105 protein-coding genes (2 of these 105 running past the window's edge) are annotated in these 113,036 nt (G+C 68.1%); 59 read left to right on the top strand and 46 right to left on the bottom strand.

All coding sequences use genetic code 11. The annotated features are described in order from the left end of the window. Both KEG57_RS14715 and KEG57_RS14710 read left to right on the top strand, forming a co-directional pair. On the top strand, positions 1 to 1,235 hold the 3' portion of the coding sequence (locus KEG57_RS14715) for an IgGFc-binding protein (protein ID WP_272458558.1). Its footprint begins 622 nt before the window's first position; 1,235 of the gene's 1,857 nt are visible here — the last part of the coding sequence; the start codon falls outside the window, past its left edge; the stop codon is at positions 1,233 to 1,235. Positions 1,236 to 1,357: 122 nt separating this feature from the next. Further along, entirely contained in the window at positions 1,358 to 1,984 is a 627-nt protein-coding gene (locus tag KEG57_RS14710) for a hypothetical protein (RefSeq protein WP_272420422.1), read from the top strand. 4 nt (positions 1,985 to 1,988) lie between these two features. Here KEG57_RS14710 and KEG57_RS14705 read toward each other — a convergent pair whose 3' ends face one another. After that, on the bottom strand, positions 1,989 to 3,038 hold the full coding sequence (locus KEG57_RS14705; protein WP_272458557.1) for an AraC family transcriptional regulator: 1,050 nt from the start codon (positions 3,036 to 3,038) through the stop codon (positions 1,989 to 1,991). A 90-nt stretch (positions 3,039 to 3,128) separates the two neighbouring features. On the opposite strand from KEG57_RS14705, the gene KEG57_RS14700 reads away from it, so the two are divergent. The 3 genes from KEG57_RS14700 (at position 3,129) to KEG57_RS14690 (ending at position 5,580) form a co-directional block, all read left to right on the top strand. Next, complete coding sequence (locus tag KEG57_RS14700) at positions 3,129 to 4,133, top strand: Rieske 2Fe-2S domain-containing protein (RefSeq protein WP_272458556.1); 1,005 nt, start codon at positions 3,129 to 3,131, stop codon at positions 4,131 to 4,133. Positions 4,134 to 4,209: 76 nt separating this feature from the next. Further along, on the top strand, positions 4,210 to 4,674 hold the full coding sequence (locus KEG57_RS14695) for an SRPBCC family protein (RefSeq protein ID WP_272458555.1): 465 nt from the start codon (positions 4,210 to 4,212) through the stop codon (positions 4,672 to 4,674). A 30-nt stretch (positions 4,675 to 4,704) separates the two neighbouring features. After that, positions 4,705 to 5,580, top strand: coding sequence for a hypothetical protein (locus tag KEG57_RS14690; protein ID WP_272458554.1), 876 nt, complete (start codon positions 4,705 to 4,707; stop codon positions 5,578 to 5,580). A 19-nt stretch (positions 5,581 to 5,599) separates the two neighbouring features. Here KEG57_RS14690 and KEG57_RS14685 read toward each other — a convergent pair whose 3' ends face one another. Both KEG57_RS14685 and KEG57_RS14680 read right to left on the bottom strand, forming a co-directional pair. After that, positions 5,600 to 6,058 (bottom strand): DUF421 domain-containing protein, encoded by a 459-nt coding sequence (locus KEG57_RS14685; protein WP_272420413.1) that lies wholly within the window; start codon positions 6,056 to 6,058, stop codon positions 5,600 to 5,602. 4 nt (positions 6,059 to 6,062) lie between these two features. Next, complete coding sequence (locus KEG57_RS14680; RefSeq protein ID WP_272458553.1) at positions 6,063 to 6,563, bottom strand: hypothetical protein; 501 nt, start codon at positions 6,561 to 6,563, stop codon at positions 6,063 to 6,065. 37 nt (positions 6,564 to 6,600) lie between these two features. On the opposite strand from KEG57_RS14680, the gene bla reads away from it, so the two are divergent. The 22 genes from bla (at position 6,601) to KEG57_RS14570 (ending at position 33,297) form a co-directional block, all read left to right on the top strand. Then, the gene (bla, locus tag KEG57_RS14675) at positions 6,601 to 7,698 is read left to right on the top strand and encodes a class A beta-lactamase (protein ID WP_272458552.1); all 1,098 of its coding nucleotides are present in this window, start codon (positions 6,601 to 6,603) and stop codon (positions 7,696 to 7,698) included. A gap of 155 nt (positions 7,699 to 7,853) precedes the next feature. Continuing rightward, positions 7,854 to 8,696 (top strand): SPM autocatalytic domain-containing protein, encoded by an 843-nt coding sequence (locus tag KEG57_RS14670; RefSeq protein ID WP_272458551.1) that lies wholly within the window; start codon positions 7,854 to 7,856, stop codon positions 8,694 to 8,696. A gap of 152 nt (positions 8,697 to 8,848) precedes the next feature. Further along, positions 8,849 to 10,762 (top strand): chloride channel protein, encoded by a 1,914-nt coding sequence (locus tag KEG57_RS14665; RefSeq protein WP_272420407.1) that lies wholly within the window; start codon positions 8,849 to 8,851, stop codon positions 10,760 to 10,762. Positions 10,763 to 10,952: 190 nt separating this feature from the next. After that, positions 10,953 to 11,285 carry a hypothetical protein gene (locus tag KEG57_RS14660; protein ID WP_272420406.1) on the top strand — a complete coding sequence of 111 codons (333 nt, stop codon included), beginning with the start codon at positions 10,953 to 10,955 and terminating at the stop codon, positions 11,283 to 11,285. A 102-nt stretch (positions 11,286 to 11,387) separates the two neighbouring features. Continuing rightward, positions 11,388 to 12,059, top strand: coding sequence for a TetR/AcrR family transcriptional regulator (locus KEG57_RS14655; protein WP_272420405.1), 672 nt, complete (start codon positions 11,388 to 11,390; stop codon positions 12,057 to 12,059). After that, positions 12,056 to 12,799 carry an ABC transporter ATP-binding protein gene (locus KEG57_RS14650; protein WP_272420404.1) on the top strand — a complete coding sequence of 248 codons (744 nt, stop codon included), beginning with the start codon at positions 12,056 to 12,058 and terminating at the stop codon, positions 12,797 to 12,799. Before KEG57_RS14655 ends, KEG57_RS14650 begins: the two co-directional genes overlap by 4 nt. Further along, positions 12,796 to 13,563, top strand: coding sequence for a hypothetical protein (locus tag KEG57_RS14645; protein ID WP_272420403.1), 768 nt, complete (start codon positions 12,796 to 12,798; stop codon positions 13,561 to 13,563). The genes KEG57_RS14650 and KEG57_RS14645 overlap by 4 nt, the downstream gene beginning before the upstream one ends. A gap of 2 nt (positions 13,564 to 13,565) precedes the next feature. Further along, the gene (locus KEG57_RS14640) at positions 13,566 to 14,357 is read left to right on the top strand and encodes a hypothetical protein (RefSeq protein WP_272420402.1); all 792 of its coding nucleotides are present in this window, start codon (positions 13,566 to 13,568) and stop codon (positions 14,355 to 14,357) included. 141 nt (positions 14,358 to 14,498) lie between these two features. Beyond that, positions 14,499 to 19,664 carry an EB domain-containing protein gene (locus KEG57_RS14635; protein WP_272458550.1) on the top strand — a complete coding sequence of 1,722 codons (5,166 nt, stop codon included), beginning with the start codon at positions 14,499 to 14,501 and terminating at the stop codon, positions 19,662 to 19,664. A 179-nt stretch (positions 19,665 to 19,843) separates the two neighbouring features. After that, on the top strand, positions 19,844 to 20,695 hold the full coding sequence (locus KEG57_RS14630; protein WP_272458549.1) for a helix-turn-helix transcriptional regulator: 852 nt from the start codon (positions 19,844 to 19,846) through the stop codon (positions 20,693 to 20,695). Then, positions 20,692 to 21,891, top strand: a complete 1,200-nt coding sequence (locus KEG57_RS14625) for a hypothetical protein (RefSeq protein ID WP_272420399.1) — start codon at positions 20,692 to 20,694, stop codon at positions 21,889 to 21,891. The genes KEG57_RS14630 and KEG57_RS14625 overlap by 4 nt, the downstream gene beginning before the upstream one ends. A gap of 14 nt (positions 21,892 to 21,905) precedes the next feature. Beyond that, positions 21,906 to 22,157 carry a hypothetical protein gene (locus KEG57_RS14620; RefSeq protein WP_272420398.1) on the top strand — a complete coding sequence of 84 codons (252 nt, stop codon included), beginning with the start codon at positions 21,906 to 21,908 and terminating at the stop codon, positions 22,155 to 22,157. Further along, positions 22,132 to 23,460 (top strand): putative porin, encoded by a 1,329-nt coding sequence (locus KEG57_RS14615; protein ID WP_272420397.1) that lies wholly within the window; start codon positions 22,132 to 22,134, stop codon positions 23,458 to 23,460. Before KEG57_RS14620 ends, KEG57_RS14615 begins: the two co-directional genes overlap by 26 nt. Further along, the gene (locus tag KEG57_RS14610) at positions 23,457 to 24,347 is read left to right on the top strand and encodes a hypothetical protein (RefSeq protein WP_272420396.1); all 891 of its coding nucleotides are present in this window, start codon (positions 23,457 to 23,459) and stop codon (positions 24,345 to 24,347) included. The genes KEG57_RS14615 and KEG57_RS14610 overlap by 4 nt, the downstream gene beginning before the upstream one ends. 152 nt (positions 24,348 to 24,499) lie before the next feature. Continuing rightward, entirely contained in the window at positions 24,500 to 26,395 is a 1,896-nt protein-coding gene (locus KEG57_RS14605; protein WP_372518173.1) for a TonB-dependent receptor, read from the top strand. Further along, complete coding sequence (locus KEG57_RS14600) at positions 26,392 to 27,294, top strand: hypothetical protein (RefSeq protein WP_272420395.1); 903 nt, start codon at positions 26,392 to 26,394, stop codon at positions 27,292 to 27,294. Before KEG57_RS14605 ends, KEG57_RS14600 begins: the two co-directional genes overlap by 4 nt. A gap of 73 nt (positions 27,295 to 27,367) precedes the next feature. Then, a complete protein-coding gene (locus KEG57_RS14595) occupies positions 27,368 to 28,387 on the top strand; it encodes a diacylglycerol/lipid kinase family protein (RefSeq protein WP_272420394.1) in 1,020 nt (339 codons plus the stop codon). A 61-nt stretch (positions 28,388 to 28,448) separates the two neighbouring features. Then, positions 28,449 to 29,798: an ABC transporter substrate-binding protein gene (locus KEG57_RS14590; protein WP_272420516.1), complete on the top strand. Its 1,350-nt coding sequence runs from the start codon at positions 28,449 to 28,451 to the stop codon at positions 29,796 to 29,798. Positions 29,799 to 29,808: 10 nt separating this feature from the next. Then, positions 29,809 to 30,732, top strand: a complete 924-nt coding sequence (locus KEG57_RS14585; protein WP_272420393.1) for a carbohydrate ABC transporter permease — start codon at positions 29,809 to 29,811, stop codon at positions 30,730 to 30,732. A gap of 11 nt (positions 30,733 to 30,743) precedes the next feature. Then, a complete protein-coding gene (locus tag KEG57_RS14580) occupies positions 30,744 to 31,574 on the top strand; it encodes a carbohydrate ABC transporter permease (protein ID WP_272420392.1) in 831 nt (276 codons plus the stop codon). 140 nt (positions 31,575 to 31,714) lie between these two features. Further along, positions 31,715 to 32,725 (top strand): methyltransferase, encoded by a 1,011-nt coding sequence (locus tag KEG57_RS14575; protein ID WP_272420391.1) that lies wholly within the window; start codon positions 31,715 to 31,717, stop codon positions 32,723 to 32,725. A 59-nt stretch (positions 32,726 to 32,784) separates the two neighbouring features. After that, positions 32,785 to 33,297 carry a response regulator gene (locus KEG57_RS14570; protein ID WP_272420390.1) on the top strand — a complete coding sequence of 171 codons (513 nt, stop codon included), beginning with the start codon at positions 32,785 to 32,787 and terminating at the stop codon, positions 33,295 to 33,297. Here KEG57_RS14570 and KEG57_RS14565 read toward each other — a convergent pair whose 3' ends face one another. Beyond that, positions 33,298 to 34,878: a DUF2330 domain-containing protein gene (locus KEG57_RS14565; protein WP_272420389.1), complete on the bottom strand. Its 1,581-nt coding sequence runs from the start codon at positions 34,876 to 34,878 to the stop codon at positions 33,298 to 33,300. A gap of 113 nt (positions 34,879 to 34,991) precedes the next feature. Here KEG57_RS14565 and KEG57_RS14560 point away from each other — a divergent pair, with 113 nt between their 5' ends. Further along, the gene (locus KEG57_RS14560) at positions 34,992 to 36,722 is read left to right on the top strand and encodes a DUF2330 domain-containing protein (protein WP_272420388.1); all 1,731 of its coding nucleotides are present in this window, start codon (positions 34,992 to 34,994) and stop codon (positions 36,720 to 36,722) included. Between the two features lie 4 nt (positions 36,723 to 36,726). Here KEG57_RS14560 and KEG57_RS14555 read toward each other — a convergent pair whose 3' ends face one another. Both KEG57_RS14555 and KEG57_RS14550 read right to left on the bottom strand, forming a co-directional pair. Then, on the bottom strand, positions 36,727 to 37,515 hold the full coding sequence (locus tag KEG57_RS14555; protein ID WP_272420387.1) for a dienelactone hydrolase family protein: 789 nt from the start codon (positions 37,513 to 37,515) through the stop codon (positions 36,727 to 36,729). Between the two features lie 29 nt (positions 37,516 to 37,544). Then, the gene (locus KEG57_RS14550) at positions 37,545 to 38,984 is read right to left on the bottom strand and encodes a vWA domain-containing protein (RefSeq protein WP_272420386.1); all 1,440 of its coding nucleotides are present in this window, start codon (positions 38,982 to 38,984) and stop codon (positions 37,545 to 37,547) included. A gap of 51 nt (positions 38,985 to 39,035) precedes the next feature. Between KEG57_RS14550 and KEG57_RS14545 the strand changes: the two genes are divergently transcribed. The 3 genes from KEG57_RS14545 to KEG57_RS14535 all read left to right on the top strand — a co-directional run bounded on the left by KEG57_RS14545 (position 39,036) and on the right by KEG57_RS14535 (position 39,725). Further along, positions 39,036 to 39,182: a hypothetical protein gene (locus KEG57_RS14545; protein ID WP_272420385.1), complete on the top strand. Its 147-nt coding sequence runs from the start codon at positions 39,036 to 39,038 to the stop codon at positions 39,180 to 39,182. A gap of 24 nt (positions 39,183 to 39,206) precedes the next feature. Then, positions 39,207 to 39,482 carry a zinc ribbon domain-containing protein gene (locus KEG57_RS14540; protein ID WP_272420384.1) on the top strand — a complete coding sequence of 92 codons (276 nt, stop codon included), beginning with the start codon at positions 39,207 to 39,209 and terminating at the stop codon, positions 39,480 to 39,482. 96 nt (positions 39,483 to 39,578) lie between these two features. After that, entirely contained in the window at positions 39,579 to 39,725 is a 147-nt protein-coding gene (locus KEG57_RS14535) for a hypothetical protein (protein WP_272420383.1), read from the top strand. A gap of 25 nt (positions 39,726 to 39,750) precedes the next feature. Here KEG57_RS14535 and KEG57_RS14530 read toward each other — a convergent pair whose 3' ends face one another. Next, positions 39,751 to 40,131 (bottom strand): hypothetical protein, encoded by a 381-nt coding sequence (locus KEG57_RS14530; RefSeq protein WP_272420382.1) that lies wholly within the window; start codon positions 40,129 to 40,131, stop codon positions 39,751 to 39,753. A gap of 246 nt (positions 40,132 to 40,377) precedes the next feature. Between KEG57_RS14530 and KEG57_RS14525 the strand changes: the two genes are divergently transcribed. Beyond that, entirely contained in the window at positions 40,378 to 42,537 is a 2,160-nt protein-coding gene (locus tag KEG57_RS14525; protein ID WP_272420381.1) for a right-handed parallel beta-helix repeat-containing protein, read from the top strand. Positions 42,538 to 42,546: 9 nt separating this feature from the next. On the opposite strand, the gene KEG57_RS14520 is transcribed toward KEG57_RS14525, so the two are convergent. From KEG57_RS14520 to KEG57_RS14505, 4 genes are all read right to left on the bottom strand, one after another. After that, positions 42,547 to 43,389, bottom strand: coding sequence for a PP2C family protein-serine/threonine phosphatase (locus KEG57_RS14520; RefSeq protein WP_272420380.1), 843 nt, complete (start codon positions 43,387 to 43,389; stop codon positions 42,547 to 42,549). Positions 43,390 to 43,392: 3 nt separating this feature from the next. After that, on the bottom strand, positions 43,393 to 44,148 hold the full coding sequence (locus KEG57_RS14515) for a hypothetical protein (RefSeq protein ID WP_272420379.1): 756 nt from the start codon (positions 44,146 to 44,148) through the stop codon (positions 43,393 to 43,395). Between the two features lie 100 nt (positions 44,149 to 44,248). Continuing rightward, positions 44,249 to 46,003 carry a cation:proton antiporter gene (locus KEG57_RS14510; RefSeq protein ID WP_272420378.1) on the bottom strand — a complete coding sequence of 585 codons (1,755 nt, stop codon included), beginning with the start codon at positions 46,001 to 46,003 and terminating at the stop codon, positions 44,249 to 44,251. Positions 46,004 to 46,100: 97 nt separating this feature from the next. Beyond that, positions 46,101 to 46,895: an SDR family NAD(P)-dependent oxidoreductase gene (locus KEG57_RS14505; RefSeq protein ID WP_272420377.1), complete on the bottom strand. Its 795-nt coding sequence runs from the start codon at positions 46,893 to 46,895 to the stop codon at positions 46,101 to 46,103. Positions 46,896 to 47,070: 175 nt separating this feature from the next. On the opposite strand from KEG57_RS14505, the gene KEG57_RS14500 reads away from it, so the two are divergent. Further along, a complete protein-coding gene (locus tag KEG57_RS14500) occupies positions 47,071 to 47,343 on the top strand; it encodes a hypothetical protein (protein ID WP_272420376.1) in 273 nt (90 codons plus the stop codon). Between the two features lie 98 nt (positions 47,344 to 47,441). Here KEG57_RS14500 and KEG57_RS14495 read toward each other — a convergent pair whose 3' ends face one another. Continuing rightward, on the bottom strand, positions 47,442 to 49,502 hold the full coding sequence (locus tag KEG57_RS14495; RefSeq protein WP_272420375.1) for a M56 family metallopeptidase: 2,061 nt from the start codon (positions 49,500 to 49,502) through the stop codon (positions 47,442 to 47,444). Then, positions 49,499 to 49,936: a BlaI/MecI/CopY family transcriptional regulator gene (locus KEG57_RS14490; protein ID WP_272420374.1), complete on the bottom strand. Its 438-nt coding sequence runs from the start codon at positions 49,934 to 49,936 to the stop codon at positions 49,499 to 49,501. Before KEG57_RS14490 ends, KEG57_RS14495 begins: the two co-directional genes overlap by 4 nt. A gap of 180 nt (positions 49,937 to 50,116) precedes the next feature. Between KEG57_RS14490 and KEG57_RS14485 the strand changes: the two genes are divergently transcribed. Together KEG57_RS14485 and KEG57_RS14480 are read left to right on the top strand one after the other, a co-directional pair. Continuing rightward, positions 50,117 to 50,665: a YaeQ family protein gene (locus tag KEG57_RS14485; RefSeq protein ID WP_272420373.1), complete on the top strand. Its 549-nt coding sequence runs from the start codon at positions 50,117 to 50,119 to the stop codon at positions 50,663 to 50,665. Positions 50,666 to 50,834: 169 nt separating this feature from the next. Further along, a complete protein-coding gene (locus tag KEG57_RS14480) occupies positions 50,835 to 53,696 on the top strand; it encodes a YncE family protein (protein ID WP_272420372.1) in 2,862 nt (953 codons plus the stop codon). Positions 53,697 to 53,768: 72 nt separating this feature from the next. Here KEG57_RS14480 and KEG57_RS14475 read toward each other — a convergent pair whose 3' ends face one another. The 3 genes from KEG57_RS14475 to KEG57_RS14465 all read right to left on the bottom strand — a co-directional run bounded on the left by KEG57_RS14475 (position 53,769) and on the right by KEG57_RS14465 (position 64,060). Then, positions 53,769 to 58,943 carry an AAA family ATPase gene (locus KEG57_RS14475; protein WP_272420371.1) on the bottom strand — a complete coding sequence of 1,725 codons (5,175 nt, stop codon included), beginning with the start codon at positions 58,941 to 58,943 and terminating at the stop codon, positions 53,769 to 53,771. A gap of 194 nt (positions 58,944 to 59,137) precedes the next feature. After that, positions 59,138 to 61,942, bottom strand: a complete 2,805-nt coding sequence (locus KEG57_RS14470) for a YncE family protein (RefSeq protein WP_272420370.1) — start codon at positions 61,940 to 61,942, stop codon at positions 59,138 to 59,140. 345 nt (positions 61,943 to 62,287) lie between these two features. Then, on the bottom strand, positions 62,288 to 64,060 hold the full coding sequence (locus KEG57_RS14465) for a vWA domain-containing protein (protein WP_272420369.1): 1,773 nt from the start codon (positions 64,058 to 64,060) through the stop codon (positions 62,288 to 62,290). A gap of 97 nt (positions 64,061 to 64,157) precedes the next feature. Between KEG57_RS14465 and KEG57_RS14460 the strand changes: the two genes are divergently transcribed. After that, positions 64,158 to 64,931, top strand: a complete 774-nt coding sequence (locus tag KEG57_RS14460; protein WP_272420368.1) for a MerR family transcriptional regulator — start codon at positions 64,158 to 64,160, stop codon at positions 64,929 to 64,931. 70 nt (positions 64,932 to 65,001) lie between these two features. Further along, positions 65,002 to 65,994 carry a tetratricopeptide repeat protein gene (locus tag KEG57_RS14455; RefSeq protein ID WP_272420367.1) on the top strand — a complete coding sequence of 331 codons (993 nt, stop codon included), beginning with the start codon at positions 65,002 to 65,004 and terminating at the stop codon, positions 65,992 to 65,994. A 4-nt stretch (positions 65,995 to 65,998) separates the two neighbouring features. Here KEG57_RS14455 and KEG57_RS14450 read toward each other — a convergent pair whose 3' ends face one another. Further along, positions 65,999 to 66,559, bottom strand: coding sequence for a pyridoxamine 5'-phosphate oxidase family protein (locus KEG57_RS14450; protein ID WP_272420366.1), 561 nt, complete (start codon positions 66,557 to 66,559; stop codon positions 65,999 to 66,001). A 48-nt stretch (positions 66,560 to 66,607) separates the two neighbouring features. On the opposite strand from KEG57_RS14450, the gene KEG57_RS14445 reads away from it, so the two are divergent. Together KEG57_RS14445 and KEG57_RS14440 are read left to right on the top strand one after the other, a co-directional pair. After that, a complete protein-coding gene (locus KEG57_RS14445; RefSeq protein ID WP_272420365.1) occupies positions 66,608 to 67,396 on the top strand; it encodes a class I SAM-dependent methyltransferase in 789 nt (262 codons plus the stop codon). Positions 67,397 to 67,456: 60 nt separating this feature from the next. Beyond that, positions 67,457 to 68,515, top strand: coding sequence for a hypothetical protein (locus KEG57_RS14440; RefSeq protein WP_272420364.1), 1,059 nt, complete (start codon positions 67,457 to 67,459; stop codon positions 68,513 to 68,515). 9 nt (positions 68,516 to 68,524) lie between these two features. On the opposite strand, the gene KEG57_RS14435 is transcribed toward KEG57_RS14440, so the two are convergent. Then, on the bottom strand, positions 68,525 to 69,112 hold the full coding sequence (locus KEG57_RS14435) for a nuclear transport factor 2 family protein (RefSeq protein WP_272420363.1): 588 nt from the start codon (positions 69,110 to 69,112) through the stop codon (positions 68,525 to 68,527). Positions 69,113 to 69,324: 212 nt separating this feature from the next. Between KEG57_RS14435 and KEG57_RS14430 the strand changes: the two genes are divergently transcribed. Beyond that, positions 69,325 to 70,479: a PAS domain S-box protein gene (locus KEG57_RS14430; RefSeq protein WP_272420362.1), complete on the top strand. Its 1,155-nt coding sequence runs from the start codon at positions 69,325 to 69,327 to the stop codon at positions 70,477 to 70,479. Between the two features lies 1 nt (position 70,480). On the opposite strand, the gene KEG57_RS14425 is transcribed toward KEG57_RS14430, so the two are convergent. Together KEG57_RS14425 and KEG57_RS14420 are read right to left on the bottom strand one after the other, a co-directional pair. After that, entirely contained in the window at positions 70,481 to 71,299 is an 819-nt protein-coding gene (locus KEG57_RS14425; RefSeq protein ID WP_272420361.1) for a hypothetical protein, read from the bottom strand. A gap of 24 nt (positions 71,300 to 71,323) precedes the next feature. Beyond that, on the bottom strand, positions 71,324 to 71,653 hold the full coding sequence (locus tag KEG57_RS14420) for a hypothetical protein (RefSeq protein ID WP_272420360.1): 330 nt from the start codon (positions 71,651 to 71,653) through the stop codon (positions 71,324 to 71,326). 171 nt (positions 71,654 to 71,824) lie between these two features. On the opposite strand from KEG57_RS14420, the gene KEG57_RS14415 reads away from it, so the two are divergent. Next, positions 71,825 to 72,247, top strand: coding sequence for a hypothetical protein (locus KEG57_RS14415; protein ID WP_272420359.1), 423 nt, complete (start codon positions 71,825 to 71,827; stop codon positions 72,245 to 72,247). Positions 72,248 to 72,250: 3 nt separating this feature from the next. Here the strand turns inward: KEG57_RS14415 and KEG57_RS14410 are convergent, their stop codons facing one another. From KEG57_RS14410 to KEG57_RS14400, 3 genes are read right to left on the bottom strand one after another with little or no spacing between them, the layout of a single operon-like run. Then, positions 72,251 to 72,544 carry a DUF6496 domain-containing protein gene (locus KEG57_RS14410; protein ID WP_272420358.1) on the bottom strand — a complete coding sequence of 98 codons (294 nt, stop codon included), beginning with the start codon at positions 72,542 to 72,544 and terminating at the stop codon, positions 72,251 to 72,253. Between the two features lie 48 nt (positions 72,545 to 72,592). Continuing rightward, positions 72,593 to 73,225 (bottom strand): glutathione S-transferase family protein, encoded by a 633-nt coding sequence (locus KEG57_RS14405; protein WP_272420357.1) that lies wholly within the window; start codon positions 73,223 to 73,225, stop codon positions 72,593 to 72,595. A 13-nt stretch (positions 73,226 to 73,238) separates the two neighbouring features. Further along, positions 73,239 to 73,802, bottom strand: a complete 564-nt coding sequence (locus KEG57_RS14400) for a zinc-ribbon domain-containing protein (RefSeq protein WP_272420356.1) — start codon at positions 73,800 to 73,802, stop codon at positions 73,239 to 73,241. A gap of 181 nt (positions 73,803 to 73,983) precedes the next feature. On the opposite strand from KEG57_RS14400, the gene KEG57_RS14395 reads away from it, so the two are divergent. From KEG57_RS14395 to KEG57_RS14385, 3 genes are read left to right on the top strand one after another with little or no spacing between them, the layout of a single operon-like run. Further along, entirely contained in the window at positions 73,984 to 74,445 is a 462-nt protein-coding gene (locus KEG57_RS14395) for an NHL repeat-containing protein (protein WP_272420355.1), read from the top strand. Continuing rightward, a complete protein-coding gene (locus KEG57_RS14390) occupies positions 74,442 to 75,044 on the top strand; it encodes an NHL repeat-containing protein (protein ID WP_272420354.1) in 603 nt (200 codons plus the stop codon). The genes KEG57_RS14395 and KEG57_RS14390 overlap by 4 nt, the downstream gene beginning before the upstream one ends. Before the next feature lie 51 nt (positions 75,045 to 75,095). Then, entirely contained in the window at positions 75,096 to 75,773 is a 678-nt protein-coding gene (locus KEG57_RS14385; RefSeq protein ID WP_272420353.1) for a tetratricopeptide repeat protein, read from the top strand. Here KEG57_RS14385 and KEG57_RS14380 read toward each other — a convergent pair. After that, positions 75,766 to 76,878, bottom strand: a complete 1,113-nt coding sequence (locus KEG57_RS14380; protein ID WP_272420352.1) for a hypothetical protein — start codon at positions 76,876 to 76,878, stop codon at positions 75,766 to 75,768. The genes KEG57_RS14385 and KEG57_RS14380 overlap by 8 nt on opposite strands. Positions 76,879 to 76,998: 120 nt before the next feature. On the opposite strand from KEG57_RS14380, the gene KEG57_RS14375 reads away from it, so the two are divergent. Then, the gene (locus tag KEG57_RS14375) at positions 76,999 to 77,643 is read left to right on the top strand and encodes a YdeI/OmpD-associated family protein (RefSeq protein WP_272420351.1); all 645 of its coding nucleotides are present in this window, start codon (positions 76,999 to 77,001) and stop codon (positions 77,641 to 77,643) included. A gap of 7 nt (positions 77,644 to 77,650) precedes the next feature. Here KEG57_RS14375 and KEG57_RS14370 read toward each other — a convergent pair whose 3' ends face one another. Genes KEG57_RS14370 through KEG57_RS14360 form a run of 3 tightly spaced genes read right to left on the bottom strand, consistent with a single transcriptional unit; the run spans position 77,651 to position 80,057 of the window. After that, positions 77,651 to 78,496 carry a hypothetical protein gene (locus tag KEG57_RS14370; protein ID WP_272458548.1) on the bottom strand — a complete coding sequence of 282 codons (846 nt, stop codon included), beginning with the start codon at positions 78,494 to 78,496 and terminating at the stop codon, positions 77,651 to 77,653. Between the two features lie 6 nt (positions 78,497 to 78,502). Continuing rightward, the gene (locus KEG57_RS14365) at positions 78,503 to 79,558 is read right to left on the bottom strand and encodes an NAD(P)H-dependent flavin oxidoreductase (RefSeq protein WP_272420349.1); all 1,056 of its coding nucleotides are present in this window, start codon (positions 79,556 to 79,558) and stop codon (positions 78,503 to 78,505) included. Positions 79,559 to 79,577: 19 nt separating this feature from the next. Beyond that, the gene (locus KEG57_RS14360) at positions 79,578 to 80,057 is read right to left on the bottom strand and encodes a hypothetical protein (RefSeq protein ID WP_272420348.1); all 480 of its coding nucleotides are present in this window, start codon (positions 80,055 to 80,057) and stop codon (positions 79,578 to 79,580) included. A 185-nt stretch (positions 80,058 to 80,242) separates the two neighbouring features. Here KEG57_RS14360 and KEG57_RS14355 point away from each other — a divergent pair, with 185 nt between their 5' ends. After that, the gene (locus tag KEG57_RS14355; RefSeq protein ID WP_272420347.1) at positions 80,243 to 82,339 is read left to right on the top strand and encodes a serine/threonine-protein kinase; all 2,097 of its coding nucleotides are present in this window, start codon (positions 80,243 to 80,245) and stop codon (positions 82,337 to 82,339) included. A gap of 3 nt (positions 82,340 to 82,342) precedes the next feature. Here KEG57_RS14355 and KEG57_RS14350 read toward each other — a convergent pair whose 3' ends face one another. The 5 genes from KEG57_RS14350 to KEG57_RS14330 all read right to left on the bottom strand — a co-directional run bounded on the left by KEG57_RS14350 (position 82,343) and on the right by KEG57_RS14330 (position 86,063). Then, a complete protein-coding gene (locus KEG57_RS14350) occupies positions 82,343 to 83,353 on the bottom strand; it encodes a M23 family metallopeptidase (protein ID WP_272420346.1) in 1,011 nt (336 codons plus the stop codon). Between the two features lie 97 nt (positions 83,354 to 83,450). Beyond that, positions 83,451 to 83,768, bottom strand: a complete 318-nt coding sequence (locus KEG57_RS14345) for a DUF2277 family protein (protein ID WP_308215624.1) — start codon at positions 83,766 to 83,768, stop codon at positions 83,451 to 83,453. Then, complete coding sequence (locus KEG57_RS14340; RefSeq protein WP_272420345.1) at positions 83,738 to 85,018, bottom strand: RNA polymerase sigma factor; 1,281 nt, start codon at positions 85,016 to 85,018, stop codon at positions 83,738 to 83,740. Before KEG57_RS14340 ends, KEG57_RS14345 begins: the two co-directional genes overlap by 31 nt. A 107-nt stretch (positions 85,019 to 85,125) precedes the next feature. Further along, positions 85,126 to 85,566 (bottom strand): YciI family protein, encoded by a 441-nt coding sequence (locus tag KEG57_RS14335; RefSeq protein ID WP_272420344.1) that lies wholly within the window; start codon positions 85,564 to 85,566, stop codon positions 85,126 to 85,128. Positions 85,567 to 85,631: 65 nt separating this feature from the next. Then, positions 85,632 to 86,063: a YciI family protein gene (locus KEG57_RS14330; RefSeq protein WP_272420343.1), complete on the bottom strand. Its 432-nt coding sequence runs from the start codon at positions 86,061 to 86,063 to the stop codon at positions 85,632 to 85,634. 180 nt (positions 86,064 to 86,243) lie between these two features. Here KEG57_RS14330 and KEG57_RS14325 point away from each other — a divergent pair, with 180 nt between their 5' ends. Both KEG57_RS14325 and KEG57_RS14320 read left to right on the top strand, forming a co-directional pair. After that, positions 86,244 to 86,591 carry an ArsR/SmtB family transcription factor gene (locus KEG57_RS14325; RefSeq protein WP_272420342.1) on the top strand — a complete coding sequence of 116 codons (348 nt, stop codon included), beginning with the start codon at positions 86,244 to 86,246 and terminating at the stop codon, positions 86,589 to 86,591. Positions 86,592 to 86,594: 3 nt separating this feature from the next. Then, positions 86,595 to 87,059, top strand: coding sequence for an SRPBCC family protein (locus tag KEG57_RS14320; RefSeq protein ID WP_272420341.1), 465 nt, complete (start codon positions 86,595 to 86,597; stop codon positions 87,057 to 87,059). On the opposite strand, the gene KEG57_RS14315 is transcribed toward KEG57_RS14320, so the two are convergent. Both KEG57_RS14315 and KEG57_RS14310 read right to left on the bottom strand, forming a co-directional pair. Continuing rightward, entirely contained in the window at positions 87,060 to 87,923 is an 864-nt protein-coding gene (locus KEG57_RS14315; protein ID WP_272458547.1) for a crotonase/enoyl-CoA hydratase family protein, read from the bottom strand. Positions 87,924 to 87,926: 3 nt separating this feature from the next. Then, entirely contained in the window at positions 87,927 to 88,466 is a 540-nt protein-coding gene (locus KEG57_RS14310; protein ID WP_272458546.1) for a hypothetical protein, read from the bottom strand. Between the two features lie 117 nt (positions 88,467 to 88,583). Between KEG57_RS14310 and KEG57_RS14305 the strand changes: the two genes are divergently transcribed. The 3 genes from KEG57_RS14305 to KEG57_RS14295 all read left to right on the top strand — a co-directional run bounded on the left by KEG57_RS14305 (position 88,584) and on the right by KEG57_RS14295 (position 90,154). Beyond that, positions 88,584 to 89,537 (top strand): penicillin-insensitive murein endopeptidase, encoded by a 954-nt coding sequence (locus KEG57_RS14305; protein ID WP_272458545.1) that lies wholly within the window; start codon positions 88,584 to 88,586, stop codon positions 89,535 to 89,537. Between the two features lie 73 nt (positions 89,538 to 89,610). After that, positions 89,611 to 89,799 (top strand): hypothetical protein, encoded by a 189-nt coding sequence (locus KEG57_RS14300; protein ID WP_272420337.1) that lies wholly within the window; start codon positions 89,611 to 89,613, stop codon positions 89,797 to 89,799. Between the two features lie 85 nt (positions 89,800 to 89,884). Continuing rightward, positions 89,885 to 90,154, top strand: coding sequence for a hypothetical protein (locus KEG57_RS14295; protein ID WP_272458544.1), 270 nt, complete (start codon positions 89,885 to 89,887; stop codon positions 90,152 to 90,154). Positions 90,155 to 90,187: 33 nt separating this feature from the next. Here the strand turns inward: KEG57_RS14295 and KEG57_RS14290 are convergent, their stop codons facing one another. The 4 genes from KEG57_RS14290 to KEG57_RS14275 all read right to left on the bottom strand — a co-directional run bounded on the left by KEG57_RS14290 (position 90,188) and on the right by KEG57_RS14275 (position 94,154). Then, positions 90,188 to 91,090, bottom strand: coding sequence for a hypothetical protein (locus KEG57_RS14290; RefSeq protein ID WP_272458543.1), 903 nt, complete (start codon positions 91,088 to 91,090; stop codon positions 90,188 to 90,190). A 66-nt stretch (positions 91,091 to 91,156) separates the two neighbouring features. After that, positions 91,157 to 92,167, bottom strand: coding sequence for a hypothetical protein (locus KEG57_RS14285; protein WP_272420334.1), 1,011 nt, complete (start codon positions 92,165 to 92,167; stop codon positions 91,157 to 91,159). Between the two features lie 29 nt (positions 92,168 to 92,196). Continuing rightward, positions 92,197 to 93,498, bottom strand: a complete 1,302-nt coding sequence (locus KEG57_RS14280; protein WP_272420333.1) for a FecR domain-containing protein — start codon at positions 93,496 to 93,498, stop codon at positions 92,197 to 92,199. Beyond that, complete coding sequence (locus KEG57_RS14275) at positions 93,474 to 94,154, bottom strand: RNA polymerase sigma factor (RefSeq protein WP_272420332.1); 681 nt, start codon at positions 94,152 to 94,154, stop codon at positions 93,474 to 93,476. The genes KEG57_RS14280 and KEG57_RS14275 overlap by 25 nt, the downstream gene beginning before the upstream one ends. Before the next feature lie 153 nt (positions 94,155 to 94,307). Between KEG57_RS14275 and KEG57_RS14270 the strand changes: the two genes are divergently transcribed. Next, positions 94,308 to 95,237 carry a PAS domain-containing protein gene (locus KEG57_RS14270; RefSeq protein WP_272420331.1) on the top strand — a complete coding sequence of 310 codons (930 nt, stop codon included), beginning with the start codon at positions 94,308 to 94,310 and terminating at the stop codon, positions 95,235 to 95,237. A 166-nt stretch (positions 95,238 to 95,403) separates the two neighbouring features. Here KEG57_RS14270 and KEG57_RS14265 read toward each other — a convergent pair whose 3' ends face one another. After that, positions 95,404 to 95,982 carry a hypothetical protein gene (locus KEG57_RS14265; RefSeq protein ID WP_272420330.1) on the bottom strand — a complete coding sequence of 193 codons (579 nt, stop codon included), beginning with the start codon at positions 95,980 to 95,982 and terminating at the stop codon, positions 95,404 to 95,406. 81 nt (positions 95,983 to 96,063) lie between these two features. Then, the gene (locus KEG57_RS14260) at positions 96,064 to 97,047 is read right to left on the bottom strand and encodes an aldo/keto reductase (protein WP_272420329.1); all 984 of its coding nucleotides are present in this window, start codon (positions 97,045 to 97,047) and stop codon (positions 96,064 to 96,066) included. A 44-nt stretch (positions 97,048 to 97,091) separates the two neighbouring features. On the opposite strand from KEG57_RS14260, the gene KEG57_RS14255 reads away from it, so the two are divergent. After that, positions 97,092 to 98,528, top strand: a complete 1,437-nt coding sequence (locus tag KEG57_RS14255) for a serine hydrolase domain-containing protein (RefSeq protein ID WP_308215623.1) — start codon at positions 97,092 to 97,094, stop codon at positions 98,526 to 98,528. Here KEG57_RS14255 and KEG57_RS14250 read toward each other — a convergent pair whose 3' ends face one another. From KEG57_RS14250 to KEG57_RS14240, 3 genes are read right to left on the bottom strand one after another with little or no spacing between them, the layout of a single operon-like run. Then, on the bottom strand, positions 98,529 to 100,112 hold the full coding sequence (locus KEG57_RS14250) for a response regulator (RefSeq protein WP_272420327.1): 1,584 nt from the start codon (positions 100,110 to 100,112) through the stop codon (positions 98,529 to 98,531). It abuts the gene before it with no gap. Between the two features lie 8 nt (positions 100,113 to 100,120). After that, the gene (locus KEG57_RS14245; RefSeq protein ID WP_272458542.1) at positions 100,121 to 102,118 is read right to left on the bottom strand and encodes an ATP-binding response regulator; all 1,998 of its coding nucleotides are present in this window, start codon (positions 102,116 to 102,118) and stop codon (positions 100,121 to 100,123) included. Further along, on the bottom strand, positions 102,115 to 102,807 hold the full coding sequence (locus tag KEG57_RS14240) for a cobalamin B12-binding domain-containing protein (protein ID WP_272458541.1): 693 nt from the start codon (positions 102,805 to 102,807) through the stop codon (positions 102,115 to 102,117). The genes KEG57_RS14245 and KEG57_RS14240 overlap by 4 nt, the downstream gene beginning before the upstream one ends. Before the next feature lie 276 nt (positions 102,808 to 103,083). Here KEG57_RS14240 and KEG57_RS14235 point away from each other — a divergent pair, with 276 nt between their 5' ends. From KEG57_RS14235 to KEG57_RS14225, 3 genes are read left to right on the top strand one after another with little or no spacing between them, the layout of a single operon-like run. Further along, positions 103,084 to 104,730, top strand: coding sequence for a ribonuclease J (locus KEG57_RS14235; protein WP_272458540.1), 1,647 nt, complete (start codon positions 103,084 to 103,086; stop codon positions 104,728 to 104,730). A gap of 43 nt (positions 104,731 to 104,773) precedes the next feature. Beyond that, positions 104,774 to 105,448 (top strand): HAD family hydrolase, encoded by a 675-nt coding sequence (locus tag KEG57_RS14230; RefSeq protein ID WP_272420323.1) that lies wholly within the window; start codon positions 104,774 to 104,776, stop codon positions 105,446 to 105,448. Positions 105,449 to 105,460: 12 nt separating this feature from the next. Continuing rightward, entirely contained in the window at positions 105,461 to 106,531 is a 1,071-nt protein-coding gene (locus KEG57_RS14225; RefSeq protein ID WP_272458539.1) for a hypothetical protein, read from the top strand. Here KEG57_RS14225 and KEG57_RS14220 read toward each other — a convergent pair. Then, a complete protein-coding gene (locus tag KEG57_RS14220) occupies positions 106,522 to 107,106 on the bottom strand; it encodes an alpha-ketoglutarate-dependent dioxygenase AlkB (protein ID WP_272420321.1) in 585 nt (194 codons plus the stop codon). The two genes, KEG57_RS14225 and KEG57_RS14220, sit on opposite strands and share 10 nt — an antisense overlap. Before the next feature lie 122 nt (positions 107,107 to 107,228). Between KEG57_RS14220 and KEG57_RS14215 the strand changes: the two genes are divergently transcribed. The 3 genes from KEG57_RS14215 (at position 107,229) to KEG57_RS14205 (ending at position 110,943) form a co-directional block, all read left to right on the top strand. Beyond that, positions 107,229 to 107,870: a glutathione S-transferase family protein gene (locus tag KEG57_RS14215; protein ID WP_272420320.1), complete on the top strand. Its 642-nt coding sequence runs from the start codon at positions 107,229 to 107,231 to the stop codon at positions 107,868 to 107,870. A gap of 295 nt (positions 107,871 to 108,165) precedes the next feature. Then, positions 108,166 to 109,326 (top strand): sensor histidine kinase, encoded by a 1,161-nt coding sequence (locus KEG57_RS14210; RefSeq protein WP_272420319.1) that lies wholly within the window; start codon positions 108,166 to 108,168, stop codon positions 109,324 to 109,326. 117 nt (positions 109,327 to 109,443) lie between these two features. After that, entirely contained in the window at positions 109,444 to 110,943 is a 1,500-nt protein-coding gene (locus KEG57_RS14205; RefSeq protein ID WP_272420318.1) for a flavin-containing monooxygenase, read from the top strand. Here KEG57_RS14205 and KEG57_RS14200 read toward each other — a convergent pair. Both KEG57_RS14200 and KEG57_RS14195 read right to left on the bottom strand, forming a co-directional pair. Next, a complete protein-coding gene (locus tag KEG57_RS14200) occupies positions 110,940 to 112,667 on the bottom strand; it encodes a S53 family peptidase (RefSeq protein WP_272420317.1) in 1,728 nt (575 codons plus the stop codon). The genes KEG57_RS14205 and KEG57_RS14200 overlap by 4 nt on opposite strands. Beyond that, positions 112,664 to 113,036, bottom strand: the 3' portion of a protein-coding gene (locus KEG57_RS14195) for a SagB family peptide dehydrogenase (protein ID WP_272458538.1). The gene runs 1,076 nt beyond the window's last position; only the last 373 of its 1,449 coding nucleotides appear in the window; the start codon falls outside the window, past its right edge; the stop codon is at positions 112,664 to 112,666. The genes KEG57_RS14200 and KEG57_RS14195 overlap by 4 nt, the downstream gene beginning before the upstream one ends.

Below are 113,036 nucleotides of genomic sequence, written 5' to 3'. Positions count from 1 at the left end.
GCAAACCCCTGACGTGCCCGGTCCCGCCCGCGATCGCCGAGCCGACGCTCGTCCCGGGCACGGGCCGTGGCGAGGCGTTCCATATCGTCTCCGACACGCCCGTGAGCGCGTACGACATTCTTCCGTACGGAGGCGCCGAGTCGTTTTTCCCGAGCGCAGAGCTGCTCTTTCCGACCTCGGCGTGGGGCACGAACTACATCGTGATGGCGACGCCCCAGGGCACGGCCATGCCGCCGGGGCCGCTCTTCGCGCACGTCCTCGCGACCGAGGACGATACGAAGGTCGACCTGCTCCCGACCGTCGATTTGCCGGCCGGTTCCGATTTCTCCGCGGCGCCGAAGGGGATGCCGGCGAGCTTCACGCTCTCGGCCGGGGAGTACCTGCAATGGGAGCTGCCGGCGAGCTCGCAGGATCCCTCCGGGAGCGTGGTGCTGAGCGACAAACCCGTCGCCGTCATCACCGGAAACCGCTTCTTCCGGCTGCAGCCCATGCCGGGGCCCGGCGGCGAGGCCACGCACCAGCAGATCTTGCCCGTCTCCGCGCTCGCGAACGAATACGTGGCCGCACCTTACGAGACCCGCAGGAAGGACCTCCAGCCCGAGAACATTCATTACCGCATGGTCGGCGTGGCCGACGGGACGACGCTCACGTTCGACCCGCCCGTGTCCGGCGCACCCCAGACGCTCACGCAGGGTCAGATCGCCGATTTCCAGGCGACGGGACCGTTCCGCGTGTCGAGCCAGGACACCGCGCATCCTTTCTCGATCGCGCAGATCATGGATACCTCCAACATCCCGGGCGGCACCCGCGAGGGCGCGACGGCGCCGAATTTCGAGAAAAACCTCGGCGACGAGGAGTTCGTGATCATGCTGCCGCCCGAGCAGTTCCTCTCGAACTACGTCTTCTTCACGGATCCCGCCTATCCGACGACGAACCTCTCGCTCACGCGCGTGAAGACGAGCAAGGGGTTTTCCGACGTCACCGTCGATTGCCTCGGCGTCATCGCCGGGTGGAAACCGGTCGGATCGGACGGTCGATTCGAGGTGACGACGGTCGATCTGATGCGCGCCGAGGTGGGCGTGAACGGCTGCCAGAATGGAAGGCACACGGCGAAGAGCGACGGGCCGTTCGGGCTCGTGGTTTGGGGCCTCGACAGTTACTCGTCGTATGCGTATCCGGCCGGCGGATACGCCGTCACCATCACGGACGTGGTGATCCCGCCCGTGCCCAAGTAAAGAGCGCAAAGCGTTCACCCGACCCCGACAACCGCCAAGGGCGGGCCCGCCCGCGCCCCTCGCGTGCGCATGCCGCGCATGGGCTGTGGCGCGCCGCATGCGTCCGTGGGTATGCTCGTCGTATGAGCAAGGACGATCGTCGTCGAGGCGAGGGAGGCGAGCTCGCGGCCGCAGCGCTGTCCCTCGAGCAAGAGCTGCGGCGCTTCGAGGAGCTCGCCGCAGGGGTCGGGCGGGCGCCGCTGAACTCGCAGAAGGGGCTCGAGCAGGCGGCGCGGGCCACGAGCGACGCCGCCGCCTCGCAAGCGCGTTTCGCCGAGCACCTGAAGTCGCTCGTCGAGGCCGTGAACGCCGCGCGCGACCGGCAGGCCGCCGCGGCGGCGACGATCAACGCCCGCGTGGTGGAGATCGACGCGCGCGCCGCGCGGTTCCTGGACCTGCGCGAGCGGTTCGCGCAGCTCGGCGCGCGGGCAGCCGAGGTGAACGTGATCATGCAGCGCGCCGCGGCAGTCAAGCGCGAGCCCGGGGACGGCTCCGATCGCACGGAGCTCCGGGCCTCGATCGCGCAGGCGCTCGAAGGTCTCGGCGCCGTGGTCGAGGGCGCGCAGCAGCTCATGCAGGACGCGCGCGAGGCCGAAGCGCAGGACCTCTCGCGCGAGGCGGAGTCGCTCCGGCAGCAGGTTCTCTCCGCGCGGAACAAGCTCGGGCTCTTGCAGAAGCACCTCGAGGACGAAGGCCCGCCGCCGAGCTGAGTCCTCAGCGCGACGTCCGACGCGTGTTCGCCGCCCGCCACGCTTCGGGGGACATGCCGATCCACCGCTTGAATGCGCGGTGAAACACGCTCGGCTCCGCATATCCGAGGAGATAGGCGACCTCTGCAATGGAGACGCGCGCGTCGAGGTAGGCCATGGCGCGGGCGCGCCGCACGCCGTCGACGAGATCTTCGAACGACGTGCCCTCGGCGCGCAGACGCCGCTGGAGCGTGCGTGCGCTCATACCGAGCGCGGCTGCGGCCGAGGTGAGTGCGGCAGAGCCTTCGGGGAGGCGATCGGCGACGAACGTGCGCAATCGGGCGAGAAGCGAGGCTTCCGGGCCGAGCCGCGCGAGCGCCGCGTCGGCGTGGCGCTGGAAATACGCGTGCATGGCCTCGTTGGCGAGCGGCATAACCCGCTCGAAAATGTCCGCGGGGAGGACAACCTCGTCGATCGGGGAGGCGAAGGTCACGGGCGCGTCGAATACGGCCTCGTAGGCGGCGCGGTCCGGCGGTGGTTCGCCTCGAAATCGTATGGCCGTGGCGGAGACGGGCTCGGCGACGAGCCTCGGCGCATTGACGCCCACATCGAAGGCGAACATCTCGGCCATGAGGCGGTGCGCTGGTCGTGGTGCGCCGAAGGGCTCGTAACGCAGGTGCGCGTGCCCCGCCTCGATGACGAGCGAATACCGTTCGCCGTCGTTCCAGAGGCGCTGATAACGCAGGATGCGCTCCATGGCCACGCCGAACGTGGGGCTCGTGAGGACGAGGAAGCCGAGCACGTCGAAGATCTCGGCCTCGACGCCGGACGCGACCTTCACGCCGAAGAGCGGCTCGGAAGCCGCGGCCGCGGCTTGCTCCACGAGCGTGTAAATCGACGTGAGGGGCACGCGAACGTCCGGCGACCCGAGGTCCACCCCCGACAAACCCGCCGCGCGGCAGAGGGCGGCCGTGTCGACCCCGCTCGCCGCCGCGACGTCGACGATGCGGCCGGCGAGGCGCGCGTTATGCGTCGGTTGTCGCGTGAAGTCAGCGTTTCTGGCGTCCGATGTCACTGACGAAGGTCCTCGCGGTGCGCATCCTCGATCATCGAGGGTTGGATGAGCATGCCACAACGAACGCGCAACGAAAGACACTCGCTCCCGATGCTCGAAGACGCGGAGCCTCCGCTCCCGCGGAACGTTTGGTATCCCATCGCGTCCGCGCGTCACGTCCGCAAGCGCCCGCGGACCGTGCAGCGGCTCGGCCGCTCCGTCGTGCTTTGGCGCAACGGAGCTGGCGAGCTCGTCGCCCACGACGCGCTTTGCCCGCATCGCGGGGCGGACCTTGGCCTCGGCATCGTGATCGCGGGCGAGCTTTCGTGCCCCTATCACGGTTTTCGTTTCGGGACCGACGGTGAATGCACGGCGATGCCCTGCGAGCCCGAAGGCAAGCCGAGCCGGCGAGATCTCTCGATTCGTCGATACGAGGTGCGCGAGCACCGCGGCCTCGTGTGGCTGTGGCACGGGGACGTCGCCGCAGATTTGCCTCCGCTGCCGTGGTTCGAGGAGCTGCCCGAAACGGATCGACATGCGTGGGATCACGAGACCGTGTGGCCGCTGCCGCAGCTCCGCGTGATGGAGGGGATGCTCGACATGCATCACGTGCCATTCGCGCACGGCCGATATCTGCGGGGCATTGGGACGTGGCTCGATCCGTACGAGGTGAAGGTCGAGGGGGACACGGTGCGCACGTTCGGCACGCTGCGGAGACATGGGGATGGCCCCAAGCGTGGCTTCCGCGCCCGGATCGACGCGCGGCTCCCTGGACTCTTGCTCCTCCGCTTCGGAGCGCGTTTGTGGGCCTTCGTCGCGTGCACGCCTGTGAGCCGCGAGGCGACGTGGATCTTCGCGCGGTATTTCGTGGAGGTGCCCGTGGTGGGCAAGCTCCTCGCGGCGCTCTCCTTGGGGACCGAGTTCGCCCTGGTACAGCCGGACGATCGGCGCATGTTGTTATCAACGTCGCCGCGCACGCCGGACGTGCGTGATCATAAACTCGTCCGCGCGGACCTCGGCATCGCGCAATGGCACAAGCTGTTCTCCCGCGCGGTGGGCGACAAACGACGCGACAAACCAGCGACATCGCCAGCGTCGTCAGGGACGGAACCGTGAAGGTTCCCACAGGTGGGTGAAATCCATTCGTATTCAACCTCGTGCATTCCCGTACGAGATGGGGCAGTCTGTCCCCATGCACCGACTCACCTTCACCTCCGAGCACCGGATCGAGGCTCCACCCGAGCGTGTTTTCGCGGCGATGACGAGCCCCGACGGCTTTGGCAACTGGATGCAGGGGTTCGTGCGGGCCGAGCGCCTCACCCCCGGCGACTTCGACGTGGGCACGCAGTTTCGCGAGACCCGCCGCATGTTCGGGAAGGAAGCGACCGAGCATTTCGAGGTTACCTCGTTCGTCCCGGCGAAACGCCTCGGCCTCAAGGTCGACGGGACCAAGGGGACCACGGGCAAGGGCGAATACCGCTTCGACTACGAATTCGAGCCCGCCGGCGCGGGGACGCTGCTGCGGACCCACGCCGCCATCGACATGCCTGGCGGCCTGTTCACGAAGCTCATCGGCAAGCTCATGGGGGGCTTCTTCAAAAAGGCGTGTGACAAGGATCTGCTCGCGCTGAAGGCGTTCGTGGAGCGCGGGAGCTGATCGGCGGCTCGCGATGCGCCTCTTCCCATCGTGTCCGCTTTCTGCGATAAGTTCCGCTCGACGAACGAGGAGCGGCGCATGGCGGAGTCGAAGACATCATCGGACGTGGGCATTGTCGGGCTTTTGGGGATCCTCATCGGCGGAGCCTGCGTGCTCGTCGCCCTCGTCGGCGTGCTCAACACCGCGTTCGACCTCAATCTCGCGCTCTCGGTGTCCGGCACGAGCACGCCGCTGCCGAAGCACTGGGACGAGGTCTTTGGCGTCGCGGCCGCCGGCGTGCTCATCATGGCGCTCACGGTCTTCGGCGGGTTCGTGCGCCGCAAGTTCACCGAGGCCAAAGGCAAGCCGCTCCTGCGGGTCGGTATCCTCCTCGGCGCGTTCGCCTTGCTCGTCATGGCCGGCCGCGGGCTCCAGATCGTCGCGCTCACCATGACCTACGGGAGCATGCTCGCCTATTATTCGACCGACGGCGATCTCGACGACGTCAAGGCGGAGCTCGCCGGGAAGCCTGACCGCGCCGCGCTCGACCAGGCCGTCGACCGCGCCGCGCAATACAACAATGCGCCCGCCCTGGCCTTGCTGCTCGAAGCCGGCGCCGACATGCGCGGATCGACCCTGCCCGAGGCCCAGCGCCGGTGCGCGCTCGTCGGCAAGAGCTACGAATTCATCAAGACGGCGATCGATCACGGGATCAAGCCCGACGCGTGCCCCCGAGGCGAGATTGCGGTCTGGGAAGCCGTGAAATTCGCCAAGAGCGACGACGAGGCGGCCAAGAACGTCACGCTCCTCCTCGGCGGCGGCTGGTCCGCGTCCGCGACGCCGGATTACGACAAGCGGTCGCCGAAGAAGATCGCGGCCGAGAAGAAGTGGAGCAAGACGCTCCAGGCGCTCGGCGACGCTGGATGAACGTGTAGAGCGGCAGCATTCAGCCACCTTCCCGCCAGGGGATGATGGCGATCGCCCCGTTTCGTTCGACGATCGCGTAACGGATCTGATCGAGGCGGAGGAGACCGTGCTGCACGTGTGCCGCCTCCAGGATGTCCTCCTCGTCGACGCTCAGCCAGGCGAGCCGCTCGCGCAGGATACGTCCCTCCTCGATGATGACGAGCGGCGTGCCGTCGAGCCACCGCTCGAATCTCGTGCTCCGGCACTTGAGCCACGACAAACCTAGCTCCAGGCTCACGAGCGTCCCCACGAGGATGATGGCGCCCGTGACGGAGTAGTCCTGCCCGAGCAGCGCTTGTTGCGTGCATTCGCTGATGATGAGCAGGAGCAGGAAATCGAACGTCGTCACCGTCACGAGCGCGCGTTTGCCCGCGATGCGAAAGACGATCAAGAGGGCCATGTAAACGCAGACGGCGCGCAAGACGAGGTTCATGGCCATGGCCTCACGGGTACACGAGGAGCGAGAGGTCGAGCGCGGGGCCGCCCTCTTCGCCGAGGGAAAAACGCAGGAGCCCGGGGCGCGAGGGGCGCAGGAGGAGCACGACGAGGCCCCCCGCTTCGACGCGCGGGAAGGTGATGACGGCTCGATCCGCGGCGATCTCGACCGAAGAGGGTTCAGGCACGTAATGCTCCACGTGACCACGCTCGAAGAGCGACGTCGAGGTGAAGAATCGGCGCGGGGCGGCGGCGTTTTGGGGGTGGGGATGGATCTCGAATCGGGTCGTGCCGTCCACGCGGGCGAAACGCTCGTACCGGACGAAAAAACCGGATTCGTCGCCGGCGCGGGCGTGGCTCAACGGGCCATCCCCGAAAAGACCCGCCGCGGCGAGCAGCACGAACAGGATGAGGAAGGCCCTGCCCACGCAACGGACGCGCAGGCTCGTGCGCTCGAATGCGAGGTCTTCACTCGTTTCGAGATCGCCCGTCCGCTTGATTTCGACCACGGCTCCCCCTGCGGACGTACCTTGGACCCAACCGCGCGTGCGTCAATCGCGTGGTTTGTCCGGGGGGCGTCCTCGACGTACGCCGACGCGGGAATACGGCTCGGGCCTCGTGCGTTCGTCGCGGATCATGCAAGGTTTGTCACTCCTCTCCGTCTCCGCCGCCGTCCTGCTCTGCGCTTGCGCCGCCCCGCCCCGTGCGTTCGACGTCACGCGCCTCGAACGGGACGTCGCCGCGGCCGAAGCGAGGTCGGGAGGTCGGCTCGGCGTCGCCGTGGTCGAGCCGACTTCTGGGCAGCGCTGGGTGCATCATGCGGGCGAGCGTTTTCCCCTGCAAAGCGTGTTCAAGGCGCCGCTCGCCGCGGCGGTGCTCGCGCGCGTGGACGCGGGCGCGCTCGCGCTCGACACGAAGATCGAGGTGCGTCGCGACGAACTGAGCGTCTGCTGGAGCCCGCTCGCGGAGGCTCTTCAAGGCGAGGCACAATCGTTCTCGCTGCTCGACCTCCTCACGCAATCGGTCGCCGTGAGCGACAATACGGCCGCCGACGTCCTCATGCACGAGATTGGCGGCCCCGACAGCATCAATGCCCTGCTTTCCCGATCGAGCGTGACGGGCATGCACGTCGATCGATACGAGCGGGATTTGCAGCTCCAGTTCCACGGGCTCGCCGCGTACGAGCCCGCGATGTCCACCTGCAAAGGGATGGACGCCGCGGTCGATCGATTGCCCAAGGACGAACAGGTGCGCGCCTTCGAGGCCTACCTGCGAGATCCCCGCGACACGACCACGCCCGAGGCGGCGGCGGATTTCCTCCTGAAGCTCGATCGCGGGGAGATGCTCACGCCCGCGTCGACGCGGGTCCTCCTCGACATCATGCACGCCACGAAGACCGGGCCTCGCCGGCTCCGTGCCGGTCTCCCGCTAGACGCGCGTTTGGCGCATAAAACCGGGACGTCGGCGGACACCGAGGGGCGCAATGGCGCCACGAACGACATCGGAATCGCGACCCTGCCGGATGGGCGAAAGCTCGTGATCGTGGCCCTCTTGACGGATTCGAGCGCGCCGGAGGAGACGCGCGAGGGGGCCCTCGCCGATGTCGCGCGAGCCGCCGTGGGGGCTCTGACGCGTCTACAATGAGATAGATCCTGCTGGCGCAGGTTGTCACATCGTCTCTGGCGCAATGTGGCCCATTGGCGTCGAGTTTGGCTAGCCTTGCTGCGGTGGGAGCGACATTCGGCGGCCTCGCGTATCGTGGCACAGGGATTGCTGAGGTGGACTACGGAGGTTCGCTTATGGCTCAACTTCTTCGCGTCGCCCGTCTCATGCAGATCCTCGTTCCCGCCCTCGCGCTCGGCGCGACCGGATGCACGGCCGAGGTCACCTCTGGCGACGGCGAAAAGAACAGCGGTGAAGGCGGTGGCGGCGGCGAAGGTGGCGACGGCGAGGGCGGCCAGGGTGGCGAATGCACGACCTATGGAGGCGACGGCTGCAAGCCCGGAGAGGTCGCGTCCTGCAATCACCCGCCCGACTTCGTCGAGATCTGGGGCGAGATGTACATGGACTGCAAGGAAATCGCGGACTGCACGACGGCGTGGGAGTACATGGCTTGCGCTACGCCGCTCGTGCTTTCGTTCGATCAGGCGAGCGTCGAATACACGATCGATGCGACGCACACCTTCGACCTCCAGAATCGCGCGAGCCACGTGACGGATTGGCCCACCGCGCGCACGCCGTGGCTCGCCCTGGACCGCGATGGCAGCGGCGCGATTGAAGACGGCTCCGAGCTCTTCGGCTCGATGTCCCCGCTCGCGAGCGGCCGCACCGCGCCGAACGGCTTCGTCGCCCTGCGTGAGTTCGACGAGAACCACGACGGGCGCATCGACGCGCTCGATCCGCACTTCTCGCGCCTGCTCGTCTGGGCCGACCGCGACGCCGATCGGCGCGCCACGCCGGTCGAGCTCGAGAGCGTCGCCGCGGTCGAGATCGAATCGATCTCCCTCGATTACGTGTCCGTGCCCCACTGCGACGCGCGCGGCAATTGCGAGGTCGAGCGCGCGCCCTTCGTGTACCGCGACGCCGCCGGCGTGCGGCGCACCGGCACCGTGATCGACGTGCGCCTCCCCCCGCAGCGTTGACGCCGCACCCCCGCCGAGGGCGTCGTCCTCGGCCGCTCCATCCCGTACGATCTCGTACGATGTTCGTTTGAGTGCAAAGATGTCTGGCACGAAGACCGGCACGCCCCGCGGCCCTCGTGCTAGACTCGGACGCACGCCAGACGAGCCGCGAAATGAATCCATCTCCGGAAAAACCGGGCGTTTCCGTCACTCGGACGCCTCTCCCCTCGCCGCGCGCACAGGGGCTCCTCTCCGCGCTCTTCGTCGACGCCTCGCCCATCGATCTTCGCCTCGTGGGCCGCACCTTGCTCCACGCGGCGCTCGTCGGGGCCGGGGCGGGCGTCGTCGCGGTCGTGTTTTTCGCCGCGATCGAGCTCCTGGATCGCTTTTTCCTCTCGGGCCTCGCCGGCTACCGCGCGCTCCGCGCCGCAGGGGAATCCTTCTTCGGCGAGCACGCCATGGGGTCGTTCCGGCCGTGGCTCCTCGTGCTCTTGCCCGCGCTCGGCGGCCTCGCGAGTGGCCTGATCACGCGCCTCGCCCCCGAATGCCGCGGCGGCGGCGGCGACGCGATGATCGAGGCCTTCCACCGCCACGACGGCGTCATCCGGCGGCGCGTCGTGTGGGTGAAGGCGCTCGCCTCCGCGCTCACGCTCGGAACGGGCGGCGCGGGCGGGCGCGAAGGGCCCACGATGCAGATCGGCGCGGCGTTCGGCTCGTTCGTCGCCGGGACCTTGAAGGTCTCGGCGCGCGAGCGGCGCATCCTCATGATCGCCGGCGTCGCGGCCGGCATGAGCGCGATCTTCCGCACCCCGCTCGGTGCCGCCCTGCTCGCCACCGAGGTCCTTTATCGCGACGACGTCGAGAGCGACGCGCTCATCCCCGCGCTGCTCGCGAGCGTCATTTCGTATTCGGTCTTCATCTCCGTCTTCGGCGAGGCCACGCTCTTCGCGCACGCGCCGCGGTATCCGTTCGTCCCGGCGCACCTCCCGCTGTATGCGCTGCTCGCGATCTTCGTCGCGCTTTGCGCCATCGTCTTTCTCAAGGTGATGGCATTCGTGAAGCGCGCCTCCGCGCGCCTGCCGGTCGCCGATTGGGCGCGCCCCGGCGTCGGCGGCCTCGCGCTCGGGCTCGTGGCGGTGCCTCTGCTCTTGCTCCTCGGCGCGCGGCACGTCCTGCCGGAGGGGCAGGGGATCGGCGTGCTTGGCGGCGGTTATGGCGCCGCGCAGGTGGCCATCACGGGCGCGTCGTGGCTCCCCGAGGGCTTTCAGGGCATCGAGCTGCTCGTCGCGCTCGCGGCCATCAAGATCGTCGCGGCCTCGCTCACCATTGGCACGGGCGGCAGCGCGGGTGATTTCGCGCCCTCGCTGGCGATCGGCGGGCTCGTCGGGGGCGCGTTCGGCCGCATCGCGGCGCTCTCGATTGGCGACCCGCGGATCGATCCCGGCGCGTTCGCGCTCGTCGGCATGGGCACGTTTTACGGGGGCGTCGCGCACGTGCCGCTCGGCTCGCTCGTCATGGTCTGCGAGCTCGCGGGCAGCTACGACCTCCTCGTCCCGCTCATGCTCGCCGAAGGCATTGCATTCGTTGCGCTGCGCGACCGTTCGCTTTATTCGGCGCAGGTCCCCACGCAGCGTGATTCTCCCGCGCATCCGCCGGGCGTGCTCGACGTGCTCCGCTCCCTCAAGGTCGCCGACGTGATGATTGCCGGCCGGCCTTATGTTCGTTTCGGCCTCGCGACGCCCGTGCCCGAGGTCCTCCGCCTCGCGGCGGACACGGGTTGGCAGGACGTCTTTCCTGTGCTGGACGAGCAGGGCAAAATGGCCGGGGTCATCACGAGCGACGTCGTGCGTCTGCTCGCCACGGAGCGTGATCTCGAGGTATTGACCCTCGCGATCGACGCCATGCAGCCGCCGGTCGCCGTGCGGCCGGACGACGATTTGAGGACGGCGACCGAGGTGCTCCTCGCGCAAGGCGTGCGGGAAGTGCCCGTCGTCGACGATTCCGGCAGGATCGTGGGTTTCCTCGACGAATCCGAGGTCGGGCGCGCCTATCTGGATGCGACGCCGCGTGAAGAGCGGGCGGCTTGAAGCTCGTTTGACCCGGGATGCGGAGAGGTCCGAGCGCGCCCTCGCTCCGCTCCCCTTTCGCTCTTCGAGCCTTGCGGGGTCACGATTGCTGCGCGTCACGTTCACGCGGAGAGCGGAATGGGACTCGCATGTGCGGGGCGGGAGCCTTCCGCGAAGACCGCGGCAGGCATTCAACCGGAAGGAGATGATCATGACACGGATACTCCGGCCCCTCTTCGCCTCGCTCGCGCTCGGGCTGCTCGCGTCGCCCGCCATTGCGACGGCCGACGAACACGCCCAGTCGCTCCACGAGCAGTACAAGGACGCCAAGAAGGACGAGATCGCGTTCGCGAATCTGCCCACCGCGGCACAGAACGCCATCCGGACCTGGGCCGAGGGCGGCGAGATCAAGAAGATCGAGCAGGTCACGCTGAAGAACGGCCAGGTCCAATACAAAGCCGAGATCAAAAAAGGGGACCAGAAGCTCGAGGTCGCCGTGACCCCGGACGGCAAGACCGTCGCCCGCGGCGAAGACATCGATTAGCCGAGCCTCCGAGCCCCGTTGAAGCGAGCTCGCGGGACCCGCGGGCTCGCTCTCGCATGTCGGAAGTTGACTCGAACGACCAGATGAGTCATCTTGGTTGTGATGGTCGCACGACGTAGCCAGAAGCCTCGTGATCCTGCGCGGCGCCAGCGCATCCTCGAAGCGGCGCGGCGGCACTTCACCCAGCACGGCTTCAAGGGGACGAACCTCGACGCGGTCGCGGCCGAGGCGGGCTGCGCGAAGGGCGCGCTTTACCTCGAGTTTGCCGACAAGGAGTCGCTCCTGCGCGAGGTCGTCGAGCAGGCGTTCGCGGCGATCGGCGCTCGGTATGCCGAGGAGGTCATCTCGATCGCGTCGCCGCTCGAGCGGCTCGTGGCCACGCTGCGTTTCGCGTATAGACAGCTCCTCGCCGACCCGATGTTCGGCAAGCTGCTCCGCGAGGACCCGGATTTACGCGCGCTCGGGCTCACCTCCGATTCGCAGAAGGTCGAGCAAGGCAAGGCGCAGCTCGCCATGATCCGCGGCTGGGTCGACGAGGGAATCGCGCGTGGTGAGATTCGCGCCGACATCGATCGCGACGCGGTCCCGATCGTGATCGGGGTCCTGCGTTTCGCGCCGCAGCACCTCGGGATGATCGCCGAGCTCGGCCTCTTTTCGACCGAGCGCGCGCTCGACGCGATCGTCGACGTTTTCCGCGCGGGCCTTTCCGCGCCGAAGAGCCCACCGCCCGCGAAACGCGCGGCGGCCACGCCCACGAGGAGATCCAAGCGATGAGCACCACGCATGCAATCGAGGTCGAGGGCCTGACGAAGCGGTTCGACAAGGTCACGGCCGTCGACGGTGTCACGTTCGCGGTCGAGCCCGGCGAGGTCTTCGGGTTCATGGGCCACAACGGCGCGGGGAAAACCACGACGCTCCGCATGCTCCTCGGCCTCACGCCAATCACGTCCGGCACGGCGCGCGTACTCGGCCGGGACGTCGGCCGCGAGACGCTCGAAATTCGCCGCTTCGCCGGGTATTTGCCGGCAAACTACACGCTCCCGCCGGACATGACGGCCCGACAGTTCTTGCATTACGTGGGCGCCATGTTCGCGCTCCCGCGCGACGTCGTCACGCAGCGGGCCGAGGCGCTCCTCCGGCGCTTCGAGCTCGTGCGCGACGCGGATCGAGCGCTCCGCGGCTTCTCCACCGGCATGACCCAAAAAGTGGGGCTCGCCCAGGCGCTCATCAACGAGCCGCGCGTGCTCCTACTCGACGAGCCGACCTCGGGCCTCGATCCGCTCGGCCGCCACGAGCTTTTGGAGCTCCTCCGCGAGCTCGCGCGCGACAAGGGCGTCACCGTCGTCTTTTCGTCGCACATCCTCTCCGACGTCGAGGCGCTTTGCCGGCGCGTCGCGGTCCTGCATCGCGCGCGGCTCGTCGCATTCGGCGAGGTCTTTGACCTCAAAGAGCAGCACGGGGCGCGCTCGATGGATGACCTCTACCTCGCGCTCGTGCGCAAGGAGGCCGCATGATCCGGCTTCTGTGGCTCGACTATCTGGCGACGCTGCGCGAGCGCAAGACGTGGCTCTCTGGGGCCATGCTGCTCTACGCGGTGCTCTCCATTCCGTTCATCCTCGCGCGCCCGCCTGCGCACGTGGAGGAAGCGATCGCCACGTGGTTTGGTCACGGCGGACCGTTCGTGATCTTCATGTACGTGTGGATCGACCTCGCGATGAACAAGATGATCGCGTTTCTCCCGGTCGTCCTGGCGAGCGGCATCGTTCTGCGCGAGCGTGACGTCGGCGTGCTCCCGATCCTCGCGGCGAAACCCCTCTCGATGCCGCGGTATTTCGCGCTCCGCGCCGTCAGCGTGTGCGCCGTCATGGCCACGCTCCATGTGGGCGCGCAGCTCGTCGGCCTCGTTTATTTCACCGCGCGTGTGCCGGGCTTTCGGCCCTCGACCTTCCTCGCCGCGATGACCCCGCACCTCTTCGCGGCGATCTTCGCGACCGGGTTTTCGGCCGCGATCGCTGGATGGGTGAAGCATCGCGGCGCCTCCGCGTTGATCGGGCTCGCCGTGCTCGGATTGCTCCTCGGTTTGTCGCTCGTTGGGTTTTACCAGCCCGCGTGGCGGACCTTGACGCTCGTGAACCCGATGTCGCTCGGCGCGCTCGCGCTCGGAAACCTCGATCACCTCGGCCTGGCCGACCTCGCGCCGCCGATGCTCGCGCTCTCGCTTCTCTCGATCGCCGCGATCGCGATCGGCGCCGCCGGCGTGCGTCGCATGGAGGCTTGACCATGTCCGAGACCGCCTCGCTCCGCGATTATTTTCTCCTCGAAGCACGGCACACGCCGCGCCGCGCGCCGCTCGCGGCCGCGATCCTCGGCGCCCTCGGCGTGCTTGGCACGCACGCGCTCCTCGTTCGTTTTCCCCCGCGCGCGATCCACTTCCTCGAACAGGCCTTCGACCTCCAGGGGATCGCGGCGGTCCTGCTCATCAACGACCTGATGGCGGCCTATTTCGCGCCCTTTTTCGTGGGGCTCGCGGGCCTGCTCGGCGCCATCGTCACCGCGCGGGAGGAGGATCAGCTCGAAGTTCTGCTCGCGAAGCCCATCCGCGCCCGCGTCCTCGTCGCCGCGCGCGTCTGGCCCATTCTCGGCGCCGCGGCTGCGACCGGCGCGGCCGTCTCGATCGCCACGGGGCTCTCGATCGTCCCCTATCTCGCGCCGGGCGACATGGTCAGCGCGGCCGGCGCGCTCGGCGGCGGGCTCTTTCTGACCGCGTTCGCTTTGCTCCTGCTTGCGCTGCTCCTGCCGCTCCTCGTGCGCATGCGCGACGCTTTCCACGCGCTGCTCATCGGATCCCTCGTCTGGCTCGCGCCCCTCATGCCGTCGGCCGTCATGATTTATCGGCCCGATGTCTACGAGGGCCGCGCGATCCTTCGATCCGCGATCACCCTCCCGAGCCTCGTCTGGCACGACGCCGCGGCGGCCTGGATCGGACCTTTGGCGTTCATATTGGTAACCCCGCTCTGCGCGCTCTTCGTGCGGATCGCAGGGCGCGTTCTCGAACGGACCGACACCCGGTGACCTGACCCAGCGGAGTGCCTTGCCCGGCCTTGACGTGCGCCGGCCGGTGCTGTCCGATGGCGGGTCGAACGCCCCGGACGGTCCCGGCTTCGTCGAGCCGCGGCAACGTATTGCGGGGCGAGCATTCACCTGGTGGGAACCATGCAATCTCGATCCGTTCCATGCACGCGCGCCGTGCGCAAAAGGCTCCGCGGCGCGACGATCGGCTGGGTTTGTCACAGCCTGATCCTCGCCGCGCTCGCAGGGTGTAGCAGCGAAGCGCGCAACGCCGGCACGCAGGAAAACGCGGGCGCGATGGCGCCGGCACAGGCCACGACAAACCCGACCGAGGCGATCGATCTCGACACCGTCATGCGGCGGACGCATTTCGGTTATCGCGCCGAGGGCGGCGTGTTCTCGGCGGGGCACGCGACGTATGCCGTCAAGGCGAGCCCCGAGGCGCTCACGGTGTGGCCGAGTGAGAGTGACCTCGCCGCGCCCGAGGAGGGCACGACGGCGCCGTTCGTCGCGTCGCTCGAGAGCATCACCCGCGGCGGACGATCGATCGCGGAGGTTCGCTCCGGAAAGGCCGCGGTCCGGCCCGACGCGAGCCTCGGCATCCAGCGTGGCGCCGTGGTCGAGCACCTCGAGAACGACGAAGAGGGCGTCGAGCAGAGCTTCGAATTCGCCGAGCGCCCGGCGGGCGAAGGTGATCTCGAGGTCAAGATCACCGTGACGGGCGAGGCATTCCTCGGCGAAACCGAGGGAGGCTTGCACTTCGCGGATCCCGTGACCGGGCTCGGCGTGCGTTACGGCGTGGCCACGTGGATCGACGCGAAGGGCGTGCGCACGCACGTCGACGCGGACTTCGTGGACGGGCGCATCGTGCTGCGCGTGCCCGCGTCGGTGCTCGACGGGAGCGCGTATCCGGCGGTGCTCGATCCCGTGATCGGGCCCGAGATCGCAATCGACACGCCCGTGTATGCCGCGGCGAACCGAGGCCAGTACGAGACGGTCGTTTCGTACGCGGGCGGGACCTTCCTCGTCGTCTGGATGGACGAGCGTTATCAGAGCACGGCGGACGTGTACGGCGTGCGCGTGTCGCAGGCCGGCACCGTGCTCGATACGTCGGGCATCCCGATCGCGGTCGCGAAGGGCAACCAATCGCAGCCGGTCGTGGCGACCAACGGCACGGACTGGATGGTCGCCTGGGTCGACAGCCGCAACAGCGCCGACGACATCTACGCCGCCCGCGTCACCTCGGCCGGTGTCGTGCAGGATCCGAACGGGATCGCGGTCACGAGCGGCGGCGGCAAGAGCCAACCGTCGATCGCGTTCGACGGCACGAACTACTTCGTCGTGCACGCGCTCTCGAGCCAGATTCGCGGCAACTTCGTCGGGACGAACGGCACGGTGAACCCGTCGAACGTGGCCATCGCGTCGCTGACGTACGTCGCGAACGACACGGCGGTCTCCTGGAACGGCACGAACTACCTCGTCGCGTACAACAGCTACACGGGGTCGACTTATTACCGCGTCGCCGCGCGACGTGTATCTCCAGCCGGCACCGTGCTCGACGCGAGTGACATCGTCGCCTGCAGCGGCTCGTCGATTTGCCCGTACTCGCAGTTCGGGATCGCGTCGGATGGGGTGAACTGGCTGCTCGCGTGGGACAACTACAGCAACTCGAACAGCATCTACGGCCAGCGCATCTCGTCGGCCGGCGCGATCATGGACGCGGGGAACGGCTTCACCATCGGCAACGGCGTCTTCAACACCGATCCCGCGCAGGTCACCGTCACCTTCGCGGGCAACGGCTACGGCGTGTTCTGGGACGATTCGAACCAGGCCTTCGGCGCTCGCATGAGCTCGGGCGGCGCGGTGCTCATCGGGGCCACGCCGCTGACGAGCGAGATGGGCAGCCGCAGCTACGTCGGCGCGGCGCACGACGGGACGAACTTCTACGCGGCCTTCTACGACACGCGCGGGTCCACAGCGACCAACCCAGGCGACATCTATGGGCTGCGCTTGTCGAACGCGCTCGTCAAGATCGACGCCACGAGCACGCTGCTCTCCCGCGCGGCGAACGACGAGCGTTCTCCGCGCGCGGCCTTCAACGGGACGAACTGGCTCGTCGTCTGGGAGGACGCGCGCCCGGGACTCACGAACGACATCTGGGGCGCGCGCCTCTCCAGCACGGGCGCCGTGCTCGATGCCGCGGGCTTCGCGATCTCGGAAGGGACGAACTCGCAGTACGTGCCCGTGGTCGCGGCGAACGGCGTCGACTGGCTCGTCGCCTGGCAGGACCGGCGCAATGGCAGCGGCAACGACGACATCTTCGCCACGCGTGTCTCCAGCACCGGCGCCGTGCTCGACGTCGGCGGCATCCCGGTGAACACGGCGGCCGGCAACCAGACGAACCCCGCCGTCGCCGCGGACGGGACGAACTGGCTCGTCACGTGGCGCGACGCCACGAGCTCGGAGATCTTTGCCGCGCGCGTCGCGCCGTCGTCGACCGTGCTGGATCCCGCGGGCGTCAAGGTCTCGACCGGCGGCGGGTCGCTGCCCGCGGTCGCATACAACGGCACGAACTACCTCGTCGCCTGGACCAAGCCGACGAACGCGAACGACATCTTCGGCTCGCGCGTGACGCCCGCCGGCGCGGTCCTCGACGCGGGCGCGCTCGCGATCCCCGTGTCGGCCGTCGTGGGCTCGGCGGAGACGAACGCCGCGGTCGCGTCGAACGGGGTGGACTGGTTCGTCGCCTGGAACGACGACTCCAACGTGCGCGGCGCCCGCGTGAACGCCGCGGGCACGGTGCTCGACGTCGTCGGCATCAACGTGAGCAGCGCGGCGAACACCCAGAACTTCCCCGCCACGGCCTGGGACGGCACGCAGTACTGGGTCGTCTGGCAGGACGATCGTACGACCCAGAACTATCAAGACGTCTACGGCGCGCGCATCTCGAGCACCGGCACGAACAAGGATGCGAGCGGGTTCGTCGTGGCGAACGACGTGCTGCAGCTCGAACTCCGGCCGCAGCTCGCGGCGGGCAAGCCGCAGGAGGTCCTCGCCGCGTACTACCGGTTCGACCCGCAGCAGCCGTACGGCTCGGATCGGGCCCGCGCGCGTGTCCTCTCGGACGTCTCGCCGGGCGCGAACGGCGCGGCGTGTTCGATCGGCGCGCAATGCGTGAGCGGCTTCTGCGCGGACGGCGTCTGCTGCGACGCGGCCTGCACGAGCACCTGCCAGGCGTGCACCGCGGCGAAGAAGGGCGCGGGCGTCGACGGCGTCTGCGGACCGATCAAGGTCGACACCGATCCCGACAACGAGTGCACCGACCAGGGCGCGAGCTCGTGCGGCACGACCGGGAGCTGCAACGGCGCGGCCGCGTGCAAGCTCTACGCTTCGGGCACGAGCTGCGGCTCGACCTGCAATGCCGGCTCGCTCCAGCCGCAGACCTGCGACGGCGCCGGGACGTGCGCGGCGAGCGGCATGCCGACGAGCTGCGCGCCCTACGCGTGCGGGGCGAACATGTGCAAGACCTCATGCACGACGGGCGCGGATTGCGCGTCCGGCTTCTCGTGCGTGGGCGGCGCGTGCGTGGGCCTGCTCGGCAACGGCGCGCAGTGCACGGCGAACTCCGATTGCCAGTCGGCGAACTGCGTCGACGGCGTCTGCTGCAACACGAGCTGCACGGGCACGTGCCAGGCGTGCTCGGCGGGCAAGAAGGGCGCGGGCGCCGACGGCACGTGCGGGCCGATCGTGGCCGGCGCCGATCCGGATAGCGACTGCTCGGCCGAGGCGGCCGCGACCTGCGGCCGGACGGGGCAATGCAACGGCGCCGGCGCTTGCCAGCTCCACGCGGCGGGCACGTCCTGCGGCAGCCCGCTCTGCCAGGGCACGGTGCTCAAGGGCCAGGTCTGCGACGGCGTGGGCACGTGCATCCCTTCCGCGATGGGGCAGGACTGCGCGCCGTACGCGTGCTCGGGCGGCGCTTGCCAGGGCGCGTGCACGACGAACGCCGATTGCGCGGGCGGCAACGCCTGCGTCATGGGCGCGTGCGTCCCGCCGCTCGCGAATGGCGGCGCTTGCATGACGAACGCCCAGTGCGCGTCGGGCTCCTGCGTCGACGGCGTCTGTTGCAACACGGCGTGCGGCGGCCTCTGCCAGGCGTGCACCGTGGCGAAGAAGGGCAGCGGCACGGACGGCGTGTGCGGCCCGATCGCGCTCGGCGTCGATCCCGACAGCGAGTGCGTCACGCAAGCGGCGTCGAGCTGCGGACAAACCGGCGTTTGTAATGGCTCGGGCGCTTGCCAGCTCCATCCGCAGGGCACCTCCTGCGGCGTCAGCACCTGCCAGGGCAGCGTGGTCGCGGGCCAGATCTGCAATGGGTCGGGCCAGTGCGTGAACGACGCGATGGGGCAGGACTGCGCGCCGTACGTCTGCTCGGGCGGGACATGCAAGAACCCCTGCACGAACAGCAACGAGTGCTTGCCGGGCAACGTCTGCACGGCCGGCGCTTGCAAGCCCGCGGGCTCGCCGGGCGCGCCTTGCTCGAACGCGTCGGAGTGCGGCTCGGGCTTCTGTGTCGACGGCGTCTGCTGCGACGCGGCGTGCAATGGCGGGTGCGAGGCTTGCTCCACGGCGAAGAAGGGCCAGGGCGCGGACGGCGCGTGCGGCCCGATCAAGAACGGCACCGATCCGGATAGCGAGTGCGCGGCCCAGGTGCCCACGACCTGCGGCCAGAACGGCCAGTGCAACGGCAATGGCGCGTGCGCGCTCCACGCGTCCGGCACGCAATGCGCGTCGGGCACGTGCACGGGGACCACGCAGACGAACCCGTCCCAGTGCGACGGCAGCGGCACGTGCGTCGCGGGCACGGAAACCTCGTGCGTGCCCGGGTATGCGTGCGAAGGGACGAAGTGCGCGACGAGCTGCACGACGAACAGCCAGTGCGCCCCGGAGTACGAGTGTGATCCGGTCATGGAGTGGTGCGTGCCCTCGATGAGCGGCGTCGGCGGTGCTGGCGGCGCGGGTGGCGCCGGCGGCGCGGGCGGCAATGGCGGCGCGGGCGGCAATGGTGGCGCCGGCGGCGCGGGTGGCAATGGTGGCGCCGGCGGCGCGGGTGGCAATGGTGGTGCCGGCGGCGCCGGTGGAGAAGGCGGCATGGGCGGCCGCCCGCCGGGCGCCGGCGGCGGCGGACAGACGACCGATGGCGGCGGCTGCGGCTGCCGTACGGCGTCGGAATCCTCCACGGCCGGCGGCATGGGCGCTCTGCTCATCGTTGCGGCCTTCGGCCTGCGCCGTCGTCGTCGCTCGGCCTGATTCTCCCCTCTCGTTCTCCCTCCTCGCCGCGCCCTGACCGGGGCGCGGCCTCCCTCCCCCGAAAGTCGAGATCGAGGTCCCGCCGACGCGGTCGTCGCGATCTTTTGTCCTTCACGGGTAACATTAGGTAACATCCGGCTACCTTGGGTAACGACGCACTTCCCCGACGGTCCGCGGCCTTGCTCACGACGAACGAGGTCGCGGCGCTGCTTCGTGTTCATCCGAAGCACGTCTACCGGCTCCTCAAGCGCGGGCTCCCCGCGCGCCGCGTCGGCGACGAGTGGCGTTACGACGAGGCCGACGTGCTCGCGTGGAGCCGGGGCGCGCCGGAAGCAGAGCCTGCGGAGGCGCCCGAGGCTTCCCCTCCGCCCTTGCTCGCGGCGAACGGGGACCTTGCGATCGAGGCCTTGTTCGACGAAAGCCGCGAGCGCTCCGCTCCGCTCGTGGGCTTCGTCCTCGCGGATCATGCGACGGGCCTCGTCCGGCTGGGGAGCGGCGCCGTGCTCGGCGCGGGCTGCCACGGCGATCATGCTCCGGCGTCGCTCGGTGGCGAAAAGCTCGCGTGGCTCCACCTCGCCGTGCGTGAGCTCGGCATCGCGCATCGAAAGGGCCTGCGGCTGCGCAGGATCTCCGGCATCGTGGGGCGCAGGCTCGCGTCGCGGCCGAGGACCGCGGGCATTCGCCACCACGTCGACGAGGCCTTGTCTCGCGAGGGTGTCGAGCCCGAGCGTGCCTACGCGCATGCCGAGGAATATCGATCCCACAGGGACGCGGTCATGGCCGTCGCGCGTGGGGACGCCGATGTCGCGCTCGCGTCGCGCGCATGGGCCGCGCACGCGGGGCTCGGATTCACGCCCGTCGTGGCGGAGGCATATGGCCTCGTGTTTCGTGCCGGGCACCTCGGCGACGGCCGTGTCCTCGCACTCTGCGAGCTCGCCCAGAGCGGGAAATACCGGGCCAGGCTCGCGCGGCACGCGGGGTACGACACGACGGGCGCCGGGGCTTTGCAGTTCGGAAGGAGTAAGTCTTGAAATTGATCCGACAAACCATGCTGGCAGGGGCGCTCGCGGCGCTTCTTTCGCCGCGCTCGGCGCTCGCCCTGGATTGCAGTGCCCTGCCAAACCCCGTCTACATCCAGAGCGGGGACACGCAGGAGCCGCTCCTCAAGGCGCTCGGCCAGAAGCTACGCGCCTCGCAGGCGAGCCCGATGACGCTCATCTACAAGACGAGCGGCTCGTGCACGAACATCGACGCGATGTACAAGGGTACGAAGCTCACGACGAACCCGCTCTACATCCCTTCGGTCGCCGAGGATCCGACCTGGGATCCGAGCAAACCCGCGCCCCAGTGCACGATCGACCCGAATGGCGTCCCGCTCGACCTCGCCATCTCGGCGCTCTTCGTGAGCGCCTGTGATCCCTCGCCGCCGCCCTCCGGGATCGGCCTCTTCCAGGGGCCCGTGCAGCCGTATGTCTTCATCGTCCCGGAGGCGAGCTCGCAGCGCGCGATCACGGCGGAGGAGGCGTATTTCGTCTTTGGCTTCGGCTCTGCGGGGAAGGTCGAGCCCTGGACCGACGAGTCGCTTTATTTCATCCGCACGACGACGAAGAGCACGCTGCTCACGATGGCCGCGGCCATCGGCGTGCCGGGTGCGAAATGGAAAGGGGTGATGCTCGACAAGTCCTCCGAGGTCCTGAGCGGCGTCGCCACCTCGCCGAATCCCGAGAAGACGATCGGGATCCTCGGCGCCGAGATCTACGACGGCAACCGGGACAAGGTCGACGCGCTCGCGTTCCAGGCCTTCAAGCAAAAGCACGCCTACTACCCCGACTCCACGGCGACGTCCTTCGACAAACGCAACGTGCGGGACGGCCATTATACGATCTGGTCCCCGACGGTGTATCTCGCGCCGGTCGACGCGCAGGGGACCGTGACGAACCCCCGCGTGCGGTACCTCGTCGACATGATCCTCTCGAAGACCGTCTCTCCCGCGCCGGAGTTCGATCCGCTCGACGTCGTCATCTCGAAGGGTCTCGTCCCCGACTGCGCGATGAAGGTCACGCGTTCCTTCGAGGGCGGCGACCTCTCGCTCTACACCCCTGCCGAGCCGTGCGGGTGTTTTTACGAGAGCCGCGTGGGAATGCCGAGCGCCGCGTGCAAGACGTGCGGCGGAGACGGCGAATGTGGCGGCGGCAAGTGCCGGCATGGCTTCTGCGAGGCGAAATGAGCACGAGACATTTCATGTTGGGTCTTTTCGTCCTCGCTTTGCTTGCAGGCGCGTGTGGCGAGGAGAATCCGCCGGCAAACCCCGCGGGGAGCTCGTCGAGCAGCGGCGCGGGCGGGAGCGGCGGGGCCGGGGGCGAGCCCGAATGTTTCCCCGAGCCCACGAGCCACGTGGAGATCATCAACGCCTGCACCGACGCGGAGAAGGTGGACAAGGCCGTGAACCTGCCGCTCCTGAATGCCGATGGCTCGCTTCCGCCGCTTCCCTGAACAGGCATTTCGGCGGCTCGTCGCGCTCGCGAGCCTGCTCGTCGCGAGCGCGTCCGGAGCTGCGTGGGCCGAGACCAAGCCGAAGCCGCCGGAGCCGCCCGTGCGCCTTCGCCTCTCGGGCTACGTGCAGGCCGACGCCGTGGCGTACCGGCAATCGTCCCAGGACGAGATCAACCCTGCGACTGGCGCGCCGCTCAACGAGGATCGATTCACGATCACGCGGGCGCGCCTGCGCGCCGAGGCGAGCGCGCACATCGTGAGCGGCGCACTCGAGCTCGACGCGAACACCGTCGAGGGACCCGCCGCGCGTGTCATCGAGGCCGAGGTCTCGGCGCGCTGGCAAGGCGCGAACGCCGAGGCGCCGCCTTACGTCATGGCGACGCTCGGCCTCTTCAAGATTCCTTTTGGCGTCGAAGGACCCGAGCGCGAGCGAAACCGCCTCTTTCTCGAACGAAGCACGACGAGCCGCGCGCTGTTTCCGGGCAACTACGACCTGGGCTTCCGCCTTTCGGGCGGATATCGTGTCTTTCGGTATGCCGTGGCCGTCATGAACGGCGAGCCGGTCGGGCAGGTGTTTTTCCCGGCGCGTGATCCGAACGGCGGCAAGGACGTCCTCGGCCGCATCGGCGTCGATACGAGGCCGCTCACGAGGCTTCGCGTGCAGGGCGGGTTTTCGGCCCTCTCCGGCACGGGCCTGCACCGGGGAACGCCGAGCACGAAGGATGTCCTCGTCTGGCGCGACGAGAATGAAAATGGCCTCGTGGAGGGGACCGAGATCCGCGTGATCCCCGGGACCGCGGCCACGCCCTCCGAGAACTTCGACCGCTTCGCGCTCGGCGCCGATCTGCGGCTCACGGCGAAATTCCCGGTCGTCGGCGAATCGTGCCTCTTCGGGGAAATCGTGCGCGCGCAAAACCTCGACCGCGGCGTCGAGCCCGCCGATCCGATCGGCACGGGCCGTGATCTGCGTGAGCTCGGCTTTCACGTCGGCATCACCCAGGAGCTCGGTCGGTATGCGATGATCGGTGTGCGTTACGATCGGTACAACCCCGACCAAGACGCGAGCGAGCAACGCGGCAAGGACCTCGTGCCCCGCGATAGCACGTATTCCACGTACTCGATTGCCGCCGCGCTCCGGTACACGCCCTCCACGTGGACGTTTGCGCGGGACAACCCGTTTCCCGCGCTGCGTGTCGTGCTCGAATACGATCATCGGAACAACGCGCTCGGCCGGACGGCGGGCGGGCTGCCGACCACGCTCGGGGACGACTCGTTCGCGATCCGCGGGGAGGTGTCGTTTTGAATCGGTGGCACGCGCTCGTTCTGGTTTTGCCAGGGCTCTCCGGCTGCGGCGGCGTGCCCTCCGATCCTGGACTCTTTGCGGACATGCGTGTCGCGCCCGGCTCGTACGTGGAGGGGTCGATGCCAGAGGAGAATGGCGGACCCGGCGTGGTCGCCGTGGACCTCGGTACGAATCGCGTGCGGGCCGGGCAAATCGACAAACCCTTGCGGGGATCCCTCGCGCCGGAGGCCACGTCGGTCGCGCTCGGCCTCGCCGGGGACACGGGGTACTGGATCGTCCCCGCAGGCTTACCCGACGTGCAATCGCCGGCGTTCCCCACGTTCGACATCTCCCTCTCGTTTTCGCCCGATATGCGGGCAGGATCGTACGAGCTCCTCGCGCGCGCCGTCGACGCGGACGACCACTTCGGCCCCGCGAGCCGTCACCCGCTCAAAGCTACGGCGATCGCCGCGCCCAACGGAAAACTCGTCGTCTCGCTTCGCTGGGATCGCGAGGCCGACCTCGATCTGCACGTCGTCGATCCGCACGGCGTCGAGATCTACAAGCGCAACATCAACTCGTACGAGCTGCCGCCGCCCGGGCAGCCTGTCGATCCCACGGCGTGGCAGTCCGGCGCGATCCTCGATTTCGACTCCAATGCGGGGTGCGTCATCGACGGCAGGCGCATCGAGAACGTCGTCTGGAAGGACGAGCCGCCGCCCGGCCATTACATCGTTCGTGTCGACACGTTTTCCCTCTGTGGCGAAGGCTTCGCGAACTGGTCGATCGATGTCCTCCGGAGCGGCGTCTCGCTCGCGCGGTCCGCAGGACAGAGCGGGCCCACGGACGAGGCTATGCCGCATGACAGGGGTGCCGGTGTCCTCGCGGTGGAGTTTGATCTCCCGTGAGGGGACGCGCCGCATTCGTGATGGCGGCGCTGGCCGTGTGCTCTTTTTCGACGGCGGCCCATTCCGACGAACCACGAGAGGTCACCGTTCGCGCGGCGCCACGCAAGCGGGAGCCGGGACGCGCGACGGTTCGGGCCGACGAAGCCCGGCGCGTGGCGGGGACCCGGGACGATGCGCTTCGAATCGTCGAGAGCCTGCCGGGCGTCGCGCGCGGCGGCTATTTCGGGGGAGGGCTCGTCCTCTGGGGCGCCGCGCCGGGGGATAGCCGCGTCACCGTGGACGGCGTGGAGATTCCGATCCTCTATCATGGCAATAGCCTTCGGGGCGTGCTTCCTTCGGGCCTCGTGCAGGCCATCGACCTTGCGCCCGGCGCGTATGGCGCCGAATACGGCCGCGCGCTCGGCGGCCTCGTCCGCGTGACCACGCGGGAGCTTCCGGCGGAGGGCATTCACGGATCGATTGGCGCGGACTTCCTCGATGCCGCGGGCATGGTGAGCGCCGCGGTGGGCGCTCGCGTGCGCGTCGCGGCCGCGGTGCGCGCGAGCCATTTCGATCGGCTCGTCGCCGCCGTGGCCCCGCCGAGCGTCCTCGATGTCGTGCCCATCCCTCGGTATCACGATTACCAGTTCAAAGCCTCCCTCGCGCTCCGGGAGGACGAGGAACTCTCGGCGGTGCTCCTCGGCGCGGGGGACGAGCTCACGCGCATGCAGCCATCGTCCGACCCCGCGAAGGCACGTACCGAATCGACCGAGAGCTCCTTTCAACGATTCTATCTGCGGTACACGCGCGCTCTGTCCGACGGCGCGAACGTCGTCATCGTCCCGTTTTTCGGCAGGGATCGCGAGCGTCGGGACGCCTCGTTCGGCGGCGTGCCGCAGGCGCGGGACACGCTCACGTGGCGGTATGGCCTGCGCGCCTCGTATCGCGTCCCGATCACACAGGCCATCGTCGTGACGGCCGGCGTAGACGCCCTCGCGTCCCGCGCGAGCCTGTTCCGACAGGGCTCGCTCACGTTGCCTCCGAGGGAAGGGGATCTTTACGTCTTTGGCCAGCCGCCCGGGAGTGACGTCAATGCCGATGATTGGAGCACCAACATCATCGACGTCGGCCCTTTCTTCGTCGCGGAGCTACGCCTCGGGCCCTTTCTCGTCACGCCGGGGCTGCGTGCCGACCTTTTCCTGGTGGAGGGTTCCCGCAGTACCCCGCGCGTGGGACAAACCCCTGGCATCGGCTCGTCCCGCCTCTTACCGGCGCTGGCTCCGCGGCTCTCGGTGAGTGTCTCCCCCGTGCAGCACGTGACGCTCTCCGCGAGTGGAGGCCTCTACCACCAGCCACCCGCGGCCGAGGATCTCGGCCCGGTGTTCGGCACGCCAAACCTCGTGCTCTCGCGGGCGGCGCACGCGAGCGCCGGAGCGTCCGTGCGCCTGCCCGCGAGCCTCGACGTCGAGGTGACCGGCTTTTTCGTGTCGCTTGACGACCTCATCGTCCGCAGCCGGCTCCCCACCCCGAAGCTCGCCGCCGCCCTCACGCAGGAAGGCGAGGGCGAGAGCTTCGGTGTGCAGGTCCTCACGCGAAGGCAATTCCGGAATGGGCTTTACGGATGGATCGCCTATACCGCGAGCCGCAGCGAGCGGCGCTACGTGGGGGATGCGTCCTCGCGGCTCTTCGATCACGATCAGACGCACGTGCTCACGGCGACGGCAGGCTACGAATGGCGCGGATGGACCTTCGGCATCCGGTTTCGCCACGCCATGGGCGCGCCACGCACGCCCGTCGTGGGCTCGTTCGACGACGTGACGACCGGCCGCTTCCAGCCGATCTTCGGCGCGCAGAACGGAACCCGCCTCCCGAGCTTCCAGGCCCTGGATCTCCGCGTGCAGAAGGCGATTGTATTGCGCCGCGCCTCGGTCGTCCTTTCCCTCGACGTCACGAACGCGACGAACCAGGAGAACCCCGAGGAGATCGTTTACAATTACGATTTCAGCCGCAAGAGCTTCATCTCGGGTTTGCCCGCGCTGGCCATTCTCGGTGCGAGGGTCGAGCTGTGAAGAGCCCTTTTTCGCGGGTGACGATCTTTCTCGTCCTCGCGGGGTGCTTTCCCGTCGAAACCGAGCGCGAGTCGCTCGTGACAGGCCCGCGGATCCTCGCGGTGCGCAGCGAGCCGCCCGAATCGAAGCCCGGCGAATCCGTCACGTACGAGGCGCTCGTGGTGACGCCGGATGGCGAGCCCGAGGACGCCGCAATGCGCTGGGCTTTTTGCGCGGCGCCAAAGCCACTCACCGAAAACGGCTCGGTCAGCACCGCGTGCCTTGGAGACACCGTCCGGCCGATCGTGGGTATATCCGGGAGCGTGACGGCGGCGACGCCTCCCGACGCGTGCTCGCTCTTCGGCCCCGAGACGCCGCCCGGCGATTTCCGCCCGCGGGACTCGGACGCAACGGGCGGGTTTTACCAGCCAGTCCGCGTGGAAGCCATGCAGCGGACCGCGTTCGTGCTGGAGCGGATCACGTGCAACTTACCAAATGCGCCGCTCGACGTCGCGGTGGAGCTCGCCGAGCGCCACGTCCCCAATCGAAATCCGAAGCTTCTTCCGGTGCGCGCGTTCGTGAATGGCGCGCCCGCGTCGCTTGGTGCCTTGCCCGCGAGCGCAGACGTGCGATTCGAGGTCGGCTGGAGCGCCGAGGACGCCGAGGTGTATCCCGCTTTCGACCCGAGAAAGCAGGCGCTCGTGGATCAACGCGAAGCCTTGCGTGTCTCCTGGTATGCAACCGCGGGGCCCTTCGAGAGCGACGTGACAGGGCGGGCGACGGACGACACGGAGACGACGGTGTCGAACGGATGGCGTGCGCCCGACGAGCCTACGCGGGTGTTTTTATGGCTCGTGTTGCGGGACGGGCGCGGCGGGACCGATTTCGCAGGGTATGTCCTCGACGTGGCCCCACCGTGAACGGCATCTACTCTTCCAGCGGGAGATACGTGCCCGTGAAACGACGGCCCGTTTCGGGTAAACTTCGCCGCGCATGACCGCGCCCACGCACCTCCTCGTCGCGAACCCCCTGGCCCAGAGCGGGCGCAATGCGGCGCGCATCGAGATCGCATTGCGCCTGCTTCGCGCGGCAGGCCTCCACGCCCGCCTCTTGCCAACGGAGCCCAGCGGACGGACTGTGCAGGCGGTGCGGGACGCGCTCGCAGAAGAGCCCTATCGATGCGTCATTGCCATGGGCGGAGATGGGACGTTCCGCGAGGTCGCCGAAGGGCTGCTCGAGAGCCCGCGAAGGGACGCGGTCGCGCTTGGAATGCTGCCCGCGGGGACCGCGAACAACCATGGCCGGAGCTTCGGATTGCGCGCGGGGGAGGGGGCTCTCGCGCGGAACGTCCGTGTCCTCGCGGCCGCCCGGGAGACGCGGCTCGACGCGGGGAAGCTCCATGCGATGGACGGCGCCGGCAGGACGATCGCACGCGCGACGTTCTTCGATTCGGTAGGTTTTGGCATCGGAGCCGCGGTGATTGCGGCGCGCAACGTGGATCGGGATCGTGTCCGGCGTTTCGGCCGAGCCTTCGCACTTTATCGCGACGAGCTCGTGTACGCGGGTGCCCTGGTCCGCACGCTCGTTTCCGCGCCGAGCCCCGACGTCGATTTCGTCGCCGACATCGTCTCCGATGGATTTCACGACGAGGCACGGCTCACGGAGCTCTTGATTCGAGGGACGCGCGTCTACGCAGGCGGATGGGTGGTCGATCCGACGTCACGCCACGACGACGGCCTCTTCGAGGTGTTCCCATTTCCCACCCGGCGCGATTGGCTCCGGCGCGCCACGTTCGGCCTCTCCGTCGGTCCCCTCGCTCGCGCCGGGCTCGTCGCCCCGGCCGCGCCTCCGGGGACGCGGAGGGCTTCGCGGATCGACGTCCACTTCCGCGTCGCCGAAGGCGGCGCGCCCCCGCCTTGCCAGCTCGACGGCGAAGAATTCCCTCGCGCCGAGCGCGCTTCGATCGAGGTCCTCGCCCGCGCCTTGCGGCTGATCGTTCCGGACGAATTCTGATCCGTTTGAGGACAAAACGTTTGACGACGCTGCCCGATCAGGGAACGATGTCGTCGTGTTCATGGGAGGAGGCGAGCAGACCCGACGTTCCTTCCTCGCGGCCGCGGCGGGCCTCTCGCTTTCCGCGCTGATCTCCGGCTGTCGCCGCGCCCCGTCGGCGGAGACGGACGAGGGCGAAGAGCTGCCCGAAGTCCGCATGCCGCCGCCGCCCGTGCGGGGCGCCGGGCGGCATGCGGGCGCGCGGCTCGTGTTTTACGCCGAGTCCGTCGGCATCGGCGCCGCGATCGATCGCGCGCTCGCGCAGCGGTTCGCCCGGGACACGGGCGCTGCCGTGGATGTGGTCCTGCGCCCGCGCGACGCGACCGAGACATATGCGAGTTATCAACGCCTCTTCCAGGCGCGCTCCGCCGACGTGGACGTCCTCTCGCTCGACATCGTCTGGCCCGGCATCTTCGCCCCGCATTTGCTCGACCTCGGCCAGGCGCTCGGGGGCCTCGCGGCCACACACCTCGAAGCCGCCATCCAGAACGACACCGTGCAAGGGCGGCTCGTGGCCATGCCCTATTTCACGGATTTCGGCATGCTGTACTACCGGACCGATCTGCTGCAGAAATACGGATATGGCGCGCCCCCGACGACGTGGGACGAGCTCGAAGCGATCGCGAAGACGATTCAGAGCGGGGAGCGAGCCCGGAGCCGCGCGTTTGCCGGTTTCGTCTGGCAGGGCAAGGCGTACGAAGGGCTCACCTGCAATGCGCTCGAGTGGATTCATTCACACGGTGGCGGCGCGATCCTGGAGGGCCGCGAGCCCACAGTCCAAAACCCCCGGGCCGCGCAGGCCCTCGCTCGCTTCCGGCGGTTCGTCGGGACGATTTCGCCGATCGGCGTGACGGGATACGAGGAGGAAGACGCGCGCAACGTGTTTCAAGGAGGAAACGCGGCCTTCATGCGCAACTGGCCGTACGCGTACGCGGCTGGAAATACGAAGGGCTCGCGTATCGAGGGGCTCTTCGACGTCGCGCCGCTCCCGCACGAGCCGGGGTACGAAAGCAGCGCGACCCTGGGCGGGTGGACGCTCGGCATCTCGAAGTATACGCGGTTTCCTGACGCGGCCATCGCGTTCGTGGGGTATCTCTGCTCGCCCGAGGTGCAGCGCTTCCGGGCGCTCGTCGGCGGATACATCCCCACCATTCCCGCCGTGCAAAACGATCCGGACGTCGTCCGGGTATTGCCTTTCCTCGAACGGGTGAGGGGTGCGACGCTCGTCGCGAGGCCGTCGAACCAGGCCGGGGCGAGGTACAACGAGGTCTCCATCGCTTTTTATCAAGGCGTGAGCAAGGCGCTTTACGGGACGGAGCCTGAGAAGGCGCTGGAGCAGATCGATCGGCGTATCCGGCGCTCGCTGCGGTGAGGGGAACGGAATGAGCACGACGGCGGGCGAGGCGGAAAAGCAGGGGGACATCGCTGGGATCCGCGCGAGGCGGCGCGCCCGGATTGCGTGGGCGTTTCTGTCCCCGGCGCTGATCGTGACGGCCTTCGTGGCGCTCTACCCGCTTTGCGACACTTTGTATCTGAGTCTCACGAACACCCGCCTCGGCAGCGAGGAGCCCCCGCGGTTCGTGGGGCTCTCGAATTATGCCGAGCTCGTCCACGACGGGTTTTTCCTCGACGCATTGCTCCTCACCGTGCTCTTCGCCGTGATGACCGTGCTGCTGGAGCTCGCCCTCGGCCTCTGCATCGCGCTGCTCCTCGACGCACGTTTCAAAGGTCGCTCCGCCGTGCGCGCGGCCATGCTCGTCCCCTGGGCCATCCCCACGGCCGTGTCCACGCAGATGTGGAAATGGATGTACAACGACGTGTACGGCGTCTTCAATGACGTCCTCGTGAATCGCCTGGGGCTCGTTTCCGAGCCGATCGCATTCACCGCGGACCCGAGGACCTCGCTCGCCGCGGCCGTGCTCGTCGACGTCTGGAAGACGACGCCCTTCGTCGCGCTGCTCCTGCTCGCCGGCCTGCAGCTCATTCCGCGCGAGCTTTACGAGGCCGCACGCGTGGACGGCGCGACGCGCCTGCAAGCCTTCACGCAGATCACCTTGCCGCTTCTCCGGCCGGCCCTCCTCGTCGCGCTCGTGTTCCGGACGCTCGACGCATTACGCGTCTTCGACGTCTTCTACGTGATGTTCGGGAGCCGGCCCGACATGCAGACCCTGGCCACGTATGCCCACGAGATCCTCGTCAGCATCTCCGACGTGGGATACGGCTCGGCCGTCTCCACCGCGATTTTCCTGGTCATCGCCGTTTTCATCGTGATCTACGTGGCGCTTTTCCGGCGGAGGGAGGCATGAGGGGCCGGGCCATGGCGCGGCGAGCGATCTTCGGGATGGCCGTCCTTCTCCTCGTCGTGTATCTCGTTTTTCCCTTCGGCTGGGCGCTCGTGTCCTCGTTCAAGACGAACGCCGAGCTGTTCTCGACGCCCGCGCGTTTCTGGCCCGAGCACCCCACGCTCGAACATTATCGTCATGTCCTCGCGAACGACGATTTTCTCTACGCGGCGCTGAACAGCGTCCTCGTGGCGAGTTCCGTGACGCTCGTCTCCCTCGCCATCGGCGCGCTCGCGGCCTTCGCGCTCGGCCGGTACCGATTCCGCGGCCGGAGCCTCGTGCTCTACGTGGTCCTCTCGATGACCCTGTTTCCTCAGATCGCCGTCCTTGGCGCGCTCTTCCAGCTCGTCAATGCGCTCGGCCTCTACAACCGGCTGCCGGCCCTCACCCTGACGTATCTCGTCTTCACGTTGCCGTTCACCATCTGGGTGCTCACCGGATTCATCGAAGCCGTGCCCGTCGAAATCGAAGAGGCGGCGTACATGGACGGCGCATCTCCGCTCCAGCTTTTCATGAAAATCATGCTCCCGCTCGCGGCCCCTGGGATGGTCACGACGGGATTGCTCTCCTTCATCGCCGCATGGAACGAGCTCTTGTTCGCGCTCTCGTTCACGCAAACCCCGGACAAACGGACCGTGACGTACGCGATCCTCTCGTTTTCCGCGACGACGAGCTCGGCGTTCGAGGTGCCCTGGGGGCAGATGATGGCCGCTTCCGTGCTCGTGACGACGCCGCTCGTCCTGCTCGCGCTCGTCTTCCAGAGGCGTATCATCGCGGGGCTCACCGCGGGCGCCGTGAAGGGTTGAGCGAGCCTCGCCGGAGCCAAAACAGGCATTCCGGCGGTCCGTCGTCCGCGGAATGAATACAAGATGGAAATGAGGGCTCCTCGAAGCGGGCTTTCGTGCGCCAGCTTGCTCGCATGCCGCTCGCTTGATACGCTTGATGTATGGAACCCACGCACTCGCACGTCGGGGTCATCATGGACCTCGCCTGGGGTTGCTTTTATGCCGGCGCTCTCAATGCCGTCATGCAGCTCGGAATCGCCGACCGGCTCGCGACCGGGCCAAAGACCGCGGAGGAGCTTGCGAGCGAGGCGAGTGCCCATCCCTTGTCGCTTTACCGCGTCCTCCGCGTGCTCGCGTCGAAGGGCATTTTCGCCGAGGATGCCGAGCGGCGATTCCACCTCACGCCGGCCGCCCAGCATCTTCGCACCGGCGGCCCGTTTTCCATGCAAGGCATGGTGCAGCTCGGCACGCTCCCGCCCACAATGGAGGCCGCGCTGCATCTCCCTCATACCGTGAAGACGGGTCAGTGCGCGTTCGAGTATCGCCACGGCGTCGCGTTTTTTGAATATCTGAGCCAGCATCCGCCGCTCGGCGAGGTCTTCGACAAGGCGATGGCGAGCGTCTCGGATGCGGACAACCGGGCGGTCGCCGAGGCCTATGATTTCGGCGCCGCGTCGAGGGTGGTGGACGTGGGCGGGGGCCTCGGCGGGCTGCTCGTCGAGGTGCTGCGGATATACCCCTCGGTTCGCGGCGTGCTTTACGATCGTCCCGAGGTCGTTGGGCAGCCGGGGCGTCTCGCGGCGGCGGGGCTCGACGAGCGTGTCGACCGCATCGCCGGCGACCTCTTCACGTCCGTGCCGGAGGGTGCGGATATTTACGTGCTCAAGCGGATCCTGCACGACTGGGCGGACGATACGTGCGTGGCTATCCTGAAGCATTGCAGGCGCGCGATGGCCGCGGGAGCGCGCGTGCTCGTCGTCGACGCGCTCATGCCCCCGGGAAATACGGATCACCCGACCAAAGCGCTCGATCTCTGCATGCTGACGGTCGTGCCCGGCCGCGAGCGCACCGAGGCCGAATTCGAAGCGCTCTTTCGTGCCGCCGGTTTGAAGCTCGCCCGCGTGATTCCGACCGCGGATTCCGTCGTCATCCTGGAGGGCATCGCGGCCTGACGTCATCGGGCTCGCCGTGCGTGTGTGTGTTGACGCACGGACCTTGGGACCTTGGTCTCATGGTGGGCCCGCCTCTGCCGGACTACAACCCGGTCCGGAGCATGAGCGCCCCGGATCCCATGAATGACACCAAACGACAATCACGCAGCCTCACGCCGAACGGTTTTCCGGGCGTTCGCGCGAGACGTACGCGGATCCTCGTCATCGATGACGACCCGCGGTTCGGGGAGAGCGCCGTGCAGAGGCTCGCGGATATGGGCTTCGAGGCCCGATTTCACCACGGGCCTTTGGGCGTCCTTCAGGCCATACGCGACATGCGTTGCGACCTCGTGCTGCTCGACGTGAACATGCCGAAGCTCGATGGCTCGATCGTGATTCGCATGATCCGCGACTCGAACGGCCTCGGCGAGGTGCGCGTCCTGCTTTGCAGCAACATGGAAGCGAACGTGCTTGTCCGGATGGCGCAATTCCTCGGTGCCTATGGGGCGGTGCCGAAGGACGTCGGCGACGCGGCGTTCGTCGCCGAGCTGCGCGCGGCGCTCCAGAAGCGCCCCGCCATCCAGGTAGGGTGATCAGACCGCGCCGCGCTTCGCGCGCGTGGAGCCGCGCCGCAGCACGATCGCCACCGCAGCCGCGACGGCTCCGAGCACCGCTTCGAGCCCATCCCGCGAGCTCGCCGTCGTGCAGCTCGCGCAGCCGCCCTTCGAGGGCAACGTCGGCAAAGGCGTTTCCGTGACGGGACCACTCGGGAGCTTGGCTTCCTGGGATTCGAGCACGCCGGCCGAAGAATCGAGGAACGACGCGAGCTCGACGTCGCGCGGGGCGAACGCAGTATTCGTGGCGACCTGGGTCGTGCCCGCGCCGGCAATCTGTTTGACCGGCCCGCCCCAGATTCCGCGCCGGGGCTCCTTGCATTCGATGGGCCCTTCCCACGGGTGGAGAATGACGTAACGGCCCTGGAAGCTATTGTTGCCACTCGACATCGCGCCCGGCTCCATCCTGCCCTCGGGATCGGGGACCCCGTTGCCGCCGCGGATCGGCGGTGCGGCGCGAAAAACCAGATCTTCGCCGAGCGCATTCTTGTCGTACCGGACGTGAAGGCGCGTCAACGTGAAGGCGTTCGCCAGCTCGGGCGGGGCTTCGCTCTTCCCCTCGTAGGCGGGCAGGACATCGGCGCCGAGGCTCGCGAGGTCGGTGACCCCGAGCGGCGGTTCGGGGCAGGGATCGCAGGAGCCCGCGTCCCAGGCATACTCCGTCATCACGGCCCGCGGGTGTTTTTCGAGCACCTTGTCGAAGAGCGTCGCGTAAAACGAGCCGAAGCTCTGCTTCACGGGCTCCTTGACGCGGATGTTCGTGGGAATGGCGTAGTTTTCGTAATTCGCGACCTCGTAACGCGAGCGGGCGAGGACATGGACGATGAGGTCCTGCGTGCCGGCCGAGTTGATGAGGCCGAGGCGCACGGGCAGGTTGAAGCTCTCGCCGTCGTAATGGAATCGGAGCGGCGAGAGCATGGCCTGCCCGTTCTCGAAGCGGATTTTCTTCGCGTCGACCTTGGCCACGAAAAACTTGCTCCCGGCGGTCACGTACGGGCGGAGGTAGGGCTCGGCGCCCGCGGGAATCTTGTATCGCTGGCCGCGCAGGAACGTGTCGAGCCCGAGCGAGTCCCGGGCGCTCAGGATGAGGACGTTGTATTCGCCGACGTTGAAACGCGCCTCGATCTTGACACCGTGCCGCTCCGCCTCTTCCTCGGCGGAGCCCTCGTCCTCCGTGGGCTTCGACGCGTACTGAATCACGGATTCCACCGCGCGGACCGGCTCCTTGAAGCAAGGATCCTGCTCCCAGTATTCGACGAGCCGCGGCGCGGCGAGGCGATCGACCCGGCCGAAGACCTCGGCGGGCAGGGTTTTCACGTTCTCCTTGGCGAGGACGACCGGCACCGGGACGACCATCGCGAAATCGTCGGGCGGGCCCTGGTAATTGTTCTGCATCGAGAGCACGGTCCGCGTGCCGTCGCGCATGAGGACGACCAAGGTCGCGTTATTGTACAATTTCGAATCCGCCCCGCTCACGTAGAACCCACAGAACGCATCGGCGGGCGCTGGCAGAGCGAAGGCGGCGAGTGCGAGGAAAGCGCTGGGCAGGACGGCGCGCATGGTTTTCCCTCCCGGAGGTCGTGACGTCCAGAGCTACCGGAATCGCGTCGTGATGTCCACCTTGCCGCGATCTTCCTTGCGCCGCGGAAAACGTCCGTGGGAACATCCTTTTCATGCTGTCCCGCCTGCGCGCCCTCGGCCTCGCTGCTCCCCTTGCTCTCGCCGCGATCACGACCGCGTCCTCCGCTGACGCTTTTTGCGGCTTCTATGTTGCAGGCGCGGATTCCACGAAGCTCTTCAACAACGCCACGATGGTCGTGCTGATGCGCGAGGGCACGCGGACCGTGCTCTCGATGCAGAACAACTACCAAGGGCCGCCGGAGAACTTCGCGATGGTCGTCCCGGTGCCCGTGGTCCTGCAAAAAGAGAACGTCAAGACCTTGCCCATGGCGGTGTTCGACAAGGTCGACAAACTCGCGGCGCCGCGGCTCGTCGAGTACTGGGAGCAGGACCCTTGCGCGCCGCTGCCGCCGCCAATGCCGATGGCCGCGCCGGGCGGCGCGAGGGTCATGCGGTCGGGGCCCGCGCGGGAGAGCGCGGCCGATCTCGGCGTGACGATCGAGGCCCAGTTCACCGTGGGCGAATATGAGGTCGTCATCCTGAGCGCGCGCGACTCACTCGGGCTCGATACGTGGCTCCGCCAGGAGAAATACAAGATTCCCGCGGGCGCCGAGCCCCTGCTTCGCCCGTACGTGCAGGGCGGAAGCAAATTCTTCGTGGCCAAGGTCGACACGAAGAAGGTGCGCTTCGAAAACGGACAGGCCATGCTTTCGCCGCTCCGGTTCCATTATGACAGCGAGACGTTCGCGCTGCCGGTGCGGCTCGGGCTCGTGAACTCCGCGGGCACGCAAGACCTCATCGTGCACATTCTCGCGCGCGGGCAGCGGTACGAGACGGCGAACTATCCGAACGTCGCCATTCCGACGAACCTCGACGTGAAGGACAAGGTTCGGAACGATTTCGGCGCGTTTTACGCGGCGCTCTTCGATCGCACGCTCGCGAGGCAGCCGAATGCCGCGATCACCGAATACGCGTGGGACGCGGGGTCATGTGACCCTTGCCCCGGGCCCACGCTCGACGGCTCGGACCTCGCGACGCTCGGCGCGGACGTGATCGGCGACGCACAGCAGGTCGCGGGGCCGGCCCCCGCGCCGCCAGGGATCGGGCCCGCGCCCGCGCCGCCCATGCCGAGGCCGATGCCGCGCTGGCGTGGAGGGAGCGGGTTTGTCCTGACGCGCCTTCACCTGCGGTATGGCAAGGAGGGGCTCGGGGAGGATCTCGTGTTCCGGGCCGCGCCGCCGATCGTCGGCGGACGCGAGTTTTTGACCGACGGGAAAAAGCTCGAGACGGGCGCGGTGCAGAGCGGCATCAACAACTTCCAGGGGCGGTATGCGATCCGGCACGCGTGGACCGGAGCCGTCACGTGCCCGAATCCGCGGCGCGGAATCTGGGGTGGGCCGCCCAGCGGCGTGGCGAGCAAGGGCACGGAGGCCGCGCAAAAGCTCGCGTTCGCGAAACGCGGCGGGATCGAGCTCGCCGCGCTGGTTCAGCGCGACGAGAGTGAGACGCGGATCGACAGTGGCCCGCTCGTCCCCGCGCCGGCGATGTATGCAGCGGCGCCCGCCACGGATACGACGAATACGACCCCGCCGCCTGCGGATTCGACGACGCCCGGGGCGACGGGCGCGGGTACGTCCGGGCCGCCGGCCGAGCCGCCGAAGGGGGGTTGTGCGGGGTGCCGCGTGGGCGAAACCAGCGGCGAGCCAGGGCCCATGGGCGCTGGGTTCGTCGCGGCGATCGGCGCCGTCGCGCTGCGGCTCTTGCGGCGTCGAACGGCGCGTTGAGGTTTTACCCGCGCAGGCGCTCGCTAAAGAATGCGAGCACGCGGTCGAGCGCCTGTCGCGTGGGGTGACCCGCCTCGTCGACGAGGTCGTTCGTCACGACCGAATGCGCGCGCCGCGGGATGCCCCAGCGGTTGCCCGGGCCCGAGTCGATTTCGATGGTCTCGACCGCGGGGCCGAGCTCTTTGCGCAGAGACACGAAGCGCTCGCCCGGGCAAAGAGCGTCGTGCGTGAATCGCATCGCGAGCACCTGCGCGCCGGACGCGCATCGCTCCTTCACCGCGGCGAGATCACGCTCCGAGATGTGCATGCCCGCGCGGCGCGCCGTGCCGAGGCCGAACGGGAGCGACGGCTGGCTCAGCACCGGCGCCGCAACCGTGCGGTCGACCATGAGCGAGAGCGCGAAATTGCCCGTGATGCACATTCCGATCGCGCCAACGCCCTTGCCCCCGAGCTCCGCGTGCACGTGGCGGCAGAGCGCGCGCAGCCAATCGACGAGGGGGCTTGATTCGTTCGCCGCGAGCACGGCGAACTCGCGCGAGATGCAGGCGCGCGCGAGCTCGGAGAGGGCGTAGGGCATCGAGAGCGGTTTTCCCGGCGTTCCGAAGAGCTGCGGCAGGAAGACCGTGTACCCCTCGGTCGCGACGCGCTCGGCGAAACGAATGACCGAAGGCGTGATGCCGGGCATCTCGGTCATGATGACGACGCCGGGCCCGCTGCCGCGACGGTAGACGTCCTTCTCGGCGCCGTCGTGGGTGAAGGATTGTCGCTGGAAACCGTCGAGCTCGATGGCCATGGCCGCGCATGCTAGCGCGGATCTTTCCCTCAATAAAGGGCGTCGACGGCCTTCTGGTGGACCTCTTTGCGTTTGCGAACGACGGACGGAGCTTCCGAGGGCATGGGCATGGGCGCGGACATGGCGTCGTCCGAGAATTCGAAGCTGTACTCCCCGGAAGAGGCCTTCGGGACCGGGCGATCGGCTTCCGGCATGTCCTTGGCCACCGAGGTCATGTTCGCCGCGAGCTTTTCGAGCTCGGCGCTCGGCGTGCGCTTCGATTGCGCGAGGGCCGTCGCAGCGCCTTGTTCGAGCATCCCGCGGGCGCGCACGTAAGCGCCCTGCTTGCCGAGCTCGAGTGCCTGGAGCGTCGTCGCGGATGCCTCGGCGAGCGCGGCCGAGAGCTCGACCGCGGGGTTTTTCGCCTTCGCGACCTCGCCCTCGTCGAGCGTGGTCCGCGCGCCGAGGTAGAGGCGCCTTTCGAGGCGGCCGGCCTGTTCGAGCGCGTCGTCGAACGTGAGCACCGCGTCGAGCAGCTCGATCGGCACGCCCGCTTTGCGCGGTGTCACCGTCATTCGAACCACGACGTCGCGGCTGTCCCCGCGCACGATGTCGCCGAGCGGCAAGTAGGCGGCGGCGCTGCCCGGCGAGACCATTTCACCTCCAACGATCGCGTCGATCCGCACGCCGGGGCCGGGCGTCAACGTGACCGAGGCCTTCCGGCCGTACACCGTGTCGAGGCGATCGAGCTCCTCCCGGAAGAACCCGGCGAGTTTGTCCGCGCTCTCGATGTAGCGGTACCGTCCGCCGGAGAGGCTCGCGAGCTTGCCCATGAGCGTCTCGTCGTAATCGAGCCCGAGTCCGAGCGTCGTGACCGCGACGCCGCGTTCGGCGGCCCTCTTCGCGTTGTATTCGAGGCTCGCCGCCTGGTTCGGGATGCCGTCGCCGAGGAGCACGACGCGGTTCACGCCATTCGGATTGTAATTCGCGAGCACCTCGTCGAGCGCCGTCTGGAGCCCGCCCGCCATTTCAGTCGTGCCGCGCGCCTCCATGGCCGTGATACGTTGACGCGCTTCTTGTCGGACCTCGTCGTCGAGTTCGGTCGACGGGATGAGGACCTCGGCCTTCGAATGAAACACGACGACCGCGAGCCGGTCGCCGTCCTTGAGCGAGTCGATCACCTGCAGGCTCGCGCGCCGCGCGGCCACGATTCCCTCGCCCTCCATCGAGCCCGAGGTATCGATCGCGAGCGCGACGTTCACGGGTCCACGCTCGCGCGCGGGGCGCGGCGCGGTCGAGAGCCGGAGGACGGCGTAGACCGTGCTGTCCCCGTTCGCGAGGAGCATGGGCGAGCCGAGCAGCGCCTCCACGCGGACCGCGTTCGGATCCCGCGCGCCCGAGGGCGACGCGGCCGGCCCGCAGCCGAGGACGAAGAGGACGGCGGCGACGAGGAGGAGGGGTATTGACGTACGAAACGCGAGATCTCTCATGGCGACTCCAGAACCCGCCTGAGACGCGCGAGGGCGCCCGAAGATTTGGCGGTGTGCGATCGAAAGGTCGCGCTCGCGCCTTTTTCGCTCGAGGTGCTGAATGCGGGTGGACAAACCGTGCTCGAAAGCGTGAAGGGAGACGGCTCCGGCGGCCCCGCGCGGCGTGTGCGGTGGGACGTGCTTGGCCTCGTGCCCTGAGCGCGAATCGGGTAGGCTTTCGCCATGGTCTCCACCGTTCATTGCCCGAACTGCGGGGCGCCTGCGCAAGCAGGCAGCGCCACCTGTTTTTATTGCCGCGCCGTCCTCGCTTGGCCCGGCGCGCCCGGCGGCGGGGCGCAGGCGAGCGGACCCGGCGGCATGCCGGCCGGGGTCGTCGAGGCGCTGCGCGCCGGCAACAAGATCGAGGCGATCCGGCTCTACCGGGAAGCGCGAAAATCCTCGCTCCTCGACGCGAAGAACGCCGTGGAGGCCCTGGAGAAGCAGCTCGGTCTCGGGTGAGCTCGGCTTCCGTGCGAGAGATGTTCGGGGAGGCTTGATCGAACGGACGGCATCCGTTATGTTAGACGACACCACGCTTTGTTGGAGGGTCGTCCGATGAACCAGCGCAACGCTCGTGTGATCGATCTCGACGAGATGCGAAGGAAGCGCGCAGACGAGCAGCGCCGGAAGGCGGAGGCGTCGCCGGTCGTGCTCGTCTGGGTGCCCGTCTGGTTCTGGGTGCCCGTCTGGCCTGCGATGTGAATGGGGAAGTGGCCCGCCGCGCGGGCTACTTCGCCGTGCTGGGCATACACATCATCATCGGCATCCCGCCGCACATCATCATCAACGGAATGCCGGCGGACATCATGCGGGCCATGGCCTCGCCGCGCTCCTTCATCATGTCCATGGAGATGCCCTCGCCGGGCGTCAATTTGCAGGTCATTCCGTCCTTCGTCATTTCATAGGTCATACGACACATCATCGGCATCATGCCCATGCCCATCATGCCGGGCATCATGCCCATCATGGGCATCATGTTCATCATGCCGGGCATCATGCCCATGCCCATCATGCCGGGCATCATGCCCATGCCGGGCATCATGCCCATCATGCCGGGCATCATGCCGGGCATGGGCATTCCGGACATACCGGGCATCATGTTCATCATGGGCATACCCTGCATGGGCGAGCCCATCATGGGCATCGACGAGGACATCATGGGCATCGGCATGTTCATCGCGGGCATTGCATTCGTCATGACGCGGTCTCCTTTTCCGTCGGTCTAACGCTCATACACGGCCGCGGTATAAGTCGCAATGCGGGAAATCCCGCATTTTTGCGATGCGCCCGGAACGGAGTGAAAATTCGCTTTTCGCTTCTCGCTCCGTCCCGGTTGCGCGTAGGATCTCGGCCCATGCTTCGACACGCTCCACGCCCGCTTTTCGTCTCTTCCCTCTTCTTGCTCGTCGTCGCCGGTGCCGGCTCCGCCCGCGCCGCGGACACGTCGACCCTCGGCACCCTCTCGCTCCGGCCCACGATTCACGCCGTAGGCGTCACGGCCGCGGTCTCGGGGGACGACGACGGGGACGCCACCGTGAAGCTCGCGTTCCGCAAAGCCGGCGACGCGAGCTTCACCCCCGGCCATTCGCTCCTCCGCACGTCCGGCGGGCGCCGCGGCAGCGCCCTCTTCCTGGAGCCCGCGACGGAATACGAGGTGCGCGTCACGCTCGACGATCCCGACAACGGCGCGCCGCAGGAGGTCGCAGGCACGATTCGCACGCGTGACGATGCGCCCCCGCCGCAAGGCAGCAAGCACCTTTACGTGGACGCGAAGAATGGCTCGGATGGAAACGACGGATCCCAAGGCGCGCCGTTCAAGAGCATCGGCGCCGCGGCGGCCGCGGCGGGCCCGGGGACGGTCGTGCACGTCGCGGCCGGGGTTTATCGAGAGACCGTGACGGTCGAGGGGAATCACGGCGGCGCTGCGGGAAACCCCGTGTGGTTCGTCGCGGAGCCGGGCGCGATCATCGACGGCTCCGATCCGGCGCTCGAGGACGGTTCGGTTTTCCAATCGGAAGGCAATGGGATCTACGCGGCGCCTTTCTCCGGGACCTCGCAGTACGTCGCCGTGGATGACGTGCGCCTCTACGATTACAGCTCCCTCGCGGATCTGGAGTCCGCCGCCGCGGGCCTCGCCGGCGGGTTTTACGTCGACGCCGCCGCGGGCAAGATTTACTTGAAACTCCCGGACGGCGGATCGCCTGCCGGGCATGCGATTCACGTGGCCATCCGCAACGTCGGCATTCTCCTCGACACCGTCACCGACGTCGTCGTCGAGGGCTTTGAGATCCGGCATCTCGGCGCCGACGCCGAGGGGGCGGGCATCGACGTGCGCGACACGGCGCGCGCGTGGGTCCGGAAAAACCATATTCACCACATGAATGCCGGCGTTCGCGTGCGCAGGCCGCTCGCGGCGGAGAACGTCATCGAGGACAACGTCGTCCGCGACACGAGCATCTGGTCGTGGCCCTGGAGCTCCGTCAAGGCGCATACCCCCGAGGCGAGCGCCATCAGCATCACCGGCGGCGCAGGCAACGTCGTCCGGCGAAACCAGCTCACCGGCACGTTCAATGGGGTATACATCGGCAGTTTCGACGATTCCTCGGAGACGGTCGCCCCGGATACGGACGTATACGAGAACCTGCTCGTCGAGCACGGCGACGACGGACTCGAGCCCGAAGGGGCCTGCGTGAACGTGCGGCTCTGGAACAACCACATGCGCGGGGTGCTGAACGGCGTGTCGCTCGCGCCGATCGAGGTCGGCCCGCTGTTCGTGGTGCGCAACGTGATCGACGGCTTCAAGGAGCACGCGCTCAAGGTGAACAATGGCTCGCAGGGCTTCATGCTCGTTTATCACACGACGAGCCGCCCGGCCGCGGAGCTCACGGAAGCGCAGGCGATCGCCCCGACGATTCCGTTCGCGAATCTGATCACGCGGAACAACATCTGGGCGTCGCATCGTTACGTCATCGAGAGCAGCATCACGCCGAGCGGGCCCGTGGATCTCGACTGGGACAATCTGTTCACGGACATCCTCGACGGGACGCCGCGATTCGTGAAATGGCTCGACGTGAAGTATACGAGCATCGCGGAGCTCGCGGCCTCGGGCACGATCGAGAGCCACGGGTTTGAGGTCGAGCCCAAGTACGAGGACGCGGAGGGCGGCGATTTCACGCCGGTGGCGGGGAGCGGGCTCGTCGACGTCGGCGTGGTGATCGAGGGCATCAACGATCGATTCGTGGTCGGCGCGGCGCCCGATCTCGGCGCGTTCGAGCGCGGAGGTGTGGGACCGCTGCCGGACGGCGGATTGCCCGACGGCGGCTCCGGGGCCTCGTCGAGCGGCACGGGCGGAGGCGGCGGGGATGGTAATGGCGCCGGCGGCAATGGCAGCGGCGCGGCCGGGGACGAGGGCGGTTGTGGGTGCCGTCTCGGGGATGGGGCCGCGCCGGGGCTCGGGCTCTATGCATTCGGCGCGCTCGCCTGGGGGCTTTCGCGACGGAGGCGCAGAGGCTAAAGCGAAGGGCTAACGAGCGACGATCACGACGACGGTGGTGTCGTCGGCGTCCGGTCCCTGAACAGCTCGGAGCAGGGCCTCGGCCACATCGGCGGGGGAAGGGGTTGTCTCGACGACGATGTCCCGGATTCGCTCCTCGGCGAGGGAGGACCAGAGGCCATCGGTGCACAGCACGAAGCAATCCCCGGGCTCGACCTCGACGGTCCGGGGGTCGATCTGCTCGGGCCCCTGGAGGTGTCCGAGCATTCGCGTGGATATCTGTTTGGTTTCGGGGAGCAGGTCCGTCGGGTATCCTTGCTCCTCCAGGGCGGTCCGCAAGTTGTGGTCGCGGAGCAGCTGCTCGATCGTTCGGCCTCGGATCCGGTACACCCGACAAACTCCTACCTGCGCGACGCTCATGCGGTTTTCTCCCCACGCATGCAGTGCGGTGCACGAGGTGGCGTGGTGCGAAAAGACGCGATGGGGCCAACGCTGGCGATCCCGCACTGCATCCGCGGCTTCGAGGGAGGCATGCAGCCGGTCCTCGCCGTTCCTTTGGAGAACGGCCTTTCGTACCTCTTCCTGTCGGTCCTCCATGGCCCGCATCGTGGAATTCGCCGCCCACAGCGCTGCGCGGAGCCGGTCCTCGCCGCCATCGCCATCGAGCGCCTCGGCGAGGGCCGCCAGGCCGGGATCCACGCCGAAGGGCGCGTAATAACCGCCGTACGTCGGGCCCGAGGCGTCCGCGACGAGGAAAAGGCCGCGGCGCTCGTCGATCCGCCATCGGTCGTCGTTTTCGCCGTACGCGCTCGCGAACGAGCGCGTGCTCATCCGCGTGCGCGCAGCGGCGTGGAGCGCGAGGGAGCGCGGCATTCCTCAGAAGCTCATTTTCATTCCCACGGACCTCGGCCCCACGAAAAACTCCGGGCCCGCGGCGAGGTCTTCGCGCACGAGGACCTTTTGCTTGGCGACGATCCCGGCGATGAGCATGGCCGCTCCGCCGGCCTGGACGAGGCCGTCGAAGACGAAGAGGGGCCTCACGATGTCCTCGGAGCTCCTGAAATTACCCGCCCCGGCGACGATAAACGGGCCGATCACGGGCACGAACAGCGCGGGCCAGGGAGCGGTGTTCGACTCGGCCACCGCTCCCCCGACCGCCGTGAAGAAATAAAACGTCCCGAAGACGATGCTGCCCGCAATGACGAGCCCCTTTCGCATGCGCTCCTCGAGCACGTATCCGGGGGGAACGACGCCTCCCTTGTACGGCATGACGGGCTTCCGCTCCTCGGCCTCGGCGCCGGCGGCGGGGGGATAACCATACCCGGGAGGAGGCGGCGGATACCCCGGTTGTCCGTATGGATAGGGATAGGGGTATGGATACGGGTACGGGTACGGACCCGGCTGCACACCGGGCGGTGGAGTCCCGGGCGGGAGCGGCGCCGCCGCCCCGGGAGGCGGGGGGGCCGGCGCCGGCGCTGCCGCGGCCGGGGGAGGTGGCGCAGCGGGCGCCTTCTGCGACTGCGCCGCCGACGTGGCCGGCGCGCCGAGCAAGCCGACGCCGAATGCCACGGCGCCGAGGCGCGTCGCGTATTTTCGTTTTTGCTTTGTGGATGTCGTGAAATGCAAGCTCAAGGTCGTTCCCTCCCGCCTGGACGCGTGCTCCGCGAACCGAGGAGGCATCGTATCCCGAGCGCGCCACGGGCTGCAAGTCGGATACGGCGGACGCGCCGCGTCACGGCGTGGCGCCGGGCCTGAGCTCCGTGCGAATGCGGAGTGATTCCGCCTCGATCTGTTCCGGCTCGACGCCAATCTCCGTGAGGAGCATCTCCGCCAGCCGAACGGCGACCTCGGCCTCCTCGTAACAGACGGCCGTGGCGCGGTGCGTCTCGAGCGCCTCGCGCTCGCTGATGTAATGGGCGCGCACGAAGATCGGCAGGTCGGGCTGCAGGGCCCGCGCGACGTTGACCACCGCGGCCCGCGTCTCCGGGTTCGGCGTGGTCACGACGAGGTAATCGGCGGTTTCGATACCCGCCGCGTGGAGGACCTCGGCCCTGCGTGCGTCGCCGTACACGGCATTTCGGCCCGTATGCGTCAACTCGGTGACGGTGTCGATGCTCAATTCCACGATCACAGAGCAGACGTTGAATCGATCGAGGATGTCCACGGCCGTACGGCCGACAGGGCCATACCCCACGACGATCGCACGGACGTCACAAGCGCGGATCGGCTCTTTCGGGGCCTGCTCCCGGAGCGCCTCCCCGCGCGCCTCGGCGCGGCGGTTGAGCCCTCGCCAGAGGGTCGGGCGGCCGCGCAGCCATTCTTCGAGGGGATCCATGAGCCGGAAGAGCAAGGGGTTCAGGGCGATGGATGCAATCGCGCTCGCCACGAGCACGCTGCGCCCCTCCGCGGGGAAGAGGTCGACCTTGTTCGCCGCGTCGGCGAGGATGAACGAGAATTCGCCGATCTGCGCGAGGCCAATCGCGACCGTGAGCGCCGTCCGCACCGAATACCCGAGGACCACGACCACGACGAGCGCGGCAAGGGGTTTGGCGAGGAGGATGATCGCGAGCACCAAAAGGACGAGCCCGGGCTGCGCGAGGAGCGAGCGCGGATCGAACTGCATGCCGACGGTGACGAAGAAGAGCACCGCGAAGGCGTCCCGCATCGGGAGCGCATCCGCGGCGGCCTGGTGGCTGACCTTCGATTGCCCGACGACCATGCCCGCGAGGAACGCGCCGAGCGCCATCGACGCGCCGAAAATGACCGCCGAGCCCGTGGCCACGGCGAGCGCGACCGCGAGGACGGCGAGCGTGAAGAGCTCCCGGCTGCGTGAGCGCGCGACGCGCGTGAGGAACCAGGGGACGGCGCGCGGGCCAATGACGAGCACGATCGCGATGAGCGCGGTGAGCTTCACCAATCCGATGCCGATGACCCCGGCCGCCTCGAGTGGCGAGGCGTGCGCGCCCCGCAAAGACGCGAGCACCGGGACCATGAGGAGAATGACGACCGTGAAGATGTCCTCGACGATGAGCCAGCCGACGGCGACGTGCCCGTGCGGCGTTTCGAGCGCATCGTGATCGGTGAGCATGCGGATCAGCACGACCGTGCTCGCCACGGCCACGGACATCCCGAGCACGAGCCCGGCCGAGGTGGACCAGCCGAACGCGAGCGCGACCGCGGTCCCGAGCGCGGTCGCGATGAGGCTCTGCACGATCGCGCCCGGCACGGCGATGCGCCGGACCTTGAGGAGATCGGCGAGGTGGAAATGCATGCCCACGCCGAACATGAGCAGGACGATGCCCACCTCGGCGAGCTGTGAGGCGAGCTCGAGGTTCGCCACGAATCCGGGGGTTCGCGGGCCGACGACGATGCCGGCGAGGAGGTACCCCAGGATGGGCGAGGCGCCGAGCCGTTGCGTGAGCATGCCGAGCAGGAGCGCCGCGAGGAGCCCGCCCGTCAGCGTGAGGATGAGGTCGTAGGCATGCATTCGTCCGGAGGACGAAGAGCAGGAGGCGGACCCGGTGAGGGCAACCCGACGAGCGAGCATCTTGGGGGCGATTTCGCCCGCTCGCTCGACACGGAATTCACGCGATGGCGCGCACCACGCCGCCATCCACGAGGAGCGCCGCGCCCGTGGTGGCCGACGCGCGAGCGCTGCACACGTAGGCGATCATGGAGGCGACCTCGTCCGGCGTCGCGAATCGCTGGATGATCGAGGTCGGCCGCGCCGTGGCGAAGAACTCGCGCTCGACGGTGGCGACGTCCACGCCGCGCGCCGCCGCGAGCTGGGCGACGAACGCGCCCACGCCTTCGGACGACGTCGGGCCGGGCAGGACGCTGTTCACGGTCACGCCAGTCCCGCGCAGCGTCTCGGCCAGGCCCTTCGCGACCGCGAGCTGCGCCGTCTTCGTCATGCCGTAATGGATCATCTCGGTCGGGATCTGGAGCGCCGACTCGCTCGACACGAAGACGACGCGGCCCCAGTTGCGGGCCCGCATGCCGGCCACGTAATGGCGCGAGAGACGCACGCCGCTGAGCACGTTCGTCTCGAAGAACCGGAGCCAGTCCTCGTCCGGGATCTCTTCGAATGGTTTGGGCTCAAAGATTCCCATGTTGTTGACGAGCACGTCGACGTCGGGGAGCTTCGAGGTGAGCGCCTGGCATCCGGCCGCGGTCGAGAGGTCGGCCGCGATGCCTTCGATCGTCGCGCCGGGTAGCGCGCGCCGGAGCGCGTCCACGGCGCCTTGCACGCGGGCTTCGGTCCGTCCGTTCACCGTCACGAGCGCGCCCTCGCTCGCCAGCGCGTGCGCGGCGGCGAGGCCGATTCCCGCGGTCGAGCCCGTCACGAGCGCCCGCTTCCCCGTCAATCCGAGATCCATGTCTTCCTCCTTGCTCGGGCGGATGCTAGCGCGCGCGGCGGCCACGCGCAGCGAGCACGACGGTTTTGCCGGTCCGCCGCTCGGCGCGAGCGAAGGCCCCTGCCTCGGGCGCCCGGAGCGCAGGCGCGAAAATGGAGCCCGGGGCGGCGCGCACGCCGTTTGCCGGAGTGCCCGTATGGCCACACATCCGAAACACGGGACACCCGACGATCCGCTCGCCCGACAGCCGTCCGGCGGGACGCAGGGCGATGTGCGCCGCGGCGAGCACACCCCCACGGGTCAGAGCCATTACCACGAGCTCGGCTTGAAGGAGCAAAGGTCGCCGCTCGCGCCGCGAGGCGGGTCGACCGCGGACGACGCGCCGATGGTCGACAAGAGCGACGCGAGCGCGCATCAAGCCGAGGGACCCGGAGGAAAAGGGACAGGCGGCGGCGGAGGCGGCGCGTAACGGTTTGTCCAAGCGCATCAAAAAAAGAGCCCCGGAGAGCAGGGAGGGAGACTGCTCTCCGGGGCCACGTTGCTGTTCGTCGATTCGCCTGCGGTGGTTCAGGGCGCCGGCGGAGGCGGCGGCGCAGGCGGCGGGGGCGGCATCGGCGCGCCGTGCGGCATGGGATGAGGCATCGCCTTTCCATGCGGCATGGGATGAGGCATCGCCTGTCCATGCGGTGCCGGCGGCGCCGGAGGGGCGGGCGGCGCCAACGGCGCCGCATGCGGTCCCGGAGGCGCGGGCGGAGCGGGCGGCATCGGCGGCTCGGCGTGCTTGGCCTTCTTGCGCGCCTTGCGGGCCTTCTTGCGCGCCTTCATGGCCTCTTCCTCGGCCTCTTCCTCGGCCTCGCGCGCCTCTTCGAGCGCGTCCTCGCGCGCTTGCTGCAAGACCTCGAGGGCGGTCTCCATGGCCCGGCGGCGGATCTCGGGCATCTGCTCGCGCAGCTCGCGCAGCTGCTCCTGCATCTCCTCGCGCGCCTCTTCGAGCTCCTTGCGCGCGTCCTTGCGGGCCCGCTTGATCTCACGCTCGGCGCGCTTGCGCGCGTCCTTGTCGTGCACGTTGCTCCGCACGTCGGCGAGGGCGCGCTCGACCTCGGCTTCGATTTGCTCGGCCGAGGGCAGTGAGCGCTCGATCTGCTCGAAGTCGATATCGATCTCCGGCGCCGGCACGTGGATGCGGATCCGGCCCGGACCACGCGCGACCTCGTTGTCGTTGTCGTCGTCGTTGTCGTCGTCGTTGTCGTTGTCGTTGTCGTTGTCGTCGTTGTCTTCGTCCTCGTCGTCCTCGTCGTCCTGCGCGACGGGGCCGTGACGACCGTGATGCCTGCGGGCGTGTTCCTCGCCGTGGCGTTTCGCCGTCTTGGCGTGGTCCTTGTCCTTCTGCTTCGGCCCCTCGCAGACGTCGTCCTCGTCCTCGTCCTCGTCCGCGTCCTCGTCGTCCTCGTCCACGAGGGCGGCGGGCATGGGCCTCGGCGCGGGCGCGGCGCCTTTCTGGGCGGCTGGCGTCGCGGGGGGCAAACCCTTCGCTTCGGCCACGCCGCAGGCGCAAGGCGCGAGCAGCGTGAGCGCGGTCAGGACGAACGCGACGATCGGCGCGGCCCAGAGCGGCTTGCGCGGCTCCGTGGTCAAACCTTCGCCCCGCACGAGGCGCTCGACGCGCTGGCGCAGCTCGCTCGTGCCCGCCGCCATCGTCGGCACGGGCAGGCCCGTCATCGGTCGATGGACCCAGCGCGCCACCTTCGTGAGGCATTCCGCGAGGTCGAGCGGACGCGCCGTGCGCCGCGCGGCCCAATCATCGGCGAGGAGCTCCGCGCACGCCGCGAGGCGGTGCGAAGCGAGCCAGTTCAAAGGCTGGAAGAAGAACACCCGGCAAAATACGCTCGTGGCCAATCGATAGAGCGGATCGCGCCGCGCGACGTGCCCGAGCTCGTGCGCGAGCACGCTCTCCTGGGCGTCCGGACCGAGCTCTTTCGTCACGCGCTCGGGCAGACAAATTTCAGGACGACGAATGCCAAGGGCCATGGGAACGTTCACTTTCTCGGACGCGCTGAGCAAGGGCGCCCGCATGCAAATGGGCTCGCGTGCCGCGAGCGTGGCGAGGACATCACCGAGCGGCCCACCTTCGAGCCTGCGCCGGCCTTCGAGGCGCTTGCGCAGGGCCATCCAGGTGCGCCCGAGCGAACCGAGCAAGAGGAGCGCGCCAAACGCCCACCCGGCCACGAAAACGTTGGACCACGAAAGAAACGACGCGCGCGAGGCCTTCGCCGCCGGCGTCGCTTTCGTCCTGGGCACGAAGGCCGCGGGGTTCCTGGAGGTGACGATGACATGCGTCGCGGGGCCCATGTCCGTCGTCACGACGATCTCCGTCGACTGGGGCATTTCGCGTTCGATCACGCGCGCGGTGGGCGCGGGCTCCGCGAGCGAAAACGTCCCGCCCACGGGGCGGACCGACGCCGCCGTTTGCACGGTGGCCGTGACGAGCCCGCCCACGAGGGCGACGCGCCACGCGAGCTCCTGCCAATCGGGGCGATTCCGCGACAAACGGTCGAAAAGCCACGCGCCCCCGAGGAGGGCCGTGCTGTGTATCAGGTACGTGACCAACCATCCCACGAAGGTGTTCATCGCTTCCCTTCCTTCTTGGCCGCGGCGATCATTCGTTCGAGCTCGGACAGCTCGTCGGCGCGTATCTCGTGGCGCGAGATCAGGTGCGACACGAGCGCCACCGGATCTCCCCGGAAGAGGCGCTCGGTCAGGTCGGAGACCATGCCTCGCGTGACCTGATCCTCGCTCACCGTGGGCCGATAAATGAATTTCCGACCCTCGGCGCGGTGCGCCACGACGCCCTTCTCCTCCATCTTCTTCAGCATGGTGGCGATGGTCGTGGGCGCGAGGCCACGCTCCGAAAGCAAGGCCTGGTGCACGTCCGTGACCGTGGCCTCGCCGAGCTCCCAGAGCACTCGCATGATCGCGAGCTGCAAAGCACCGAGGTGCGTGGGCTTCTGCCCCCCCTCGGCTTCGTCCTCGAATGCGTCCTTGCCCTTGTCCTTGTTCGACACGTGCTCCTCGTAATTACTACTCAGGTAATACTACCTTGGTAGTAGATGGAGGGCAAGGAAGATCTTCCAAACCTGGAACGTCGGGATCCTGCTCGGGCGTCAGCCGATCCGCCGCACGACCGCGCGTGTGCCCGTCGCGATCCGGCACATCGCCCGGCTTCCGCTATCCTGCGGCCGCCCATGGCCCTGACCGCGACCATCTACCACCTGCAGGTGAACCTCTCCGACGTCGATCGCGGGGTGTACGAGGAGCTCGATCTCCGCATCGCGCGCCACCCCTCGGAGAGCATGCGTTATTTGCTGACGCGTACGATTGCGTACTGCCTGAGCTACGAGGAAGGCATTACGTTCAGCAAAGAGGGGCTCTGTTCGACGGAAGAGCCGCCGGTGGTCATTCGTGATCCCACGGGGCTGCTCCTCGCCTGGATCGATATCGGATCCCCCTCGGCCGAGCGCTTGCACAAGGCCGCCAAGGCCGCGCGACGCGTCGCGCTCTTCACGCACGCGCCGCTCGCGCTTCTTCAGCGCGAAGCGTCGTCGCGCGTCATTCACAAGGTCGACGCGATCGAGGTGTGGCGACTCGAACCGAATTTCCTCGATGCGCTCGAAGCCAAGGTCGATCGAAATACGAAGCTCGACCTCCTACGGGACGACGAGCAGCTTTACATCACCATCGGCGACAACGTCGTCTCCGGGACGATCACGCGCTCGTCGCTCGTCGAAAAATAACGAAACCGAATTTCGTCTCGCGCGTAGAATCCTGCTTCATGTGTCCCGGCCAGTGGGGGTCGTCGGCACACATCGAAAAAAGGAAGGGGAGACGATGCAAAGAGCTTCGATGGGCAGGCCGGTGCGGCGTCATTTTGGTGGCGCTTTCGCAGGCATATGCGCTTTGATCGTGGGAAGTGCCGCGACCGGCGCGGGTTGTGGCGACGATCCGGTGAATCTTCCGGGGACGACGACCTCGTCGTCGAGCTCGGGCAGCGGCGGCGCAGGCGGTGGGACCGGCGGCGGGAACACCGGCGGCGGCGGCATGGGCGGGCAAGGCGGAATGGGCGGGGGCGGAATGGGCGGGCAAGGCGGCGCCGGGGGCGGGCCCCAGCTTTGCACGACGCCGGCGCCCGGAGCGACGCGCGGCGCGGCGGTCGCGATTTCAGCGGATGACTCGACCGTCGTCGCCGTGAACCGCGACGCGGGCAGCGTGACAGTGCTGTCCGTCGAATACGACGCCGTGGACGGCCTGCCGGCGCTCACGAAAAAGGCCGAGATCGCCGTGGGTAGCGAGCCCTGGCAGGTCGCGATCGACGGCTGCGGCGACAAGGCGTACGTGGTGCTGCGCAAGGACCAGAAGGTCGTGGAGATCCGCGACCTCAAGGGAACGCCCGTCATGGGCAAGGAGGTCGCCGTCGGCTCGGAGCCCACGGCCATCGCGATCACGCCGAACAACACAGCGCTCTACGTCGCCAACTGGGTCGACGGCACGCTGTCGCACGTCGACATCGCTTCGCTCACGGTGTCGAAGACGATCGATCTGAACGGGCCACTCGCCGGCACGGGCCTGCTCGGTCCCACGGTCGCCGCGGACAAGGCGCGGCCCGCGCTCGCACACCCGCGCTCGCTCGCGATCACGAACGACGGCGACGCCGACGACGCTGACGAGAAGATCTACGCGACCGAGTTCTTCGCCCAGCGCACCGCCCCCGAGCAGATCAACGCGCAGGGCGTGTCGAACGTCGACACGAACTGGGCCGGCATCGTCTACAGCGTGAAAGCCGCGGACGGCGGGGTCTCCACGATCACCCTGCCTTCGCTCGACGACACGGGCTTCGTCGATCACAAGGGGCAAACGACAGGCTGCTTCCCGAACCAGCTCCAGTCGATCACGATCCAGAAGGATCTCGCGTACGTCACGTCGATCTGCGCGTCTCCGGCCGGCCCCGTCGGGCCGTACCAGAAGAACACCTGCACGACGAACGCGCAGTGCCAGGGCGTGAACATCCTGAGCACGTGCAATGCGACCACGGGCTCCTGCACGTACAGTTGCTCGAACGACGCCGATTGCGGCGCCGACGCGCCCGCCGGGACGTGCGAGGGCGGCGGTGGGTTCGGTACCGGCTCGTGCCGCGCGATCCCGACGAACACGAAGACCGTCGTGCACCCGGTCGTGAACGTGATCGACACGAAGGCCGACATGGCCGCGGCCGCAGCGCCGACGAACCTGAACCGGGCGCTGCGCGACGCGTACGTCGCAGCGAACGTGGCCGACGACGCGAACCGTCGTTATCCGCTGGTCGCGAACGACATCGCGTTCGTCGGGGCGACGGGCGAGGCGTACGTGCCGGCGAACGGCGCGGACGCGGTGTTCCGCGTGAGCTTCAACGATACGACCGGCGCCGTCACGAGCGTCGGCGCCGCGGACAAGAAGTTCATCGACCTCGCGCCCCAGGCGCTCGCCGAGAGCTTGAAGGGCGTGGGCCCGATCGGCGTCGCCGTGGCGAACACGCACGCGTTCGCGTTCGTGGCGAACGACATCAGCCGCAACGTGTCGGCCGTCGCGATCGATCCGGCCAAGCAGGTCGTCGCGGGCGCCGATCTCGGGTCGGCGCGCGTCGTGCAAACGGCGCCTCTGCCCGCGGACGCGGCGGGGATGTCGGTGCTGCGCGGCAAGCGGATCTTCAACACGGGGCTCGGGCGCTGGTCGCTCCGGGGCCAGGCGTGGGTCTCGTGCCAGGCCTGCCACATCGACGGCCTGAGCGACAACGTGACGTGGTACTTCGCCCGCGGCCCGCGGCAAGCGACGAGCCTCGAAGGCAGCTACGCCTCGAAGGATCCCACCGATCTGCGCATCTTCGGCTGGACGGCGTTTCAGGACGAGGCGCACGACTTCGAGAACAGCGCGCGCGGCACGCAAGGCGGCGTGGGCGCGCTCGTGACGAAGGACAGCGCGCCGCCGGTGACCACGGATCGGATCAACCTCGGGGACACGGCGAAATACGCGCCCGCAGGTGCCGCGGGCCTCAATGGTTCGACGGAGGCGATCAACGACACGGACAGCGTGCGCAAGGACTGGGACGACTTCGAGGCGTATGCGCAGAGCATCCGCTCGCCGCGCAAGCCCTCGAACCTCGATCCGGCGAAGGTCGCCGCGGGCATGACGCTGTTCATGGAGGGCGGGAGCTGCCAGGGTTGTCACGGCGGCGCGAAGTGGACGCTCTCGAAGCGCTTCTACACGCCGTCGGCCACGACGAACGAGGCGCTGCTCGCGAAGGCGTACGAGGGCGATGCGCTCATCGCCGCCGGGTTCCCCGCGGCTTTGCTCCCCGCGACCTCGGGCAACCAGTTCATGCGCTCGCCGAGCCCGAAGAACGCGGGGCTCGATCAGATCCAGTGCGTGCTCCGCCCCGTGGGCACGTTCGCGATCTCGCCGGCCGCGGTGAACGTGATCGAGGTGCGCGCCGACATGATCGCGAAGGCCCAGGGCGATGAGGCCATCGGCAAGGGCTTCAACGTGCCTTCGCTGCTCGGCATGCAGGTCGGCGCGCCGTTCTTCCACGCCGGCAACGCGCGGACGCTCGAGGAGCTGTTCTCGACCACGTTCGCCGCGCACAACAAGGCGCTCGCCGCGCCGAGTTACCTCACGGGCCCGGACGACATCGCGAACCTCGTGGCCTTCGTGCTCTCGATCGACGAGGACACGACGCTGATCGATCTGCCGGCCCAGCCGGGCGCCAAGGGCGGCGATTTCTGCGCCGCGCCCTGATCTCCGATTCTTCCCGATAGCCAGGTGACCGCCCGCCCCGCGCCATCGTCGGGGCGGGCGGCGGCCCTTCGTTCATCGATGCTGCGGCCCGCCACGGCGCGGAGCGGGCGAGACGTCGACGTGGCGCGATCGCCGGAGCGCGTACTCCATGCCGCTCTGGAGCGTGCCCATCGTGACGAACGATTTCAGATCGACGTCGAGCGCGACGAGCGTCTGGGCGATGCGCGGCGCGATGCCCGTGAGCACCGTCTCGGCGCCGAGCAGCCGGAGCGCCGAGGCCACGTTCACCAGCATGCCCGCCACCTGCGTGTCGACGTGCTTCATGCCCGTCACGTCGAGGATCACGACCCGGGCCCCGAGGCGCTGGGCGCCGTCGAGGGCCACGCTGAGCACGAGCTCGGCGCGCTCGGCGTCCATCGTGCCGATGAGCGGCATCACCACGATGTCCTTCGTGATCGGCAAGAGCGGCGTCGAGAGCTCCGCCAGGCGCTGGCGTTGCCCCGCGATGACTTGCTCGTGCAGCGACGCGCGCTCCTGCTCGATCTCGCGGCGCTGGCCGAGCTCCTGTTCGAGCGCTTGGTTCGTCTCGAACAAGCTGTCGTTGACCTGGCGCAGCTCCTCCGTCCGGTGCGCGACCTCCATCTCGAGCCGCTCGTTCGCGCGCTTGACCTGCTCGTTCGCGGCGTGCGCGCTCTCGATGAGGCGCGCGATCTCGATGGCGATGGCCGCCTGCGAGGAGAGCAGCGCGAGCAGCTCGACGCGCGCCGCGTCGAAGACGCCGGCCGTCATGCGGTTTTCGAGGTAGAGCGCGCCGCTCAGTCGACCCTGGTGGAGAAGGGGCAAGCAGAGGATCGATTTCGGCGCGAACTCCTGGATGTAGGGGTCGTCCGAGAAGCGCGAAGCCTTGCTCGAGTTGTCGAGGACCACCGGTTCGAGGGTGCGCGTGACGTAGTGAACGACGCTCTTCGCGCACGCCTGCACGGCTTCGAGCGGCTGTCCGCGCCCGACGTCGAGCGAGCAGCCGGCGGGGTGGAACGTCGCGTCGACGACGAGCGCACCGTCACGCGCGAGAATGAGCGAGCCCTGGTCGGCGCCCGCGTTCTCCAGCACGAGCTTGGCGAGCCGATCGATGACCTTGGGCAGGTCGATCTCGCTCGCGATTTCCTGGGCGGCCCGGACGACGAGAGCCGCGTCGCGGAGGCTGCCGATGCTGGTCTGTCCGATGAGGGTGCGGGTCGCGAGCGAGGCGCTCGAGCCGGTGGTCGTCGCCGTCGAATGCGTGCGCGAGACGTCGCGGAGCGAAGGCCAGATGTGCGTGGCCTCGTTCTCCAGCGCGTCGAGCTTCGGCGCCGCGCCCCAGTGCTTGTAGGCGCGGTAGGCGTTTTTCATGTAGCCGCCGCCCGCGGTCGGCGCGCCGATGCGCAGGTAGAACTTGGCGCAGAGCTCGCCGGTGAGCGCCTCGAAATGCGGGGCCTTGTTCTCCTGGCAGAGCGTGATCGCGCGCTCGTAGAGCCGGATCGCGCCCTCGAGGTCCCCTTCGGTTCGTGCCGCTTCGGCGTTCACCATGGCCTCGAAGTGCGCGAAGCTCTTCGGGGACCCGGCGGCGAGCTGCGCGATCTCCGCGCGGCATTTGCGCAGGATCTCGGCCCGTCGCTCGGCCTCCTCGGGCGCCTCCGCGCGAGGCAGTCCGAGCAGCACGAGGGCGCGGAGGCAGGGGTGGATTTTCGAGGCGAGGTTTCCGCCGGTATGCGAGATCCAGTGCTCGGCGACTTCGGATGCCTTCCAGGCATCCTCGTACCGGTTGTGAATCAGGTAAACGAGCGCCTTCAAGATGGCGTGGTGGGCCCTCGTATTGCCGAAATGTTCGCCGTCGAGCCGGTCGAGATATTCTTTCTCGTTGAAGGTATCGTCGTCGAGCGAGGTGCGCTCCCGCGTCTTTCCCGCGAGGCACGCGACCGTCTGCCGCACGATCGTCATCGTGGCCAGGTTGAGGGAGTTTTTCGTGCGCCGGACGATTGCGAGGTTCTTGTCGGCTTCCTGCAAGAGGTCCTCGATGGGGTCGCCCGCGAAGACGTTTCCCATCGTCTCGAGGAAGCACGCTGTCCCGAGCATGGCGAACTCGCCGCTCTCCAGGCCCTTCTGCCGCGCGATGGTCCAGCTCGTCACGGCATCGCGCATGGGGTGCTGCATGTGCGTGCCGCTGCCCCAGGCGACGTGGAGCCGCGAGAGTTGACTCACGTTGGGGAACCGCTTGTTGATGACCCCCGCGACCTCGCAAAACGCCAGGCCCTCGGTCACACGCCCGAACATCCCCGCGAGGACATAGCCGGCGCACGCATACGGAAATGGGCAGAGCTCCGTCGGGCCGTGCACGAGCGAGAGGTTCACGGCCCGGAAATTGATGATGGAGAACGCAATCGCGCTGACGTAGTGGCCACTGTCCGCGATGGAGTCGAGGATCGACAGGATGGCGCGCATCACGGGATCCGTGACTTCGGGCTCGTCGACGAGGCTCCGGATGGGTCGCCCTCGCAGGTTCGTGGTGATCTGCGAGAGCTCCGCCAGCATCACCTCGGGCGAATGCATCTCGTCGAGCGTCAGGGTATGCCCGAGCATCGCGAGCGTCTCGCTTCCGACCCGCAGCGCGTCCGTGAACTCCCCGTACGAGGCGTGCTTGTAGATGCGCTGCCGCTGGATCTCCGCGCGTTCGAGATCCGTGCGGGCGCGCCGCAGCGCCTCGGTGAAGAGCGCCTCTGCACGCTCGGCGTCGCCGCAAGCGAATGCGCACTGGCCGCCCTCGATGTGGAGGGAATGGCAGAGGTCGTAATGGGTCGCCCAGTCGGCCGCGTCGAGCAGCTCGATGCCTGCGCGCGTGTAAATGGCTCCCGCGTGATAGGCCGTCGCGGCTTTGGCCCTTTGCCCGGCGCGCAGGTTGAGCTCCGCGAGGTCGCGCCGCTCGGCCCGATCCGTGATGGCCGCGGCGCCGAGGTTCAAATGGTGGACGAGGTCGAGCAGGTCCTCGTCGCGGGGACGCTCGCCCGACCGCTTGCGGAGCAGGCGCCCGATGGAGCGGTGGAGCTGCTTTCGTTGCTCCGGCTCCACGAGCATGTAAGCCGCCGAGAGCACCCGGTCGTGGACGAACTGGTAGCGGACATTGAAGAGCGACGCCGAGACCTCCCGCGCCTCGCTCCCGACCCCGGATTCGAGATATCTGTAATCGCCGTCCAGGGACATGACGAGCCCCGCTCGCAGCGCCTCCCAGAGCGCCGCGGAGACCTCGTGCACCGGCTTCTCGGCGATCGTCGCGAGCGAGCCGAAATCGAAGGAATGGCCGATGCAGGCCGCGCGCTCGAGTACGTGCTGCGTCTCCGGCGAGAGGCGGCGGAGGACGCCGACCATCAGGTCGACCACGTTGTCGGTCACGTTCGCGGCGCGGATCGCCGCGTCGTCCCATTGCCACGCGCCGTTCTCCGGGTCGAAGCGGAGCAGGCCCCGCTCGTACAATGCGACCATGAACTGGTGCGCGAAGAACGGGTTGCCCTGCGTTTTCTCGTAGACGAGGTCCGCGAGCGTCCGGACCTCCTGGGGCTCGCTCGTCAGCGTATCGGCGACGAGGCTCCCCACCATCTCGCGGTCGAGCGGCGCGAGGTGGATCTTGGCCGGTTGAAAGCCCGAGCCCTCGAGCTCGGCGAGCAGGTTCGAGAGCGGATGGCCGACCGAGACTTCGTTGTCGCGATACGCGCCGATGATGAGCAGATGCCGGCTCCACGTGTCCGTGAGGAGCAGGTGCATGAGCCGCTGCGAGGCGGGATCCATCCACTGGAGATCGTCGAGGAAGATCACCAGCGGGTGCTTTTCGCTCGCGAACACGTGCAGGAAGTTCTGGAGCGTGAGCTCGAAGCGATTCTTCGCCTGATCGGGCGGAAGATCGGAGACCTTGGGCTGCGCGCCGAGGACGAGCTCGAGCTCGGGGACGAGCTCGAGGAGGATCGCGCCATTGCCGCCGAGCGCCGTGAGGAGCTCGCTCTTGTACGCCGCGAGCGCCTCCGGCGGCTCCGTCAGGATTTGCTGGACGAGTTCCCGGAGCGCGTGCACGACGGGCGCGAGCGGGACGTCGCGCGAGATCTGGTCGAACTTGCCGGAGGCGAAATAGCCGCCGCCGTGCCGCGCGATGATCTTGTGAATCTCGCGGACCAGCGCCGATTTTCCCACGCCGGAGTAGCCGGCGACGAGGCAAAGCTCCGGGCCGCGCGCGCGCGTGCGACGGAACGCCTGCAGGAGCGCCTCGATGTCGTGCTCGCGGCCGTAGAGCCGCTGCGCGCGGCGGAGCTCCGGCGCTTTGTCGCGTTGCCGCAGCGGAAAGGGCGTGATGGTCCCGTTCGCTTTCCATTGCCGCAAGCATTCGGAGAGATCCGCACGGACGCCGGCGTCGCTCTGGTATCGCTCCTCGGGCGTCTTCGCGAGCAGCATCATCACGAGGTCGGAGAGTGGCGCGGGCACCGTGGGCACGACCTCGTGTGGCGGTACCGGCGCGCGCGTGAGGTGGCTCTGGACGATTTCCGAGAGCTCGCGCTGCGGGAATGGCACCGAGCCCGTCAGCATCTCGTAGAGGATCACGCCGAGCGAGTAGAGGTCCGCGCGTGAATCGACGGCCCGGTTCATTCGCCCGGTCTGTTCGGGCGCCATGTAGAGCAGCGTCCCTTCGAGCGACCGCGGCCCCGTCGGCGCGTGGAGCTCGCGGGAGAGGCGCGCGGAAATCCCGAAATCGATGAGATGAGCCGTCCAGGCCGACTCCTCGATCAGGACGTTTCGCGGGGTCACGTCCTTGTGGATGATGCCCTTCCTGTGGACCGCGGCGAGCGCATTCGAGATGGACAGGGCAATCGTGAGCGAGGTCTCGATATCGAGCCTCCGGCTCTCCAGGATTTCGCGCAGCGTCGGATGCCCGAGGTCGGCCATGATCAGGACGACGCCGCGGCCGTGCTCCTCGAGCGCGATCGCCTCGGGCGCAGTATCCACGCCGAGCTCGCGCAGGATCGTGAACTCGCGCCGCAGGCGGCCGACTTCCCGGACGGTGGGATATTCGTTTTTCGTCTGTTTGAGGACGACCCGCGCGCCGTCGGCGATTCTCCTGCCGCGGAACACCAGCGTCTCCGCCCCTTCGTAGATGGGGGTCAGCGCGGTGAAACCCTCGAAGGATACCCCTTGGAAGTCATCGGCTGCGCGATGGTTCGGCTCCGCGGACATGACATCTCCTGGACATGTCCCCCCGCCGAGAGCACGACCCTATCCGGAGCCGCGGCCTGCAACAAGGCTTTGTGCCCCCCTTCGCGTCGATTTTCTGTCGTGAAGTCACCGTCAGCCAGCCGACGGTGGATCGTGGAGTGACCTCCGCGCGGGTGTAGGTCGTGTCACACGAAACCCGCGCGGAGGTGCTGCATTCATTCGTCGCCGTCGCGGATGCCGTCTTCGTCGCGATCGATGCCGATGCGCTCGCCGGAGCCGGGCGGCACGGCGGTGAAGGTGAGCTCGGTGTGGAGGAGGTTCGCGACGAGCACCAGCATTGCCCGCGAGAGGGGGCCGAACGACTGCTTGCTCGATACGAACTGATTCGCGCCGATGTAGAGGAAGCCGATCTCCTCGAACCCGAATCGCATCTTCACCACGACGTCGCATTCACCTTCGTCTGCCCGCGCGAGGAGGAGGTCGACGCGGGGGCTCGCCGCCGCGCCGTTGTGGCTCGTCCACGTGACCTGCTGGCCGACGATCGGCGCGAGATTCGAATCGAACGCGAGGATGAACTGCTCGACCTGGCGGCGTTTGATATCGCCGTCGCCGCCGGGCCGGTCGTCGAACCCATTCGGGCTGAAGCCGCTCAGGAGGTCGAATCCCGGCGAGTGCATGAAGCGGAAGATCGTGTCCTCTGCGCCGTCGTTGAGGAAACCGAAGCCGCGGACCTGATCCCCCGTGATCTCGTTATGGCCGGGCAGGATCGACGGCACCGCCGGCATGCCGAACATCCCGACCTTCTGATAGAGGTTGCGCAGATGCGGGATCTTCATCGGCTGCGGGACCTCGTTGAGGATGTACTGGCCGTCCGTGCCAAAGAAACCCGGGAATGGTTCGCCGTACTGGGCATTCGCGTCCGGAGCGAGGCGATGGCAGTCCTCGCACGCGATGATGGCGGCGTCGGGCGTGAAGAAATGGTCGCGCCCGGCTTGCTGGTCCGGCGTGAGCGAGTTGTCGAGGCGCCGGACCGGGTTTGGCGGGTACATGATCTGGAGGGCGAAATCCGTGAATGCCTCCATGTCGTCAGCCGGGATGGGCTGCGTGCGCCCGAGGAGGCCGACGAATCCGCCCTGGAACGTCGCGAAGGCCCCGCGCTCGTCGAACGTGCCGGCGTTTGGCTGGACGCTCGGCTCGGCGTTGCCCATGGTGCGGTCGCCGCGCCAGTGCATGGGGCCGTGGTTCGCCATGCCGCGCAGGCTCTGCGTGGTCATGGGGCCCTTCAGCGAGTCGAGGTTGTCGAACGTCTGGAAAAACTCCGGCAAAACGAGGCGAACCGGCCCCGGCATGGGGGTCGTGGTCTCGTCCGGATTGCCGAGGTCCCAGGCGAGGCTGTCGAAATCGCCGAACACGTGGCAGCTCGCGCAAGACGACTCGCCGTTGCTGGAGCTGAACCGGGCGTCGTAGAGGTATTGCCGGCCCTCGGTGACGCTCGGGGGCTCGGGGTTGTACATCGGGACGCGCGCGATCACGGATTTCGTCGTCGGGTTCACGACGGCAATCTTGTTGTCGAAGCGCGTGAGCACGTAGAGTCGATTGCGCGTTTCGTCGAGCACGAGGCCCGTCGGCCCCACGGGCTCGCCGCCCTTGTCGAGGACGATGTGGGTCGACGCGTTCGGGAGGAAGGTATCGTTTTCGAGCTGCGCCGTGTCGAAGATGGCGATCTTGCTCGATCCGAGCGCCGCGACGTAGAGTTTCTGACCGTTCTGCGTGATGGCCATCCCGACCGGGGTCGCGAGGCTTTTTGCGTTCGTGGGGTTCGGGAGCGGCGCGACGGGCGCGTTGTAATCGATGTGCTTGTTGATGTGCCGCGGGGTCGCGGTGCCATTGCCGAGGACCGTGATCCGCGACTCGTGGAGGTGGCCACGCACGGTCGAGCCGGCGAACGTCCCCGGGCCCTCGAACCGCTGGAGGTTGTTTGCCTCGGTATTCGTGACGTAAACCTTCCCGCTGACCGGGTTGACGATCATGTTGAAGAGGATCGTCCCGACGCTGGAATAAAAGCCCGACGCGCCCGGGAGCTGGGCCGGCGGGTTCGCGGTGGCGTCGATGACGAATACGTCTTTGTCGGGGAGCGAGAAATTGACGGCCGCGTCCCAGGTATCGCCTTCGTAGTCGACCCAGTGCTCTCCGTCGTATTTGACGATGAGCGCGGTGGGCGGCTGCTCCACGCCGAGGGAGTCGGTCCTCGGAGCGGGCAGACCTCCGAGCTGGGCCACGAGGTCCCTGTGAATGGACGTCGTTCGATTGCCGGTGTGAAAGCCGGCGGCGTACACGCGCGACCCGTCCGGGCTCACCGCGAGCGCGCGCGGCGTGTCGGTGAACAAAGTGATGATGTTGAGGGAAGCGCCCCCGAGCGTGTTCGGACCGAGGTTCGTCGTATCGAAGACCCAAACGTCGGCCCGGCCGATGCCGGGGGTGGTGAGCTCGGGGTCAAAAGGAACGTTCTGACCGCGGTGGGCTGTCGTGATGAAGGCGCGGTTTTTGCCGGGACCGCCAAACACGATGTCGCGCGGCTCATCGCCGACGAGCAACGTACGCACGACGCGTGGCGCAAAGCCGGGCGTCACGTCGACCACGCTCACGCTATCGGAGAGATGATTGACGACCCACACCTCGCCATTGTTTCGCGCCGCGACTGCGACGGGCTCGAGGCCCACGGTGACGGAGCCGATGTGAACGAGGCCCAGGCTCGTGACGTGGAAAACCTCCAGACGATTGTCAGGGGTGTTGACCGCATAGAGCCTGTTTCCGTCAGGAGAAAGAGCGAGCGGTCGTACCTGACCACTCTCGAAGAGTGCAAAGGAGGAGGAGGCTTCGGCCGCCGCCGGCGCCGCGAGCGTCGCGAGGGCGGCCGCAAACCCAAGCGTCGTCCCGAAGCGGCGACGCAATTTCGGGGTCCGCGCCTCGTTCTCCTGTGAGTGTGAATGCCGTTCGCCCGGAGAGAGCTTCGTGGACATGGCGCCTCTTTCTCGATGGGGCGATCGAGCCGAGATCGCCGCATCGGCACAAAAGGAGGTCATTACGTTCGCCACCGGCGACCGTACGATCCGGGCACGAGTAAATTCTGAGCCCAAGTGTATCCTACAGAAATGGGTTCGCCTTTCAAGTGCAATTTGAGTCAATTGCATGAACGTCGAACTTTCGACGCATGTACGGCATCTTCGAGGCGAACCGGGGCGCACCGAGGCAATGCGCTCGTATCGGTATATTCTACTTGGGCTGAAACCCCGTCGGTAGGGGCTGGTATCGCGCGTGCACGGCTGAGGAAGGGAGGGAGGGGAGGGCGGCCTTTCGGCACCGCGTCATTTGACGCAGTCGCAGCAAAGGCCGTCCGCCACGCCGGAGAGCGCCTTGTCGAGGCCCGTGGCGTCGCTCGCCTGCAAGTAGAGGACCTCGCCATTCGGATCCGTGGCAACGAACCCGCCCGGCCCTTCCTGGCATCCCGCCGGGAATCCCTTGGCCGTCTGCCCCGCGCAGGCCATGTCGTTGAGGAACGCGGCGCCGACGCCGCCCGGCTGAATGGCGCCCTCCGCCGAGAAGCCGACCACGAACGTGCGGATCCCCGAAGCCGCAAGCTGCTGCACGATGGGCAACGGGCTCGGATCGGGGCAAGATTGGTCCCAGTCCGCGCCGTCGGTCACGAGGACGACGTATTGGTCGCGGCCGGGCGTGATGCTCTTGAGGAGATGGTCCGTGGCCGTGAAGAGGGCCTCACCCGTGGGCGTGCTGATGCAGATGCGGGTGGTGGCCGGATCGAGGTATTGCTGGATGGCGGCGCCGCTCCCGAGGGCCGGGGGCACGACGATCTCGCCGCTCTCGCAGAATGGATTCGTCGCCTGCTTCGCGTTCGTGACCCGCTCGGCGAGCGTGATGCAAGTCTCGCCACCCGGGTCGCGGGGCCAGAGCTCGAGGCCGTAGCGTGCGTGCGTGTCGCGGGGCGGGGCCACCATCTTCTCGATCGCGGTGACGGCCTGGTACCACTTGCTGCTCGGGTAATCGGGCCCGTCGGCGGGCGTATCGCCGTTCGGGGTCTTGTGCATCGTGAGCGTGCGGTCGAGGGCGATGAGGATTTCGGGGGGGTCACACGTATCGCCACAATTGCAGCAGAGCTTGCCGCCGATCGACTTGAGCGCGAGCGCGAGCTCGGTCGCATTGCCGGCCTTGAGGTAGAGCGACGTGCCCGTGGGATCGGTGGCCGTGAAGTTGCCATTGCCGTCATCGGTGCAGGGAGCCGGGAACCCCTTCGCGGTGCCGCCGGCGCAGGCCATGTTGTTGAGGAACTCGGCGCCGACGCCGCCGGGCTGAATGTCGCCGGTCGCCGAAAAGCCGACGATGTACGTTTTGATGCCCTTCTTCATGAGGGCCTGCGCGATGGGCAACGGATTCGGGTCGGGGCAGGACTGGTCCCAGTCCGCGCCGTCGGTCACGAGCACGACGTATTGCTCGCGTCCAGCGGCGGCGATTTCCTGGAGCTGCTGCTCGGCGGTGAGCAGCGCATTGCCCGTGGGCGTCGTCGTGCAGAGCGTGGTGGTGGCCGGATCGAGGAGCGCTTGAATGGCCGTGCCTTGATCGAGTCCCGGCGAGATCAGGACCTCGCCTTCCTGGCAGGTGGGGTTCGTCGCTTGCTTCGTATCGAGCACGCGCTCGGCGAGGGTGATGCAGGCGCCGCCGCCCGGGTCTTTGGGCCAGAGCTCGACGCCGAACCGAATGCCCTTGTCGAGGGGAGGCGCGACGAGCTGCTCGATGGCCGTGATGGCCTGGAACCATTTCGAGCTCTTGTAATCGGGCCCGTCGTTTGGTGTCCCGCCCTCCGGGGTCTTGTGCATCGTGAGCGTCCTGTCGAGCACGACGAGCACGTCGGGCGGATCGCAGACGGCGGGTTCTCCGCCGCCGGAGCCGCCGGCGGCGATGAATCCACCGACGCCGGGATCGGCGCCCGTGCCGCCGGAGCCGCCGGAGGCGGTGGCGTTCGAGGAGGCGCTGCCGGAGGAGCCACCATTGCCGCCACACGAAGCGGCGAGGGAGACGGCGAGGAGAGGGAGAGCGAGGGAGCCAAGAAGGATGCGGGAGATCATGGCAAATCGTACCTCGGCCCGTGGGGAGCCGACTACCCCTCCTTTTTCTCGAAGCCCCCTTGACCCTCACGTCGCGTGAGGGCCTAGAGTCCGGTTCGTGACTGCGGGAGAGCGTAAGGACAAGGGCACGAAGAAGCGCACGTGGAAGGTGGGAGAGCTGGCGAAGGCCACGGGGACGTCCGTCCGGACGCTCCACTGGTACGACGAGATTGGGCTCCTCTCGCCGTCCGACCATTCACGCGCGGGATACCGGCTTTACGGGGAGGGAGACGTGGCCCGGTTGCAGCAGATTTTATCGCTGAGGCAGCTCGGTCTGTCGCTCGACGAGATCCGGGATCTCCTCGCGCGGCCCGATGTCTCGCCGCTTTCCATCGTCCGCATGCACATCACGCGTTTGCAAGAACAAATGGAGCTCACCCGAAAGCTCCTCGGCCGCCTGGAGGGGCTCGCCTCCTGGCTCGCCGCGAACGAGCGCGTATCGGCCGACGAACTTTTGAAAACGATCGAGGTGATGAACATGTACGAGAAATACTACACGAAGGAGCAGCTCGCGGAGCTCGAGGCGCGGCGGCAGGCGTTCGGCGAGGAGGCGATGCAGGCCGTGCAAGCGGAATGGCCGGTGCTCATCGCGAAGGTCCGCGCGGAAATGGAGAAGGGCACGCCGCCCGAGGATCCGGCCGTGCAGGCGCTCGCAGGGCGCTGGGCGGAGCTCATCGAGATGTTCACCGGAGGAAACCCGGGCATTCGAAAGTCGCTCGAAAACCTCTACAAGAACGAGCCCGGCTTCGCGGCGCAGCAGGGGTATGACCCGGCGCTCTACGATTACGTGAACCGGGCGCAGGCTGCGCGAAAGGGAGGCGCGAAGAGCTAGGCCCGACAGACCCCCTTGTCCCGGCCGCGAGACCTGCCGTATCCTGACGCGCGTCCTCTCCGGCGCCGGCATGGACGATCTTGGTTTCTTCGAGCTCTTCGTGGGGGCCTGGCTCTTCGCCGGGTTCGTCGCGGTCGGGGCCACGGTGCTCGAGCGGGCCCCGAGGCCCCAGGTCGGCCCCCGATCGTGGTCGTCTTCGAGCCGCGCGCGGGCCCGCGCGCGGTCCTCCGCGTCGAGGCTCCTGCTCGAGGCCTCGGAGCGGAGCCTGCCCGCGGCGCTCGTGCAGGCCGAGACGGCGATGCAGCTCTATTACGAGGGCAGGATGGCCGAGGCCTGCCGCGTGGTCGACGACATCGCCGTATTCGAGGACCCAACCGGCGTGCTCGCCTTGCACGTCGTGAACATGCTCGTCTGCGTGGACGTGGCGGCCGGGCGGTATGAGCGGGCGCTCGCCCGTCGCGGGCCCTGGTCGCTCGCGCAGGACGACGCGATTCTATGCGTCAACGAGGCGGAGGCGCTGGCGAACCTCGGCCGCTGGGAGGAGTCGCTCGCCCACGTGCGGCGCGCCCTCGACGCGGAGGACGCGCTCGCCCGCACGGGCGCCGCCCTGCACGGCGCCTGGGTGCTCGGGGCGCGCGGGCGCGCCGAGGAGGCGCGCGCCTGGTTCGCCCTCGCGCGCGAGGCCGATCTCCCCCTCGATTTCCGGAGCGAATACCATTTCGCCGAGGCCTTCCTTTGCCTCGCCGAGGGGGACCCCGCGTCTGCGCGGCGCGCGGTCCTCCGCGGTGACGCGATCGCCAAACGCGCGTCGTCGCGGCGCAATGCGCTCTTTTTGCTCGGCCGCATCGACGCCCGCGAAGGGCGATTCGAGGAGGCGCTCGCGCGGTTCGAGGCGGGCGCGCGGCACGTGTTCCGTGGGCAGGGAGGCGATGGGCTGCTCGCCTGGGGAGATACGCTCGCGTCGCTCGGGCGGGCCGAGCGGGCGGCCGAGGCGTGGCGGCTCGTGATCAAAAGAGATCCCGAGTCCTACGCGGCGGCGCTCGCACGGGAGCGCCTTGGTTGAGCGATCAACCTGGTTTTCCGAAGTCGAGCCCCGGCAGCCCGTCGAGGCTCGTCGCGTTCTTTTTCTCCATGTATTCGCGCATCCCCTCCGGCCCTTTGTGTTCGGCCCAATCCGCGAGCTGGGTCCGTTCCGCGACAAACTCGTACAGGGGCACGCCGTACCCGCACGACGTCGCGATCCGCGTGGCCTCGACACGCAAAATCGCGCGTTCGCCGGGCCGCGGCGGTCCGAAGTGCTCGCGCAGGGCGGCGAATTGCGGATGGCTGGGCTCGAAGGCCTCGGCGCGGCCGTGAATGCGGAGGATCCGCGGCGGCCCATCGAATGCGCAGAAGAGCACCACGATGCGCCCGTTCTCGCGGGCGTGGGCGATCGTCTCGACGCCGCTCCCCGCGAAATCCAGGTATCCGAGCGTGCGCGGGCCGAGCACGCGCAGCGTATCGTGCCCCTTCGGCGAGAGGTTCACGAATCCGTCCCCGGCAAGCGGCGCCGTGGCGACGAAAAACATGTGTTGCCGCCCGATGAACTCGATGAGGTCCTCATCGAGACTGTCGTAGAGTTTTCCCACGGCCGACGAGGGTAGCAGACCCCGCGCGCTTCATGGTACGTATCGGCCATGGATCCCTCCGAAACCTGGCTCCGGAGCTGGCACGACCTTCGTCCCGGGGCCACGTCGCGCGCGTTCCTCCGCGGAAAACCCTCGACCTACGAATGGCTCGCCGGCCATGCGCGGCCGGGCGATCGCGTGCTCGATCTCGCGTGTGGCGACGGGGCGCTGCTCTCGTTGCTTCGATCCCGCGGCATCCAGGGCGCCGTGGGGATCGATATGAGCGAAGGCGAGCTCGCGGCGGCGCGTGCGCGCCTCGGGCCGGAGGCGACCCTCGTGCAGGGGCGAGCGCAGGCACTTCCATTCGAGGCTTCTTCCTTCGACCTCGTCACGTGCCACCTCGCGCTCATGTTGATGCGCCCCGTGGAGGAGGCCCTCGCCGAGGTGCGGCGCGTCTTGCGGCCCGGCGGCGCCTTCGCGGCCGTGGTGGGCGGCCGCATCGCGGCGCCGACCGAGGATGCGTGGACCATGCTCGTGCGTCGCCTCCGCGAGGAGCCCTTCGAGGGGCCGTCAATCGGTGACCTTCGGACCTACAGCGAAGAGGGGCTCCGGGAGCTGCTCCAGCCCTTCGTGAACGTGCGGATCGAGCCCATCCTCGTCGATTTGTCGGGCACGCCCGACGAGGTTCTCGCCTTGTTCCGAGAAACGTACGACGTCACTCGAATGGTGCCCGCCCGCGTGTCGGTCCTCGAAGAGGCCCTGCGCGTGGATTGGCAGGCCCTCCTGCGGCAGGACGGAACACTGCCCTGCGCGATGGGAACGAGGTGCGTCTCGGCCACGACGGAGGCTCCTCGATAACGAGATCCTTGCGCCCGCGTGAATGCGCGGGCACGCTCCCGCAACGCACGGTCATCCCCCTTGAGCCCTCCCGCACGCAGCCGGATTCCGCTCTCGCTGCTCGCCGCGCTCATCCTGCACGCGGCGGGGCTCCTCGTCGTGCGCGTCCTCCCGCCCCGCCCCCTCGAGCTCGCCACGATCGGGCATGCCTTCGAGCGATCCCCCGAGCTCTGGATCGACCTCCGTCCGACCGAGCCCGCCGCCTCGTCGCCCCCGCGCGGCGCCCTGGAAACGCCCCCGCCGGCCCCCGAGCCCGCGCCCCGCGTGGCGGTCCTGCCCCAACGCACGACGCCCGAGGGGGAGGAGCCCGAGCCCGTGCCGCCTGCGCCGGATGCCCCGCCCCCCTCGCTCCCCGCACCGTCCACGACCGGCCCCGCCGAGTACGACGGACCGCCAGGCGAACCCTCGCGCGCCGGCACGCTCGCCGGTCCGCCCGTCTGGGCGGTCCCGGGCGCCATGCCCCGCGAGGCCGCGCCGGCGCCCGCGCCCATTCGCCCCACAGCCCAGGGCGTCCTCGCGGGGAGTGCCGAGCAGGCGAAATTCCCCGCGGCCGGGACCCTCGCGTCGGCCGTCGCGGAACAAATCCGGTCGTCGAGCACGCCCCCCGAATCCGACAGCACCTTCCTCCTCACGCTCGACGCGCGCGGACAAATTGCCTCCGTCGAGGTCGTCGTGGCCAAGGGCGGCGATCGAAAAGAATGGGAGCGGATTGCGCGCGCGGTGAAAGAAAAATTCGCCGGACGGGTGTTTCCGATGCCGACTGCATACGCGGGCGGTGGGCGCGTCTTCGTCAGCACGAGGAGCCGCCTCACCATGCCCGACGGCACGGCGCACGGCATTCCGAATCCCAAGCCGGCCCTGGTCGGTGGCAACTCGAGCATCATCACGCTCCCCGGCGTGCGTGACGATCGATTGTCGAACCCCATGGCGAGCACGGACCTGCCCCCAGACGCCGTCATGATTGGCATCCGGTTCGATTTCGATGTCGCCAATATCGGAGCGAAGCGGCGGCGCGTCGTGCACACGCAGGTCCACGCCGAGCCCATCGGCGCGGCGCTCCCACCTCCCGCCGCGCCTTGACGGCGCTCTTCAGGGGGCGGGCGTACCGAGGTTCAGGAACGTAATGAGCTTCAGCGTGCGCTTCTTGATCTTCCAGGCGCCATTGACGCGGATGACCTCGTCCTCGTAGGTGCCATTGGCCACATCGATCGTGCCGTCCGCGAGGACGTGCGTCGCGTGCAGGTACGAGGTCATCGTGGCATCGTCGTCGTCGATGACGTTGATGCTGATGCTGCCCATCAGGTGCTGCGTCGACGTGTAGCCACTCGAAGTGAAGACGCCTTCGACGAAGTCGGCCCAGTCGTCCGTGCCGGTCGCGGTGCTGCTCGGCGGGCCATTGGTGGGGGTCCCCGGGAAGTAAACCGCGAGCTCCGCGTCGCTCGTGAAGCAGGTTGCGTACGTGTTCTTGCCGCCCTGCAAATCGCCTCGCCCGATCGCGTCGGTCCCGAGCGCGTAGCAGACCGGCAGCTTGGCGATTTCCAGCTCGGCGACGGCTTTCCACCCGTTCGTGGGATACGAGATGAAGCCTGTGAGCATCATGGCCGCCGCTCCGGCCGTCACGGTGAGAGCAGCTACCTTCGCGCGCCGCGATACGGATGCGAACGAGGTCTTGGTCATATGGGCCTCCTTAGGGACGCATGCCCCGAGTTTTCCCAATAACCCTATTTCCGTGCCCGACACAAGAGCTATTAAAGGAGAGCAAGCTTTCGCTTTGTTTGGCCGTCAAATGGTTGGCGTGCTTTCGTGCGACAGGCCGCGTCAATCCAGGCCATCTTTCGATACGCCTCGATTGACAACGGTTCTCCTCTCTGCGCAATGTCCATCGGCGCATGGGAACCGTCCGAGACGTACGCGCCCTCTCTTACGAGCGATTCTTCCAGACCTCCGGTGACATTCTCGCCGTGCTGGATCGGGAGGGGCGCTTCGTCCACGCCAACGAGGCATTCCGCGACGTGCTCGGGTACCTGGTGGAGACGCTCCTCGGGCAGTCTTTCGCCACGATCGTGCATCCCGACGACGCCGCCGAGGTGCGGGCCTTTCTCGAGGGCGACGGGGAGGGGGATACGACGCTCCGGGTCACGAAGCGGCTTTTGCATCGCGACCTCAGCACCCGGACGGTCGCCTTCGCGCTCCGGCGTGTGACCGAAGACGAGGCGTTTTATGTGACCGGGCGCGCGGTGAACGAGCAGGAGAGCGCGGAGGCGAGCCGAAGGCGCGAGGAGGTGCTGCAGAAGATGCAAGTGACGGCCCGGGTCGGCGGCTGGGAAGTCGATAATCGGACAGGAGACCTTTACTGGACCGAAGAGACCTACCGCATCCACGAGGTGCCCCCGGGGTTCCGGCCGATCCTCGAGACGGCCATCAATTTCTATACGCCCGAGGCGATTCCCATCATCACCGCCGCTGTGCAGGGATGCATGCGAGGCGAGGCGTATGACTTGGAACTGCAGATCCTCACAGCGAGGGGAAGACGTCTGTGGGTGCGCGCCTCGGGGCATCCGGTGTTCGAGGACGGCAAGGTGGTCCGGCTGATCGGGGCCTTCCAGGACATCGATGATTTCAAGCGCCGCGAGCTCGAGCTGCAGGAGAAGCTCGCGATCATCGAGGAGCAGCGCACGGCCATTCACGCAATGTCCGCGCCGATCATCCAGGTATGGGACGGCGTGCTCGCGCTCCCCGTGGTGGGGATGCTCGACGAGGCACGCGCCTCGGAGATCACCGGGCGTATGCTCTCCGCCGTGGTGGCGCACGCGGCGCGTTATGCGATCCTCGACCTGACCGGCGTGGAGAGCGTCGACGAGGCGACGGCCGATCACGTGGTGCGGATCATTCGCTCGATCCAGCTCCTCGGCGCGCAGAGCATCGTGACGGGCATCCGGCCGGCCGTGGCGCAAACCTTGATCTCGCTCGGAGCCGGGTTCGCCGGCGCGCGGACGGTCTCCAACCTCCGCGAGGCCATCAAGATTTGCATGCGCGGGAAGTGATTCAAACTTCGGTTCGAAGCAGCCACGCCTCGTAGGCGGGTACGCCGAGGCCCGCGAGCGACGGGAGGATCACCGTATCGATTCGACGGTGGAAGGCCTCACTGCGAGCGCGGGCGGGCGCGAGGCCGAGGTCGCCGCAGAGCGGGGCGCCTTCCTCATCGGAATCGGACGCGCCGTGTGCGCGATCGTAGTGGGCGAACGTCAGCGCTAGGTCGGCCGCCAGCCATTCCTGCTCGTCGTCCGTGAGCCGCGGCAGGACCAGGCGCGCGAGCGCCCAGCCGAATCGGTCATGCAGGATCTCGTCCCGGAGCAGGATCCGGAGCACCGCCTCGATACAGGGGTTTTTCGCGTGGGCCAAAAGGACCCGCAGAATGGCGACCGAGGCCGACTCGCCCACGCAGAACATCGACGTCGTCCAGCGCGCCACGAAGAGGTGCGCGGGCAGGTCGTTCCGGTGGAGGCGCAGATCGTTGGGCTTCAAAGTGATCCCCGCGTGCCCGCCGAGTCCGTCGGCGACGCGCGCGCAGAGCTCGGTGTGGCGGGCCTCGTCGGAGAGCAGGCGCGAGGCGGCGGTCGTCACTTCGAGGGGCAGGCCCACCTCGGCGAACCGCGCGATGAGCTCGCCGAATACGATCATGGACCGGTACTCGGCAACCGTCCGCGCCGCCCACGCGCTCCGGGCGAGCTCCACGTCCTCGGCGTCGAGATCATCGGCCCTCAAACGATCCCACGGCGGCACCTCGTAGCCGCGATCCAGCATGTGACGGTGGAGCGTGCCGAAGAGCCGCTCCGTCGTCCCGAGGGGAACCGGCGTTCGCATGGGGGGGGCCCGCGTTTGTCCGGGTCAGCGCTGGTTCGGCGCCGTATTGATCGTCTGACCCGGATCCGGCGGGGTGAGCTTGGTGCCGCCGTCCGAGGGTGGCGTGTTGACGTGGTGGATCGTCGGTTTGCTCGTGTCGGGTGCCGTCGGTGCGGGCTCCGCCGTCGGGGTCTTGGGGGCCTCGTTGTCCGTGGGCTCCGGCTCGGGGCGACGCTCGTTGATCGTCTCCTCGGGCGGGCCACCCATCCGATCGTTGATGATGGGCTTGGCGCACCCGGCGGCCGCCGTGGTGAGGGCGGCCGCGGCGAGGAGACGCGCGCGGATGCGTGCGAGGCGGGCCGGATCGATCGACATGGTTCCCCGAGGCTACCTGCACCAAGCCCGAAGGAGCAAGCCCGTTCCGGGCGTTGGTTCGGTGGGCGAAAAAAATCGACCTCGCCCTGTCACGCCCGCTGGGAGCTCGTGTTCTCTGCTCATGAAAGGACGGCGATGAGGCTGTCCGGAATGAAACGAGAGGAGCGAGCCATGAGTGGTTTCAGCTTGGTTCAGTTCATGTGCGAGGGTGGATTCGGGATGTGGACGGTCCTCGCGGCCGGTTGTGCGGCGCTCGGCGCGGCCGTGCGATATGCGGCGGCGCCTGGCCGCGACAAACTCGCGTTCACCGCGGCGCTGTCGGTGACGACGGTGATCGCCACGATCGCTGGGGTCTGGACGAACGTCGGCGCGGTGATGTCTTTCCTCGAAGATCCGGCGCGTGTGCCCGACGCCGAGGTCACGCGGGTCCTGTTCACGGGCCTCAAGGAGGCCGGTCGGCCGGGGACGCTGGGCGGACTGCTCTTGACCCTGGTCGCAATGGTGGTGTCCGTGGGCGTGCTCCGGAGCGCGCGGCTCGGCGCGAAGGGCGGTGTGGGCGCGAAGGGGACGGAGGGTCGAGCGGCGATCGCGTGATCGTTATGCCGCCTTCTTGCGGAGCGGGCCCTCTTTCTTCCCTTTTTCGAGGTCACGTTTGGCTTGCCGCCGCGTCCGCTCCTTGGCTTTGCCTGGCGCGGGCGGCGGCACGGAAACGCCGGCGCGGCGCGCCTTGGACAGGGCGATCGCAATGGCCTGCTTGGGGTTTTTCACCCCGTGCTTGCCTTCCTTGACGTGCTCGATCTCCTCGCGGACGAACTCGCCGGCCTGCGTGCTCGGCGCCTTGCCCTCGCGCTGGTCCTGCCGGGCTCGCTCGATGGTCTTTTTCTCGGGCATGGGGCCTCCGCGCATCGCGTGGGGCCCGGCGCGGGCGTCCGCAAGGCTTTAGCTGGTCGTGCTCGGAAATTGCGTGAAAACCCGTGCCACGATCGGGTTCGTCTCGGCCCGCTCCGCCGCGGCGATGCAGCGCGGCGCGACCTCGCGGATCTTCTCGCGGCCGGGGCGCCAGCGGGAGATCATCGCCGCGTACACGTCGAGGATCGTCATCGTCTCGCCCAGCAAATAGGTCCCTGGCGAAATCCCCTGCTCGATCGCGCGCCAGCAATCGAGCGTCCGCTGCACGGTCGCCGCTTTGAGCTCCTTTTGCGCTCCCTCGTCCTTCACCCACCGCGCCGGGAAATCGCCGACGGTGTACATCGGATAGATGCTGGACACGAAATACACGAGCCAGCGCAAGAAGGCCGGCCGTTTCGGGTCGCCGGGCGGCGGAGCGAGCGTCGTTTCCGGGTGGCGCTCGAGGAGCCAGAGGAGAATGGCCGCGCTTTCGGTGAAGACGGTGCCGTCTTGCAGCACGACCGTGGGCACCTGCGCGAGCGGATTCAGCGCGCGCAGCTCGTCGAGCGCAGGGCCCGGCGTCCAGGGCTCGACCTCCCGGCGCTCGTAGGTTTCTCCGAGGAGATCACACGCGGCCTCGACCACGACCGAGCCGCATCCCTTGCATCCGTAGATTGTCAACATAGTCGGCTCTTGGCTAGGGGCTGCACTTCCAGACCTCGTTCAGGTCCTTGGCGAGCGAGTAAAGGGCGACGTTCGCGTGCTCGTAAAACCCGTTCGCGTACGGGTTCGGGCAGCCCGCCATTCGTTTCGCTTTGGTCACCTGCTCCGGCACCTCGCTGTGCCAGAAGTAGAGGTTGTAGATCGGAATGAAGATCTTCCACGGCTTGAAGTTGTCGTCCTGCGTGTAGGCCTGCAGCTCGCTCAGCATGGCCCACGCGACGTACACGCCGTAGAAGCAAAAGAAGCTGAAAATGAGGACCATCGTCGGGTCCCGCGTCGTGCCCTTCGGGCCGGCCATCCCGCCGTACGCCGCCGGCACCATGCCAAACTGGGCGGGAGCCGCGTAGTTGCCGAACCCTTGCGGCGGCTGCCCCCAGCCCTGCTGCGGGGGGGCGCCCCAGCCGGGTTGCGGCGCGCCGGGATACCCTTGCGGCGGCGCGCCCCATCCCTGGGGAGCTGCTCCCTGGAGGCGATTGCCACACTTGATGCACACGGGCGCGCCATCGGCGTTCGGCGTACCACAGGTCGGACAGAACACGCACCAACCTCCCTCGGGGGATTCGCGGAAAGCGCGCAAGCACCGGCCTGCGTCGCCAGCCCCGCGCCACCCATGCGACGCGGAGCGCCGAGGAGCGTACCGAGGAAGCTCTCGCTTCACAAGCAGGAGATGGTCCCGGCCGCCGAGGTCTGCTCCTCTGCCCGGAGGAGGTCGATCGTTCATGAGACGTACAAGCGAAACGCGCCGTATCCTCGCGTGCGCCGTGCTCGCCGGCAGCCTCGTCGCAGGCGCGGGCTGCGCGGACGAGCCCACGCCGCGCTCCACGAGCGCCCCCGCGGCGGCCTACGAGGTCGTGCCCCAATGGTTGAAGCCGCCGGCCGGACAGACCCTCGGCGAGGCCGTCGGGGTCGGCGTCGACTCGCACAACCACGTCTTCGTGTTCCACCGCGCGGACCGGGGCTGGGGCAACGAAGAGATCATCGACAAACCCACGATCTGGATGGTCGAGGGCGAGACGGGCGAGGTGCTGGCCTCGTGGGGGGAAAACGTCTTTCTCGTCCCGCACGGGCTCGGCGTCGATAAGAACGACCACGTCTGGGTGACCGACGTCGGGCTCGATCAGATCTTCGAGTTCAGCCACGACGGCGCGCTCCTTCAGACCATCGGCAGGGGGCACGAATGAGACCTTGGTTTTTCCTGCTCCTCCCGGCGCTCGTCGTCGCGTGCGGCAGCCCGCCCGACGAGTTCGGCAAACCCACCGACGTGTTTCTCGCGCCAAACGGCGAGCTTTACGTTTCGGATGGGTACGAGAATACCCGCGTGGCGCGGTTCGATGTGCGGGGCATGTTCCTCGACGCGTGGGGCGATCCGGGGAGCGAGCCGGGGCATTTCGACATTCCGCACGGCATCGCGTCCGACGGAAAGGACCGCGTGTACGTCGCGGATCGTGGCAATGCGCGGCTGCAGATCTTCGACCTCGAAGGCATGCTCGTCGACGTCTGGAGCGGGCCCGAGATCGGGCGGCCCTGGGGCGTCGAGGTCGCGCCGAACGGGCACGTCTTCGTGATCGACGGCGGCGACCAGCTCGACGACGCGCCGTCGGGGCGCGCGCTCGAGCTCGATCGCGACGGCAAGGTGATCACGAGCTGGGGCAGCTTCGGCCGCGAGGAGGGGCAGTTCGACACGGGGCACGATATCACCGTCGGGCCGGATGGCAGCGTGTACGTGGTCGAGCAGGTGGGACGACGCGTGCAGAAGTTTCGCCCCAAAATGATGCCCTGACCCTTGGCGCGCCCCTTTCGCCGCGCGCCGAGGGTTGGTAGATTTGCCCTTGTGACCCAGCGCTTCCTGCTCCTGCTCTTCGCATCTGCCCTGCTGACCGGCTGTGGAGCGGATCCTTCCCCGCCGTCCACGCCTCCGCCCCCCGCGCCCGATGCAACGCCGGACAAGGGCCGCATGGTGTTCATCCACGGCGCCGGCAGTGGCAAGCATTCGGACGAGATCGCCGCGCATGACGAGGGTTGCCAGAAAAATGACCTCGCGAGCTGCCATGCGCTCGGGCTCGCGCTGATGACGCCGAAGGACAAGCAGGGGGAGAACAACAAGCGCGCGTTCGCGGCCTTCGAGAAGGGATGCCTCGGCGGGTATGCGGCGAGCTGCAACGGCCTCGGCGTGATGTACATCCATGGAATGGGCGTCCCCCGCAACCCAACCCGCGCGATGGAGCTTTATAAAAGAGCCTGCGGGGGTGACGTGAGCACGGCGTGCCTACACGTGGCCATGGCCTACGAGAGCGGCAACGACGCCGTCGTGGCCGATTGGCCGTCGGCGGTCTACTATTACGAGAGCGCCTGCACCCTCGGCGCGACGCAAGGCTGCCTGACGGCAGGGAAGGCGTTCGCAGAGGGCGATAGGGTCGAGCGGGATCCGGAGAAGGCGCGCAAGTTGTACGACCGCGGCTGCCAGGAAGGCGATGATGACGCGTGCAAGGCGCGCGACGCGCTCAAGTGAACGCGAACGACGCGAGGATCTCCCGCGCCACGCGCTCGTAATTTGCGAGCGTCCCCCTGGCGCGTGGATTCTCCTTGAGCACGCATAGAAATACGATCACGTTCGCGAAGCGGCGTCCATCCTCGGAGACATACACCCCATCGCAGGACAAACCATCGATGCCGGGGTTTTCCAGGGCGCCGAGAAACCCCTTCGCATCGCCCGGGAGCTTCAGGGTTTCTCGCGGCGACACGCGGCCCATCGGACCGTCGATCGGAGCGCTCAACTTCGCCAGGACCGCATCTCGCTCCCGGGCGATTTCGTCGATGGAGCCTTCTCGCACCCTCACCGAGAGCGTAAGCGAGCACGAGACCCCGCCGGTCATGGCGAAGTAGGACTTCACCGTCGATTTCTGCTTGCTCTCGGTCTCCCGCTCCCGCAGGAACCACGTCGCCGGATAGGTCAGCTCGAATCCATCGTGAGCGACGCGTTTCGGGTACGAGAGGTCGACGAAATCGTCGTACGAGGTGGAGCCATCAGCCTCGGGGTCGTTCAGTCCGAACGAGGTCGCCGTCATCGGATTGCGGTGCCCGTCGATCGACAGGCAGGCGACGCCCGTGAGCATCACGCGCGGGTGAATGTCATGATGTTTCTTGTAGCCCGGCCCGTCGGTGACGAGGAGGTGCGCTCGCTCGATTTCACATGGATGACTCACGGACCGCGGCTCGGTCCGCAGGCTCTCCGAGGCGGCGGGCCAGCGTCGGACCATGAGGAGGTTCATCGCCAGGGTGACCATCACCAAGGGATCGTCGGCCATGCGGTCCTCGACGTTGGCCTCGACCTGGGAAGAGCGGACCAACGTTTGCTTTACGGGTATGGGATCCGGCTCGTTCTCGGGGGCGGACGGGTCCGAGCGGAACCAGACGGTGCTCTCCCCCGCGCGCGTCTTGAAATCCCCCTGGATGATCCAGGCTCCGTCCTGGGTTTGTCCGAGGATCCGGAGCACGAACGCGGCCCAGACGCCATCCTCGCGCTCCAGGTAATACGTCACGTACTGGCCCGCTCTCCAGGGCGGGTGAATGGGTTCGAGCTTCGAAGCACCACGCTTGCGGAACCAGTCGAACATGACTCACGAACATAGTCGAGCTCACGTCCGAGCGCCAGCCTGGATGACGACTTCGTCTTGCACTCCAAACTTGCCTCCCGTAAATTGGGACGCGCTGCGCGTGGGAGCGGGACGATTCGCATGAAAAAGACTGAAACGATCAAGACGACCAAAACGACGACGTCCAAGAAGACGGCGGCCAAGGCGACCCCCGCGGGGGACGTGCCCATCGTCGCTTTCGAGCACCCGCGCGCATGGTCCACGTGGCTCGCCTCGAATCACGCCTCGTCGCGCGGCGTGTGGCTCAAGCTTGCGAAGAAGGCCTCGGGCGTCGCGTCGGTGACCTATCCGGAGGCCGTCGACGTGGCGCTCGTGTGGGGCTGGATCGACGGACAGAAGCGGAGCTTCGACGAGGCGGCGTGGCTCCAGAAATTCACGCCGCGCAGTCCGAAGAGCATCTGGTCGAAGATCAATCGGGAGAAGGCGCTGGCGCTCATTGCGTCCGGCGAGATGCAGCCGCCGGGCCTCGCCGAGGTCGAGCGCGCGAAGCAGGACGGCCGCTGGGACGAGGCCTACGACTCGCCGAGCCGCGCCACCGTGCCGCCCGATCTATCGGACGCCTTCGCGAAAAACCCCCGCGCCGCCGCGTTCTTCGCCACGCTCAACGCGACGAACCGCTACGCCGTGTTGTTTCGTATTCAGACCGCGAAGAAACCCGAGACGCGTCAGAAGCGCATCACGCAATTCGTCGAGATGCTGGCGAAACAAGAAAAACTTTATCCCTGATCCATCCTCACCGGGACCGCTTCCGGCGGGACCGCATCGCCAGAAGCGCGGGTGCCGCGAGGAGGAGCCAGGTACCCTGAACGGCGCCATTCCCCGTCGAGAACGAGCATCCCGAGTCGTTGGTCGGATGAATGTTCACGGGATCGCCGCCGCTGCCGCTGTTGCCTCCGCCACTGCCGCCATTGCCACCGCTCCCGCCACTCCCGCCCGTGCCCGTGGAGGAGCCCGCGCCCGCGTCGTCGGGGACGCCCGCGTCCATTTCCGCGGGTGCGGGCGGCACGTACGTGCTCCCCGCGGAGACGATCGTCACGACGAACCGGACCTTCGTGGGCATGTACAGCGCGGCCGTCTCGGCGCCGACGTTGTCCGCCGACGGTTTTCCGTTCTGCGTGTCCTTCAGGATGAGCGCAATTTTACCCGATCCGAGGGTCCAATCGACGGTGGTCCCGGGCGGCGACCAGAAATCCGAGAATTTTGTCTCCCAATCGTAAACGCCCACGGTCGTGTAGGCCGGCGCCTGCCCGACGCACGCATACGTCGGCTGCGCCTCGAAGCAGGCCTGGAAACGCGTGGGCGTGTCCGTCGGCTTCGTGTAGACCTCGAGGTGCATGTGCGCCGTGCCCGTGGTGTAATCGATCGGGCTCTTCCAGTTCGAGGGCGCCTCGGAGCGCGGCTCGACGCGGTAATGGGAGTCCGGCATGTCGGGCGTGTGCTCGTACGTCTCGTCGACCACGACGAACTGCTCGGCCGCCGCGAAGGAGCTAAAGCACGACACGAGCGCCGCGGCCGCGAGGAAAACGCCTGCGCGCCGAGGCGCGCGCGAAATCGAACCAACGTTTCTGGTACGCATCATTCGAGGCTATCGGATTTCCCGGTGGGCGTCGAGCGGGGCGAGGGCGCGCGTCAAGGTGGCGGCGTCGACCTCGGCGAGCGTGCTCGTATTCTGACCGGCCCAGAGGGGCGAGAAATCTCCGCTGCCATTGCGTTCGGCCCGGGCGCGCAAGGGCGCGACGGCCGCGGTCGCCCACGGGAATGGCGGCGCGGCGGGATTCATGGGGCCGAGCTCGCGCATGAGCCGGTTGACGATGCCGCGCGCAGGGCGCCCCGAAAACAGGTTGGTGAGGGCGGTGTGGTGGCGCGCGGGGCTCTGCAGCGCGGCGCGATGCACGGCGCTCGTATCGGCCTCGGGGCAAAGGAGATACGCGGTCCCGACCTGCACCCCGGACGCGCCGAGCGCCATCGCCGCGTGGACGCTGCGGGCATCGGCGATACCGCCGGCCGCGATGACGGGCACCTTCACCGCGTCGACGATTTGCGGCACGAGCGCGAACGTGCCCATCTGCTCGGTGAGGTCATCGCTGAGGAAATGGCCGCGGTGTCCGCCCGCTTCGAGGCCCTGGGCGATGATCGCATCCGCGCCGTGGGCTTCGAGCCAGCGCGCTTCTTCGAGGGTCGTGGCCGAGGAGAGAACCTTGGAGCCCCAACCTTTGACCCGCGCGAGCAAATCGGCGGAAGGCAGTCCAAAATGGAAGCTCACCACGGGCGGCGCGAATTCGGCGACGATGTCGGCCACCTCGTGCGTGAAGGGCGCGCGTCCGGCGCCCGCGGGGGCGAGGTTCGGGTCGAGCCCGAGCTCCTTGGAAAAGGGCTCCAGCATCCCCCGATAGCGAGCTTCCACCGCGGGGTCCGGCGTGATCGGCGTGTGGGAGAAAAAGTTGACGTTGAAAGGCTTGCTCGTCCCGCTGCGGAGCGCCTGAAGCTCGCGGCGCAGCGCGTCGGGGCCGAGCGTCGCGCAGGGGAGGGAGCCGAGCCCGCCCGCCTTGCACACGGCGAGGGCAAGCCGGCTCCCCTGGACACCGGCCATGGGGGCCTGGATGATGTCGAGCTCGATTCCCAGCAGATCGCGGATTCGCATCCTTCCCTCCCGTTTTCCTTCAACCCTTGGGTTTGTCCGGCGAGCCAACCTTTTGCGCTTCGAGCGGCTTCGGCTCGGGTTTTTTCTTGGGCCATTGATTCGTCGACAAGCAGAAGCCGCAATATCCCCAGTTGTTGCACACGCCGCAGTCCGTGATCGCCCCGGCCCGCGCCTTGGATTCCGGAGTCGGATCCGTGCCCGGCGGGCGCGGGGGCGTCGGCGCGAGCGCGGGCGGAGGCCCCGAAGGCGGCGCCTCGAACGGGCTCGCGTCCCGGAACGCGCCCGACGGCGAATCGTCCGCGGGCGGCGTGTTCGGGGGGTTCGCGGCGGCGCCGGGGCCTGCAGGGGATTCGGGCGCGCTGCGCTGCGCCATGCGCGGCGGGGAGGCCTTTGCGCTCTCGGCCTGTGGTCGCGCGGGATGCGGCGCGCTCGCACATGCGGCGACGAAGCCCGTCACGGTGAGGAAGCCGAGGATGGGCGCGGTGGTATTGGCGGGCATGGGCGCGGGGAGTGCGGGGCGATGTTAGGCCGAGGTGGGCTGGTCGTGAAGCCTTCCGGCGTGGTGGGATCGTTCGAGACGGGAACCCCTACATCGATCCCTCTAGGCGGCCGCGCGTCGAGCAGGTACCGTATCGTCGACCTCGATACCCGAGGTCGATCCACACGCTCGATCTCGCTCCCGACATGACCTCCAAGCAACCCCAAGGCGGCACATCGCAGGCGGACCGGGCAGCCCAAGACCGCGCACGCGGCATGATCGACCGGGTGATCTCGGATCGGTACCGCATCCGCGAGCTCATCGCGATGGGCGGGATGGGCGCGGTCTACCGCGGCGAACACCTGCTGCTGAAGAAGCGCATCGCGATCAAGATCCTTCATCCGGAGACGGAAAACCTCCCGGAGCTCGTCAAGCGTTTCGAGCGGGAGGCGATCGCCGGCGCGCACATCCAGCACCCGAACGTCGCGAGCGCGACCGATTTCGGAAAGCTGCCCGACGGCAGCTACTTCCTCGTCATCGAGTACGTCAAGGGCAAGACGCTCCATCAGCTCTTGCAAGACGGCCCGCTGCCGCCGCGCCGCGCCGCGCGCTTGACGCGGCAGCTCGCCTCGGCCCTCGACGCCATCCACCGCCTCGACATCGTCCATCGCGACCTCAAGCCGCGCAACATCATGGTCGTCGACGGCCCGGCCGAGACCGTGAAGATCATCGACCTCGGCCTCGCGAAGGTGAAGGTCAACGAGCTCTCCGCGGGCGAGCGAGAGCGGCAGGACTCGCGCGCGTCGATCGGGGACGAGGACGAGTACGGCACGCTCACCGTCGCCGGCACGATCTTCGGGACGATCGCGTATCTCTCGCCCGAGGCCGCCGACGGCATGGACGCGGTGGACGCGCGCAGCGATCTCTATGCGCTCGGCCTGATGTTCTACGAGATGCTCTCGGGCAAACACCCGTTCACCGCGGTGAACCCCGTCGAGCTCTTCATGCAGCACCGGTTCCAGCCGCCGCCGGCGATCTCCGAGCGCTGCCCGGGCGTGACGGTGCCCGCGCCGCTCGAAGCGGTCGTGCGGAAGCTGCTCGAAAAGGTTCCGGCGAATCGATATCAGACCGGGCTCGAGCTCGCCGCGGCGATCGACGAGGCATTGTGGGAGATGGGGCCTCCGGCCGAGGGCGAAGACGATGCGCCCCCGATGAGCGAGGGGTACGATGGCGAGGCGAGCATGCGCGCGTCGATCCCCTCGATGCGGCCGTCGGCGCTGTCGCAAAGGCCGCCCCCGGTGGCGCCGTCGCAAAAGCCGCCGGTGCCGTCGCAAAGGCCGGCCGCGCCGACATTGCCCTCGGAAGGCACGGAGGCGCCCGTCTCGAAGCCGGTGGCGAAGCCCATTCTGCCATTGGCGCAACCGCTGTCCGCCGAACCGGTGGAAATGAAGGCGGCCGAGGCGCCGGCGGCCGACGAGATCGAGCTGACCGAGGCGCCGGCGCCCGTTCAAAAAAAGAAGAAATCGTCGGCGGGCACCGTGCTCACCGTGGTGGTGGGCGTGGCGCTCGGTTGTGGCGCCGCGTATGCGGCCCTCGTCATGCAAAAGCGGAATGCGACGACGACGCCGGTCGCGCCGCAAACGACGGTGACGGCGACGGCGACGGCCGCGCCCAAGCCGCCCGCGCCCGCGGCCAGGCCGGCCGAGGTCACCCCCGCGGCGACGGCATCGGCCGCGCCCGAGCCTGCGGCGTCGGCTGCCGTCCCGGCGCCCACGATGTCGGCGGCGGACATCGACGAGGCGAAGAAAAAATTCAAGAATGCATTCCGGTTCCAGGACTGGAGGGGCGCGAGCCGCGTGGTGATCGACCTCGGCAAAGGCGCGCCGGAGGCGTTCAAGGATCGCGAGTTCTCGCAGCTCGTGATGGGCCTCGCGATTCAGCTTTCGCGGGAGAACGCGGATACGGAGCTGCTCGATCTCTTCGCGAACGACCTCGGCAGCGACGGGCTCGACATACTGTATGCGTTCGTCGAGGGACAAGGAAAGGCGCCGATCGCGGTGGCGGCGACGAAACTCCTGCAGGACGAGAAGAGGCTCGCCAAGGCGTCGCCGGCGATGCGCATCGCGCTCGACCTGCGGAACGCCGCGTGCGTGGACAAACTCACCCTGCTCGACCGCGCGCAGAAGGACGGCGACTTCCGCGCGCGCCTCGTGCTGGAGACGCTCGGGCGCGCGTGTTTTCCTCAGAACCCGAACGTCGAGAAGGTCATTTACGACCTCCGGACGCGGTTCCCGAAGCGGTGACGGTCATTTCTCGTTCGTGACCAGAAGCTCGGGGTCGATCCGGACCTCGAAGAAATTCATGCGCCAATCGAGGTGCGCCCCGTTCGTGCGGCCCGTCATTCCCACGCGCGCGACGGTTTGACCCTGCTTGACCTCGTCCCCGACCTTGGCGGCGAAGCCCTGCAGGTGGATGAAGGTCGACGTCAAACCCTGCCCGTGGTCGATGATGAGCGTGTCGCCGCTCAGCGGCAGGTTTTTCTCGGCGAACACCACGGTGCCGCAGGCCGGCGCGCGCACGGGCGTGCCCGTCGGCACCGCGATGTCGACGCCCCAGTGGATCCCGCCGTCCGTGCCATTGAGCAAGCGCGGCTGCCCGTAGCGCGACGTGACCTTGCCCTTCGAGGGCCAGATGAAGCTCTCCTTGAAGCAGGTCTTTTTCGTGTACTTCTTCCGGACCGCGTCGAGCTTTTGCTCGGCCTGCGTGAGCTTGACCCGCGTGGGCATGTCGAGCTCGACCATGTCCTTCGGCAGGTTGTCGATCTTGTCGGTCTCGAACGTGCGTTGTTCCACGTCGAAGACCCGTTCGAGCACCTGGCCGTCCTCGAACGTGATCGTCATCTTCTCCTGCTTCGGGGCGTTGCGCCCGAACGCGATCAAGAAGTCGCCCTCGTCGCTGACGATGGCTCGATGCCCGGGGAAGGCCATTTTCCCTAGTTTGCCGTCGAGCTTCGCGCGGAGGAGCGCACCCTGCGTGGCGCGACCGTCGAGCGTGAGGCGGCTCGGATCCGCGACCGGGGCGGCATCCGTGCCTGCATCCGGAGGTTCGGCGCTCGCCGCGGAAGGAGCCGCGCTCGCGCTGGCCGTGGGCGCCGCGGCCGCCGCGGGCTCGGTCGAGGCGGTCGGGGCCGTCCATGCGACCGGCGGAGCCATGCTGGCGGGCGGTGCTGCCGAGGAATCTGCGGGCGATCCCGAAGGACCACCGCGCTCGCATGCCGTGAGGGTGAGGGTGCAGGCGAGGAGAGCGGTGATTCGCATGAGGGCATCGTGCCAGAGCCCGCGGACGGGCACGAGACGAGAGCACGACGCCTGCGCCCGCATGTCCGGGGCGTAATGGCAGGAATGTGAAAAAGGATCAATCGTGGTGAAATCGCTGCCGTGAGCGTTCTCGCGCTTTCTCCGCCTCGATCTCACGATCCCGTGGCTCGGCCGTCGTGGTGAGCGATTGCATCAGCACGCGCGCCACGGCCGCGACGTCTTCCACGGCTTTGTCGAACGCCGCTTCGTTGGCCCGCGACGGCTTGTTGAAGCCGCTCAGCTTGCGGACGAACTGCAGCGACGCCGCGCGGATCTCCTCCTCGGTGGCGGGGGGCTCGAAGTTGAACAGGGTCTTGATGTTCCGGCACATGGTGATCTCCAGGGTCAGTCCGTGCGAACCGTGGCGCGCGCGCACGCGGCGGCGCGTTCGAGCAGGAGCGCGCGCTCGCGAGCGTTTCGCGTGAGGGACGCGGCGCGCTCGAACTCCACGCGCGCTTCGGCGTCGCGGCCGAGCTTCACGAGGAGGTCGCCGCGTACGCTCGGCAAGAGGTGGTAGCTCGCGAGCGAGGGCTCCGAGACCAGCGTGTCCACGAGCATGAGCCCCGCGGCCGGGCCGAACGCCATGGAGAACGCGACGGCGCGGTTCAGCTCGACCACGGGCGAGCCCGTGATGTCCACGAGCGCCGTGTACAGCGCCGCGATGCGCGTCCAGTCCGTCTCCGCCGCGGTCCGCGCGCGCGCGTGGCAAGCGGCGATCGCGGCCTGCAGCGCGTACGGCCCCTGCGCGCCGCCGAGCGCCTCGGCGCGCGCGAGGGCCGTGAGGCCGCGGCGGATCAGCAGGTGGTCCCAGAGCGCGCGGTTCTGATCGAGCAGCAGGATCGGCTCTCCCGACGGCGCGACCCGCGCCCGCGCGCGTGACGCCTGGATCTCCATGAGCGCGACGAGCCCGTGGATCTCCGGCTCCTTCGGGAGCAGCTCGGCGAGGATGCGGCCGAGGCGCAGCGCGTCCTCGCAGAGCGCGGGCCGCATCAAGTCGTCCCCGGCCGTCGCCGAATACCCCTCGTTGAAGACCAGGTAAATCACCTGGAGCACCGACGACAAACGGGCCGCGAGCTCCTCCCCGCGCGGGACTTCGAACGGAACCTTCGCTTCCGCGAGGGTGCGTTTGGCGCGGACGATGCGCTGGGCCACGGTCGGCTCCGGGACCAGATAGGCGCGTGCGATCTCCTCGGTCGTCAATCCACCGAGCAAGCGCAGCGTGAGCGCGACGCGCGCTTCCATCGACAGCACCGGGTGACAGGCCGTGAACACGAGGCGCAGGAGATCGTCGCCCACGTCCTCGTCGATCGCGGCTTCGAGGTTGGGCGCGGCGGCTTCTCGATCGGCCTCGATCGCGTGACCGATCTCCTCGTGCTTGCGCTCGATCCGCTTGCTTCGGCGCATGGCGTCGATCGCGCGGTGCTTCGCGGTGGCCATGAGCCAAGCGCCCGGGTTGTCCGGGATGCCTGACTCCGGCCACCGCTCGAGCGCGGTGACGAGCGCGTCCTGCGCGAGCTCCTCGGCGAGGCCGACGTCCCGCACGATCCGCGCGAGGCCGGCGATGAGCTTGGCCGACTCGATCCGGAAGACTGCGTCGATCGCTCGATGCGTAGCGGAGGCCGTCACGGCCACCGATCAGAGCATCTTCTTCCGCCCGCGCAAGGTTCGGTTCACGCTTGGGGGCTTCGCTCGGACGAGCCGAGCTCCGCCCCCAAACCCCCGGTTTGCCCCCGTCACTTCTTCCCGGCGAGCCGCTCCTCCGACTCGGCGCGGAGGCGCTCTTCCTTCGCGCGCATCTCGCCCGTGGGATCGATCGGCGCGAAGTCCTCGGGCGAGAACACCTGCCGGATCTCGACCTCGCTGTCGGTGTACATGGGATTCGGCATCCGCTTGACCCACTCGATCGCCTCTTCCTTCGACCGCACCTGCCAGATCCAGAAGCCCGAGACGAGCTCCTTGGTCTCGGCGAAGGGCCCGTCGACCACGGACCTGTTCGTCCCGGAGAACCGGACGCGGGCGCCTTTCGAGCTCGGGTGCAGCCCCTCGCCCGCGATCATCACGCCCGCGCGCACGAGCTCCTCGTTGTACTTCATCATCGCGGTGAGGAGCTCCTCGCTCGGAAGAACGCCGTCCTCGCTGTCCTTGGTGGCCTTGACCAGAATCATGAACTTCATCGTCGTTTCTCCTTCTTGCCTTCAGCTACACGTCGAACGAGAGGCCCTGGGATCGACAAGGTCCACTACTTTTTCTTCCAGAACGTTCGAAGCCACGTCGGCGCCGCTTTCTCGACGATGGCCATCATCTCGGGCGGAATGTCCTCCGCGTTCGTCATCGGCAAGATGGTGAGGATGTCGTCGTGGCCGATCCCCGTGGGGCAGCGCAGGGCCCATTCGATGGCCTCTTCGCGGCTGTTCACGTCGATCAGGTAAAACCCACCGACGAGCTCCTTCGTCTCGACGAACGGGCCGTCGAGCACGACCCGCTTTCCGTCCTTGATGCCCACGCGCGCACCCTGCGTGGCCGGGTTCACGCCCTCGGCCGTGACGAGCACGCCGGCCTTCGTCAGGTCCTCGTTGAACTTCATGTAGGCGGCGATGAGCTCGTCGCTCGGCGGAGCTCCCTCGGTCTTCGGGGCGTTCGGATCGGGGGCGGCGCAAATCATGAATCGCATGGTCGTCTCTCCTTCTTGGCTTGCTCGGGCTGGGCTCCCCGACGGGCCTTCATCGTGACGACGACCGAGCGATGCCCGGATCGACACGCCCCCAAAATTTTTTTGTATGTCGGGTAGAACACTTAACAGTTTGCCGAACTATTTCTTGACAATCCCGGGCCGAGGACGATACTTAGGCACGTGCTTAACCAAAACGCGTCCCTCGATCGTATGTTCCAGGCGCTCGCGGATCCGACCCGTCGGGTCATGATCGAGCGTTTGAGCCGTGGGCCGGCCTCGGTGAGTGAGCTCGCCGAGCCGCTTTCCATGTCGCTGCCGGCGGTGATGCAGCACCTTTCGGTGCTGGAGACGAGTGGCCTCGTGCGCTCGGAGAAGGCCGGGCGGGTGCGGACCTGCCGGCTCGAGCCCACGGCGCTCAGGACGGCCGAGCGATGGATCGCCGAGAGGCGAGCGAGCTGGGAGCGCTGCTTCGATCGGCTCGGCGAATACCTCGCCGAGCACCCGGACGAACCTGACCCGAAGGAATGAACCATGACCGAACGATCCGTCACGCATACCACTTTCGTCATCGAGCGGTTTTACCCGGTCTCTCCGGCGCGCGTATTCGCGGCCTTTTCGAGGACGGAGGAGAAGCAGAAGTGGTTCAGCTGCCACGAGGGCGGCACGCACGAGTTCGATTTCCGCGTCGGAGGCCGCGAGATGTATCGAGGCGGGCCGAAAGGCGGACCCGTTTATACGAATGAGACGCGTTTTCAGGATATCGTTCCGAACCAGCGCATCGTTTACACGTACGACATGCACCGCGACGAGACGCGGATCTCGGTCTCGCTGGTGACGATCGAGCTGAAGGCGGAAGGCAAAGGGACGCGGCTCGTGTTCACCGAGCAGGGCGCGTTCCTCGATGGACACGACGCGCCAGAAGGGCGCGAGCACGGGACGAAGATCGGGCTCGACAGACTCGGCGAGGGGCTCGCGCGCGAGGCTGCGGCCGCTTGACTAGCCCTGCCCCTCGTCGGGATCCTTGATCGAGGGGATCGGTTTTCCGCTGTCGCGCCACGTGACCGCGGCCTTCCAGCCTTGCTCCTCGCTCAGCTTCTTGAACCACATCCCCTCCGGCGAATGCCGGGTGATGCCGTCGAAGAGCGTGGCGATCATCTGCGTATTGGCGAGGCCCATGTTCTCGTAGGCCTGGTTGATCAAGAGCTTCTGCATCATGAGCTGATTGCGCGGCACGCCGCTCATGCGCTCGGCGAGCGCCTCGACGCGCGCGTCGAGCCTCTCGGCCGGCACCGCGTCGAGCACGAGCCCCATGGCCTTCGCCTCGACGCCGTTCACGAGATCGCCGGTGAGGAGCATACGTTTGGCGCCCTCGACGCCGAGCCGATACACCCACATCGCCGTCGTCGGACAGCCCCATACGCGGGCGGGTGGGTATCCGATCAACGCATCCTCGGCCATCACCACGAGGTCGCAGCAGAGCGCGATGTCGCTGCCGCCGGCGACCGCGTGCCCGTGCACCTTGCAGATCGTGGGTTTGTAGCTCCGCCACAGGCTCATGAAGTCGTCCGTGAAGCGCTTCATGAGGCGATAATCGAGCATGGGATCCCAGGGCATGTTCTGGATGCCGATGGTGCGACCCTCACCCTCCGCGAAGAGGGTGAGGTCGTAGCCGGCGCAGAACGAAGCGCCCGCGCCGTCGAGCACGAGGACGTGGACGCCGTCGTCGTCGTTCGCCCGCTCGACCGCCGCCCGGATTTCCCCGGGCATTTCGTCGGTGATGGCATTGCGACGATCGGGGCGGTTCAGCGTGATCCGCGCGACGCGGCCCTCGGCGCGGTAGAGGAGCGTTTTGTAGGACATGGTTCAGAGTTTGTCCGCGACCAGGATCTCGATCGCCGTGCAGGTGAGCTCGTCGCGCCGGGGTTCGACGAGGTCGGTGTCGCATTCCTCGCCCATGTTCAGCATGACGTCGGCGCTGTGGGTGCGGCTCTCCAGGCGCAAGCCCGTCTCGGTCTCGACGAGCGGGCCCTCGGTCAACGAGAGCGCGCAGGTCTCGCTGGTGCCCGACGCGGTCTCGATGTGGCGGACCCAGCCGTTCCCCATGTTGATGAAGCTCGCGAAGAGATTGGTGCTCTCCTCGCACGTGGTCGCGTCGGTGCACGTGCGGTAGGCGAGGACGGCCGTGCCGAACAGGTTCTCCTCGGTCAGGCGGAAGAACGTGTCGCCGCCCGTCACCTCGGTCCCGGGCCCCGTGCAGCCCATCTCGTCCTTCGTGTGGCTCGTGACCTTGTACGTGCCCTCGAAGGGATTTCCCTCGTCCGGCTCCGGATCGGCCGTGTCGCCGCAGCCGGTGACGAACCCGAGAAAGCACGAAAGCAACGTGACGGCGAGCGCGCGTGTCATGGAACCTCCCTGGAGAACGACTCGGTCGATACTGTAGACCACGTCCTTTGGAGCTCACAACATCGGCCGCGCCACGAAGTGGGCTGCCCCGCCGCGCTTTCGTCGTAGAATGAAGGCGTGAGGTCCGTGCCCCCGCGCGCCCTTGGCTCCGCGATCGTGATCGTCGCTGCGGCGTCGATCGCGGTTTTCGCCGCGCAGCGCGGGGCGCGTTCGAGCCCGAACGAAGGGGCGTCCGCCGCGCCGGTGACGTCCGCGCGCCGGATGGGAGCACTCCCGGGCGTCGCGTCCGTGCTCGCCTCCACGCCGAACGACACGCCACAGGCCGCGAGCCCGCCGCCGCCGCCGCCCGCGCCCGCGCGTTGCATGCCGGAGCCCGCGATCGAGGTGCGCGTGGTGGACCCTCCGCCCGTAACGGAGCTCTTTCGCCTCGCCAAGGAAAAACCCGAGGCGCTCGGCTCGGCGTCGGTGGGTTCGCCCACGCGGGGATCGCTGTTCGGCGGCGTGGAGCTCAAGGACTCCGAGGGCATCCTGCGCGCCGGTGGGTATGGCTGGGGCACGGAGCTCGTCATTCGTTCGATCGAGCGCGCGGTGCGGGAGGTGAGGCGATGTTTTGCGGATTCGCCGCGGCTCTACGTCGGCGACATCGCCCGCGAGCGGGGCGGCTGGCTCAAGCCCCACCGCAGCCATCAATCGGGGCTCGATGCCGATATCGGGTATTATTACAAATCGCAGGCGACCTGGTACCAGCGCGCCACGGCGGAAAACCTCGACGCGGCGCGCACGTGGGCGCTCGTGCGGGCGCTGATCGAGGGAGGCAACGTCGAGATGATCTTCATCGACGTGTCGGTGCAGCGCCTCTTGCAAGCGTACGTCGCGACCCTGCCCGAAGGCGAGCAGCCGCCCGAGGAGGTTTTTCCGAGCCCCACGAAGCGGGACACGATCATCCGTCATGCCTGGGGCCACGCGACGCATTTTCACGTCCGGTTCCGGGATCCGGCTGCGGTGGCGCTCGGGCAGCGGCTCGCGAACATCCTGCCGCGGCTCCGCGGGGCGCGGCGGGCGCCGCGGTGAAGGGTGTTTCCGTCGCTCGACGCTTGCCGTGGGCGCGGAGCGGCCCGAGAACGACGCCGGGAGGATGCATCCGATGGCAAACCAGCATCAGGGACCGAGCAAGCCGAAGGGTGAAAGGCCCGTGGAGCAGGGTGTCCGGCAGGACATCGAGACTGTCGAGAGCGAGCGTCTCGCACAGGAGCACGTGCAGCAGACCGGATACGAGGGCGACAGGCCGGCGACGGGGCTCGTCAGCGATCGCGAGGACAAACCCGAGCAATGAGGAGGCCGCACGGGCGGCCCGAGGAAGCGCGCGCCATGGCGCTTCGTCCCGCGTGGCCCCAGGCTCGCTCCGAGGAGGCGAGATCATGGCGGAAGATCGGAGCGGGCCCGGCAGGCCAAAAGGCACGGAGCAAGGCCCCGGCGGGTCGCCCGCCGATTTGAATGAAGCGCCGAGGTCGGCGGGAGATCGAAACGACGCGACCGTGATGGCCCCGGCGACCTCGGACGTGCGCGTGGGGCCAGGCGAGCCGGAGCCGGAGCACGCGCGGATCAAGGGCGACGTGCCGAGCGAGCCGTGGCGGCACGGCGTGCCCTTCGATCGTGCGCATCCGCGCGGCCGCGGCGGGCGGGGATGAAGGATCGAAGCGAGGAGCGCCGGCCGTCGTCCGTCAGGGAAAACCGACGCCCTTGCAGGCGGCGGGGTCGAAATACCCGTGCACGGCCCCGCACGTGACGTCCGACGCCGTCCCCTTCTTGATGCAATACTTCCCCGCCGTATCGCCGAGCCCGACATAGGGGACGAGCTCCTTGCACTCGAAATCGTCCGGGCACTCGCAATAGTTTCCTTCGTCCGGGGCGCCTTCCGCGGGGCCGCAGCGGCAGGAACAATACACCGCTTGCTCGGGAGGGCGTGACCCGCACTGGCCGCAGACGGCGCTCGAGACCGGCGCGTCCGATCCGGGGACGCAGCAGCTCTTGCCCTCGTTGTCGAGCTCGCTCGCGCCTTCGCTCTGGCAGCTCCCGGGCACGTGGCAGACGTACTTCTTGCATTGTTTCGTGGTCACGTCGCACGTCGTGCCCTGGGGACAATGTTCGTCCGCGGTGCATTCGCACGCGCCGTGCTCCGCGTTGCATGCACCGCCGTAGTTCGCGCATTGCGAGGCGCCTCCGTCCGCCGCCTGGGGATCACAAGGGACCGGGACGACGCCCGACTCGACGCACGATTGGTCCGGGCCGCAGCTCGCGTCGAGGGGGCCTGTGCACGGGGTCGGCTCGGGTTGTCCGAGCGGGCAGCTTGTGCGGCCCTGGAAATTGTTGATCAGGCAGATCCCCGTCTCACATTGCTGGAAATCGTTCGTCACGATGTTGCGCTCCGTGACCTTCGTGCCGGGGAATCGGGCGTCGAGCTCGACGAAGGGCACACATGGATTCCCGACGTCGCTCGACGTCTGGATGGGCTCCGCGACGATCACGTTGCAGCCAGGCAGGAGCCCGGATGCGGCGGAAAAGAGACCGACGAGGGCAATCGATAGGACGAAAGCACCACTTCGCAAACCATTTCGTAGCGACATGAGCACCTCTCTCCCGAACAGTCTCCAGAGCCCGTCGCCACGGCTCACGGGACCGATATTTTTATTTCAATCCCAGGAGAGCTCGGCGCCGAGGGAGGGAGAGACGAAGGGCAAACCCCAGGTCGCCGCGACACGCCCCACGAATTCGACGACCGGCCGCTGGACCGTCACGCCGGTGAGCACGTCCGCTCGGAGTCGAAGATGCGGCGTCACCGCATAGCCGAGTCCCGCGCGAAGGTACGGCGCGAGGGTGAAGAGCGTCTCGCTCGCCCCCGCATACGGGCGCTCGGGGCGACCTTCGAAATGGAGCACGACCGCCGAGAGGCCGGCGCCCACGTTCGCGTTCCACGCGGCACCGCGCGGCGCGAACGAGCCCCTGAGGCCCACGCCGAGCAGGCCAAAACGCGCGGTTGCGACGCCTTCGGGACCGGCGAGGTTCGCCGGGACAACTGGGATCGACACGAAGGTGCTGAGGCCGATTCGCTCGCTCGGCCGCTGGATGTGGAGGGACGTATGGAGGAGCCCCGAGGGGCCGATGCCTCCCGGGCTCAGCAGCATGGAAGGCCCGAGCTCGAGCGTGAGAAAAGGCCGTCTGCCGGGGACAGGGGCGGCGCGCGGCGTCTCGGCGCGGCGAGGGGCGAGGATCTCGCGAATGACCGCAGGCGGGGCCACCTCGCCGGGCGGAGGTCGCGGCGCGTCGAGTTCCATGAGGCTCGCGCGGAGCAGCTCCATCACCCGGAGCGCCATCGTGGCGCTGCCGCCGTGAGGAGATTCGTCTTCCGCGACGAGCTCACGTAGCACGGTTTTTCCGGTGATTCGATCGACGATCCACACCTCGACGCCGGCGCTCGACGGAACGATACGCACGGCCGCGACCGCGTCGCTCTTGCGCGCGGCTTCCTCCAGCGGCTCGCGCGCCGGCGGGCCCGCCTCCATTTCCACGTCGAGGACCTCGAAATGGAGCGCCTCGAGCTCGGCCCGGATGCGCACCGCGATGCCCGCGTCTTTCGCGGGCGCGACGAGGACGATCCGTGGCTCGCCGCTCGCGTGCGCAGCGGCGAGAGGAAAGGAAGCCACGGCGAGGAACACGCAAAGCGCGGCTGCCTTCATTCGTCCCCCGCCGCCGCCCGAGCCGCCTCGGCGTGAGGTCCGCCGGGGAAATCACGCAGATAAGCGCGCGCCGCCTCGCGGGCGAGCGCCTTGTCGCCGGAACGCAGGCGGGCTTCGAGGAGCCGCCCCGCGGCCTCCCGGGCGAGCCTCCCGCGCGGCCGCTCGTGCAGGTACGTCGAGAACCAGCGCGCGGCCTCCGCGTGTGCGCCCTGTTTGTCGAAGGAGATGATTCCCAGGAGGAAGGCCGCCTCGGCGGCTTGCTCGTCGGCCGGGAAGCGCCGTCGCAGGGCGGAAAAGGCTTCCACGGCGCGCGTCACGTCACCGGTCAGGCGCGCGGCGTCGCCGAGGTCGCGGAGATCGGCCGCGCTCCCTGCCTCGTAAATGGCACCAAGCCCCTCGCGATCCGCTGCTTCGAGCGCGTCCTTGTATCTGCCCGAGGCCGCGAGATCACGCCACGAAGGGCCCGGCGGCGCGGGCGGAAGGGGGGTTTTGCGCGGCGGCGCGGCGCGCGGGACGTTCGGCGCAGGCAACGGCAGATCCGGGGCTTTTTCAGGCAGGTCCTCGGGCAGGGGCTGTGGCTCGGCCGCATTCTGGGGGACGTCCGGCGTCTCGCGTGTCTCCGGGTCGTCCCGGTGAATCACGAAGCGACCCTCCTTGCGGTTTACCTCCAGCGTATCGCCGGCGCGTACGGCGATTCCTTCGCCGAGGATGGGGCCCGAGACGGAGACCGAGCCCTCGACGAGGTGCAACGTGAGCCGCTCGGCGGCGAGATCCCAGGCGACATGAAAACGCGTGCCCGTGACGAGGATCTCGAAGGGGCCGCTGTCGACGAGCCAGCGTGTGCCCTCGTGGTGCACGACGGAGGCCTCGAGCGCGCCATTTTCGAGGACGACACGCCCGCCCGCCCGATGCACGGAGGCAATCCGGACGCTCGAATCCGGCTGGATGTGGAGGCTCGTCCCATCCGAGAAGACCACGGGGACCCTGCGCCCTCTCGGCGTCGCGATGAAGGCACCGGCCCTCCCCGCGTAGGAGTTTTCACCCGCGCCGACGTGAAACGTGAGCGGGCGCTGTCCGACGACGAAAAAGAAGAGCAGGCACGCCGCTGCTGCCACGCCGAAGGCCGCCCCGACAAACTGTTTTCGGGTTCGTCGCGGAGAACGATCCCGCCGCGCGGCGTCCGCAGTGAAAAGGCGAGCGCGCGCCTCGGGATCGGGCGCCCGGCGGCGGAGGATCTCGTCCTGCTCCGCGGCGATCCTGCGGCCGAGCCGCATCAGCGCTTCTTCGGAGCTCCCCATCGTGCACTCCCTTCGAGCCAGTCCGAGAGGGCCGGGTGCTCCCGCGCCTGCTCGGTGAAATGGGCCTCGGCGCGCGCGAGGCGCCGCTTGATGGTCGCGAGCGAGACGCCACACGCCTCCGCGATTTCCGTGAGCTCCATCCCCCCGACGAAACGCAACGCGAAGGGGATCCGCTCGTCGACGGGCAAACCATCGAGGATCGTGTACGTCACTCGAAGGGCTTCTGTCACCTCGCTGCTCGGCAGCGGCGCCTCCACCTCGGGGACTTCGTACCACGGCAAGAGCCGGAGCCAGAATCGGCGTGAGCGGCGCAAGATGCAGGTCCGGGCGGTGAAAATGGCGATCGAGGTGAGCCAGGCGCGGAGCGCGCCCGGGTCGCGCAGCTCGTCGATCGAGCCGAGGGCGCGGACGAACACGTCGTGATGCATATCGGCGAGCTCGCGATCGGCGCCGAGCACGCGGACGAGCGTCCGCATGACGTGGGCCTCGTACCTATCGTAAAGAGCTGCGATCGCCGCGCGGTTGCCCGCGCGAACGGCCGCCACCAGGACGGCGTCGTCCCCGACGAAAGGCAGGGCCCGGACGACCACGCCGCCGCCGCCACTGCCGGCCGCAGGAGGCTCGAGGGTTCGGATGGAAAGCTGCGACGTACCCACACTGATGACGCCACAGTATCCGCACCCCATCCAGACGGCTCATCGGTTGGTCGTCTCACGGGTTTCCGCCGTCGTCCCTGCGTGTGCAGAACGTGCGTCGTGCTTTACGGTACCCAGGAGAGCGGGTAGGGTCGAAGACTCGGGGGACATGTCATGAACGAGGGCGCCGAGAGGGCGAGCGGCATCGAGGCCGAGCGCGACGAGCTACGGGCGGAGGTCGAGCGGCTACGCCGCAGGCTCGCCGAGGTGGAGGGGGCCGCGGCCTCCGGGACCGAGTCGAAGCGGGTGGATCAGGATCTGTTGGCGCAGCAGGCCGTGCTGCGGGCATTCCTCGACAACACGCCCGCCCTGATGTTCGTCAAGGATCTCGAGGGTCGGTTTGTCCTGGTGAACGAGGAATACGCAAAGTTCGCGGGCCGCACGACGGCCGAGCTTTTGGGGCGTCTCGGGACGTCCGTGCTCGCGGCGGCGGACGCGCCGAAGATGGATGCCGCGGATCGGCGCGCGATGACGGAGGGGCGGCTGCACTTCGCCGCCACGCTGACCATCCCCGACGGGTCGAGGAAAACCTTCGTGACGGTGAAGTTTCCGATCCGCGACGAGCAGGGCGAGCTCCTCGGCGTGGGCACGGTGGCCATCGACATGTCGCGCGAGCAGGAGGCGGAGGAGGCACGCGCCGCCTTGCAGGAGAAAATCATCGCCGCGCAGGAAGCGACGATTCGCGAGCTGACGACGCCGCTCCTGCCCATCGCGGACCATGTCGTCGCGATGCCTCTGGTCGGCACGATCAACGAGCAGCGAGCGCAGCAGATCCTCGATGCATTGCTCGACGGGATCACGCGGCATCAGGCGACCGTGGCGATCCTGGACGTCACGGGCATCCGTATCGTCGACACGCACGTCGCGCACACGCTCGTTCATGCGGCGCGGGCCGCGAAATTGCTCGGGGCAAGTGTCGTGCTCACGGGGATGAGCCCGGCCATCGCGCAGACGCTCGTGGACCTCGGCGCGGACTTTCAGGGGCTCGTCACCCTCGGCACGCTCCAGAGCGGTATTTCCTGGGCGATCAGGGGCCGGCGTTGAGGAGCACGAGCACGTCGCGATCCTAGAAGTTGGAGACGGCGATGTCGGGGGGCGTTCGGATCGTTCGAAGCGCAAGCGCTGAACGCCGCCGCGCCGAGGAGGAAAAGAGTCGCGCCAAAGATGGGTCGAAGCAAAGGGAAGCTCCTTTCTGTGCCGGCGCCGCGTTTTACTTCCAGCTCACCTCGTAACGGCAACGCGGCGCGCGTGTTTTTCGACAAACCGTGGGCTCGAGGTGCGTGACGAGGGCAAAGCGTTCGAATCGACGCGCCCAGGCCTGGAGGATACCGCGGTCCAGGTCGCAGTTGTAGGGCGAGTCCACCTCCATGACGGCCCGGTGCCGGGAGGAGGAGACGCACTTGTAATGGCCGATGCCGTCCCGCATCGTGCCCGTCTGCGGGTCGAACATGGGCACGCCGTCTTCGAGGTGATTGAGGTGGTACCCTGCGTCGAAGATCTGCAGCGCCGTGACGATGTCGCCGATCACCCCGGGTGGGACCGCGACGTGGTTCACGACCTGGGCGCCCATCTCGAAACCCCTCTGCGGACCGATGACCGTGAAGAGCTCGTTCATCGCCGCAATGACCTTGTCGAGCGGGCAGGCGGGCGGGAGCTCGAACTCGCCGCCGGGCCCGACCCGTCCGACCCCGTACTTCGCGAAGACGGCTTGCGGACCGTCGGGGAATGTTTTGAACGCGTCGAGATAGCTTTTGATGATGGCCCCGCTGGCCGCGAATCTGGAGAGCATGCCGGGGAGGATAGCGGACGGGCTGCAGAGCACCAGGGCGGGCAGGCTTTCCGCGGGGAGCGCGAGGGCCGCCCGCGCCGATCACGCATTCACGAGGCGCATGCTCATCTCGGGATAACGCGCCCCGGCCGCGGCGTCGCGGGGCATGACCGCGTCGAGGCGCGCGAGGTCGTCCGCCGAGAGCTTGATGGCATCGGCCGCGACGTTTTCTTCGAGGTAGCTCCGGCGCTTCGTGCCCGGAATGGGCACGATGAAATCGCCCTGCGCGAGCACCCACGCGAGCGCGAGCTGCGACGCTTTCACACCTTTCTCGGCGGCGATCGCCTCCACCTTGGCCACGAGGTCGAGGTTCTTCTGGAAGTTTTCCCCCTGGAAGCGCGGCGAGCTGCGGCGGAAATCGTCGGGCGCGAGGTCCTCGAACCGCTTGATTTGCCCGGTGAGAAAGCCGCGGCCGAGGGGGCTGTAGGCAAGGAAGCCGATGCCGAGCTCGCGGCAGACAGCGAGGATGTCGTCCTCCGGATCCCGCGTCCAGAGCGAATATTCCGTTTGCACCGAGGCCAGCGGATGGACCGCGTGCCCGCGCCGGAGCGTCGCGGCGCTCGCCTCCGACAGGCCGATCGCCCGCACCTTGCCCGCCTTCACGAGGTCGGCCATCGCGCCCACGCTCTCCTCGATGGGCGTCTTCGGATCGACGCGGTGGAGCTGATAGAGATCGATCACGTCGACGCGGAGGCGCCTGAGGCTCGCGTCACACGCGTTGCGGATGTACGTGGGCGTGCCGTTGATGCCGCGCACGGTCGGGTCGTTCGGATCTCGCACGATGCCGCACTTCGTCGCGAGCACGACCTCGTTCCTCCGGCCCGCGATGGCGCGGCCGACGAGCTCTTCATTCGTGAACGGGCCATACATGTCCGCGGTGTCGAGCAGGGTGACGCCGAGATCGAGCGCGCGGTGGAGCGTGGCAATCGACTCGGCCTCGTCGCGGGGGCCGTAAAAATCGCTCATGCCCATGCAGCCGAGGCCGAGGGCAGAAACCGTGAGGGGACCGAGCTTACGCGTATGCATGAGGGGCTCCTTCTTCTCGCGCCGCATGGTAGCGTCCGCGCCGCATGCGTACCATCCCTCGGGGCCACATGGCCTTAGCTGCTTTCTTGCTTTTCGGCTGCACCGCGCAAAACCAGCCCCGCTCCGCGGAAACCAGGAGCGGCGGGTCCGCCGATCCCGTGGACGCTTACATCCACGCCGTGATGGAGAAAAACCACGTGCCCGGCGCGGCCGTGGCCATCGTTCGTCAGGGCAAGGTCGAGAGAATCACCACGTACGGCGTCGCGGACCTGGAGTCCGAGGCGAAGGTCGGGCCCGAGACCGCGTTCCAGATCGCCTCCGCGACCAAGTTGTTCACGGGCACGCTGGTGATGCTCCTCGTGCAGGAGGGAAAGATCGGCCTCGATGATCCGATCTCGAAATATCTGCCCGACGCGCCCGAGGCATGGAAGGTGATCACGGTCCGGCATCTCGCTGCGCATGCGTCGGGATTGAAGGACGATCCCGAGGATCAGAATGATGCCGCCGCCTCGGTGGCCGCGCGGTACGAGGCCGCCAAGAAGGGGCCGCTGGCCTACACGCCTGGCGAGCGCAGCGAATACGCGCTCACGGATTTCGTGGTGCTCACGCACGTCCTCGAAACAGTCACGGGGGAACGATTCGAAGAGCTCTTGAAGCGCCGCATCTTCCAGCCGCTCGGTTTTTCCTGTACGCGTTTCGAGCACGCGGTGCAGGATGGCCCGGTGCGCGTGGCCGACGTCATCCCGCGCCGGGCCACGATCTATCGCTTCGAGAACGGCAAACACGAGCGCCTGTGGTTCCTCTATCCCGTCCACACCTATGCCGCCGGGGGCATGTTTTCCTGCGTGAAGGACCTCGCACGCTGGGCCGTCGCCATGGACGAGGGCACGCTCCTGACCCGGGAGACCCAGGCGAGCGCCGCCACGGCATTCAAGCTGAACGACGGTCGCGCGGGCGAGTTTGGCGTGGCCTTCGGGGTGAGTCGATTGCGCGGCCATGCGACCTTTGGGCATAGCGGCGGCGGTGCGCTCGCCGACGTGCTGCGGATTCCGGACCAGGAGCTCTCGGTGATCGTCTTGACAAACGAACAGCGGCTCCTCCCGCTCCTCGCGCCGAACATCGCGAGCCTGTACATGCCGCCCTGGCCGGCGGTCTCCGAGCCCGGCATCCCCGACGCCGATCCCGCCCTGACGGCCACGCATCGAGGCGTGGTGGAGGGCTTGATGCAAGGCACGCTCGACCCCGCCGTCTTTGCGCTGCTGACGAAGGAGTTGCTTTTGCCGGTGTTGCGCTCGTTCGGGACCCCGGGCAATGCCCTGCTGCCGCCCCTCCGCAAGCTCGTCTTGCTCGAAGACCACAAAGCCGGAGAGCCAGGCAAGCGCGTCTATCGCGCAATCTACGGCAAAGACACGTCGCTCCGATGGACCTTCGGCCTGGATGCCGAGGGCAAGATCCTCGACCTCAATTACGAGTGGGAATGATCAGATTCGCGAGGCCCGCGCGAGCGGCGGGCCCGCGTCGAGCAACTCCTGCAGCTTGTGCACCTCGACCGGTTTGACGAGGTGCACGTCGAACCCGGCCGAAAGCGCCGTCGTCCGTTGCTCGGGCGAGCCATATCCCGTCAGCGCCACGAGCCAGAGGCCTTTTCCGCGCGGATCCGCCCGCAGCCGCCGCACCACCTCGAACCCGTCGATGCCCGGCAGGCCGATGTCGATGAGCGTCACGTCCGGCAGGAGCTCGAGCACTTTGCCGACGCCGGCAATCCCGTCCGAGGCGGCATGGACCTCGTGGCCCCACATCTCGCAAAGATCGCCGAGCGCCTGCTGCGCGTCGACGTTGTCCTCCACGATGCAGATGCGCCGCCGTCGGAGCTCCGTGATCCCGCGCAGCGACGCACGCTCGCCCGTCTCCGCGAGATCGAGCAGCGGCAGGCGCACCTCGAACTCGGCGCCTCGGCCGATGCCGTCGCTCCGCGCCTCCACCTCGCCGTCGTGCAGCTCCACCAGCGTGCGCACGAGCGTGAGCCCGATCCCGAGGCCCCCGCGCGAGCGGGCGAGCGTCACGCTGGCCTGCGCGAAGAGGCCGAAGATCATGGGGAGCGCGTCGGCCGTGATGCCGATGCCGTCGTCGCGCACGCGTATCCGCGCGAACGCGGCGCCGCCCACGGAGGCCGGTTCGAGGCTCACGCGGATGTGCCCGCCGACGTCGGTGTACTTGCTCGCGTTGTCGAGCAGGTTCGTGAAGATCTGTTCGAGCCGCGTGACGTCGCCGCGGACCTGGATGGGCGCGTCCGGCAGCGCGAGCGCGAGCGTCTGGCCGCGCTGGTTCGTGCCGCGCTCCCGCGTCGTGAGCACGACACGCGCGAGCAAACTCTTGAGATCCACCGGCTCGAGACGCAGCTCGATCTTGCCCTGCGTGACACGCGAGACGTCGAGCAGATCGTCGACGAGCCGCGCGAGGTGCACGGTCTGGCGGCGCAGCACCTCGCGCGCGCGGCGTTCGCCCTGGTTCACGGCGTCACGTTGCTCGAGCATGGGCAGCGAGGCGGTGATGGCGGCGAGCGGGTTGCGCAGCTCGTGCGCGAGCATGGCGAGGAACTCGTCCTTGCGGCGGTCGGCCTCCGCCAGGCGATCGGCGCGCGTGCGGAGCTCACGCTCGGCCTGGGCGAGGCGGAGGAGCGAGCGCACGGTGGCCACGAGCTCGGTCGCCTCGAAGGGCTGCGTCAAATATCCGTCGGCCCCGATGTCGAGCCCCTGCACCTTCTTGTCGAGCGAGACGAACGTCGCTGACGTGTGAAGGATCTTCACGCCGGCCGTACGCGGGTTCGCCTTGATGCGCCTGCAGACCTCGAAGCCGTCGATGTCGGGCAGCTTGACGTCGAGCACCACCACGTCGGGCAGCTCGCGGTGGACCATCTCGAGCGCGTCCATGCCGCTCGACGCTTCGATGACGTCGAGGCCGGCCCTGCGGAGCATGGTGGTGCCCAGATAACGGGCGACCTCGTTGTCGTTGACGTTGAGGATCTTGCCCACATGCTCCTGCGGCTTGCCGTTGTTTCTTTGCATGCGTCCCGTCACTCCGTGCTCGATGAGGTGCCGACACCTGCCTTCCGCAAGGCGTCGCGAATGCGGTGGATGGCGAGCTCGCGCGAAAGGCTGTCCTTCGAGAGGATCGCCTCGGTCTCGGCCACGAGCCGCTCGCGATCGGAGGGCTCGAGCACGTGCGACGTGACGATCACGACGGAGATGCCCCGCGTGCGCGGGTCGGCCTTGAGGTCGTCGAGGACGTCGAACGCGGTGACGTCCTTGAGCAGGAAGTCGAGGAAGATGACCTCGGGACGGAGCTTCTGGGCGAGCTCAACGCCCTCGGGCCCGGTGCGCGCTTCGACGAGCTCGTAGGGCGTCTTTTCGAGCAGCTTGCGGATGAGGTACCGGGCTCGCTCGTCGTCGTCGATGACGAGCAGCCGCGTGGGCGTGCCGGGGCGCGTCACGCTCTTCAGCTTGCGGAGCAGGTGATCCTGATCGACCGGCTTGAGCCAGAACTCGTCGGCGCCGAGCGCGCGCGCGCGTTGCTCCTTGTTGGTGACGGTCACGACGAGGACGGGGATCTCGCGCGTCTCGGCGCTCTGCTTCACCTCGGCCAGGAAGTCCCAGGTGGCCTCGCCTTCGAGCATGATGTCGAGCACGATCGCCGCGGGGCGGAACGTGCCGAGCAGCCTGCGCGCGTCGTCGACGGTGCGCGCCGGTACGACCTGGAAGCCCGCGAGCGAGAGAAACTTCTCGTAGATGAACATCGTCTTGCGGTCGTCCTCGACGATGAGCACGGGCGCGCGGGAGGGATCGAGCGGGCGCGCGGCGAGCGTCGCGAGCTCGCGCACCTCGGGGTGCGTGGCGGGGATCGTGAGGGTGAAGGTCGAGCCAAGGCCGAGCTCGCTCTCGACCGTGAGCGTCCCGCCGAGTAGCTCGCCAAGGCGCCGCGAGAGCGCGAGGCCGAGGCCGGTGCCCTTGTGCTTGCGCTGGACCGGCCCGTCGATCTGTCCGAACTCCTCGAAGATACGGTCGAAATGCTCGGGCGCGATGCCGATGCCCGTGTCCTCGACGGTGAAGACCACGTCGTCGCCGCGCCGCACGGCGCTCGCCACGACGCGGCCCTGCTCGGTGAACTTGAGCGCGTTCGTGACGAGGTTGCGGATGACCTGGGCGACCTTGCCCTGATCGGTTTCGAGCGTGATGTCGCCCTCGGGCAGCTCGAAGAGGAGATCGACGCCGGGGTGGGAGGGCAAAAGCGGCCGGAGCATGCCGCGCATGGCAGCGAAGAAGCTGGAGGCCGTGAAGGCCTCCGCGCGCAGCGTGAGCTTGCCGGATTCGGCCTTGGAGAGGTCGAGGACGTCGTTGACGAGCTGCGAGAGCTCCTCGGCCGAGGTGCGGATGAAGCGGATCTGCTTCTGCTGCTCGTCCGTGAGCGGGCCGTCGCTGCCGTCGAGCAGGAGCTGGGACAAACCCAGGATCGAGTGCAGCGGGGTGCGGAACTCGTGGCTCACGTTGGCGAGGACGCGGCTGCGGACCTCGGAGGTGCGGCGGAGCGCGTCGACCTTGTCTTCGAGCTCGGCGTGGAGTGTGACCACGCCGCGGTTCGACTCGTCGAGCTCGGTCTGCTGGGTCTCGATCTCGCGCTTTTGCCGGACGATCTCGCGGTTCAGGTTGACGATCTCGGTGAGGGCGCGGCTGAGCTGCTCGATCGCGCCGCCGTAGCCCTCGGGGTACACGAAGCCGAAGAGCTCGGTGCCGCCCTCGCCGTCCGGGCGTGCGCTGAACGACACCGTGGCGAGCTTGCCGTTGCAGAGGAGCGAGAGCTCCCAGTTGCGGATGTCGTTCACGGCCGCGCGCGTGAGCAGCGCCTGGGTTTTTTCTTCCGTGCCGGGGACGGAGAGCGTGGTCAGCGCGGTGCCGGGCTGCGCGCCGAGGAGGCTTCGCGCTCGCGTGTCGGCCCACCGGATGAGCCCTTGCGCGTCGCACGCGAGCACGAGCTCTCGGCTCTCGGAGAGCCAGCGCGCGGCCATTCGTTCGGTCAAGGTGTCCCTCCGAGCGCCTGGGGCGCTGGGCGGGAGACCAGTCGGCCCACGATCCCGACGAGATCGTGGGCGTCGCGGGCGAACCCGTCGGCGGCGAGCTCCTCCGCTGGATTCGCGAGCGTGTCGCAGGCGGCGCCGCCGACGAGGATGGGCAGCGCCTCGCCGAAGTCGGACCGGAGCCGCGCCACGGTCATGCGCAGCGAGCGCAGATTGAAGCTCATGGTGACCGAGAGGGCGACGAGGTCGGGGCGCTCTCGGCGGATCATGGACACGAGGGATTCGGTGGGGACATCCGCGCCGAGGAAGCGCACGTCGTAGCCCGCGAGGTCGAGGGCGTCGGCGGCGAGACGGGCGGGGAAATCGTGGTGCTCGCCCTCGACGCAGCCGAAGAGGACGATCTTGTCGACGAGCGGCGAGGCGGGCGAGAGCAGGTAGAGGTGCGCGAGGACGACCTGCGCGATCGCGGTGGCGAGGTGCTCGTCGGCGACGCTGATCCGGTTGTCCTGCCAGAGCTCACCGATCTTGCGTTGCGCCGCCTGGAGGACGCGCAACGTGACCTCCGAGGCCGGCGCGCCGCGCCCGACGCCCTCGTCCATCACGAGGCGCAACGCTTCACGCCGATCGCCCGCGAGTTGAGCCTGTACGAAACGCGCGCACAGATCGTCGACGGGAGAGGGAAAACGGTTCACGAATGGGCCTAAAGGAGCCGGGCGATCGCGGGTTCGTCCGGGATGAGGTAACCGTGACCGGGACGGGAATGATTCATTGCATCCCGAGCCCGCCCGTGTGGCATTGATTTCCGCGTCGGGACGCTCCGTAGGGACACGCCCGAGCTTCATAAGTTACTTGGAACAGCAAGCAGACGAACCGGTCTCGGCTGTATAACGAGCGATCGTGCCGTGCACTCACGCTGCAATGGTACAGGGCGCTGACCCTGGGGGATGGGGCCGATTAGATTTTCGAGCATGGCGGTTCGCATCATTCCGCTCGGCGGATTGGGGGAGGTCGGGATGAACGCGATGGTCATCGAAGAGGATGGCCGCCGCGTGCTCGTCGATTGCGGGGTGCTCTTTCCGAACGATCAAGTGCTGGGCGTCGAGGTGGCCATTCCCGATCTGCGTTATCTGCGCGAGGCGGGCGGGCTCGACGCCGTGCTCCTCACGCACGGGCACGAGGACCACATCGGCGGCCTGCCCTCGGTGCTCCGCGAATTCCGGGTGCCCGTCTACGGGACCCGCTTCACGCTCGGGCTCCTCAGGGAGCGACTCGTCGAGCTCGGAGTCTCGGCTCCGCTGACCGAGGTTTGGCCGGGCGAACGTTTCCAGGCGGGGCCCTTCCGGGTCGAGCCGATCCGCGTCACGCATTCGATTCCGGATGCGGTGGGCTTCGCCCTCGAGACCGGCGAAGGGATCCTCGTGCACACGGGGGATTTCAAGATCGACCTGACGCCTGTGGGCGGCGAGCGCCTGGATATCGCGCGGTTCGCCGAGTATGGCAAGGCGGGTGTGGCCGCGCTTCTCTCGGACTCGACGAACGCCGAGCGGGAGGGTTTTTCCGTGAGCGAGAGCGCGGTGGCCGAGGCCTTCGCGCGGCGCTTCGGCGAGGCGAGGGGACGGATCGTCGTCGCGCTCTTCGCCTCCAACGTGTACCGGGTGCAAAGCATCCTCGATCTCGCGGACAAACTCGGGCGCCGGGTGACGCTCGCCGGCCGCAGCCTCTGCACGAACGTGCGGATCGCGGAAACGCAGGGGCTCGTCGACATCCCCGACGGCGTGCTGCTCGACGTCGACAAGGCCGCAGGAATGCCGCCCGAGGCGCTGATCGTCCTCACCTCGGGCGCGCAGGGCGAGCCGAACAGCGCGCTCGCGCGCATGGCCACCGGCGATCATCGGCACTTGCGCGTCGAGGCGGGCGACACCGTGATCTTCTCGTCACGCGCGATCCCGGGCAATGAAATCGCGGTCGGTCAGATCGCGAATCGGCTCGCCAAGCGCGGCGCGGTGGTCGTGGATAGGGCTTTTGATCCGATCCACGTGAGCGGGCACGCGCAGATGGAGGAGCAGAAGATGCTGATCGACGCCGTGCGACCGCGGCATTTCGTGCCCATCCACGGCGAATACCGGATGCTGCTCGCGCACGCGCGCACGGCGATCCGGATGGGGCTCTCGGCGGCGGACGTTTTCGTGATCGAGGACGGCGAGGTGCTGTCGATCGAGAGCGGCCAGATGCGTCTTGGCGCGCCGGTGCCGAGCGGGCGCGTTTGGCTCGACGCACGGGGAGGCCTCGACGTATCGGAGCTCGTCTTGCGCGAGCGGGAAGTGATTTCGGAGCAAGGAATGGTGCTGGTGCTCGTGGTCGCGGATCGCAAGACGGGCGAGGTCGTGCGGGGGCCGGACCTTCTGGCGCGCGGGGTGGCGCATTTCGACGAAGGGAGCGAGCTCCACGCGAGGGCGCGGCAAAACGCGGAGGAGGAGCTTGCGCGGCTGTCGGCGCCGATGCGGACCTTGGCGCCGGCGCTGGAAGATGCGCTGAGCCGCGGCGTGCGAGCGGCGTTTGCCCACCGGGAGCGAGGCAAGAGGCCGGCCGTCTTGCCCATCGCGATGCTGCTGTAGCCCCGCCGGGCAGGCCTCGAATTTGCCGGCGAGGGGGAGCGTCATGAACCAAGCGGCATTGCTCGACGTGGACGGGACGCTGATCGATACGAACCTCCTGCACGTGCTCGCCTGGCGGCGGGCCTTCGAGCGGCTGGGGAGGGAAATCGAGGCGAACCGGATCCTGCACGCGATCGGAATGGGCGGAGACAGGCTCGTGCCCGCGATTCTGGGAGAGGTCCCGGACGACGTCGCCGAGCAGGCGAGCGCCTTTCACGCGGAGGAATACGTCGAGACGGGCCTCATCGAGCATGCGCGCGCTCTTCCCGGCGCGACGCGGCTGCTCGAAGCGCTGCGCGAGCGAGGCGTGCGCATCGCGCTGGCGAGCTCGGCGCGCCGCGAGGAGCTCGATCGGCTGCTCGCAAAGCTCGGCCCGGCGGCGAAGCACGTGGACGTCATCATCTCGAAGGACGACGTCTCCACGACGAAACCCGCGCCCGATATTTTCGCGGAGGCGCTCTCGGCGCTGGGGCGGCCGGCCGAGGCGTTCGTCGTGGGCGATACGGTGTACGACATCGTCGCGGCGAAGCAGATCCATCTGTCTTGTTTGTGCGTGCTCACCGGCGGAATCGAGCGCGACTTGCTCGAACAGGCGGGGGCGGCCGCGATTTATGCGACCCCAGAGGCCCTCGCCGACGATCTCGATCAGGCGCTCGGATCGAGCCGTCGCGCGGCCTGAGGTCGGTCCGCGGTGGCCGTCTCTCCGGCAGCGGACGTCGAGGCGGAGGTCGATCACCTTTATGGTCTCCCGCTCGGCGAATTCACGGCGGCGCGTGACGCGCTCGCGCGGCGGCTGCGCAGCGAAGGGCGGCGGGAGGAGGCCAAGGCCGTCGCGATCCTTCCCAAGCCAAACCAGGCGGCCTGGGCGGTGAATCAGGTATTTCGCGGGCGGCGTGCGAAATTCGAGGCGCTACTCGACGCGGGGGATCGGGCGCGGGCGGCGCAGATCGGAGCACTCACGGGCGGACGGACCGAGCCATTTCGGGCTGCGCTGAAGGACGAGGAGCGGGCGCTCGGTGAGCTTTTGCGCGCGGCTCGGGAGGCGCTGTCGGCGGCCGGGCTCGGCGTGAGCGAGGCGCAGATCGGTCGTATCGCAGAGACCCTGCGCGCACTCGCGCATCGGCCCGACGGCCGTGTTTTGCTCGACCGGGGGCGGCTCGTGCGCGAGGTGGATCCGCCTGGGTTCGAGGTCCTCGCGGGGCTCGAAGCCTCTATGCCGCGCCGGCCTGCGCCGGCGCCGAAGGGGGAGCCGCCGAAGGAAGAGGCTTCGAAAAAGATGGGGCCCACGCCATTGCAGAGGCGCGAGGCCGAGCAGGCGCGATTGCTGAAGGAGCGCCTGGCGAAGGCCACCGCGGAGGAGAAAGAACGCGCCCGGCGCGCGGAGGAGGAGCGGAAGGCGGAGGAGAAACGCCGCCGCCGGCTTGAAGCCTTGCGCGATCGGCTGGCAGCGTCCGAAGCGGAGTCGGCCCGCCGCGCCGAGGAGGCCCGAGCGTTGCGCGCTTCCGCCGAGGCATCCGAGCGGGCCGTGGCCGAGGCTCTGGCGAAATCGGACCGCGCGTCGCGGGAGGCCGTGCGCGCAGAAGAGGAGGCCAAGCGCGCCCGGGAGGCCGAGGCACGCGCGCACGACGCGCTCGCGGCTGCGCAAGAGGAGGCCACGCGCGCCTTCGAAAAAGCGCGCGCCGCCGAGCAAGCATCCGAGCGCACGCGGGAAGCTGCCGCGACGATCGCGCGGGAATACCACGCGGCGCGGAATCAGCCGTGAAACGCCCGGATCGTCACGGAAATCCTTCGCCCGCGCGAGCCCTTCGGTGCCGGAACTTCGTGGGTCCAGGTTCGATTCGTGTCCCACGGAATCACGATGACCCCCGCATGCACTGCGGGTACGTCGACGAACCCTTTTCCTCGCCACGGCCGCATGCGGAACACCCGCTCCTCGCCGAACGAGAACGTGACGATCGGCGAGCTTTCGACGCGGTTGATGTCGCTGTCGCGGTGTTTGCCGATGTAATGCCCCTCCGCGCCGTCGTACCAGTTGAAGAGCAGGCCGTTCAGCCGCGGCTCGAAGGTTTCGCGCGCCCAGCCGAGCCAGACGTCCATCTGCGGCGTCAGCGGCAGCGCGCGATTCGTGTTGCCCGTGTAGCGGTAATCCGCGCCGTACGCCTGTTGCCATCGCGGCGTGCGCACGAGGCGGCCGTGCATCTTGATCTCGTGGAACACGTCGGGGTGCAGCGCCCAGAGCGCCTCGAAGCCGGCCGCGTCCGGGACCAGGGCCTTCGGCAGGGCGCCGACCTGCACGTGGTGCGTCTCGTCGAGCGCGATCGTGCGGAGCGGGATCATGAGCTGATCATATGTTCAGACGGCGCGGAGCACAAGCAGATCGTTCCCGGGCGGTTGACCTCGCCCTTTGGAGTGGTTTTACTCCGGGCCCGGCCGCGTTCGGCTGAAGGAGGCTCGCTTCGATGTCGCTCACGTTTTACTACGGCTCCGGATCGCCGTACGCCTGGAAGGTATGGCTCGCGCTCGAGCACAAGAAGCTCGACTACGAGTGGAAGCTGCTTACGTTCGACCGCGGCGAGACGCGTTCCCCTGAATATCTCGCGATCAACCCGCGCGGCAAGGTGCCCGTCCTCGTGCATGACGGCCTCGTGATCGCCGAATCGAACGCGATCGTCGAGTACCTCGAAGAACGATTCCCCGATTCCCCGCTCTGGCCGCGAGACGTGACCGCGCGCGCGAAGGCTCGCCAGCTCGCCGCCGAGGCCGACGGCTACATCGCCCCGGTGCAGCGCCGTCTGTTCCAGGAAACTTTGTACACCAAGGAAGAGGCACGAGACGCGACCAAGATCGCCGAGGCGCAGGCGGCGGTCCTCGAAGAGCTCGCGCGATGGGACGCGGGGCTCACGGGGGATTGGCTCGCAGGGGAGCTCTCGCTCGCCGATTTCGCGGCCTACCCGCACATCCGGGCCATCCGTCGCGTCGACGACCGGCTGCCCGCGCACGGCCTCGGCGACCGCTGGCCTGCCCGCATCACCGCCTGGATGAAGCGCATCGAGGCATTGCCCTATTACGAGAAGACGATTCCCCCGCACTGGAAGGGCTGAGCTTCCGCAGACGCGCGGGAGAGCGCCGACCAGGCGGCCTCCCGCGGCGGTCTGGCACGGCGCTCGGAGAGCGGGCTCGAGCTCGCGGCCATCAGCATTGCGACCGCTCTCGTCGGTTGCGCCGTGGGAGCATGGCTCGACGTTCACCCCTGACTCGCTCTGCGTTGCGGTCAGCGTCGCCGGGACCCAGCTTCGAGGTATGCCCGCGACCGGCAAGATCCACACGCGGCGACCGACACCCAAAGGACTCGATGGCACGGCGCCTCCTCCCGCGACACTGACCTCTCGGGAGATCATGGAGCGTCTTCACCAAGCCGAGCAGGCCTTTCAGGAGAGCGAGGCGAGGCTCCTCGCCTGCACCGACACCGCCGAGAGGCGCGCGGCCGAGCTCGAAACGTTGGCCGATATCATGGTCGATGCTGTCCTCGTCATCGACGCCGTCGCGTGGGTCACCCTGGCGAATCAGGCGGCCTTGCGCCTGTTCGGCATCGAGCGGGGGATCGACGTGCCGCGGGATCCCGGGACCCTCATCGATTCCATGCAGATTCGCCATCTCGACGGGCGGCGGATCAAGCGCGAGGAAATGCCGCTCCTCCGTGCGCTCGAGGGCGAGACCGTCCGGGGGGAGCGGATCATCGCGCGCCTGCCCGGCACGGCAGGCACCGCGTACATCGAACGGAGCGCGGCGCCCATTCTCGATCGGAAAGGCGACGTCCGCGGCGCGGTCTGGATCGGACGCGACGTGACCCAGTACATCCAGCTCGAGCGGCTCAAAGAGGAGTTTGTCCGGGTCGCCGCCCACGAGCTCGAGACGCCGGTCGCCGTGATGAAGGGTCACGCAGAGCTCCTCCTTCGCCGCGCGCCGGCCGATCTGACGCCGCGATCGCGCAGCGCGCTCGAGGCCATCAATCGAGGGGCGAACCGTATCGACAAGATCGTCCAGGACCTGCTCGACATCTCGCAGCTCCAGACGGGCAAGCTCGATCTCGTGCAGGAGCTCGTGGATTTGCCCGCGCTCGTGCGCGAAGTCACGGGTCGTTTCGCAGCCGGAAGGTCCCACGCGATCCGGCTGCGCATCGAGGGGGAGGTGAGCCTCCCGGCAGACCGTCAGCGCCTCGAATCCGTGGTCTACACCGTGCTCGACAATGCATTTCGTTATTCCCCTCCGGGAAGCGAGGTCGAGGTCGAGGTGAGCGTGGAAGGTCGAGAGGCTCGCGTGTGCGTCCGGGATCGCGGCGTCGGCATTCCGCGCGCGAGGCAGGGGCGTATCTTCGAGCGATTCTATCGCGCGCACACCGGAACGCCGCACGATTCCGGTGGGATGGGTGTGGGGCTTTTCATCGCGCGTGCGATCGTCGAGGCGCACGGTGGCGCGATGTGGTTCGGGAGCGAGGAGGGCCGCGGCAGCCTATTTTGCTTCCGCCTGCCCCTGGGAGGCGCCGATGGTCGTCGATAGCCGCGGCCGCGTGCCCGTGGTGGAGGACGAGGAGGATCTGCGCGCGCCGGCTCGCCAGCGCGTCCGCATCCTGCTATCGTGGGGCCATCCGCGGGTCGTGACGAGCAGGTGTGAGAGATGTCCGAACATTTCGACGTGATCATCGTGGGGGCAGGGTTATCGGGGATCGGGGCGGCCCACCACCTCACGACCCGATGCCCCGGCAAGACCTTCGCGATCCTCGAGGGGCGCGAGGCCATCGGCGGGACCTGGGACCTTTTCCGTTATCCGGGCATCCGGTCCGACTCCGACATGTACACGCTCGGCTATTCGTTCAAGCCGTGGAAGGAGCGGAAGGCCATCGCGGATGGGCCGTCGATCCTCGCGTACATCCGCGAGACGGCCGAGGAGCTCGCGCTCGAATCGAAGATCCGGTTCGGCTGCCGGGTGAAGCGCGCCACGTGGTCGAGCGAGCGCGCGGCGTGGACGGTGGAGGTCGAGCGCGGCCCGTCGAAGGAGATCGTCCGCTTCACGTGCAATTTTCTTCTCATGTGCAGCGGCTATTACGATTACGAGAAGGGCCATGCCCCTGAATTCGCGGGCATCGAGCGCTTCAAGGGCCGCGTCGTGCACCCGCAATTCTGGACGGAGGACGTGGAATATCGCGGGAAACGCGTGGTCGTGATCGGCAGCGGCGCGACGGCCGTCACGCTCGTGCCGGAGCTCGCGAAGGAGGCCGCGCACGTGGTGATGCTCCAGCGCTCGCCGACGTACGTGGTGTCGCTCCCGTCCCAGGACGCGATCGCGCGCTGGCTTCAGCAGCGGGTCCCTACGCACGTCGCCTACGAGGTCACGCGCTGGAAAAACGTGCTCCTGGGCATGTTCTTTTATCAGCTCGCGCGGCGGAGGCCGGCGAGCGTGAAAAAGCAAATCGTCGACCTCGTGCGAAAAAAACTCGGGCCCGACTATGACGTCGACAAACATTTCACGCCTCGATACAATCCGTGGGATCAGCGCCTTTGCGTCGTGCCGGACGGGGATCTCTTCAAGGCCGTGAAGGCGGGCAGGGCGTCGGTCGTCACCGATCATATCGAGACGTTCACCGAAAAGGGGATCCGGCTCGCGTCCGGGCAGGAGCTCGAAGCGGATCTCGTGGTCATGGCGACGGGGCTCCGGCTCCTCTTCCTCGGCGGCGTGGAGGTCGTGGTGGACGGTCGCCGCGTGGAGCCGTCGAAGCTCCTCAGTTACAAGGGCGTGATGTTCAGCGACGTGCCGAACCTGGCATGCGCGTTCGGGTACACGAATGCGTCGTGGACGCTGAAGGCCGACCTCGTCTCCGAATACGTTTGCCGCTTGCTGAATCACATGGATGCGATCGGCGCGCGCCGGTGCACGCCGCGCCGCAAGGATTCGGACGTGGAGGACTTGCCGCTACTCGACTTCTCGTCGGGTTATGTGCAGCGCTCGGTCCACGCGTTTCCGAGGCAGGGCTCCAAGAAGCCGTGGAAGGTCAACCAGAATTACTTGCTGGACATTGCGGCGTTGCGATTCGGAGAGGTCGACGACGGCACGATGGAGTTTGCTGGGACGAACCCCGCAGGCGCCGAGGTAAGCGCCCGTGCGGGGGCGATTCCCTAGACGCCGTAAACTTTGCGGAGCGCTTCGAGCAGCGCTCGCCCGCGGGGGGCGCCGAGCCCGGTGCAGGCGTTCCAGCCCGCTTCCGGCGACGCGGCATACCCGCCGTTGTTGCCGGCGACGATGGGGCGGAAGACGTTCGCCCCTTCTTCGAGTTGCAATCGATAGAGCAGCGGATTGAGGAACCCGAGGCGTCTCCCCACGCCCTGGCAGAGGCGGGCGACGAGCGCCGCGAGGAGGGGCGTGGACGCGCTCGTGCCGCCGCCGTAGCGATACGCGCCGTCCACGAAGATGCGATATCCTTCGAAGAAGTCGGCGTGGGCTGCGACGTCGGGGCAGCCGCGGCCGGCGAACGTGCTCGCGGGCTCGGTGAAGACCCAGTCGCGGAACGTGGCAAAGGTCCGGGCGGGGACGGCGGCGTGTGCCTGCCATTCGGGGCACTCGAAATAACGGCTCACGCCGCCGCTGCTGCTGCCGAGGTTGGCGATCCTGCCGGCATTGCCGTAAGCGAGGAACATGGTGTCGGCGAGGCGATTCCACACCACCTCGTCCTTCCGGGCGCCCTGCTCGTCGAGGATCAGTGTTGTGCCGCCGCAGCAAAGGACCCAGGGGCTGGAGCCGGGGAAATAGACCAGCGAGGGGGCCGAAAACATGCCCTGCGCCATGGGGAAAATGGATCCGGAGTCGCCCGAAGGAAGGCAAACCGTGATTCCCAGGATGGCGGCGATGACGAACAGTTCGTTGATGCGTGTGGCTTCGGCCCGGGTCCACACGCCGGGTAGATCCTCGGGGAGCCCCGCGCTGAGCGTGAGCACGGAGGGCCGGTTCACCGTATCGAAGAGCGCGGTGTTGAAGAGCTGGAAATAGGTGTAGCTCGTGGTGTCGTCGTTTCCGCGCGCGTCCGAGAAATAAACCACGGGCCGGACGCCGGGCGCGCAGGAGAAGGCGATCTGCGCGTCCATGCTGACCTCGTAATTGGCCCAGGCGTCGTGCCCGGTCGCCCAGCGGTTGGGCCCCACGGTGACGATGTCCGGCACGCGCATGCCCAGGCCTTCGAAAAAGACCTGCATGTCGTCCGGGGAGATGCCGCCATAAAGCGCGAGCACACCGAGGCAGACGCCTTCCCCCGTGAGCTCGTCCGGGAAATCGTAAGCTTTCGCGAAGCGGGGCGGCGGGTGAAATCGCCAGGGTTTGTCAGGAGCGTCGGCAGGGGGAGCGGGAGCGACCTCGACGCGCCTTCGAGGCGGCGGGATGGCGTCCACGACGGGCGCGTGGCGGGGCAGGAAAACCCAGAGGATCACGCCTTCGAGGTTCGCCGGGACGGAGAGGGGCGCGTCGTGGGTGATGTCGACTTCCCCCTTGTAGGCATGACGTTTCAGCTTCACGCCGAATGCCGCCTCGAAAGCTCTCGCGGCTGCGCGGAGCGTCACCGACCGCGCAGCGTGATGGATGTCGACCACCGAAAGATCATGCGCACGGGCAAACGCATCGACCCGCGCGAGGTCCTCCGCGTTCGCTGCATAGGTGGCCGCATAACGCTCGTGCGACCAGGGCTCCCGCGTCCGGACCACGTTCCAGGCTGTCTCCACGAGTGGCGGAGAGCCTTCCGGGGTGCGGAGCCAAAGCACGGCGGTCACGATTTCGTCGGGGGCGACGTCGCCCTGAAGGACAGCACCGAACAGGGGCGGCCGGGCGCTGCCCTCGATGTCGACACGATCGCGGGTCATGCCTCGTCTCCCTCGGGGCGGCTGCCGAGCACCAGCTCGCCCACGGTCGTCTCCGCGTAATAATTGGTGCCGGCGGCCTTGCAGAAGAGGTCCGAATCTCCCCGACCGACGCCGCTGCAGGCGAGGTCCATCGCGGTCGCGACCAGGTAAAACGTCTGGTAAAGCACGCCCGCGTTCTTGAGGGTGACCGAATAAGAAATGCCCTCGTAGCTCCAGGACACGCGCTGGAATCGGCTGGCGAGGCAGAGGAGCACCTGCGGCAATTCGGTGCGGCAGGTCGCGAACGCGGCGCCCGTGAGCAGGGCCGTGACCTCGGGCGTGCGGCCCTGGATGCGGGAGAGGGTGTGCGCGTCGGGGTCGTAATGGTAG

This window comes from Polyangium jinanense (assembly GCF_028435365.1).
Note: the sequence above shows the minus strand (reverse complement) of the source record. Positions and strands in the feature narration are given on the sequence as shown.

Bases quoted from the DNA above. Each gene is read 5' to 3' on its own strand.
- KEG57_RS14710 (WP_272420422.1), top strand. From the start codon at position 1,358: ATGAGCAAGGACGATCGTCGTCGAGGCGAGGGAGGCGAGCTCGCGGCC.
- KEG57_RS14700 (WP_272458556.1), top strand. From the start codon at position 3,129: ATGCTCGAAGACGCGGAGCCTCCGCTCCCGCGGAACGTTTGGTATCCC.
- KEG57_RS14695 (WP_272458555.1), top strand. From the start codon at position 4,210: ATGCACCGACTCACCTTCACCTCCGAGCACCGGATCGAGGCTCCACCC.
- KEG57_RS14685 (WP_272420413.1), bottom strand. From the start codon at position 6,058: ATGGCCATGAACCTCGTCTTGCGCGCCGTCTGCGTTTACATGGCCCTC.
- KEG57_RS14670 (WP_272458551.1), top strand. From the start codon at position 7,854: ATGGCTCAACTTCTTCGCGTCGCCCGTCTCATGCAGATCCTCGTTCCC.
- KEG57_RS14665 (WP_272420407.1), top strand. From the start codon at position 8,849: ATGAATCCATCTCCGGAAAAACCGGGCGTTTCCGTCACTCGGACGCCT.
- KEG57_RS14660 (WP_272420406.1), top strand. From the start codon at position 10,953: ATGACACGGATACTCCGGCCCCTCTTCGCCTCGCTCGCGCTCGGGCTG.
- KEG57_RS14655 (WP_272420405.1), top strand. From the start codon at position 11,388: ATGGTCGCACGACGTAGCCAGAAGCCTCGTGATCCTGCGCGGCGCCAG.
- KEG57_RS14650 (WP_272420404.1), top strand. From the start codon at position 12,056: ATGAGCACCACGCATGCAATCGAGGTCGAGGGCCTGACGAAGCGGTTC.
- KEG57_RS14645 (WP_272420403.1), top strand. From the start codon at position 12,796: ATGATCCGGCTTCTGTGGCTCGACTATCTGGCGACGCTGCGCGAGCGC.
- KEG57_RS14640 (WP_272420402.1), top strand. From the start codon at position 13,566: ATGTCCGAGACCGCCTCGCTCCGCGATTATTTTCTCCTCGAAGCACGG.
- KEG57_RS14635 (WP_272458550.1), top strand. From the start codon at position 14,499: ATGCAATCTCGATCCGTTCCATGCACGCGCGCCGTGCGCAAAAGGCTC.
- KEG57_RS14620 (WP_272420398.1), top strand. From the start codon at position 21,906: ATGTTGGGTCTTTTCGTCCTCGCTTTGCTTGCAGGCGCGTGTGGCGAG.
- KEG57_RS14615 (WP_272420397.1), top strand. From the start codon at position 22,132: ATGGCTCGCTTCCGCCGCTTCCCTGAACAGGCATTTCGGCGGCTCGTC.
- KEG57_RS14595 (WP_272420394.1), top strand. From the start codon at position 27,368: ATGACCGCGCCCACGCACCTCCTCGTCGCGAACCCCCTGGCCCAGAGC.
- KEG57_RS14590 (WP_272420516.1), top strand. From the start codon at position 28,449: ATGGGAGGAGGCGAGCAGACCCGACGTTCCTTCCTCGCGGCCGCGGCG.
- KEG57_RS14585 (WP_272420393.1), top strand. From the start codon at position 29,809: ATGAGCACGACGGCGGGCGAGGCGGAAAAGCAGGGGGACATCGCTGGG.
- KEG57_RS14580 (WP_272420392.1), top strand. From the start codon at position 30,744: ATGGCGCGGCGAGCGATCTTCGGGATGGCCGTCCTTCTCCTCGTCGTG.
- KEG57_RS14575 (WP_272420391.1), top strand. From the start codon at position 31,715: ATGGAACCCACGCACTCGCACGTCGGGGTCATCATGGACCTCGCCTGG.
- KEG57_RS14570 (WP_272420390.1), top strand. From the start codon at position 32,785: ATGGTGGGCCCGCCTCTGCCGGACTACAACCCGGTCCGGAGCATGAGC.
- KEG57_RS14565 (WP_272420389.1), bottom strand. From the start codon at position 34,878: ATGCGCGCCGTCCTGCCCAGCGCTTTCCTCGCACTCGCCGCCTTCGCT.
- KEG57_RS14560 (WP_272420388.1), top strand. From the start codon at position 34,992: ATGCTGTCCCGCCTGCGCGCCCTCGGCCTCGCTGCTCCCCTTGCTCTC.
- KEG57_RS14555 (WP_272420387.1), bottom strand. From the start codon at position 37,515: ATGGCCATCGAGCTCGACGGTTTCCAGCGACAATCCTTCACCCACGAC.
- KEG57_RS14550 (WP_272420386.1), bottom strand. From the start codon at position 38,984: ATGAGAGATCTCGCGTTTCGTACGTCAATACCCCTCCTCCTCGTCGCC.
- KEG57_RS14540 (WP_272420384.1), top strand. From the start codon at position 39,207: ATGGTCTCCACCGTTCATTGCCCGAACTGCGGGGCGCCTGCGCAAGCA.
- KEG57_RS14535 (WP_272420383.1), top strand. From the start codon at position 39,579: ATGAACCAGCGCAACGCTCGTGTGATCGATCTCGACGAGATGCGAAGG.
- KEG57_RS14530 (WP_272420382.1), bottom strand. From the start codon at position 40,131: ATGATGAACATGATGCCCGGTATGTCCGGAATGCCCATGCCCGGCATG.
- KEG57_RS14525 (WP_272420381.1), top strand. From the start codon at position 40,378: ATGCTTCGACACGCTCCACGCCCGCTTTTCGTCTCTTCCCTCTTCTTG.
- KEG57_RS14520 (WP_272420380.1), bottom strand. From the start codon at position 43,389: ATGCCGCGCTCCCTCGCGCTCCACGCCGCTGCGCGCACGCGGATGAGC.
- KEG57_RS14510 (WP_272420378.1), bottom strand. From the start codon at position 46,003: ATGCATGCCTACGACCTCATCCTCACGCTGACGGGCGGGCTCCTCGCG.
- KEG57_RS14505 (WP_272420377.1), bottom strand. From the start codon at position 46,895: ATGGATCTCGGATTGACGGGGAAGCGGGCGCTCGTGACGGGCTCGACC.
- KEG57_RS14500 (WP_272420376.1), top strand. From the start codon at position 47,071: ATGGCCACACATCCGAAACACGGGACACCCGACGATCCGCTCGCCCGA.
- KEG57_RS14495 (WP_272420375.1), bottom strand. From the start codon at position 49,502: ATGAACACCTTCGTGGGATGGTTGGTCACGTACCTGATACACAGCACG.
- KEG57_RS14485 (WP_272420373.1), top strand. From the start codon at position 50,117: ATGGCCCTGACCGCGACCATCTACCACCTGCAGGTGAACCTCTCCGAC.
- KEG57_RS14475 (WP_272420371.1), bottom strand. From the start codon at position 58,943: ATGTCCGCGGAGCCGAACCATCGCGCAGCCGATGACTTCCAAGGGGTA.
- KEG57_RS14470 (WP_272420370.1), bottom strand. From the start codon at position 61,942: ATGTCCACGAAGCTCTCTCCGGGCGAACGGCATTCACACTCACAGGAG.
- KEG57_RS14465 (WP_272420369.1), bottom strand. From the start codon at position 64,060: ATGATCTCCCGCATCCTTCTTGGCTCCCTCGCTCTCCCTCTCCTCGCC.
- KEG57_RS14455 (WP_272420367.1), top strand. From the start codon at position 65,002: ATGGACGATCTTGGTTTCTTCGAGCTCTTCGTGGGGGCCTGGCTCTTC.
- KEG57_RS14445 (WP_272420365.1), top strand. From the start codon at position 66,608: ATGGATCCCTCCGAAACCTGGCTCCGGAGCTGGCACGACCTTCGTCCC.
- KEG57_RS14435 (WP_272420363.1), bottom strand. From the start codon at position 69,112: ATGACCAAGACCTCGTTCGCATCCGTATCGCGGCGCGCGAAGGTAGCT.
- KEG57_RS14430 (WP_272420362.1), top strand. From the start codon at position 69,325: ATGGGAACCGTCCGAGACGTACGCGCCCTCTCTTACGAGCGATTCTTC.
- KEG57_RS14425 (WP_272420361.1), bottom strand. From the start codon at position 71,299: ATGCGAACGCCGGTTCCCCTCGGGACGACGGAGCGGCTCTTCGGCACG.
- KEG57_RS14420 (WP_272420360.1), bottom strand. From the start codon at position 71,653: ATGTCGATCGATCCGGCCCGCCTCGCACGCATCCGCGCGCGTCTCCTC.
- KEG57_RS14415 (WP_272420359.1), top strand. From the start codon at position 71,825: ATGAGTGGTTTCAGCTTGGTTCAGTTCATGTGCGAGGGTGGATTCGGG.
- KEG57_RS14410 (WP_272420358.1), bottom strand. From the start codon at position 72,544: ATGCCCGAGAAAAAGACCATCGAGCGAGCCCGGCAGGACCAGCGCGAG.
- KEG57_RS14405 (WP_272420357.1), bottom strand. From the start codon at position 73,225: ATGTTGACAATCTACGGATGCAAGGGATGCGGCTCGGTCGTGGTCGAG.
- KEG57_RS14395 (WP_272420355.1), top strand. From the start codon at position 73,984: ATGAGACGTACAAGCGAAACGCGCCGTATCCTCGCGTGCGCCGTGCTC.
- KEG57_RS14390 (WP_272420354.1), top strand. From the start codon at position 74,442: ATGAGACCTTGGTTTTTCCTGCTCCTCCCGGCGCTCGTCGTCGCGTGC.
- KEG57_RS14380 (WP_272420352.1), bottom strand. From the start codon at position 76,878: ATGTTCGACTGGTTCCGCAAGCGTGGTGCTTCGAAGCTCGAACCCATT.
- KEG57_RS14375 (WP_272420351.1), top strand. From the start codon at position 76,999: ATGAAAAAGACTGAAACGATCAAGACGACCAAAACGACGACGTCCAAG.
- KEG57_RS14370 (WP_272458548.1), bottom strand. From the start codon at position 78,496: ATGATGCGTACCAGAAACGTTGGTTCGATTTCGCGCGCGCCTCGGCGC.
- KEG57_RS14365 (WP_272420349.1), bottom strand. From the start codon at position 79,558: ATGCGAATCCGCGATCTGCTGGGAATCGAGCTCGACATCATCCAGGCC.
- KEG57_RS14360 (WP_272420348.1), bottom strand. From the start codon at position 80,057: ATGCCCGCCAATACCACCGCGCCCATCCTCGGCTTCCTCACCGTGACG.
- KEG57_RS14355 (WP_272420347.1), top strand. From the start codon at position 80,243: ATGACCTCCAAGCAACCCCAAGGCGGCACATCGCAGGCGGACCGGGCA.
- KEG57_RS14350 (WP_272420346.1), bottom strand. From the start codon at position 83,353: ATGCGAATCACCGCTCTCCTCGCCTGCACCCTCACCCTCACGGCATGC.
- KEG57_RS14335 (WP_272420344.1), bottom strand. From the start codon at position 85,566: ATGAAGTTCATGATTCTGGTCAAGGCCACCAAGGACAGCGAGGACGGC.
- KEG57_RS14330 (WP_272420343.1), bottom strand. From the start codon at position 86,063: ATGCGATTCATGATTTGCGCCGCCCCCGATCCGAACGCCCCGAAGACC.
- KEG57_RS14320 (WP_272420341.1), top strand. From the start codon at position 86,595: ATGACCGAACGATCCGTCACGCATACCACTTTCGTCATCGAGCGGTTT.
- KEG57_RS14315 (WP_272458547.1), bottom strand. From the start codon at position 87,923: ATGTCCTACAAAACGCTCCTCTACCGCGCCGAGGGCCGCGTCGCGCGG.
- KEG57_RS14310 (WP_272458546.1), bottom strand. From the start codon at position 88,466: ATGACACGCGCGCTCGCCGTCACGTTGCTTTCGTGCTTTCTCGGGTTC.
- KEG57_RS14300 (WP_272420337.1), top strand. From the start codon at position 89,611: ATGGCAAACCAGCATCAGGGACCGAGCAAGCCGAAGGGTGAAAGGCCC.
- KEG57_RS14295 (WP_272458544.1), top strand. From the start codon at position 89,885: ATGGCGGAAGATCGGAGCGGGCCCGGCAGGCCAAAAGGCACGGAGCAA.
- KEG57_RS14290 (WP_272458543.1), bottom strand. From the start codon at position 91,090: ATGTCGCTACGAAATGGTTTGCGAAGTGGTGCTTTCGTCCTATCGATT.
- KEG57_RS14280 (WP_272420333.1), bottom strand. From the start codon at position 93,498: ATGGGGAGCTCCGAAGAAGCGCTGATGCGGCTCGGCCGCAGGATCGCC.
- KEG57_RS14270 (WP_272420331.1), top strand. From the start codon at position 94,308: ATGAACGAGGGCGCCGAGAGGGCGAGCGGCATCGAGGCCGAGCGCGAC.
- KEG57_RS14265 (WP_272420330.1), bottom strand. From the start codon at position 95,982: ATGCTCTCCAGATTCGCGGCCAGCGGGGCCATCATCAAAAGCTATCTC.
- KEG57_RS14260 (WP_272420329.1), bottom strand. From the start codon at position 97,047: ATGCATACGCGTAAGCTCGGTCCCCTCACGGTTTCTGCCCTCGGCCTC.
- KEG57_RS14255 (WP_308215623.1), top strand. From the start codon at position 97,092: ATGCGTACCATCCCTCGGGGCCACATGGCCTTAGCTGCTTTCTTGCTT.
- KEG57_RS14250 (WP_272420327.1), bottom strand. From the start codon at position 100,112: ATGCAAAGAAACAACGGCAAGCCGCAGGAGCATGTGGGCAAGATCCTC.
- KEG57_RS14235 (WP_272458540.1), top strand. From the start codon at position 103,084: ATGGCGGTTCGCATCATTCCGCTCGGCGGATTGGGGGAGGTCGGGATG.
- KEG57_RS14230 (WP_272420323.1), top strand. From the start codon at position 104,774: ATGAACCAAGCGGCATTGCTCGACGTGGACGGGACGCTGATCGATACG.
- KEG57_RS14220 (WP_272420321.1), bottom strand. From the start codon at position 107,106: ATGATCCCGCTCCGCACGATCGCGCTCGACGAGACGCACCACGTGCAG.
- KEG57_RS14215 (WP_272420320.1), top strand. From the start codon at position 107,229: ATGTCGCTCACGTTTTACTACGGCTCCGGATCGCCGTACGCCTGGAAG.
- KEG57_RS14210 (WP_272420319.1), top strand. From the start codon at position 108,166: ATGGAGCGTCTTCACCAAGCCGAGCAGGCCTTTCAGGAGAGCGAGGCG.
- KEG57_RS14205 (WP_272420318.1), top strand. From the start codon at position 109,444: ATGTCCGAACATTTCGACGTGATCATCGTGGGGGCAGGGTTATCGGGG.
- KEG57_RS14200 (WP_272420317.1), bottom strand. From the start codon at position 112,667: ATGACCCGCGATCGTGTCGACATCGAGGGCAGCGCCCGGCCGCCCCTG.